The following is a 113420-nucleotide window of genomic DNA, read 5'->3' as shown; positions in this document are numbered from 1 at the left end:
CGCGGGACAGCACGCGGAGCACCGACCCCAGTCCCAGGCGGGCCCCGACGGCCGACAGCGGCCGCCCGGCCCCGCGCCCCAGCCCCCGGAGCAGGTGCAGCGACGCCAGCGGCACGATCACGGACCGCCCCTCCACCGCGACGGCGATCCACTCCGACCCGACGTTCGTGAGGGTGCCGTCGAGCGACCGGCCGCCGCGCGTGGACACCCCCAGCGGCCGACCGACGTGGCCGAGGAGCCGCTGTACCAGGGTCAGCCGCGATTGCTCCGACCGCGTGCGGTCCCTGATCTCGCCCTCCTGGACGGCGGCCGTGGCCGCCTGGAGCTGTGACTCGAGGTCGTTGAAGAGGGCATCCCAGCGCATCCCCACAACCTAGGACTCCTCCCGCAGGGCGTCAATGATGGCCATATCCACTCCACGCAGCTGCCTATGGACAAACGACATCAAACGGCATCAAATTGATGCATCCAACGAGGAGGAATGGCATGCAGTCGTCAGACGCGATCCAGGCCGGGATGGTCCTCGGGTGCGGGATCATCACCGCGGGCGCAGGGGCCGTCCTGCTCGACGGCGGACGGACGACGCCCCGGCCGGCACTGGAGGGCGTCCTCGGCATGGTCCTGTCGGGAATCGGACTCGCCGTCGTCGGGGCATGGGTGCTCCTGTTCCTCGTCGCGGTACTCGCCGAACTGCTCCGGCGACGCGGCCCGTCCACCGTGGCGGCCATCGCCTCGGCATGTACCCCGGCGGTGATGCGACGCCTCGCCGCAGCACTCCTCGGCCTCCACCTCCTCGCCGTCCCCGCGGTCGCGCAGGCCGCATCGCACGGATCCGAGGGCGGGCGCGGGCCGATCCTGACCGCGCCCGCAGCGGAGTGGCCCGCACGCGCTGCGGACCCGCGGTCTCCGGACCCGATCCCGCCCGTGTCCCCGGCATGGAGACCGGCCCCCCTGCAGGCGGAGGGCGGGCCGCTGCTCCGCGGGGAGAGCCGCACCGTCGTCGAGGCGGAGGCGGTCGTCGCACCGGGCGATTCGCTGTGGTCGATCGTCGCCGCCCGCCTCGGACCTCTGGCGAGCGCAGCGGACATCGCCGAGGCGTGGCCCGCCTGGTACCACGCCAACCGTGCCGTCATCGGGGACGACCCGTCCTTCCTGCTCCCCGGCACCGTCCTGCAGCCGCCGTCCGGGGAGCCGTCCGGGTAGCGAACCGGACGGCACCGGCCGACCCCGGTCCTCCAGACGATCCACGAAGGGAACCAGCATGAACGCCGTCACCCAGCTCCGTCCCCCCGCCCAGCTCGCAGAGGCCAGCGGTGCGCCGCGACCGCTGCTCGCGTCGACGCCCCGTCCGTCGGAGGCGCCGGCCGCCGTCATCCCGCTCAGGTCGGCGGAACCGGACCACGGGCCCGCCCCGGCCGCCGGTCCGGTGCAGGACGGATCCGCCACGGGCGGCACCGATCCGGAGGTCGAACGGAGGATCGCGGGGATCGCCCGGTCCGTCTGCCAGGGAGCGCTCGAGGTGCTGGGAGGATCACGGCCCCTGCAGCAGATGTCCCGCTGGCTCGACGCCGAGAGCTACGAACGGCTGCAGCTGCGCACCAATCTGGTGCGCTGCGTCGGTGCGCGTGGTGCCGGGCACGGCGGGAACGATGCTCACGGTGCGGGAAGTGCGCACCGGCACGTCGTCGTCCGGTCCGCGCGGGTCTGCCCGATCAGTCCGGCGGTGTACGAGGCCTCGGTGGTCGCCGTCGACCGGAAACGCGTCCGCGCCGTCGCTCTTCGGATCGAGCAACGGCGCGGAACATGGCGGGTGACCGCCCTCGAGATCGGCTGACTACTTCTTCCTGGACTTCCTGTTGTTCGACGGCGCGGCCTGCGTCTTGTTCCGCTCCACGTGCACCTCGGCCTCGCCCTGGGCGTTGGGGGCGATGAAGTTGAGTGTGGCGGGCTTGGCGGGCGCCTCGAGCCCGGCGGCCTTGATTGTCGGCGCCTGGACCAGTCCGCGGCCGTCCGTCACTCCGGGGAGCCCGGTGCGGGCCTGCGTGGAGACCTCCACCTCCAGGTTGAAGAGGTAGCCGATGCTCTCCTCCCGGATCGACTCCATCATGGCCTGGAAGAGGATGAAGCCCTCACGCTGGTACTCGACCAGCGGATCCCTCTGCGCCATCGCGCGGAGGCCGATGCCCTCCTTGAGGTAGTCCATCTCGTAGAGGTGCTCCTGCCACTTCCGACCGATGACGGAGAGCACCACGCGGCGCTCCAGTTCGCGCATCGTCTGCTCCCCGAGGGCCTCCTCCCGTGCCTGGTAGGCGAGCTTCGCATCGGAGAGGATCTCGGCGTGCAGGAAGTCACGGGTGATCTTCGACGTTCCGCCGGCTTCCTCGATGACCTCGTCGGCCGTCAGGGTGATGGGGTACAGCGTCCTGAGGTTCGTCCACAGCAGCTCGTAGTCCCAGTCGTCGCCGTGGCCCTGCTCCGTCGCCTCGTCGACCATCGCGGTGATGACGTCCTCCAGGAAGAACTGCACCTTCTCGTGGAGGTCGCCACCCTCGAGGATCCTCCGGCGGTCGCCGTAGATCGCCTCGCGCTGGCGGTTCAGCACGTCGTCGTACTTGAGGACGTTCTTGCGCTGCTCCGCGTTGCGGCCCTCGACCTGACCCTGGGCGCTCTCGATGGCCTTCGACACCATCTTCGACTCGAGGGCGACGTCGTCGGGCATGGTCGCGCTGTTCATGATCCGCTCCGCGCCACCCGAGTTGAACAGGCGCATGAGGTCGTCGGTCAGGGACAGGTAGAACCGGGACCGCCCGGGATCACCCTGGCGGCCGGAGCGGCCACGCAGCTGGTTGTCGATGCGGCGCGACTCGTGACGCTCCGTCCCGAGCACGTACAGCCCGCCGATCTCGCGGACCTCCTCCTGCTCGGCCTTGACCGCCTCCTTCGCGGCCTCGAGGGCCTCGGGCCACCGGGCCTCGTACTCCTCCGGGTTGTCCGCGGGATCGAGCCCCATCTTCTCCAGCGCCGCGACGGCGTTGAACTCCGCGTTGCCGCCGAGCATGATGTCCGTGCCACGACCAGCCATGTTGGTGGCGACGGTGACGGCGCCCTTGCGCCCGGCCTGCGCGATGATCGCGGCCTCCCGTGCATGGTTCTTCGCGTTGAGGACCTCGTGGCGGACGCCCGCCCTGGCGAGCTGCTTCGACAGGTACTCGCTCTTCTCGACGCTCGTCGTCCCGACCAGGACGGGCTGTCCGGTCTCGTGGCGCTCCACGATGTCCTTGACCACGGCGTCGAACTTCGCGACCTCGTTCTTGTAGATGAGGTCGGAGAGGTCCTTGCGCGCCATCTCCCTGTTGGTGGGGATGGGGACGACGCCCAGCTTGTAGGTCGACATGAACTCGGCGGCCTCGGTCTCGGCGGTACCGGTCATGCCCGAGAGCTTGTCGTAGAGGCGGAAGTAGTTCTGCAGCGTGACGGTGGCGAGGGTCTGGTTCTCCGCCTTGATCTCCACGCCCTCCTTCGCCTCGATGGCCTGGTGCATGCCCTCGTTGTAGCGCCGGCCGGCGAGGATGCGGCCCGTGTGCTCGTCGACGATCATGACCTCGCCGTTGAGGACCACGTAGTCCTTGTCGCGCTTGAAGAGTTCCTTGGCCTTGATGGCGTTGTTCAGGAAGCCGATGAGCGGCGTGTTCGCCGACTCGTACAGGTTGGAGATGCCGAGGTAGTCCTCGACCTTCTCGATGCCGTCCTCGAGGACCCCCACGGTGCGCTTCTTCTCGTCCACCTCGTAGTCGGCGTCGACGGTGAGCTTCTGCACGACCTTCGCGAATTCGTTGTACCAGCGGTTCACGTCGCCCGAGGCCTGGCCGCTGATGATGAGCGGGGTACGCGCCTCGTCGATGAGGATGGAATCGACCTCGTCCACGATCGCGAAGTTGTGGCCGCGCTGCACGAGCTCCGTGGCGCTCCAGGCCATGTTGTCGCGCAGGTAGTCGAACCCGAACTCGTTGTTCGTACCGTACGTGATGTCCGCGGCGTACTGCTCGCGGCGAGTCGCGGGGTCCTGCTTCGAGAGGATGCAGCCACTGGTCAGTCCGAGGAACCGGTAGACGCGTCCCATCAGGTCCGACTGGTACTCGGCCAGGTAGTCGTTGACCGTGACCACGTGGACGCCCTTGCCGCTCAGGGCATTGAGGTAGGCGGGTGCGGTGGCGACGAGGGTCTTGCCCTCGCCCGTCTTCATCTCGGCGATGTTCCCGAGGTGAAGGGCCGCGCCGCCCATCAGCTGGACGTCGAAGTGGCGCAGGCCCAGCGTGCGGCTCGACGCCTCGCGGACGGCGGCGAAGGCCTCGGGCAGGAGATCGTCCAGGGTGGCGCCGTCGGCGAGGCGTTTCTTCAGCCGCTCGGTCTCCCCGCGCAGTTCCGCGTCGGACATGTCCCGGAATTCGTCCTCCAGGACGTTGATCGCGTCAGCGTAGTTCCGGAGTCGCTTCAGTGTCTTCTTATCGCCGGTGCGTAGAACTCGTTCAAGAAGTGATGGCACTGGTATTTACTCCCAATCTGATGCTGCCCAAAGATGGCGTCTCTAGTGTACGGGAGGGACATTCGGCCCCCGGTTCCAGTTCCCCTGCGGCACGCCGGGGCGATGCGGAACTGCGTATCCGCTCACAGTAGCGTGCCGACCTGCGCGGAGAGCGCGTCTGCCAGGTCGCCGCGGTCCTCGACGACGACGTCGTCGAGCTCCAGCCACCGCGCCAGCAGGCGCAACTCGTCGGCGAGCTCGGCCGCCGTGTCGGCGGGAGCGCCGGGCTGCGCGTGCGCGCTGCGGACCAGCAGCCGTCCCGTCGCGCGGTCCGCCTTGAGGTCGACCCGCGCGGCGAAGGAGTCGCGGAGCAGGAACGGCAGGACGTAGTACCCGTGCGTGCGCCGTTCGGCGGGCGTGTAGATCCCGATGCGGTAGTGGAAGTCGAAGAGCCGGTGGAGGCGGTCCCGCTCGAAGACCAGCGAGTCGAAGGGGCTGAGGAGCGCCCTTCCCCGGGCCTGCCGCGGGCGGGCCGCCGCGGGGTGCAGGTACCACGGCTCCGTCCCGGCGTCGACGGTGACGGTCTCCAGTGCCCCGGCGCCGGCCAGGGCCTCGAGGACGGACCGCGTCTCACGGACCGGGGTGCGGAAGTAGTCGGCGACGGATCGTGCGGACGCGACGCCGAGCGCTCCCGCGGCCCGTTCGGCCAGCACCGAGAGCGACTCCGTGCGGTCCGGGGCGGCGACGGCGAGCGCGGCGTCGGGCAGGACGCGCGCGATGGGAGCGTACAGCCGTTCGAACTGGTCCGTCCGTCCGGTGGAGCCGATCTCGCCGCGGGCGAAGAGGTCCTCGAGGACGCGCTTCGTGGCGGTCCACCTCCATCCCCACCCCTCGGCGGGCCGCACGGCGTCCTCGCCGAGGAGCCGCTGGACGCTCGACGCGCTGAGCGGCGTCCCGGTACCGAGGAGGTCGAGGACCGCGGATTCGAGGGACTCGCGCTGGGCGGCAGGCATGCTGTCCGCGCCCATCCAGGTGCGGCGCTGCCACGCCCGCAGGTGTGGGAACAGTTCGGGCGGCACGAGGCTCGCCTCATGCGCCCAGTAGTCGACGAGGGTGCGCGGGGACCGGGAATGGAGGGCGTCGAACCGCGTGCGGTCGTACGCCCCGAGGCGCGAGAAGAGGGGCAGGTAGTGGGACCGCGTGAGGACGTTCACCGAATCGATCTGGATGACCTGCAGCCGCCGCGCGGCGATGGTGACGGCGCGCGTGGACGGGGGCCCGTCGAGGCGGGGGCGATGCAGCCCCTGGGCGGCGAGGGCGATGCGCCGTGCCTGGGCGAGGGTGAGGTTCGGCATGGGCTCCTGCATGGACCTGCCTCCGCGCGGGGCGCGGAGGCAGGTCGGTGGACGTCGGTGGAGAACACGGCCGGCGGGGCCGGCCGTGCCGGTGGCGGCTAGGCGGAGGCCGCTTCCTGGGCGCGGTAGGCCAGGAGTTCCTCGGTCCCTTCCGCGCCGTTGGAGTCGAGGGTGATGACTCCGTAGGTCCATCCCTGGCGCCGGTAGACCACCGAGGGAGCCCCGGTGGCGGAATCGACGAAGAGGTAGAAGTCGTGCCCGACGAGTTCCATGCTGTCGACGGCGTCGTCCAGGCTCATGGGGACGCCGGAGAAGACCTTGCGGCGGATCAGTACGGGCGAATCGCCCGCGGGAACGTCCTCGGGCAACGCGTAGGCGTCGTCGGTCTGGGGCGCTGGTTCCTGCTCCGCGGCCGTGTTCGCCAGGGCCTCGAGGTACAGGGGCTTCGCCGGATCGGCGGGTTCGAGATCGGCCGTCGCGACGCGGACGGCCACCGGGGTGTGGCGGCCGTGGTGGACCTTGCGACGGTCGCGTGCACGGCGCAGGCGCTCGAGGAGCTTCCCGTAGGCGAGGTCGAAGGCGGCGAACTTGTCGGCCGCCGATGCCTCGGCCCGGACCACCGGCCCCCTGCAGATCACCGTCAGCTCGACCGTGAGGGAGGTCTCCGCCATGCGGGCACTGGGCTCCTTGGTGATCTTCGCGTCGACGCGCTGCACCTTGTCGCCGAGCTGCTCTATCTTGTCGATCTTCTCCGTCGCGTACTCACGGAAACGGTCCGATACCGCAAGGTTCCGACCATTGATCACGAATTCCATGGTGCCCTCCACATCACTAGGTGATACGACGGCGGCCGAGGCGTTGTCCCGGAGCCGCCACCGACGGGTACGTATCGAGACTGGGTTGTACCCGTACTTCACGTTAGATCAGCCCCCTCCGTTATTCATCCATCGCCACTTGCGAACTTTCCGGTACTTCGCCGGACGAAGGCTGTGTAGGGTCTGGTGCACGTGCCCGAGGCCGCCCGTCACCGGCGGGGCGGGGAGGTCGCGGCGACGACGGCGGCGCCCAGCACCCGGGCACCGGCCGCGCACAGGACGCGGTGCACCTCGCCGATCGTCGCCCCGGTGGTGAGGACGTCGTCGACGACGATGCAGTCCCGGCCCGCGAGCAGCGCCCGCGCATCGCTGACACCGCGCATCGAGTGCAGGACGTTCGCGCGGCGCCTGGCCCGGCCCAGGCCCTTCTGCCCGGCGCGCGACCCGCCCCGCGCGGCCAGGGCCTGCCGGAGGGCCGCGCCGGGTCCTCCCCGCGCCAGGGCGTCGGCCAGGCGCGCCGCCGGGGCCATCTGGCGCGCCCCGGCAGCGAGCCGCGCGCCGGCGGGCAGGCCGCCGGTCCGGTCGAGGCGGGACAGCAGCAGCAGGAGCGGGTCGTAGCCGCGCCGCCGTCGGGACGAGGCGCGGCCCGGCACGGGGACGAGCAGGACCGGGCGCGCCGGGTCGGATCCGGCCCTCCCCGGGTCCAGCTGTGCCACGGCCTCGTGCAGGGCACCGGCCAGCGCCGCCTGCACGGGAGCCGCGAGGTCGACGTGCCCGTGGTTCTTGTAGGCGAGCAGGACGGTCGCCACCGTGTGCCGGTACCGTCCGGCGGCGACCACGGGGAGCGGGCCGTAGGACGCGCCGTCGTCGGGTCCGGACCCCTCGCCGGGCCCCGGGAGCCCGGCCGGGCCCAGGGCGACGTCGGGCAGGGATTCCGCTCCCGCTTCAGCGCGGAACGGCCGCGCCGTCGCGCGCCGGAAGGCGGCGCGGCACGCAGGGCAGAGGGACGTGTCCTCCTGCCCGCAGGCCACGCAGGACGACGGCAGGACGAGGGCCGCGAAGGAGGTGACGGCTCGCGCGGCACGGCGGTAGGACCGCCCGAGGACGATCCGGTCCAGGGCGGGCGAGGGATCGGGAGGGTGCATGCCTCCAGACCACCATCCGGCGCGGCGGTCCTGTCGCCCGACCGCCGCTATGTGGACACCCGCCTACCCGGGGAACGACGGGTCCGTCACCTCGACCTGCTCGTCCACCCAGCTGCCGCCGATCCGCCGGTACAGCGTGCTGCCCGCCTCGGCGTACAGGGTGTCCTCCGCGTCGGATCCCGCGCTCAGGCCCCGGACGCCGTCGAGCGCGGCCATCGACTCGCGGTCGCCGTCGAGGTGGAGGATCACCGGGGTCGCTTCGCCGGCTCCGACCGACGAGCCGACGATCACGCTCTGGCCCGCCCACGTGGCCGTGTCGACGGTCCCGTCCGTCGGCAGCGTCAGGGGCGTGGTGAGCGACTGCGGGACGCCCTCCGTCGACCGCGTGATGCCCGCCAGCAGGACCTCGCCCGTCCCGCCGCGCTCGGTGACGATCAGGGCGCGGGACCCGTCGCGGGCGATGAGCAGCTCCCTGACGCTCCTGTCCCCCAGCCATCCGGCCGCGAGGACGGCGGCGTTCGCCTCCGTGCCGCCCGGAGGGATGGCCAGCACCTCGGTCCGGCCCCCGACCGACCGGGTGGTCCACACCCAGTTGTCGGGGTCGAACGAGGGTTTCGTGAGGGCGCTGCCCCGCAGGACGGCGCGCGCCTCGCTGCCCGGCGCCGTGACGTACAGGGCCTCCCGGTCCGCGTCGAGGAAGGCGTAGGCGCTGCCCGAGATGGACGTGGCGGGATCACGCGGGCCGAGCGTCCGCACGGAGTCCAGCCCCTCGATCTCGGTGATCCCGCCGTTGCGGACCCGGACGAGTTCCCCCTGCGCGATCGCCACCTGTTCGCCGCCGACGTCGGGGGTCAGATCGGGGACGATGAGGTCCGGGTCGGGTGACCCCAGCTGGATCGGCTGGTCGCTGGCCATCTCCACCGAGGTGACGTCGTTCAGGCCGAGCAGATTGACCTGGAGCTGCTGGTTCATCTGCTGGAGCCTGAGGTTCGTGGCGTTCTCGAGGACCTCCGGGGAGAGTTCGACGGACGCCTTGCCGGACGTGATCGGGACGGAGTCCCGGGCGAGCGTGACCCCCTCGGGGAAGGCGCTGGTGACCGACCCCTGCAGGTAGGGCGCCGGCCCGGCGAGCATCGCTCCGACGATCCGCGCGGTCACCCCGGTGCGCCGGACGAACCAGCGGGCGTCGGGCACCCAGTACCGGTAGTTGCTGCTGTAGAAGTACAGGCTGTGCGAGATCAGCAGGTCGCGGGCGCTGCTCTGGGCGAGCATGATGCCGTCCGGGATCTCGTCGATCCGCCATTCGCCGTCGATCTGGACCATCCGCACGCCCAGGGTCTCCGTGGCGGGGACGACGGTGTTGGTCCGCACCCCCTGGGCATCCACGGTCCCCGCGGTCTCGAGCTGGATCTGGTAGACGCCCTCGGCCGCGCGCTTCTCGACGCGCGGATTGGACCGGAACAGGACGATCCGCTCCTCGGGCTGCCAGGTGGCGCGCAGGTCCGGGCTGAGGAACTGCCGTGCCACGCTGTAGCCGTCGCTCGCGCCCGTGCCCGCGGTGATGAAGTCGCGGAGGATCTGCTCGGGCGTCGCCCCGGGTGCCGGGCCCTCGGGATCGAACACCGGAGCGACGGCGTCCGGTTCGCCGTCGGACGCCTCGATGACCCCCACCGGGCCCGTCGTCGGGATCGCCGAGCATCCGGTGAGCACGAGGAGACAGGCGACGAGCAGGACGGCGAGCCGGGCGGAGCAGGCCCGCACGCGGGCGCGGCCGCCGACGCGGGCGGGCACGTGATGCGCCGGCCGGACGATCATGGCGTGATGTCCCACTACTCTCCCTCCCTCGGTTCGGGTCCTCGTTCTGCCTGCGGCTCCGGGCCGGACCGCTCGGGCCCCGCCCCGTCGGCCGGCGGCGGAAGGGCCAGGGGCGACGACGTCAGCTCCGTCTCCTGGGTCCGGGGCAGCGTCAGGCGGAAGCACGCCCCCTCACCGGGCAGGCCCCAGGCCTCCAGCCACGCGTTGTGCAGCCTGGCGTCCTCCATGGCGATGGACAGCCCGAGTCCGCTGCCCCCGGTGGTCCGCGCCCGGGCGGGGTCGGCCCGCCAGAAGCGGTCGAACACCCGCGAGGCCTGCAGCGTCGTCATGCCGATCCCGTGGTCCCGGACCGCCACGGCGACCGCCTCGGGACTGCTCGCGATGTGGATCTCGACGGGCTTCGCCTCGCCGTGCTCGAGGGCATTGACGATCAGGTTGCGCAGGATGCGGTCGATCCGGCGCGCGTCGGCATCCACGATGAACCGGGTCTCCGCCGACACGACCGTCAGGTCGGAGCCGAGCGGCTCCGCCAGGGGCCGCGCCCCCTCGATCGCGTGCCGGACCAGCTGCACGAGGTCGACCGATTCGGCCTCGAGGACGGCGGCCCCGGCGTCGAACCGGGAGATCTCGAGCAGGTCCGCGAGCAGCGCCTGGAACCGCTCCACCTGGTCGAACAGGATCTCGGCGGACCGCTTGTTGACGGGGTCGAACTCTTCGCGCGCGTCGTGCAGGACCTCCGCGGCCATCCGGACGGTGGTCAGCGGGGTGCGCAGTTCGTGGGAGACGTCGGAGACGAAGCGCTGCTGCATCTGCGACAGCTGGGCCAGCTGGGTGATCTGGTGCTGCAGGCTCCCGGCCATGTGATTGAAGGAGACCCCGAGCCGGGCCACCTCGTCCTCCCCGCTGACCTCCATGCGTTCCTGCAGCTGCCCCGCGGCGAGCTTCTCGGAGACGGACGCCGCATGGCTCACCGGCCGGACGACGCTCCGCGTCACGTACCAGGCGATCGCACCGATGACGAGCAGCAGGACGACGCCGGCCAGCCACAGCACCCGGTGGATGTCGTTGAGGGTGGCCTGCATCGCGGACAGGTCGTAGTAGACGTACAGCGCGTACGAGGCCTGGTCCGGCGGGAGCTGCACCTGCATCCCGAACGCGATCCCGGGCGCGTCGGTCTCCCCGCTCTCGGTGACCGGGATCTTCATGGGCGCCCAGTGGATGTCCGGGCCCTCGGCGACGGCGTCCTGCAGGTCCTGGGGGAGCATGCTGGCCGTCACGCCCTCCTGGCTCACCGTCGTAGGGATCAGGACGTCCCCCGAGATCGGCACGAGGATGGCGTGCCGCGGTGCGTCGGTATCGAGGCTGACGAGGGCCTCGACGGAGTCGAGGACGAGGCGGCTGGTGGTGTCGCTGTCGGTCGCGGAGGATTCCCTGAAGACCGCCTTCGTCCGGGTCAGCTCCTCGGTGGCCTCCGCGCTGAACTGGTCGAAGCGCTGGTCGTAGAGGGCACCGGCGATCTGGTTGGAGAGGAACCCGCCGACGGCGACGAAGGACACCGACGTCAGCAGCATCGTGGCGACGACGGTCCTGAACTGGAGGGAGCGGCGCCAGCGCTGGGCCACCGACTGCAGCAGCGAGCGGGCGCGGACGGAGACGGCGTGCCGGCGCGAGGCGACGGGGCCGGTCGTCGCGGGCCGCCCGTCCCCCGACGGCGTGTCCGCGACGGCGGGCATCTCGGGGTCCTGCCGGGCCGGCGTGGCGGGGGCCGGACCGGCGTCCACCGCCGGTGCGGGAGATCCGTGGCCGACCATCCCGGCGGAGCTGCCCGGAGCGGGTGCGCGGCGTCCGACGTCGGAGGGAGGGGTGCGGGAGCCGGCGGAGACGCCGTCCGCGCTCCCCCGGTCAGCCCTGTCCGGCCTTGTACCCGACACCACGCACCGTCAGGACGATCTCGGGCGCCTCGGGATCGCGCTCGATCTTCGAGCGGAGCCGTTGCACGTGGACGTTGACGAGACGCGTGTCGGCGGCGTGCCGGTACCCCCACACCTGTTCGAGGAGGAGCTCGCGCGTGAAGACCTGCCACGGCTTGCGCGCGAGGGCCACCAGCAGGTCGAACTCCAGGGGCGTCAGCGAGACCCGCTTCCCCGCCCGCGTCACCTCGTGCCCGGCGACGTCGATCGTCACGTCGCCGATGCGCAGCGTCTCGGGCGCCTTGGACTCGGCCGGCCGCAGGCGCGCTCGGACACGCGCCACCAGTTCGGCCGGCTTGAAGGGCTTCGGGACGTAGTCGTCGGCCCCCGATTCGAGGCCGCGCACGACGTCGGAGGTGTCCGCCTTCGCGGTCAGCATGACGATGGGGAGATCGGACTCCGCCCGGATCTGGCGGCACACCTCGATCCCGTCCATCCCGGGGAGCATGAGGTCGAGCAGCACCAGATCGGGGTTCGCTGAACGGAAGACGCCCAGCGCCGCGGCCCCGTCGGCACAGAACACCGGATCGAAGCCGTCGTTGCGCAGGACGATGCCGATCATTTCGGACAGGGCCTCGTCGTCGTCGATGACCAGTATGCGTGCCTTCATGCTCCAATACTGTCGTATCGACTCCGCAATGTCCCATCCGCCGCGGCCTACGGGATGTCGCGGCGGAAACGACCCGCGCGGCTGCCTCGAACGGGCGTGCGCCTCACTATGATGCAGGAGGGGGCCGATGATGCCATGCCCCGGGGAGCACGGACCGAGGGGACGCGATGAACGATCAGGTGGAGGGCCGGCCGGACGGCCGCGCCGGCGACGGGACACCACCCGACGGCGCACCCGGCCGCGCGCCCGACCAGAGGCAGGACCGGGACCGCGCTCCGCAGCCACCCGCCCCGTGGCAGGCTCCCTCCCCGGCGGACTCCCCCGGGAACTCTCCCTGGCAGTCCCCCGGCCGCCAGCACCCTCCCGTCCCCTCCTGGGGAACGCAGCAGGCCGGCCCTCCGGCATCGGCCGACCCCTGGGGACAACCGGCGCCCACCGGCGGTCCCGGCCACCCCGGCCCGCCCCCGGGCACCCCGGGGTGGGGCGGTGCGTACCCGCCGCGCGGGCCGGGGCCGGGCGGGGCGTCCGGTGCGGGCCCGGGATACCAGGCACCGCCGAAGCCGGGGGTCATCCCGCTGCGACCCCTCGGTCTCGGCGAGATCCTCGACGGCGCGTTCCAGGCGTGCCGCAGGAACCCGCTGGCGACCTTCGGCATCGCCATCCTCCTGCAGGCCGTCGTCGCGCTCGTGACCGTGCTCCTGCTCGGCAACCTCATGTCCTCGCTCGACGTCCTCGAGTCCGCGAACCCCACGCCGGACAGCCTGATCAGCGCCGCCGCCGGCGTCGGGACCTTCGCATCGGTGGCCGGGGTCGTGTCCGCGGTCGCGCTGCTGGTGCTGCAGGGGATCCTCGTGATCCCCATCGCCCGGGCCGTCATCAACCAGAGGACCACCTTCGGCCAGGCGTGGCGGCTCGCGCGCCGGCGCCTCCTCCCGCTGCTCGGCTTCGGACTGCTCGCCTTCGCCGCCGGGCTTGTCGGGCTCGCCCTCGTCGTGGGCATCTCGGCGCTCGCGATCCTCGGGCTGGAGGCGTACTCGGCCCTCGTCATCATCCCCCTCGTGCTCGGTGCGCTGGCCCTCATGACGTGGGTGAGCACCAAGCTCGTCGTCGCCCCCGCGGCACTCATGCTCGAAGGCGTGGGACCCTGGGCCGCCGTCACCCGCTCGTGGCAGCTGACCCGGGGCAACTGGTGGCGCACCTTCGGCATCGTGCTCCTGACCAGCCTCATCGTCTCGATCATCACCTCCGTCATCTCGGCGCCGCTCTCCTTCGCGGTGACGCTCTTCTTCGGTTTCAGCACCAGCGCGTCCGCCGCACCTGATGCGCTGGACTCGCTGCCGGCCCTCGCCGCGTCCCAGGCCATCACGGCCCTGTTCACCGCCGTGGGCTACGCCTTCCAGGCCGGGGTCACCTCCCTGCTCTACGTCGACCTCCGGATCCGCCGGGAAGGCTTCGACGTCGTCCTCATGCGCGAACACGAACAGGCGGGTTCGGGGAGGACGGACGTCCTCCCCGGCGGCACCTCCTCGTTCGGCCACCAGCCGGGCGGACCGGCCTGATGCCGGACGGCGCCGGGCGCCGCGGGGGACGCCCGTGAGCGGTGGGGTCCGCTCCCTCCTCACCCCCGACGCGGACGAGGCGCGGCGACTGCTCGAGGAGGAACTGGCCGGACCGGCGTACGTCGAGGCACAGCCGGGCCTGCTCGAGCGCATCATCACGGAGGTCCTGCGCAGCCTCGGACGGCTCCTCGACGGGGCGAGCGGGCTCGCGCCGGGCCCCGGGACCCTCGTGCTGGCCCTCGGCGCAGCACTCCTCGTCGTCGTGGCCGTCGTGCTCATCAGGCCACGGCTGAACGCGCGCGGCCGCGCGCAGGAATCTGCCGTGTTCGACGACACCGCTCTGCATTCCGCCGACCACCACCGTGGCAGGGCGGCCGCCCTGGCCGCCGACCGGGACTGGAACGGGGCCGTCGCCGACGTGCTGCGGGCCGTCATCCGGTCGGCCGAGGAACGCCTCGTCGTCGCCGACCAGCCCGGACGCACGGCCACCGAGGCCGCCGCCCAGCTCGGTGCCGTGTTCCCGCTGCTCTCCGCGGACGTCGCCTGGCTGGCCGAGGTGTTCAACGAGACGCACTACGGCAGCGGCACCGCCTCCGAGGGCGACTACCGGCGCGCGGCCGGGATCGACGCGCGCCTCGCGGCGGAGCGTCCCGCGGTCCCGGCGGGCACGACGGCGGGTACGACGGCGCCGGTGGCACCCCGGTGAGGCGCGGGCAACGGACCCCGGCACCGGACCAGGGCGACGACGGTCCGCGCGGCGCCGTCGGGACGGATCCCCGCGGACCCGTCCCAACCGGACGGGCGGCGGACGAGGAGGTCATGGGCGACGGCGGGACCGCGCTGACGACCGCCCGGACCGGGCTGCGGCGTACCCGTCCCCTGATCCTCGGGGCGCTCGTCCTGGCCGTGATCCTCCTGATAAACCTCTTCTCCGGGCCGGACGGGGACACTCGTCCACTGTCCCCCGCCAATGCCGCGCCGGCGGGTGCGCGCGCGGTCGCGAAGGTCCTCGCGGCGGAGGGCGTCGACGTCGTGCGGGCCGACTCCTACGACGAGGCGGTCTCCGCACTCGGGGAGGGGCCCGCGACACTGTTCCTCGACGACCCGCAGCAGTACCTCAGCGCCGGCCAGGTGGGAGACCTGGCCGACCTCGCGGACCGCGCCGTCCTCGCCGCGCCGGGAGAGCGCCAGCTGGCCGCCGTCGACGGCGACTTCGCGCAGGTCGGCGCCGCTTCCCAGGGCTTGTCCGGCGACGCGCCGGCCCTCCCCGCCGAGTGCCCCGACGCGGACGCCACCGCGGCCGGCTCGCTCGCCGCGACGGGGACCGCCTACTCCGGCGCCGTCGAATGCTTCCGGGTCGTGGTCGAGGACGCCGCCGGGGACGCCGCGGGCGGCCTGTACACCACGAACGACGACGGGTCGGTCGCCGTCCTGGGCGCCCCGTCGGTCCTGTCCAACGACGCCGTCGCGGACCAGGGCCATGCGGCCCTCGCCCTGCGCGCGCTCGGGTCCTCGCCCACGCTCGTCTGGTACGCACCGACCGGGGCGGACGTGATCTCCACCGGGGAGGGCGTCGATCCCAGGACGCTCCTCCCGCCGTGGGTGGATCCCCTGCTCGTGTGGCTGCTCGCCTGCGCGGTCCTCGCCATGGTGTGGCGGGGACGGCGCGTGGGCCCCCTGGCCACCGAGCCGCTGCCCGTCGTCGTCCGCGCCGCCGAGACGGCGGAGGGCCGGGCCCGCCTGTACCAGGACTCCCGGGCCGTGGCCCACGCGGCGGCCACCCTCCGCGCAGCGACCCTGGCACGCATGGCCCGCCGGCTCCGCGTGGACCGGGCGGCGTCCGCCGCGGACGTCATCGACGCGGCCGCCCGACACAGCGGCCGGCCGCGCACGGAACTCGAGCAGCGCCTGCTGTACGTCCCGACTACCAACCACCAGCTTGTGCTCTGGGCACAGGAAGTCCTCGACCTCGAGAAGGAGATCACGCCGTCATGAACCAGGCACAGCACTGGCAGGATGAGCAGGCCGGACCGGCAGTACCGGACGCAACACCCGGAGGCGCCCACCCGGCGACCCGCGTCGAGGACCGTCTCCCGCCGTCGGACGGGCCGGGCAGCCCCGGCGGCGCCGCGGGGCCCGGCCCGGCAACGACCCCCCGGACCGACCAGGCCGCCGTCGACGGCTCGTCGGCCCGGGCGGCCCTCCTGCGGGTGCGTGCCGAGGTGGGCAAGTCGATCGTGGGCCAGGACGCAGCCGTCACGGGCCTGCTCATCGGGCTGCTCGCCGACGGGCACGTGCTGCTGGAGGGCGTGCCGGGCGTCGCCAAGACCCTGCTCGTCCGGACGCTGGCCACCGCCCTGGACCTCGACACGAAGCGGGTCCAGTTCACCCCGGACCTCATGCCCGGTGACATCACGGGCTCGCTCATCTACGAGTCGAAGACCTCGGAATTCACCTTCCGCGAGGGCCCGGTGTTCACGAACATCCTCCTCGCCGACGAGATCAACCGCACCCCGCCCAAGACCCAGGCGTCGCTGCTCGAGGCGATGGAGGAGCGGCAGGTCTCCGTCGACGGCGTGTCGCGCCGCCTGCCGACGCCGTTCATCGTCGCCGCCACGCAGAACCCCGTGGAGTACGAGGGCACCTACCCCCTCCCCGAGGCCCAGCTCGACCGCTTCCTGCTGAAGCTCACGCTCCCGCTGCCCGGGCGCGAGGACGAGATCGAGGTGATCCGCCGGCACAGCGCCGGGTTCGACCCCCGCAACCTCGGGGCGGCCGGTGTGCGGGCCGTCGCGGGCGCGGCGGACATCGACAGGGCACGCGCCGCGGTGGCGCGGGTCGCGATCGCCCCCGAGGTCCTCGCCTACATCGTCGATCTGGTCCGCGCCACGCGCTCCTCGCCGTCCTTCCAGCTCGGCGTCTCGCCGCGCGGCGCCACCGCGCTGCTCAACACCTCCCGCGCCTGGGCGTGGCTGTCGGGCCGCTCCTTCGTGACACCCGACGACGTCAAGGCCCTGACCCTGCCGGCGCTCCGGCACCGGGTGGCCCTGCGGCCCGAGGCGCAGATGGACGGTGTGGGCGTGGACGACGTGCTCGGCAGCATCCTCGGCTCCGTCCCCGTCCCGCGGTAGGCCCACCACCCCCGCCCGGGCGCGCACCACCGCGCCCGGGGTCCGAGAGGAGCTCTCCCATGGTCATCACCGGCCGCCTGGTCCTGCTGGCGCTGCTCGGCGTCGTGCCCGTCATCGTGTACCCGGGCGCGACGTCGATCCTGCTGTGGGCCCTGCTCCTCGCGGCCGTCGTGGGCCTCGACCTCGCCCTGGCGGCGTCGCCCCGACGCGTCGGGATCCGCCGGACCCTCCCGGACAGCGTCCGGCTCGGCGAGCCGGGCACCAGCGTCGTGGTCCTGCGGAACGACACCCCGCGCACCCTCCGCGCGACGGTGCGCGAGGCGTGGCAGCCCTCCGCGGGGGCCGCGGATCCGGAGCAGTCCGTCGTCGTGCCCTCCGGGGAGGCGCGGCGCCTGGCCGTCCGCCTCCGCCCCACGCGCCGCGGCATCCTCCGCGTGGAGACGGTCACCGTGCGGAGCGCCGGTCCCCTCGGCATGGCGGCGCGGCAGGTGACCGTGCCGGCGCCCGGCGTCCTGCGGGTGCTGCCGCCGTTCAACGCCAAACGGCACCTCCCGTCGAAGCTGCGCCGCCTACGCGAACTCGACGGCCGGGCCGCCGTCCAGATCCGGGGCGCCGGCACCGAGTTCGACTCCCTGCGGGACTACGTCCGGGGCGACGACGTCCGCTCGATCGACTGGCGCGCCACCGCACGCCGTCGCGACACCGTGGTCAGGACGTGGCGCCCGGAACGGGACCGGCGCGTCGTCGTCGTGCTGGACACCTCCCGTGCCTCGGCGGCACGGATCCTCGACGAGCCCCGGCTGGACACCGGCATCGAGGCCGCGCTGCTGCTCTCGGTGCTGGCCGAACGCGGCGGCGACAAGGTGCACTTCCTCGCCTACGACCGCCGGCTCCGCGCGCGGGTCGATTCGACCGCCAAGGGCAACCTGCTGGCCTCGCTCGTGACCGCGATGGCGCCGCTCGAGGCGGAACTGATCGAGGCCGACTGGACCCGCCTCCCCGCCCAGGTGCGCGCCGTGTCCCCCCACCGATCCCTCGTCGTCCTGCTCACCTCCCTCGATGCCGGGGCCGTGGAGGAGGGCCTGCTGCCCGCCCTGCCGGGCCTGACCGAACGCCACGTGGTGGTGGTCGCGTCGGTGCGGGACCCGCGGCTCGAGGAGATGGGCGCGGACCGTTCGACGGCGGCGGCGACGTTCCGGGCGGCCGCCGCGGAGCGCTCCCTCCTGGACCGCGACGCGGTGGCGGAGCAGATCCGGCTGCTCGGGGCGGAGGTCGTGGATGCGGCCCCCGAGGACCTCCCGCCGCTCCTCGCCGACACCTACATCAGGCTCAAGGCCACCGGGCGCCTCTGACGGATGCCATCCCGGTCCGGCGGGCACGCCCGGGGCTTCCGGGCCATGATCGCGTGCGGGGCACGGGCCCCCGCCGTGGTTGACTGGGTGTCCGGACGACGGAAGCGGGCCGCCATGACCTCGATCTACCAGCAGGCGATGGGCCGCGAGTTCGGCCGCCTCCAGCCGGAGCTGCGCGACTACTTCGGCCTGCACGCCGACAGCGGGCTGTCGGGCCACGGCCGCGGGGTGTTCGACGTCGCCGGGTGCCCCGCGTGGTTCGCCCGCCCGGCCTTCCGGCTCACCGCCCTCGAGAACGCGTTCTTCCCCGAGTACAACAGCGACGTCCCCTTCACCATCCGCAACTACCCGCACCTCGACCCGTTCGGGCGGCCGTCCCTCACGGCGCGCCGGGACCTCGACTTCGGGACCGCCCGGCGCGTCTTCGAGGACACGACATCCCTGCGCGACGGCGTCCTCACCGACTACGTGGGTCGGCACCGGCGCATGGCCACCCTCCTCACGTGCACCGCCACCGACGACGGCCGTATCCGCATGGTGTCGTCGCAGACGCGTCTCTTCGCGGGTGTACGGGTGCCGCTCCCCGACGCGCTCGGCGCGCTCGCCTACGTGGAGCAGTGGTGGGACGACGATGCGGGCCGGTTCAGGATCAGCACGCGGGTCGTCCACCGTCAGCTGGGCACCCTGCTCGTCTACGCGGGAAGCTTCGACTACGCCCTCGAGGAGTTCGACGGCGTGCTGCCGCCCGATGTCCGGCCCCGGCGCTGGGAGGAGCGCGTCTGACCCGCGCCCCCGGACCGGTTCACCCCTCGGCGCGGACCTGGTCCAGGGCGTCGGCGGCCTGCGCGAGCCGGGTCAGGGCCTGCGTGGCCCGGGCAGGGGTGAGCGTGTCGAGGCCCGGCAGCGCGGTGACCGTGAGCGAGGTGAGCGCCGTCACGGGGAGCCCGACCCGGCGCCAGGCGGCGAGCACCGGCTCCACGAGGGCGCTGACCTGGGGGATCCCCGACCGGGCGTCGAGGATCGCGAGCCAGAGCTGCCGCCCGGACTCGAGGTCGCCCGCGAGGTCCTCCCATCGGCGGTCGGAGATCCGGCGCAGGTCCAGGGACAGGGCGCGCGCCGCACCGGAGCGTGCGGCGTCGACCGCCACGTCGCCGTGGCCCGGCGCGAGCACGGTGCCTGCGGCGCCGGCGGCGAGGACGGACGCCGTCACGAGGTCCCATGCCTCGGTGGCCTCCCGACGGTCCAGCGCACGGAGGGTCCGGTAGCCGCTCGCGGTGGGGACCCGCCCGGCGAGGACGTCGTCGGCGTCGGGTTCGTCGAACTGCAGCAGCACCTCGGCACCCCGAGCCACCGCCGACACCCGGCGCACGAGGTCCGCGGCGCCCACGGCGAGTGACTCGTAGAGCTCCCGCCGCGCACCGTGGTCGATGAGGACTCGCTCGCCGCCGTGCAGGTGGACGCCGGCGGCCAGCGACAGCGGCCCGGACATGTGCAGCTTCACGCGCGGCGCGGGGCTCTCCTCGGCGCCGGCGATGTCACCCAGGGCGTTGATGTCGGAGGACAGGGCCGCTTCGGCGCGGCGCTGGTCCTTGCCCGGCCGCTGGACGAGGCGCCAGCCGTGCGGCTGCAGGTCGAAGGGCAGTTCGACGAGCACGCCGAGCGTCCGCCCGACGGCGTCGCTCCCGGGTCCCCGCGCGGGCAGCGACGGCAGGAAGGGGAGGTTCGCTCCCCCGAACTCGCCGCGCACGGCGCGGTTCGCCTCGTGCGGATCCGTCCCCGGCCAGGCGCCGGGCGCCGTCGCGCCGACGGCGGGCCCGCGGGTCCCGTCAGGCATGCGGCCCGTGCGACCCGGGCCCCGCGGGTGCGTCCGGCGAGCGCCCGGCCGTGGCCTCCGGCGCCTGAGCGGGGCCGGGCCTGCGGTTCTCGGAGATGGCCTGGTGGTGGCGGATGACCTCCGAGATGATGAAGTTCAGGAATTTCTCGGCGAACGCCGGATCGAGCTGCGCCTCCTCGGCGAGCATGCGCAGGCGGGCGATCTGGGCCGCCTCGCGCTGCGGGTCGCCGGCGGGGAGGTCGTGTTCGGCCTTCAGGTGCCCCACCCGCTGCGTCGCCTTGAAGCGTTCGGCCAGGAGGTAGACGAGGGTCGCGTCGATGTTGTCGATCGAGCTCCTCACCGAGAGCAGCTCCGCCATCACCTCGGGCGCCACGTCTCCTGCCAGGGAACTCGCGGCCGGGTCGAAGCCGCTGCGTGGATGCGTCATGACTCCAGTCAAGCAGACACCGGCGGGGGTCGGTGAACTGCGACTAGCCCTGTGCCGGTTCGGGACGGAGGGCCGAGCGTGCGGAGTCGATGGTCGCCTGACCGAGCACCCGCGTGCCCTGGTACAGCACCACGGTCTGCCCCGGGGCCACGCCGCGCATCGGCTCGACCAGCCGCACCAGGAGCTGCTGGACGCCGCCGTCCTCCTCGACCCGCGCGAGGGCCGCCACGGGATCGCCGTGCGCCCGGACCTGGGCCATGCAGTCGAACTCGGCACCGGTCCGCACGTCGTCGATGGGCACGCCGGCCCAGGACACCTTGATGCCCCGCATCTCGTCGATGGCCAGCAGGTGCTCGGGCCCGACGACGACCTCGTTCTGCTTGGGCCGGATCTCGAGCACGAAGCGGGGCTTGCCGTCGGCCGCCGGGGTTCCGAGCTTGAGGCCGCGCCGCTGGCCGACCGTGAACGCGTTCGCGCCGGGGTGGCTGCCGATCTTCCCGCCGTCGACGTCGAGGATGTCCCCCTCGGTCATGTCGATGCGCTCCTCGAGCCAGCCGCGGGTGTCGCCGTCGGGGATGAAGCAGATGTCGTGGCTGTCGGGCTTGTTCGCGACGGACAGCCCGCGGCGTTCGGCCTCCGCACGCACCTCGGCCTTCGACGGCGTCTCCGCCAGCGGGAACATGGAGTGCCGGAGCTGCTCGTGGGTGAGCACGCCGAGCACGTAGGACTGGTCCTTGGCCCAGTCCGCGGCCCGGTGCAGCTCGGGGTTGCCGTCGGCGTCCTCGACGACCTTCGCGTAGTGGCCGGTGCAGACGGCGTCGAACCCGAGCGCGAGCGCCTTCTCGAGCAGCGCCGCAAACTTGATGCGCTCGTTGCAGCGCATGCAGGGGTTCGGGGTGCGGCCTGCCGCGTACTCCGCGACGAAGTCGTCGACGACGTCCTCCTTGAACCGCTCGGAGAAGTCCCAGACGTAGTACGGGATGCCGAGGATGTCGCACGCACGCCAGGCGTCGCGCGAGTCCTCGATGGTGCAGCAGCCGCGGCTGCCCGTCCTGAGCGTCCCGGGCATGCGGGAGAGTGCGAGATGGACGCCGACGACGTCGTGTCCCGCCTCCACGGCCCGTGCCGCCGCCACCGCGGAGTCGACGCCGCCGCTCATCGCTGCCAGTACCCTCATGAGAACCCTGTTCCTGCCGTCCGGATGGTCGATGCGTGCCCGGCCATGCCGGCCTTGCGGGCGCGTGCGTACGCCTCCCCGATGGCGCCCACCACCGCGTCAACGTCACCGGGGGCGGATGTATGCCCCAGGCTGAAGCGCTGGGCGCCCCGCGCCTCGTCCTCCGTCAGCCCCATCGCGAGCAGCACGTGCGACGGCCTGGGGACACCCGCGGTGCAGGCGGAGCCCGTGGAGGACTCGATGCCCGCGAGGTCGAGGAGGAACAGGAGGGAGTCTCCCTCGCACCCGGGGAAGGTGAAGTGCGCGTTGCCCGGCAGCCGGGCGCCCTCGGGGGCGGGGTGCGGGACACCGCGCAGCACCGCCTCCGGGACCTCGCGGAGGACGCCCTCGATGAGGCGGTCCCGCAGCGCGGCCAGGCGCGGGGCCTCGTCGGCGAGGCGTCCGACGACGTCGTCCGCGGCCGCGGCGAAGGCGGCGATGCCCGCGACGTCGAGCGTGCCCGAGCGGATGTCCCGTTCCTGCCCGCCGCCGTGCTGCACAGGGGTGAGCGTCACCGCGCGCCCCACGAACAGCGCGCCGACCCCCACCGGGCCGCCGATCTTGTGGGCGCTCACCGCCATGGTCGCGAGGCCCGACCCGGCGAAGGACACCGGGAGGGAGCCGAAGGCCTGCACGGCGTCGCTGTGGACGGGGACCCCGTACCGGGCCGCCTCCGCGGTGATCGCCCGGACGGGCTGCACGGTCCCGACCTCGTTGTTGGCCCACATGACGGTCACCAGTGCGGTGCGCTCCGGGGCCTCGGCGAGCGCGGTCCGCAGGGCTGGGAGGGAGACGAGGCCGGTGGCGTCGACGGGGAGCCATACCACCTCGGCCCCCTCGTGCCGCTCGAGCCATTCGACGGTGTCCTGCACGGCGTGGTGTTCCACGGCGCTGCACAGGATGCGGGTGCGGGACGGGTCGCCCGCACGGCGCGCCCAGAAGAGCCCCTTGAGGGCGAGGTTGTCGGCCTCGGTCCCGCCGGAGGTGAAGACGACCTCGGACGCGTGTGCACCGGCGGCCGCGGCGATCCTCTCGCGGGCCTCCTCGACCGATCGCCGGGCACGCCGACCCGAGCCGTGGAGGGAGGACGGGTTCCCGCTCCGGCTGAGTTCACGGGTGAGGGCGGCGAGCGCGGGCGCCGAGATCGGCGTGGTCGCCGCGTGGTCGACATACACGGGCATGCTCCGATTCTACGGGCGCGACGCCGGGGTGCCGATTCCGGAGGACGTCACCCGCCGCCGCACTCACGGCGTCCCCAGCCGCCAGTGGTAGAAAGACAGGGTGGACAGTCAAGCAGCGGCTCCTTCCCCCTCCGATCCCTTCCGTCCCGGCTTCCGGCACGCGGTGCACACCTTCGGCACGCGCACCCTGGACTTCGACCGCCAGGTCGCCCTCATGGCCGTGGTCAACCGGACACCGGACTCGTTCTACGACGACGGGGCCACGTTCGCGCTCCAGGCCGCCGTGGACGCATCCCTGCAGGCGGTCGCCGACGGTGCCGACTGGGTGGACATCGGCGGCGCGCCCTTCTCGCCGGGAGACGCCGTCCCGGCGTCCGAGGAGATCGACCGGATCGTCCCGGTGATCAGCGCCGTGCGCGCGGCGTCGGACGTCATCATCTCCGCGGACACGTTCCTGCCGGAGGTCGCCCACGCGGCGCTCGCCGCCGGGGCCACCGTGGTCAACGACACCACGGGGCTGCGCGACCCGGACATGGCCGCCGTGGTCGCCGACGCCGGCGCACACCTGGTCATCACCCACAGCCTCGCCGCGCCGCGCACCGTGTACCCGCGGCCCACCTACGGCGACGTCGTCGGCGAGGTCGCTGACTTCCTCCTCCGGAAGGTCGACGACGCCGTGCGGCTGGGCATCCCGGAGGACCGCATCCTCCTCGATCCCGGGCACGACCTCAACAAGAACACGCTGCACTCGCTCGAGATCACGCGCCGGTTCCCCGAGATCGCCGGCCTCGGCTTCCCCACCCTCGCCGCGGTGTCCAACAAGGACTTCATCGGCGAGACGCTGGACCGCCCGAAGGGCGAACGCGTGGAGGGATCGCTCGCCGCCGCCGTCATCTGCGTCCTCGGCGGGGCCCGCGTGCTCCGCATGCACAACGTGGCCGCGTCCCGGGCCGCCATCGACCTCACCGAGGCCGTCCTCGGCTGGCGGCGACCCGCCTACCTCAGGCACAACATGGGCGAGTCCAACGCGCCGGTGATCCGGTGATCACCTCCCTCGTCCCGGCCACGGGAGCGGCGGTCGACGACGACGCCCTGCACCGCATCTACGCCTACCCCGCCACGGACCGGCCCTACGTCCGGTTCAACTTCGTGGCGGCCGCGGACGGCGCCGCCACGAGCGGCGGATTCTCCGCGGGCCTGGGGAACGACGGCGACCAGCGGATCTTCGCGGTCCTGCGACGCCTCGCCGACGTGGTGCTCGTGGGAGCAGGCACCATCCGCGCCGAAGGCTACGGCGGAGACCTGGTGGACGGCGACGCCCGCTCGTGGCGCCGCGCCCACGGCCTCGCCGCGCACCCCGCCGTCGCGGTGATCTCCGGCAGTCTCGGCCTCGACCCGGAGAGCGACTTCTTCCGGAAGGCGCCCGTCCGCCCACTCGTCCTCACGAGCGCCGCCGCACCGGCGGACCGGCGGGCAGGCCTCGAGCGCGTCGCGGACGTCGTCGACTGCGGCGCGGACACCGTCGATACGCGAGCCCTGCTCGCCGAGCTCGGTCGGCGCGGACTGCTGCGGGTCCTCTGCGAGGGGGGCCCGGCGGTGCTGGGCGGTTTCACCCGGTTCGGCGCCGTGGACGAGCTGTGCCTGTCGATCAGCCCGCTGCTGGTGGGCGGCGACGGACCGCGCATCGCGGTGGGGACCGGCCCGGAACACCCCGTGGGCCTGGCACTGAGCTCCCTGCTGACGGAGGACTCCGCGCTCTACACGCTGTACCGGCGCGCCGGCTGAGCCGGGACCGCGGGAGCGGCTCGGCGAACTTCTCCGGCCGCCGCGGCGTTGTACCAGGGCATGCACGCGCAGGCGGTCCGGCGTGCCCGCCCGCCGCCCGGACGGGCGACCACCGGGACGACCGCTTTGTCCGGGCCCGTCCGTGCCCCTAGTGTCGGGTGGAAGCGCAGGACGACCGCCCGGGTCGCGGCTCCTGATCCGCCGGGACGCCGGACACCAGAAAGGGCCCATCGATGGCAGAGGCAGCACGGCAGTCGTACTACGACATCCTCGGGGTGTCCCCCGACGCCGACGCCAAGGACATCAAGGACGCCTACCGCCGCGCCGCCCGCAGGGCGCACCCGGACCTCGGCGGCAGCGCGGAGCGGTTCCACGACATCGCCGTCGCCTACGAGACGCTGAGCGACCCCCGGCGCCGCGAGCGCTACGACGCCGGCCGCACCCCGACCCCGGGGGCCACCGGCGGCACCGGCCCCGGCCGCACCCCCGGCGCCGCGACGGCCGCACGGGGTGGGACACCGGCGTCCCGCAGCGCGACGCGCACCAGCGCCGAGGACGAGGAGGCCGCGAGGTCCGCGCCGGACTACCTGCCGCCGTTCTCGCCCTCGTCCCCGCCCGCCGTCCCCCTGATCCTCGCCGGCCGGCAGCTTCACGGGTCCCCGCGGCAGCCGGGCATGTTCGGGCGGCTGTCGCACGGTGTCCGCGCGAGGATCGACGGCGAGCTCCGGACCGCCGCGCTGCTCGAGCGGTCGCTCCTGGCGACCTACCCGGCGGCGCGCCTGGTCAACGGCGTCCGCTTCGACGATCCGGGCAGGACGACGGCGGGCTCCGTGCTGTTGGCCGGCTACCGGATCGCGGTGATCGACTCCTTCACCGCCTCCCCCGGCAACTTCTCCTGGGACGGGCGGTCCCTCCTCCACCAGGGGCGGCCGGTGGAGTTCCAGGTGCCGCGGGCCGTGCGCGCGGTGCAGGACCTCTTCCCGGAGTGCAACGTGGCCGGCTGGGTGGTGATCCACGGGGCGCCGGACAACCCCTTCTCCCCGGTGATCGATGTCCCGCCGGGCTTCGACCGCGCGTCGACCACCCGCGTCCAGGTGGTGAACGCCGGCACGGCCGTCCGCACCCTCCGTTCCTTCCTGTCCTCGGGGCCCACCCCGAACGTCGTGCAGCTGCCCGTGCTCGCGCGCCTGCTGGCCGCGGCCGGAAGCTAGGATGAAGGCGTGTTCCGCATCCTCTTCCACACGCCCGAGATCCCCGGCAACACCGGGGCCGCCATCCGACTCGCGGCCGTCGCCGGCGCGGAACTGCACCTCGTCGAACCGCTGGGCTTCAGCCTGGAGGACTCGAAACTGAGGCGGGCGGGACTGGACTACCACGACCTCACGGTGCTGCACGTGCACGGGAGCCTCGAGGACGCGTGGACCGCCCTGCAGCCGGACCGGGTGTTCGCCTTCACCTCCGAGGGCGACGTCCCCTACACGGACATCGCCTACCGGCCCGGCGACGTGCTGCTGTTCGGACGCGAGTCGGACGGGCTGCCGCCGGCCGTGAAGCAGGACCCCCGCGTCACCTCCCGGGTGCGCGTGCCCATGCTGCCCGCACGCCGATCGCTCAACCTCGCCAACACCGCATCCATCGTCCTCTACGAAGCCTGGCGTCAACAGGGTTTCGCCGGAGCCCAGCGATGACCCACGCCCAGGAGCCCCCCATGTCCGCTCGGCCTGTCTCTCCACTGCCGGACGGCGGGGCCGAGGACTACGACCGCCTCGCTCCTGCCCTCTGGAACCCGGTGGGCAATGCGGTGGTCGCTGCCGCCGACGTCCTCGTCGGTGAGCGGGTGCTCGACGTGTTCGCCGCAACCGGCACGGCGACCGTCCCGGCGGCGCAGCTCACCGGCCCGGACGGCCGCGTCGACGCCGTCGACCGTTCCCCTGCCATGCTGGACCTCGCCGAGGCGAAGGCGGAGGCCCTGGGCCTGGACGGCGTCTCCTTCCAGCGGGTGTACCCCGCCCGGTGGGCGCCCGAGGCCCCCTACGACGCCGTCGTGAGCTGCTACGGCATCCTCCTCCTCGACGACCTCGACGCCGACATGGACCGCATCGTCCGCATGCTGCGGCGCGGAGGCAGGGTGGCCCTGAGCACCTGGGACGACGGCGCGCTGGAACCCATCGGGGACCTGCTCCTCGAGGTCCTGGGCCCGGACGGCGCCGGCCGCTCCGGGACGGCCTTCCTGGAGAACTGCCGGAAACTCGCCTCCGCCGATTGCCTGAGGAACTGGCTGCACGCACGAGGGCTGACGAACGTGCGGGTCGAGCAGTTCGGCCTGGCCGTCCCGCTCGACCCGGACAGCGCCTGGTCACTGGTGCTCGGCACCGGCTACCGGGGGCTTCTGCCGGAGGACCCCGCGGCCCTGGAGAAGGTGCGGGCGGCCTTCCTGGACAGGCTCGGCGACGACGTCGTCCTCACGGCCGACACCCTGATCGCGGTCGGCGACTACCTGCCCGCGCAGTAGGCGCCGCGGCAGGGCCATCCGCCGGTGGACCGGCCCCGAATAGACCCATGACAGCGGAAACAACGATATCGGCGGGGGGCGCGGCATGGTGCTTGGTCTGCAGGGGCGTCCACGGGCCCCGCGCCGCGCCGGGACCGGCAGCGTTCGGCACGGCGTCGGCATCGCTTTATGCTGGAGCCCTATGGAAACGCCACGAGTGAGCCGGGTCAGCCCTGTCCCCGCCGCATCCGACGAATTCGCCGCTGATCCTGGCGCCGGTCCCACCCTGACCGATCTGCTCCTGGGGATCGCCCGGCAGGATCGCACCGCCTTCGCGCTGTTCTACGAACAGACCTCGAAGCGCGTCTACGGGCTGGCCCGGCGCGTGCTCATCGACCCGGATCTCAGCGAGGACGCCACACAGGAGGTCTACCTCCAGGTGTGGAACACCGCGGACCGGTTCGACCCGGCCCTCGGCAGTCCGATGGCCTGGCTCATGACCCTGGCGCACCGGCGCGCCGTGGACAAGGTGCGCTCGGAACAGAGCGCCACCGACCGCGAGGCGCGGTACGGAGCCGCCACCCAGACGGTGGACCACGACGACGTCGTGGACACCGTGACCCAGCGCCTCGAAGCGGAGAGCGTGGTGCGGTGCCTGGACACCCTGACGGCGACGCAGCAGGAATCCGTGAGGCTCGCCTACTACGGCGGACTCACCTACCGCGAGGTGGCCGAGAAACTCGGCGTCGCGGTGCCGACCATCAAATCGAGGATCCGCGACGGATTACTCCGACTGAAGACATGCTTGGGGGTGACCTGAGATGCAGGACAAGGATATGAACCGACAATTCGCCGACGACCTCGGCACGGACCTCGCCCGGGGCCACGTCCTCGAGTGGGCCGAACTCTACGCGCTCGACGCCATCAGCGCGGACGAACGCCGCATCATCGATGCGTTCCTCGCGGACGTAGACCCGGCCGTCCACGCGACGTTCCGAGAGCGCGTCCGGACGTGCCGGGAGACGGTGACGACCACCTATGCCAGCACGCCGATGGATCCCCCGGCCGATCTCTTCGAACGCATCGTCGCCAGGCTCCCCGGGGCCTCCGACGCCGCTGACCCGACGACGGCCGGACCCGGTCCGGCTGCCCCGGCCGGCCGTTCGGTCGCCGGCGGCACCGGGCCGGACGCCGCGGACGAGCTGGCGAGGCGCCGAACGGCCAGGGCCTCGATGTCCTCCCGCGCCGCGCGCTGGGTGGCTGCGGCCGCTGCCGCCGTCGTCCTGGCCGCCGGCGGGGTGACCATCGCCCAGACCCTCCAGCAGACCACCCTGCAGGAGCAGGTCCTCCAGGCCTCGGACGTCCGGACGGCCCGGCTCGCCCTCGCGCCCGGCGGGACGGCGGCACTCGCGGTCTCCGGCGAGGAGAACGCGGCCGTGGTCACGCTCAGCGGGGTCCCGGCGCCGGATCCCGGGTACGTCTACCAGATGTGGCGGATCCCCGAGGACGGGACCGATCCGGTGTCCGTCGGCACGATGACCGGGGAGGACGTCGCCGGGACGAAGGTCACGGAACTCGAGGACATCGGCGGCTTCAGCGCGATCGCGATCACCGTCGAGCCCGACGGCGGGTCCGCGACGCCCACCCTGCCGATCGTCGCCCAGATCCCGCTCGGGGCCTGACCGGCGGGAGCAGGAACGCAGGAGGACCCCGGCGATCGGTTCGCCGGGGTCCTCCTGCGTCCGGGGGCGGCTAGAAGCCCGCGATCGTCTCGTCGGTGTTGATGCCCACCACGTGGAAGGACTCGGCGCTGCTGCCCTCGGGCAGGCCGCCGCGACGCGCGTTGTCCCGGAGGATGTCCCGGACCCTGGACCGCATCCGCTCGACGTCGGGATGCTGGCTCCGATGGGCACCGATCGCGGCGAGCTTGAGGTCCTCGGCCCCCGTGACGTCGACGAACCGGTTCTCGAGATGCGCGGGCCCGCCGTAGAACCACAGCCAGGGGACGCGGAAGCTCCGGAGTCCCGCCGCCTCGAGTTCCGGATAGGCGAAGGGGTTCTCGACGGCCGGATAGACGGCGCGCGTGACGGCCTCCCCGCAGGCGAGGTGGTCCGGATGACTCTTCTGGATCCGGTCCCAGCTGCGCTCGGGGTGCATGGAGAGGACGATGTCCGGGCGGACCTGACGCATGCGCCGCACGATCTCCCGGAGGACGCCGTCGGTCGGCTGGAGATAGCCGTCGGGCTCGCCCAGGAAGGTCACGTCCGTGACGCCCACCAGCGCTGCCGCTGCGACCTGCTCCTCGCGGCGGAGGGCGGCGAGTCCGGGACGGTCCTCGTCCGAGAACCCCCCGGCGTCGCCGTCCGTGAGGATGCAGTAGCTGACCTCCACCCCCGCGACGGTCCACCGCGCGATCGTGGCGGACGCCCCGAAGTCGATGTCGTCCGGGTGGGCGGCGAAGACGAGGACGCGTCCGGGCTGCCCGGACGGGGCTGTGATCGGCACCCGCTACAGCCCGCGCTTCCGGATCTCCTCGGTGGCCTGCGGCAGCACCGTGGTCAGGTCGCCGACGATCCCGAAATCGGCGATCTCGAAGATGGGGGAATCGGCGTCCTTGTTGACGGCGACGATCACCTTCGAGGTCTGCATCCCGGCCTTCTGCTGGATGGCCCCCGAGATGCCCGCGGAGATGTAGAGCTGGGGGGAGACGGTCTTGCCGGTCTGGCCGATCTGCGCGGAATGCTCGATCCACCCGGCGTCGGTGGCGGCACGCGACGCGCCGACCGCCCCGCCGAGCGCGTCCGCGAGGTCCTCCAGCGGGCCGAAGTCGCCGTCCACGCCGCGACCGCCGGCGACGATCACCCGGGCCTCCGTCAGCTCGGGCCGGCCGCTGGCCGGCTTCTCCACCCGACCCGTGATGCGCGCAGCGGCCCGGGGGGGCTCGACGGCCAGGCGGACCTCCTCCGGGGACGACGGGGCGCCGGCCTCCACCGCCTCGAAGCTGTTCGGCTTCACGGTGAGGATGGTGATGCCGGTGGTCACCCGGCAGTGCACGGTGTAGGAGCCGGCGAAATCCGACTTCGTCGCGGTCAGATCCGCGTCCAGCGACACGACGTCCGTGATGACCCCCGAATCGAGCTTGATGCCCAGCCGGGCGGCGATCTCCTTGGACTCGTAGGAGTTGCCGAGCAGCACGATCCCGGCGTCGGAGGCCCGCACGGCCTCGGCGAGGAACGCGGCCTTCCCTGCCACGAGCACCTCCGACACGGCGGTGTCCTCCGGGCGGTAGTACCGCTGCACGCCGTAGGACCCGACGCCGTCGAGGTAGGCCTGGCCCGTCTCGTCCGCGAGGGCGACGGCGACGTCGCCGAGGGAGGCGGCGAGGGAGAGGAGTTCGCGCTCGCTCTTGGCGAGACTCGCTGCGGGGTGGTCGAGGAACACGAGGACCGAGGTCATGAGGGAACCCTCCTGGAAGGAACGGACGAGTGGGCGGGCACCGGTCAGAGGAGCTTCTGGCCGGCGAGGAAGTCGACGAGCCGGATGCCGGCGTCGCCTTCGTCGGTGATCACGACGCCCTGGCTGCGGGGCGGCCTCGGAGCGGCCGCCTCGACCGTCGTCCAGGATCCGGCGAACCCGACCTCGTCCGGTCCCAGGCCGATGTCCGTCAGGGACAGGACCTGGATCTGCTTCTTCTTCGCCGCCATGATGCCCTTGAAGTTCGGGTAGCGGGGATCATTGATCTGGTCGGTCACCGACACCAGGGCCGGCAGCGGGGCCTCGATGGTCTCCGCATAGGTGTCGCTGTCCCGCCGCGCGGCGATCGTCCAGCCGCCGTCGCCGGGCGTCAGGTCGAGCGACGCCGCGAAGGTCACCTGGGGCAGTCCCAGCCGTTCGGCCAGCTGCGCCGGGACGAGGGAGGTCTCGCCGTCCGTGGAGGCCATCCCGGTGAGGACGAGGTCGAAGGGGCCGACGTGCTGCACGAGGGCCGCGAGCGCCCGGGAGGTGGCAGAGGCGTCGGAGCCGGTGAGGGCGTCGTCGGTCAGGTGGACGCCGTCGTCCGCGCCGATCTGGAGGGACTTCTTGACGGCGTTCACCGCGGCCGCGGGGCCCATCGTGACCGCTGTGACGCGGTGCCCGGCCGCCGCGCCCCCGTGGGCCTCGACGAGCTGGAGGGCCGCTTCGAGCGCGTACTCGTCGAGCTCCGAGAGGATGCTCTCCGCACGGACCGTCGTCAGGTCGTCGCCGCTGATGTGGCGATCGAACTGGGCGTCCGGAACATGCTTCACCAGGACCGCGATGCGCAGTCCGCTTGCTGTGGCCTCGTCCATGAATGACCTTCCTCGTCCGGGAATCTTCCCATCGACTAGCTAACCACAGGGGGGCGCCGGTCGCGGGGCGGCGCCGACGGCGATCGCGGACGCTCCCGCTCCTCCAACGAACGGGAGGCGGCCCCTGCTCCGGGACCGCCTCCTGCTGCCGTCGATCTCCTCTTCCGTCGACCCGCTCCGGCGGCGTCAGGGGCGCTACGGCGTCGGGGCCTGGGCCAGCGTCACGTCCACCGTCCGCGACGCGCCGTCGCGCACCACCTCGAGCGGCACCTGCTGCCCGACCGGCTGGATGCGGACGGCCGCGGTGAGGGACTGCGGATCGCTGATGGTGTAGGTGTCCACCTTGGTGATCACGTCGCCGGCCTGCAGTCCGGCGTCCTCCGCCGGCGATCCCGGCTCGACCCGTTCGACGAGCGCTCCGGACGAGAAGGTGGACGCGCTCTGGGACCCGTCGCTCCCCGCCGGGGTGACGCTGACTCCGAGGAAGCCGTGCGTCGCCTCCCCCTCGGCAATGATCTCGCGTGCGATGCGGTCGGCGTAGTTGATCGGGATGGAGAAACCCACGCCGATGTTGCCCGTGGACTCCCCGGAGCCCCCGGACCCACCCGAGGCGATGGCGACGTTCACGCCGATGATCCGGCCGTCCGCGTCCACCAGCGCACCGCCCGAATTGCCCTGGTTGATGGCGGCGTCGGTCTGGATCACGTTGAGGTAGATGGACCCCTGCGACTGCGGCTGCTGCCCGCCGGAGCCGCCCGGGGGAAGGAAGTCGAAGCTCTCACCGTCGTCGGACTGTGCGCTGTCCGGCTGTTCCTCCGGCACGGCGGAGGACGCGACGCTGATGGTCCGGTTCAGGGTCGAGACGATGCCGTCCGTCACCGTGCCGCTGAGGCCGAGCGGCGCACCGATGGCGATCGCCGTGTCTCCGACGTTGAGTTCGTCCGAGTCGCCGAGGGTCGCGGCGGTGAGGTCCGGCGCGTCGATCTTGACGACGGCGAGGTCGCTCAGCGGGTCCGTCCCGACGACGGTCGCGGGGAAGACCCGCCCGTCGTTCAGCTTGACCTCCACGGTGGGGTCCGAGACCTGGCCGCCGAGGGTCACCACGTGCGTGTTCGTGAGGATGTGCCCGTCGGTGTCCAGGATGATGCCGGAGCCGGAGCCGCCGGAACTGCCGCCGCTGACAGCGAGCGTGACCACGCTCGGCGACGCCTTGACGGCCGCCCCGGTGATGGTGTTGACGTCGTCGGTGTTGTTCACCACGATCGACTCGGGCGCCGCCTGGGAGATCCCGGCGGCCGGTCCGTCGTCGAGGGCGTTGAGGCCCGCTGCCGCCACGCCGCCGCCCACCAGTCCTGCAGCGAGCACACCGGCGGCGAAGGTCGCCAGGCCCACCCGCGTACGCGCCCCGGCGCCCCGGCGACCCGCGGGACCCGGCCCAGCGTTCCCGTAGCCCGGGTTCTGCTCGCCGTAGAACGGCTGGTGTCCCGCGTAGGCGGGGTGGGGAGCCTGCTGCGCGGTGGGCGGTCCCGCGATCGGCTGGGTCTCCGTCACGGGGCGGGACACGCCCGGCCCCGAGGACGGCGGGCTCTGCGGCGCGGGCGGCAGGGGACGATCCGGGGTGACCGGCTGCTCGTTCATGGGGGTCCTTTCGTTGCTGTTGACCACATCATGTCGGCTCACGCTGAGCTTTCCGCCTACGTTCGCTGTACGGCGTCTGGGAAGCCGCTGGAGATGTGCGGCCGCGCTGCTCCGCCCGACGGGGCCTACCCCAGTATCCACCGATCCCCCGGCCGGGGCGCGCGCTGTGCCCCGCGGTCGGCCGTTCACGGGCGCACGCCTTTCGCTAGGGGCATAGGTGGCGGTGGTGGACGCTCCCCCACCCCAACCCTAGAATCGGGAAGACAGGGAGCCTCCGGCATCCACCGGCCTCAGTCCTGGGACCGGCAGGTCCGGAGGACGTGCTGAAGGGTCGAAGATGCGAAGAATGAGCAGGCGCAGCCGCGCCTCTGCTGTCCTGGGCGCCGTCGTGGCGATCCCGCTGGTCTCGGGGACGGCGGCCTTCGCCGACGAGCCGGTCACGTTCCCGTCCGGGGACTACGTGATCGACAACGCCGGGGTCCTCAGCGCCGAGGAAGAGGCCGAGCTCGAAGCCGCCATCGCCGACCTGCAGTCCTCGCAGGGCTTCACCTTGCGCGTGGCCTACGTCGACACGTTCGAGAACCCGAGCAACGATGTGCAGTGGGCGGAGGAGGTGGCGGTCGCGAACGCCTCGTCGGCCGACGAGGCCGTCCTCGCCGTCGCGGTGGAGCAGCGCGACGTGGGCCTCGTGGCGGGAGAGCAGTCCGGGGTCTTCTCCTCGGTGCAGGAGATCCGCAACGACTACGTCATCCCGGAACTGGCCGTCGACGACTGGCTGGGCGGCGGCCTCGCGGCGGTGGAGGGGATCGACCAGGCGCTCGCCGGCGGGACCTCGAACGGCGGGACCGCACCGGACGGCGGCGCGTCCGACGGCGGCAGCGGCCTCGGCGGCCTCGTCCTCGTCGGCGGGCTCGTCGCCGTCGCGGGGGCCGGCGGGTACCTGCTGCTCAAGAACCGCGGCGCCGGCAGTGCCCAGCGCAAGCGCGAGGAATACGGCTACGGGCCGGTGCCGTCCGCGGAGGGCGAGATCGTGGACCCGCTCGCGGCATTGAGCGTGGAGGAGCTGCGCAAGCGGGCGGGCTCCCTCCTCATCGCCGCCGACGACGCCATCAAGTCCAGCGAGCAGGAGCTCGGTTTCGCCGAGGCGCAGTACGGGGCCGAGGCCATCGCCACGTTCGCGCAGGACATCGCGGCGGCGAAGCAGCACATGGGTGAGTCCTTCAAGCTCCAGCAGCAGCTCGACGACCACATCCCCGACACGGAGCAGCAGCAGCGCCAGTGGCTCGGGGAGATCATCCGGCGCTGCGAGGACGTGAACGCCTCGCTGCAGGAACACAAGGAGGACTTCGACGCGCTGCGCGAACTCGAGCGGAACGCGCCCGACGCCCTGCTCCGCGCGCAGGCCGCCGCCGACGCCGCCCGAACGCGGTTCTCCGCGGCCGAACAGACCCTGACGACCCTCCAGGGCCGGTACCTCGAGACGGCCACCACCCAGGTCTCCGACAACATCGAGCAGGCCCGTGAACGCCTCGCCTTCGTCGGCAGCGCGGCAACGGAGGCGCAGTCGCGGATGGCCGAGGGAGACACCGGGCGTGCCGTCGTCGCCGTCCGCGCCGCCGAGGAATCCGTCCACCAGAGCACGGTCCTGCTGGACGCCATCGACAAGCGGGCCGAGGAACTCGCCGCGGCCGAGCGCGAGCTCGAGCGCGCGCTCCCCGACAGCGAGCAGGACCTGGCGCAGGCCCAGGCCATGGACCGCACCGGTCAGTACCGGGACCTCGCCGGGCCGATCGCGGCACTGCAGTCTGCTGTGTCGACGGTGCGGCAGGAGCGTCAGAACGGACGCAGCAATCCGCTGGCGCTGCTGCAGCGCCTCGAGGCGGCGCACGCACAGCTCGACGCCGCGCTCGGCGGCGTGCGCGACCAGGCGGAGAACACCCGGCGCGCCCAGGACGCCCTCCAGCACGCGCTGATCACGGCGCAGTCGAGCATCTCGGGGACCGCCGATTACATCCGCGCACGTCGCGGCGGCGTCGGCAGCGAGGCCCGGACGCGCCTGGCCGAGGCCGAGCGCAATCTCGACTATGCCGTCGACCTCCAACGCTCCGACCCGGTGACCGCGCTGTCCCACGCCCAGCAGGCGACGATGCTCGCCGAGCAGGCGGCGCAGCTCGCGGAGCAGGACGTGGACGGTTTCGGCGGCGGGATGGGAATGGGTGGCCGGTACGGAGGCCGCGGCGGCGACGGGATGGGCGGCGCCCTGCTCGGCGGCATCCTGCTCGGCGGCCTGCTCAACGGCGGCGGATTCGGCGGCGGGCACCACGACGGCGGCGGCTTCGGTGGCGGTTTCGGGGGCGACGGCGGTAGCTTCGGCGGGGGCGGCTTCGGCGGCTTCGGCGGAGGTGGCGGTGGCTTCGGCGACTTCGGAGGCGGCGGCGGCGACTTCTAGCCGCTGCGCCCCTGCCCGAGCAGGACACAAGGACCATTCGCAGAATCGAAAGGGAAATCAATGGTAAAGCAGTCGATATTCGGCAGGATCGCCCAGCTCACGCGGGCGAACATCAATGCGTTGCTGGACCAGGCGGAGGATCCGCAGAAGATGCTCGACCAGATGGTCCGCGACTTCACCAACAGCATCGCCGAGGCGGAGAGCGCCATCGCCCAGACGATCGGCAACCTGCGGATGATGCAGGACGACTACAACGAGGACATCGAGAACGCCCGCAGCTGGGGCAACAAGGCGCTCGCGGCGTCGCGCAAGGCCGATGAGTACCGCGCTTCGGGCGACACCGTCGACGCCCAGAAGTTCGACAACCTCGCCAAGGTCGCCATCCAGCGCCAGATGTCCTCGGAGAACGAGGCCAAGGGCGCCGAACCGACGATCGCCTCCCAGACGGAGATCGTCGAGAAGCTCAAGGACGGCCTCAACCAGATGAGGGTCAAGCTCAACGAGCTGACGGTCAAGCGCGACCAGCTGATCGCACGGTCGCGCACCGCGCAGGCCCAGCAGCAGGTGCACGACGCCGTCAAGAGCATCGACTTCATGGACCCGACCAGCGAGGTGGGTCGCTTTGAGGAGAAGATCCGCCGGGAGGAGGCCCGGGTCCGCGGTCAGCAGGAACTCGCGTCGTCGAGCCTGGACGCCCAGTTCGAGAGCCTCGAGGACCTCGGCGAGCAGACCGAGATCGAGGCGCGCCTTGCCGCGCTGAAGTCCGGGTCCGGCACGCGGTCCGCGATCGGCCAGGGCGCGGAGGACGGCACGGACGCCACCGGCACGCCGGCGTCGAGGAGCGAGACCACCTACTGACCGGTGCCCGACCGGTTACCGGTCGTCCGGCCACTGTCCGGCTGGAGCACGAGGGGACCGCAGCCCAGGGGCTGCGGTCCCCTCGTGCGTCCGCAGCCCGGACTGTCGGACCCCGCCGGTAGATTGGGGCGCATGGCTGTGACTCTGGTGTGGTTCCGCGACGACCTCCGGGTCTCCGACAATCCGGCCCTCGCCCGGGCGGCGGAGCAGGGGGACGACGTCGTCGCCTGCTATGTGCTGGACGAGCGCACCGATGGCATCCGCCCACTGGGCGGTGCGTCCCGCTGGTGGCTCCACCACTCGCTCACGGCCCTCGCCGCGTCCCTCGGCGAGCTCGGGATCCCCCTCGTGCTCCGACGGGGTGCGGCGGCGGAGGTCCTCCCGCGACTCGTCGAGGAGTCCTCGGCGGAGACGGTCCTCTGGAACCGGCGCTACGGCCTGGCCGAACGGACCGTCGACGCGGCGCTGAAGGAATCGCTCACGGAACAGGGCGTCGATGCCGCCAGCTTCCAGGCCAACCTCATGTACGAACCGTGGGAGGTGAGGTCCGGCGCCGGCGAGGCCTACAAGGTGTTCACCCCCTTCTGGAGGGCCTGCCTCGCCTTCCGCACCCCCCGTACGCCCCTGCCGGCGCCGGCGTCCCTCCGGGGCCCGCAGCTGGCGTCGGAGGACCTCGACGACTGGGGGCTGCTCCCGACGGCGCCCGACTGGGCCCAGGGCCTGCGGGAGACCTGGACCCCGGGTGAGGCCGGAGCCCACGCCCGCCTCGACGACTTCCTCGACGGGGCCGCCCACGGCTACAAGGACAAGCGCGACTTCCCCGCGGTCCAGGGCACCAGCATGCTCTCCCCCCACCTGCGGTTCGGCGAGATCAGCCCGTTCGAGGTCTGGCACGCCGCACAGGACTCCAGGGACGGTTCGACGGCGGAGGACATCCGCGTCTTCGGGTCCGAACTCGGCTGGCGGGAGTTCAGCTGGCAGCTCCTGTACTTCAACCCCGAACTCGCCACCGTGAACTACCGGCCCGAGTTCAACGCCTTCGCCTGGGAGACGTCCACGCAGGCGGAGCTCGAGGCGTGGCAGCGCGGACGCACGGGCTACCCCCTGATCGACGCCGGTATGCGGCAGATGTGGGAGATCGGATGGATGCACAACCGCGTGCGCATGGCGACGGCCTCCTTCCTGATCAAGAACCTCCTGATCGACTGGCGGGTAGGCGAACAGTGGTTCTGGGACTGCCTCGTCGATGCCGACGCCGCGAGCAACGCGGCGAGCTGGCAGTGGGTGGCCGGGTCGGGGGCGGACGCCAGCCCCTACTTCCGGATCTTCAACCCCGTGCTGCAGGGCAGGAAGTTCGACCGGGAGGGCCGGTACCTCCTGCGCTTCGTCCCCGAACTGGCCGACGCCGAGAACCTGCACGAGCCGTGGAAGGGCGCGGCGCCGGGCTACCCCGGGCCGATCGTCGACCTCAAGGAGAGCCGGGAGCGTGCCCTGAGCGCGTTCAAGGCCCTCTCGCAGGCCTGAACCCTCTCCGCTGCTAGTACGTCCTGTCGGGCGCCGCATCATCAGGAAAGGATGATTGCGACGAAGTGGGCTGTCGTGTATCGGGCATCGTTCCGCCGACAACCGGCACGGTGCTCACCATCCTGGGGTGATGTGGCTGCTCCTGCCATGCGGGACTCTCGATATGTCATACGGTTCGCGCGACCCGGCTCCAGTCAGGTCACGGTGGGTGCCCGCAAGGGCTGGACCGGCAGCCAAGCGTCCGCATGGACGCACGACCAAGGAGTAGTCACCATGGTGCACGACAGCAGGACTTCGACCGCCGACTCCGACCGACCGGTACAGCAGCCCAGCGCGGGGGCTGTCGGCGTGACGGTCGTCGCCGGCATGCTGATGATCATGACCGGCGCCTTCCATGCCTTCCAGGGCATCGTCGCGCTCCTCAACGACACGTTCTACATCGTGTTGCCCGAGTACGTCCTCCAGCTCGACATCACCACGTGGGGCTGGGTCCACCTGATCCTCGGTGTCCTGGTGGTGCTCGCCGGGGCCGCGCTGTTCCAGGGTGCCGTCTGGGCCAGGACAGTCGCCGTCATCATGGCCTGCGTCAGCGTGATCCTGAGCTTCGTGTGGATGCCCTTCTACCCGCTGTGGAGCCTCACCATCATTGCCCTCGACATCTTCATCATCTGGGCCGTCACCCTGCACGGACGCGACATCGTCGCCGACTGACCGACGGGTCTGCTGCGGCCAGGATCGTCGCGGAGCGGTGACGGGACCGTCTCCGCCCCCCGACGATCCTGAGTCGGCGGACTCCTCGCCGCCCCGGTGCCACCGGCGCGCGTCCCCGGCGTGCCTCCACGCCACCGTCCGATCCGAGAGGGTAAGTGCCCATGGATGTCACCGAGACCCGAGACCAGGAAATCGCCCGGCTGACGGCGGAGGTCGACCGCCTGCAGTCGCAGCTGCACGCCGAGCAGGTCGACACGCCGCCGCCTGTGCGTGCGCGTCGGACCGGGCGGGGGCGCGGGTTCCTCGCCGTCCTGCTGATCCTCCTCGGGGCGATCCTCGCGCCGATCGCCGTCGTCGCGGCGTGGACGAAGGCCGAAGTCACCAACACCGACCAGTTCGTGGCGACCGTGTCGCCGCTCATCGACGACCCGGCCTTCCAGGCATACCTGGTGGACGAGATCACCGCGGCGGTGAACGAGAGCGTGGACCTCGAGACGATCACGTCCGACCTGTTCGACGGGATCGCCACCCTCGACCTCCCGCCCCGGGCGGCCGAGGCGCTCCAGCTGCTCGAACAACCCGCGGTGGAGGGCGCCCAATCGCTGATCACGTCCACGACGGAACAGCTCATCGCCTCCGACGGTTTCGAACAGGTCTGGGACCAGGCGCTCCGACGCAGCCACACCGGGCTGAACTCCGCCCTCAGCGGCGACACCTCCGGCGCCGTCGTGATCAGCGACACGGGCGAAGTGGGCATCCAGCTCGGACCCATCATCGCCGCCGTGAAGGACCAGCTCACGGCCCAGGGCTTCGCTTTCGCCGACCGCATCCCGGAGGTCGACCGCACGATCGCCGTCGCCCAGTCCGACGAGCTCGGCCAGGCCCGCACCGCCTACCAGGCGATCGACGTGCTCGGCTTCGTACTCCCGTGGGTGAGTATCGCCCTCCTGGCCGTCGGTGTCCTCGTCGCGAGGAGGAAGGCCCGGGCACTCATCTGGGCCGGTCTCGCCCTGGCGATCGGGATGGTGTTCCTCGCCCTCGGGGTGGCCATCGGACGCATCGCCGTGGTCGACGCCATCTCCCCGCAGTACATGCCGTCGAGCGCGGCCGAGGCGATCTACGACACCCTGGTGCCCCTCCTCTACTCGACGGCCCTCGCGGTCGGGGTGGCCGGCGTGACGGCCGCCGTCGTCGCCTACCTCGCCGGGCCGTTCGAGGGCGCCCGGGCGATCCGCCGCCTCACGGTCGCCACGTCCGGACGCGCACGGGCCGCTGCGGAGAGCAACGGCGTGACCACCGGCCGGTTCGGTGTCTTCCTCTACCGGGCCCGCCGGTACATCCGGATCGGGATCGCCGTGATCGGCGCCGCGATCGTCCTGTTGGTGAGGCCGCTGACACCGGGGGTGACCCTCTGGACCGCGTTCGGCGCGCTGGTCGCCGTCCTCCTGCTCGAGCTGCTGCAACGCCCCCCGGCCGTGGAGGTCGACGTGCGCGTCGACGGTGAGCCCGTTGCCGGAACGGCCACGCCGGCGAGGAACACCGAGCGTGTTTGAGGAGATCGTCTCCGGCTGGGTGATCGTCATCGAGATCGTGGGCGCGCTGATCATGATCGTCGGCGCCGGCTTCGCCCTCGTGGCCACCGTGCCGGCGATGCGCCGACCGGAAGCCCGGGGGAAGGCGTACGAGCGGTTGCGCCGCAATGTGGGCCGCGCGATCCTCCTCGGGTTGGAGGTGCTGATCGTCGCCGACATCATCCGCACCATCCTGGTCGACCAGACCCCGCAGAGCGTCGCGGTGCTCGCCGGGATCGTCGCGATCCGGATAGCCCTCAGCTTCTCGCTGGAGGTGGAGATCGACGGCATGTGGCCCTGGGCGAAGTGGCGCGCCGCGGCCGCACAGTCACCGGATGGGCGCGGAGAATAAGCGGAGAAGAACCGGACTGTCCGGCCTTGGCCTGCTACCCATCACCACCGTCGACGTGGACGGCCCCGATACGTCATCAGGCCGTGCTCAGAGGACGGCCGTTCTCTCGTCGCGCCGCTGGTTCCCGACGGTGACCAAGACGGCGAGGTTAGCCAGAGACGTCTCGAGGGCCGTTTCGAGGTCTCCTGCCACGTCGGTGTGGATGAGGCGCAGCACGTCCTGCACGTCCGCACGGTCCTCGACGCGGACAGTGAGGCTGAGCTCCGGTTCGGTGGCGCTTCCTCTGAGCAGCACATCTGCTCCGGTGACTCCCGGAAGTCGCAGCACGTGGTTCTCGACGGCTTCGGAGAGGACCTTGGGCTCGCACCGGGTGTACCCGGCGGCTCCGTCACCGTCGTGCAGCCGAAAAGTCCGCACGGAGCGGCGGCGGGGGACCTGGGCGAAGAGCCACAGCAGCGCCAGGAATCCGACGAGCACGGCGAGGGCGGTCAGGACAAGGGGCGTCGCTGCGGCAGCGACGACCTCGTCGAGTCCTGCCGGGACGATCGTGTCCGTGGGTCGCGCGGGGGTGAACCCGGCGTTCAGGACCTCGGTGACGGCGGCCGCGGCCCCACTGGCCAACAGGAGCCCGGCCGCGCCGAGGAGCAGGACCAGAAATCCGATGATGGCCAACCACGTTCGATTGAGCCGTCCGGCGGTCTGCCTCATGAGTTCCTTCTTCCCTCGAAGACTCCTGGTGAGCGGTGGGTGGGCCGTCGGTCGGGCAGCGGCCTCAGATGCATCAGTCGTTGGTGGTGCCGACTCGCACCCTGACGACGGGTTTCGGCGTGATCCCCAGGTCATCCAGCTTGGTGGTGAGGGACGCTTCGAGGCGGTTGCCGAGATCGCCTGCGTCATGCAGTGGTGTGCGGACGCTGACCTCCATCCGCCGGGCGGTCGTCGTCACCGAGCTCCTGTCGACTCCGTCGGTGCGATCGATGTGCGCTGCGGCGATCCTGCTGAGCCCGCGGCGCGTAAGGACCGCTTCGGAGTTGCCGGCCCTGCGACCATCGGGCCCGTTCAGCCTGACGGTGCTGTGCGGGCCCGGCAGCAGGGCCGCCAGCAGCAGGATCAGTCCGAGGAGGGTCGCCATGATCGCAGCCGTGACGACGGCCGGGCTGTTCCAGGTCAGGGCAGCAGAGGCTTCGCGCCCCGAATTCAGGACCTCCGGCCAGGTGCCGGTCACGATCCGGGTGATGCCGGCCCATGTCCCGGCCACCGCTGCCGAGAGGAGGACCAGTGCTGTCAGCGTTGCGGGAACTGATCGGCTGGACCGACGGTGCAACGACCGCACTGTGCGGGGTGGGGTGGCGGGGCGGCTCATGCCAACTCCCTTCGGCCCTGGCTCCTCGTGAGGTCGGCGAGGGTGTCGATGTCGATGTCGACCTGCCGGACGTCGAGTCCGCAGATCCGTGCGACCTCCTCGCGGACCCGCTGCCGCAGCAATTCGCTGGTCTGCCTCAGTGGCGCCGGGTAGGTGATGCCGACCTCGAGTCGAAGGGACGCGATGAGCCCGTTGAGCCGCACATCGGCCTTCGGCCGTGCCGTATCGCTGTGGCGGGCGCCGAGGCCGAGGAACCCGCCGGAGGGTCCGGTGACACCCGGAACCTTCGAGGCCGCGTTGCTCGCCACTTTCTCGATCGCCCGCTCCGCGATGACCAGGGTCCCCCGCGTCGACGGATCGGAACGGGCCGGCGTTCCCGCTCCGGAGATGCCGTCCATGTCGCTCACCTGCGCGTGGTGGAGCGTCCGGTCAGTGCTCCGAGGTCGAGCTTGCCGTCGATGACGCGGGCGACGATCAGTCCGACGGCACCGAAGAACGCAACGACGACGAATTCGTAGAAGCCACCGAAGGCAGCAGCCCATCCCAGGACGAGGCCGGCCAGCAGACCCACAGCTGTTGTGCTCATAGCGGATGCCTTTCCATAGTGCACCCTCTGCGGGTGCATTCACGAGTGCTACTGCAGGGCGGTGTGGGCGGGCTCTTCCGTGTCGTGGCGCTCATCGTCGGGGAGGTGCACATCGGTGACGTTGATGTTGACCTCGAGGACCTCCAGTCCGGTCGCTTCCTCGACGGTGGAGATGACGTTGCGGCGGATCATCTGGCTGACTTCGACGATGGACGCGCCGTATTCGACGATGATGCTGAGATCGATCGCTGCCTGCCGCTCACCCTTCTCCACGGTGACCCCGCCACTGACGTTCGTCCGTGACCCGGGGATACGCTCGGAGATGCTACTGAACGCGCGTTGGCTCGCGCTGCCCATGGCGTATACACCTGGGACTTCGCGGGTAGCGATGCCGGCGATCTTCTGCACGACGGTCTCGTTGATGGTGGTGTTGCCCTGACGGGTCTGCAACGGACCCACCGGCTGCGCCAGCTCGGTCTCACGGGACTGCTCTGCCTGACGCTTCTGCTCCTCGCCGGTGTTGGGGACTACTGCTGCCCGTCGTGCCGCGGTGCTCTGATCCTCTGTCATGTGAATCGATCCTCCTGTGAGGTGTTGATGTCCTACACCCTTAAAGACACCGGCAACCCCGAATCGTCACGTCGGCAGCGCACATATTTCGCCGGTTCGGTCCACACTCCCCGGCGGACCTCCCGTCCTCACCCGGAAAGGATGACCCGCCCGACACAGGATGGGCGCGCGCCAGCGCGCGGCGGCAGGTGCGCCGCGGATGACTGTTCGCCGCGGACTGCTCCCCCTATGCTGAGCACCACGCCGGCATGCCAGAGCTGCAGTGGTTGCAGGAACTGCAATGATGCGGGGAAGGGGGCACGTGCCATGGAATCCGACCCGGGACCCGGACCGCGCACCGGGTCCGTGCAGTGCACGTCTCCTGCGGCCGTTGCCACCAAGGCTCCGGGGCAGCCGTCAGTGGCTGGCTCGGCAGGGGTGGCGCTGCGTGATCTCGACGAGCTCACGATCGTTGCTCGAGCGCAGAACGGGGACGTCCACGCCTTCGAATGGCTGGTCTCCACCCATGAGGGCGGCGTGTTCCGGCTGGCCTGCAGGATGCTCGGTGATCATGCGGAAGCCGAGGACATCGTGCAGGAAACGTTCATCGCCGCCCGCCGGAGCCTGCCGGACCTCGCGGCCCCGCAGGCGTTCCTTCCCTGGCTCTACCGTGCGGCCACGAACAAGTGCTTCAATCACCTCCGAGGCCGCAGACGCCACCCGACCGAACCCGACTCCTTCGACGACGAGCCCGTGCCCGGTGGCTCACACGGCGCGTCCGCGTCGGGAGAGGCCGACCCGTGGAACCAGTGGGATGGCCGTGGTGGGCTCTGTCAGGACCCGGCGTTGCGCTACGAGGCGGAAGCGCAGATGCAGGCCCTCTGCGGCCTGCTGCAGGCAGTGCCCGCCGGGCCTCGAGCCTGTTGGCTGCTGCGTGACGTCCACGAGTTCTCCTACACGGAGATCGCAGCGATCGTGCAACTGCCGGAGAGCACGGTGCGAGGGCGCATCGCACGGGCCAGACGGATGCTCGCGGAAGGGATGCAATCATGGCGATGAACGAGGGGAAGCCGCGACTGGGGTGCGGCCGCATCATCGATGACGTCTGGGCATCCATCGACCAGCCGGCCACCATCCACGAACGGACCTGCCGGGATTGTCAGAGCGCGCGTGCCGCGCTCGACCACCTCGAAGCAGTCTCCAGGTCCATGCGCGAGCGTGATCGCAGTGACGCAGCCCTACGACCCGGCAGTCGGGTGCGGGAAGCGATCATGATGGTCGCCCGGGCAGAGATCCGACGCAGTCGCCGGGTCGCCCTTGCCACGACACCTCTGGGAACCATCGACATCAGTGAGCAGGCACTCAACAGCCTGATCCGCTTCGCTGCCTCCACCCTGCCCGGCGTCCGCGCCCGTCGATGCACCGTCGTCAGCATCCCGGAACCACAGCCCTCATCAGCAGGGCCGTCATCGTCGCCAGTCGTCGATGGCAGGAACGTGCGGATCACCCTCACCGTTGCGCTGTCCTCGCGGGTGAGGATACCCGCGACCATGACCCTGTTACGCGAACGGGTCGGCACTGTCGTGAGGGCCCAGACGGCGATCACCATGGAGCAGATCGACATCGGCGTGGAGGATCTCTATGACGTGTGAGCAACCCTTCGACGCGCGGATCGTCGACCTCGACTCCATTGCCGACACCCTCAGCACCGCGCTCCGCAGCCACCCGGGCGTCATCCGCCTGGAACCGACCATGCGCAGCGCCATGACGCACTGGAAGATCGCATCAGGCGACCGACTCCACAGGAACCACCATGCCGGCACCCCGTTCCCGACCGTCGCTGTCCGCGACGGCCTGGTTCTCTCCCTCACCGACAGCGTCCTCACCCTGCACATGGACCTCGCAACGAGCATCTCGAACGCCGCGCTCGTCGTGGCCCGTGAAACGCAGGAAGTCGCTGCCGAGGTCATCCGGGCGAGTGGACTGGCGGTCGGCCATATCGACGTCACCATCCTCGCCGTCGAGGGCGCCCCGATCCCCTGACTCCCCCGACCGGGCGAGCCCGGGCGACCCGACGTCAGGAAAGAACCGCAGTTCCCGGGGAAACAAGAAGTCCGGCCCACCGAATGGTGAACCGGACTTCTTTTCCGTTGCGGGGACAGGATTTGAACCTGTGACCTCTGGGTTATGAGCCCAGCGAGCTACCGAACTGCTCCACCCCGCGGCGTGTAACTAACGTTACCGGCCGCGGGACGGAGAAGCAAATCGGGCGGCTGCCCGGGGGCGGAACAGCCTACTGTCCGCCCCCGGCAGCACGCTCCTCGGCGTCGAGCGCCCGCTGGATGGCCTGCTCCAGGCGGTCCTGCGCCTCACCGTAGGCGGCGAAGTCACCGGCCTCCAGTGCGGCGTTACCCTCCTGGATCGCGTCGTTCGCATCGGCGAGCGCCGCGCGCAGGTCGGCGGCCGGGTCACCGGTCGCTCCCTCCGGAGTGTCGCCCTCGGCGGGCGTCGGGGCCGGCGTCGGCGCCGCTTCCCCGTCCCCCTCGGCCGGAGGGGCCGCCGGGTCCTCCGGCGTCTCGCCGACGTTCTCCTCGTCGCCGGTCGTGGCGCCGGAGTTGCCGCCGAACACCTGGTCCAGGGCCTCGGCGAGGGTCGGCGCGAAGCCGACGGTCTCCCCGAAGCTCACGAGGACCCGCCGGAGGACGGGGAAGGACGAACTGCCCGAGGACTGGACGTAGACCGGCTGCACGTAGGCGATGCCCCCGCCGATCGGCAGGGTCAGCAGGTTGCCGTTGATGACCTCGGAGGCCCCCTGGCGGAGCAGGTTGAGCTCCTGCGACACGGTGGTGTCCGAGTTGAACAGGTTCTGGGCCTGTCCCGGGCCCACCACGGAGTCCTGACCGGAACTGTCGAGCAGGGTCAGCCGGCCGTAGTTCTCGTTCTTGACGCCGTCCTCGCCCGTACCGGCGTCGCCGTTGGCGGCAAGGAAGCCGTACAGCACGTTCCTCGGCGTCTGGCCTGCCGGCACATAGGGGATGAACGGTGTCGTCAGGGAGAACGCCGCCTGTTCCTGGTTTGGCATCTGGAGCGTCAGGTAGAACGGCGGCTGCCGCGGGGTTGATGCCGTCACCGCGTTGTCCGACGCCGCACCCGGGTCCGCGGGCACGCTCCACGCCTCGCTGTTGTTGTAGAAGGCGTCGGTATCGGTCACGTGATAGCGCGCCAGGAGCTCGCGCTGCACCTTGAACAGGTCCTCGGGATAGCGCACGTGGGCCATGAGGTCGGCCGACATCTCGCTGTAGGGCTTGAGCGAGCTGGGGTACACGTTCTGCCACGACCTCAGGACCGGATCCTGGTCGTCCCACGCGTACAGGTCCACGGAGCCGTCGTAGGCATCCACGGTGGCCTTCACGGCGTTGCGGATGTAGTTCACCCGCTCCGCCGGCAGCGCGGTGGCCAGTCCCTCCGCGGTCTGCGAATCCTGCGTCGCCTGCTCGAGCTCCTGCTGCATCGAGTAGGGGAAGCTGTTGCTGGTGGTGTACCCGTCGATGATCCACTTCACGCGGCCGTCGACGATCGCCGGGTAGCTGTTGCCGTCGAGCGTGAGGTAGGGAGCCACCTTGCGGATGCGGTCCACCGGGTCGCGGTCGTAGAGGATCTGCGAGTCGCTGTTCACCTGGTCCGACAGCAGCAGGTCGGTGGACTGGAACTTCAGGGCGTAGACGAGGCGGTTGAAGGCGTTGCCGACATTCGGTCCACCGTCGCCGCTGAAGGTCGTGCGCGACTCGTCGTCGGAGTTCTCGTTCTGCGGCCGGTCGATCTCCGCGGGGGTCTGGCCCTCCGGGGCCCCGACGATCGAGTACTCGGGGGATTCCTCACCGAAGTAGATCCGCGGCTCGTAGGTGGACTCGTCCCCGAGCACGCCGGTCGACGGGATGCCGGACTGCAGGAAGGATGCCCGACCGTCGGGCTCCACGGTCGAACCGGCGGCTGCGACGACTCCGTAGCCGTGCGTGTAGAAGACGTGCTCGTTGACCCAGCCGTCCGGCACGCCATTGACATCCAGCTCGCGCACCGCGATCACGGTGTCCACGACCTCGCCGTCGATCTCGTACCGGTCGACGTTGAGGGTCTCGGGGAACTGGTAGTACTGCCGGAACTGCTGGAGCTGGCTGAAGGCATCGGAGATCAGGTTCGGGTCGAGCAGGCGGATGTTCGCTGTGGTCTCGCCGTCCTCGTTCAGCGCGCCCGCCGTCGGGATCGACTCCGGCGCGTACGCCTCGACCTCCACCTGGTCGAGGCCGTAGGCCTCCCGGGTGAGCTGGATGTTCCGCTCGATGAACGGCTCCTCGAGGCTGAGCTCGGAGGGACGCACCTGGAAGCGCTGGACGACCGACGGGTACACGCCGCCCGCGAGCAGCGCCGTGATGATGAGCATCGCGGTCCCGATCAGCGGCAGGCGCCAGCGGCCGAGGAACGCCGAGGCGACGAACAGGACGGCCACGATGATGGCGGCGACGGCGAGGATGGCCTTGGTCGGGATGACGGCGTTGACGTCCGTGTAGAGCGCGCCGGCCCAGGTGCCCTGGTTCAGCAGGGTGTCGTAGCGGTCGAGCCAGTAGTTGACGCCCTGCAGGATGAGGAAGAGGGCCGCGACGACGGCGATCTGCACGCGGGCCGCCTTGGTGGTAAACAGGCCCTTCTCCTCGAGGCGGATGCCGCCGTAGAGGTAGTGCGTGAGGACCGTCGCGATGGCGCTGATGATGACCACGCTGATCAGGAACCCCGTCACGAAGTTCAGGAACGGGAGCGTGAACATGTAGAAGGCGTAGTCCAGGCCGAACTCCGGGTCCTGCCGGTTGAACGGCTCCTGGTTGATGAAGAGCAGGACCTGCTGCCACTGCGAGGACGCGGCCGTGCCAGCGAAGGCGCCCAGGACCACGGGGATACCGAGCATGAGCAGGCGGCGGATCGGTTCCAGCTGCGCCTGGTACCTGTTCAGGTTGTCCTGGATGGCGCTGTCCGGGGCATAGATCGGCCTGTTGCGGAACGCGATGCGCAGGCTGAAGTACACCGCGGCTGCCATGACGAGGAACGCGACGAGGAACAGGACGATCCGCGTCAGGTTCTCGGTCACGAAGACTTCGAGGAAGCCGAGCTGGTTGTACCAGAGCACGTCCGCGTAGACCTGTGACAGGTAGACGAAGGCGATGACGATCACCGCTACCACGATGAGGGTGGGTATCAGCGGACTGCGGCGCCTGCTGGTCGTTCCTGTTCCACGTGCTGGGCTCGGGCTACTGCCGAACGGACGGTCTGGTCCGGATGTCACATCTACCTCATCGTTAGCTGCTGCGGGTCACGCCGAGCGGTCGTCCACGCCGCTCCCGGCCGAGGGCGCGGGAGAGCGAGCGGTCAGGCCCTTCGTGGTTTCATTCTGCCCTGTCCACGTTCAGCCGGACCAATTAGGTTCCCGCCCCGGGCGGGGGGATCGGCGATCGTCACCGAACCGTGTCTTCCAGGGCGGTCGGGCGGGGCGTGCGTCGCACAGCGGACGGGTCAGCAGGCCGGCACATCGGATGCGTCGCCACCGCCGCCCAGCGTCTCGACGGCGTCCACGGCGTCGTCGAGCGTCTCGACCTTCACGACGGTCAGGCCGTCCGGGATGTTGCCGACGACCTCGTCGCAGTTGTCCGCGGGCGCGAGGAAGAAGTCGGCCCCGTTCGAGCGGGCCCCGATGAGCTTCTGGGCGATGCCGCCGATCGGACCGACGACGCCGGCGGAGTCGATCGTGCCGGTACCGGCGAAGTGCCTGCCGCCCGTGAGGTCCCCCTCGGTCAGGTTGTCGATGATCCCGAGCGCGAACATGGTCCCGGCCGAGGGACCACCCACGTTGTCGAGCTGGATGGACACGTCGAAGGGGAAGTCGAACGAGGAGGCGAGCAGGACGCCGAGCTGGTACGCGCCGTCGGCCGATTCCTTGGGCGTCACCGACACCTCTGTTTCCGCGCCGTCGCGGACGATGCCGAGGGTGGCCGCGGCACCGCCCGCCTCGGCCAGCGTGCTGCGGACGGTCTCGATGTCCTCGATCTCGCGCCCGTCGATGGTGCGCAGGATGTCCCCGACCTCGAGGATGCCCTCGGAGGCCGAGTCCTCCGAGAGCCCCGCGACGGACAGCTCCTCGGTGTAGTCGATCCCCTCGTGGGAGAGCGCGGCGGCGATCGCCGCTTCCTGCGACGACGTCATGGCGACGGCGTTCCGCTCCTGGACGTCGGAGGAGGTCGTGCCCTCCGGGTAGACCAGCTGCTCCGGCAGGACGTTCTCGTCGGGGTTCGCCCACGCGCGGAAGGTGTCGAAGACGTTCACCCGCCCGTTCGGGCCGCCGCTGACGAGGACGGTGGTGAGATCGAGCTCGCCCTCGGGCGGGAAGCTCTCCCTGCCGTCCACCGTGATGAGCGCCTTGCCGTCGATCTCCCCGATGGTGTTGAAGGTGGGGCCGGGGGATTCGATGATGTAGGGCGAGGGCAGCAGCACGGCGGCCGCACACAGGACGACGGCGAGGCTCCCCGAGACGGCCATGGCGCGGAAGCGCGGATCCCTCGGCCGGGCGGGTTCCCCGGGGCTGTACGTCTCGAAGTGGACAGGCTGCGTCACTGTGCTTCTCTCTGTAGGCGCGTGCCGTGCGACGGCGCGGTCAGCGCCTCCGGCTTACCCAGAGTAGACGCTCCCCGCCCCGTCGATCCGGGGAAAGGGCAGGGAATTCGCCGGACGGCCGTTCCCGGTGCCACCGGTCGCGGTCGGCGCCCGGGACGGGCTTTGCCCTCAGCGAACGGCCGACGGGCCGAAGGACACGCGCATCGCGATGCCGGTAGCGTGGTCTCAACAGCCGGCGGGAGCGGACCCCCTCCTGCCCGGACCCCGAGCGACTCCCCAGGACCGGTGGTATCGATGACCAACCCATCCAACCCCTCGAACGACGACGACACACCCCAGGACCCCCTGTCCGAGATGCTGGCGAAGATGTTCGGTGGCGGGGCAGGCGGCTTCGACCCCCAGGAGATCGCCAAGGCGGCAGGGCTGCCCTCCGATCCTGCGGCGATGGCGATGATGATGCAGCAGGTCCAGGCGATGTTCTCCGCACCGAGCGAGGGGCCCGTGAACTGGACGATGGCCCACGAGCAGGCGCGCCGGGTCGCGGCGTCGGACGAGGATCCCTCGGTCACCCCGCTCCAGCGCCGAAGCGTCGACGAGTCACTGAAACTCGCGGAGCTGTGGCTCGACCCCGTGACCGAGTTCCCCAGCACCGGGCAGCTCGGCCGGGCCTGGTCGCGCGCCGAATGGGTCGAGGCCACCATGGCCACCTGGCGGCGGCTCACCGAACCCGTGGCGACGAGCATCGCGAAGGCCCTCTCCGACGCGATCTCCAGCCAGCTGCCGGACGAGATGAAGTCCATGATGGGCATGATGGGCGGCCCCGCGTCGATGCTCCAGAACGTCGGCGGCGCGATGTTCGGGATGCAGCTCGGACAGGCCGTGGGGGCCCTGTCGAAGGACGTCGTCGGATCGACCGACATCGGTCTGCCCCTCGCCGACGGGCGGATGGCCCTCCTGCCGGCGAATGTCGCAGCGTTCGGTGCGGGGCTCGACATCCCGGAGCAGGAGGTCCAGCTGTTCCTCGCCGTGCGCGAGGCCGCCCACGTCCGGCTCTTCACGCACATCCCGTGGCTCACGGGCCACCTCCTCGGCAGCATCGAGCGCTACGCCCGGGGCATCCACATCGACATGGGCAAGATCGAGGAAGCCGCCCGCGACATCGATCCGACCAACCCCGAGAGCCTGCAGGGCGCCCTGTCGCACGGCGTGTTCATGCCCGAGAAGACCCCCGAGCAGGACGCCGCGCTCGTGCGCCTCGAGACCACCCTCGCCCTCGTGGAGGGCTGGGTGGACGAGATGACCGCCGCCGCGGCGGCGAACCTGCCCTCCGCCGGCGCCCTGCGCGAGATGCTCCGGCGCCGCCGGGCCACGGGCGGTCCGGCCGAGCACGCCTTCGCCTCCCTGGTGGGCCTCGAGCTGAGGCCGCGCAGGCTGCGCGACGCCGCGGCCCTGTGGTCCCTCCTCACCGAGGAGCGCGGGATCGAGGGGCGCGACGCCCTGTGGCAGCATCCGGACCTGCTGCCCACCGCCGAGGACCTCGACGACCCCGCCGGGTTCGCCGGGCGCCGTCGGCTGCTCGACTCCTCCGACGCCGACGTGGACGCCGCTCTCCAGCGGCTCCTGTCCGGGGGCTTCGACGAGGACGCCGCGGGCGAGCAGGACGGCGACGCCGCACCCGACGACGCAGCGGGCACCGGCTCCGGCGATGGTTCCGGCAGCGGTTCCGGCGATGGCAACGCCTCCGGCGACGATCCGCAGGACGACCAGCGGCCCTAGATCTCCCCGGGCGCTCCGGCGAGGTTGCGCTGCGCGGCGAAGGCGGCGCCGTCGAGGAAGGCCTTCGCGGTCTCGGTGTGCGGGTACGCGGTGAGCAGGTCCCAGAAGACGGCGTTGTGCGACGGCTCGATCAGGTGGGCCATCTCGTGCAGGATCACGTAGTCGACCACCCACTCCGGCATGCCCTGCAGCCTGTGGGAGAGGCGCACGGAGCGGTGCGCCGGCGTCGCGGAGGCCCATCGTGTGTTCTGGTTCGTCACCCAGCCGATCGTGGAGGGCACTCCCCTGCCGCCGAGGTACTGCCGGGCCAGTGCCCGGGCCCGTCGCTGCAGCGCGGCGACGGCTGCGTCGTCGTCGTGGGCCGGCGGCTCGAGGTACTTCGCGGACATCCGCTCCACCATGCGCTCCACCCACTGCCGCTCCTGGCTGGGCGAGAAATGGCCCGGGATGGAGACGCGCAGCACGCCGTCGCGGATGTCCGCGCTCACCGTGCGCTTCCGCCGGGCCGACCGTCTGACCTCGACCGGGAGCCGGGCGGGGTGCGGCGACCCGCCGGTCTCAGGCGGTGTCACCGATGATCCCCAGGACCGCCTCGCCGTACCGCTCGAGCTTCGAGGATCCGACGCCGGCGAGTTCGCCCAGCTCGTCCAGGGTCTGCGGCCGTGCCTCGGCGATGGCCACGAGCGTCGCATCCGTGAACACCACGAACGCGGGGACGTCCTTCTCCTTCGACTCCGCGAGCCGCCAGGCACGCAGCGCCTCGAACGTCTCCTCCTCGTAGGTTGCCGGGCAGTCGCTGCAGCGACCGATCTTGCGCTCGGCGCCCGAGAGGAGGGGCCGTTTGCACACCCGGCAGACCGCCGGCGCGGACGACTTGCGGCCGGCCTTCGCCCGTGGCTGGCGGAAGGACGCCTGGCCGGCGGTCGCGGGCCGCAGGGCATCGAGGAACCGCGAGGGCTTCCGGGTGGCGCGTCCCCCCGGGGAGCGTGACGTCGACCAGGACATCGACAGATGGATCCGGGCGCGTGTGATGCCCACGTAGAGCAGCCGCCGCTCCTCGTCGACCCCCTCCTGGGTGTCGGCGAACGAGATCGGCATGAGCCCCTCGCTCAGGCCCACGAGGAAGACGGCGTCCCACTCGAGGCCCTTCGCCGAGTGGAGGGACGCGAGGGTGACGCCCTGCACGGTCGGGGCGTGCTGCGCCGCGGCCCGTTCCTCGAGCTCGGCCACGAACGACTGCAGGGTGAACGCCTCGCCGCGGACCCGGCTGAGCTCGTCGGCGAGACCCACGAGGGCGGCCAGTGACTCCCACTTCTCGCGGACGGCGCCGGAGTTCTGGGGCGCGACGGACGTGTAGCCGAGGGACGCGAGGACGTCGCGGACCTGCTGGGGGACGTCGTCGTCGCCCTGGGTGCGCGCCGCGGCCCGGAGTTGCAGCAGCCCGTCGCGGACCTCGCGCCGCTGGAAGAACCGCTCGCCGCCGCGCAGCTGGTATCCGATGCCGGCACTCGCGAGCGCCTGCTCGTAGGCCTCGGACTGCCCGTTGGTGCGGTAGAGGATGGCGATCTCGCTCGCCTTGACGCCCTGGCCCAGCAGGATGCCGATGCGCCGGGCGCACTCGGCCGCCTCGGCGTCGTCGTCGGTGCATTCCGTGTACACCGGTTCGGGGCCGGCGGGGCGCTGCGCCACCAGCTCGAGCGGGGCCGACCAGGTCGTGTCCCCCGCGCGCCGGTCCACGTCGGTGCCCCGCGCGGCGAGCAGCGTGTTGGCGGCACGCACCACCTGGGGCGTGGAGCGGTAGTCCCGCACCAGCCGGACCACCTGCGCCCCCTCGTAGCGCTTGGTGAAGTCGAGGAGGTGGCGTGAGGTGGCCCCGGTGAAGGAGTAGATGGTCTGGCTGGCGTCACCCACGACGCACAGGTCGCGGCGCTCGCCGAGCCACAGGTCGAGCAGGCGCTGCTGGAGCGGGGAGACGTCCTGGTACTCGTCGACCACGAACTGGCGGTACTGCGCCCGCACCGTCGCCGCCACCTTCTCGTCCTCCTCGAGGATGGCGACCGTGGTCAGCAGGACGTCCTCGAAGTCGATGAGGTTGCGGTCGATCTTCAGGTCCTCGTAGGCGGAGAAGATCCGGGACACCGTGATGAGGTCCATGCCTGCCGGCTCGGCCCGGCCCGCGGCGGCCGCCGCGTAGGCGTCGGGGGTGAGCATCGAGACCTTGGCCCACTCGATCTCCGCGGCGACGTCGCGGATCGCGGCGCGGTCGGTCGACAGGCGCAGGCGGCGGGCCGATTCGGCGATCAGCTGGGCCTTGTGGTCCACGAGGGCGGGCAGGGGTCCGCCGACGGCCTGCGGCCAGAAGTACTGCAGCTGCCGGAGCGCTGCCGCGTGGAAGGTCCGCGCCTGGACCCCGCCGGCCCCGAGGTCGCGGAGCCGCGTGCGCATCTCGGCCGCGGCACGCGCCGTGAAGGTCACGGCGAGGACCTGCTGCGGCTTGTAGACGCCGGTGTGCACGCCGTACGCGATGCGGTGGGTGATGGCGCGGGTCTTGCCCGTGCCCGCTCCCGCGAGCACGCACAGCGGGCCGGACAGGGTGCTGGCGACCGTCCGCTGTTCGTCGTCGAGTCCCTCGAGGATGCTGTCCTCGAGCAGTTGTCCGGACACTAGGGACGCGCCTCCGATGGTTCCTCGTCCAGCGGCCCGCCGTACCACCGCTCGATCATGGCCCGCGCGATGGAGACACCGCCCGCCACGACGATCTTCTCGTCGCGCACCTCGGCGAAGAGCTGCTCCCGCGTGAACCATCGCAGCGACCGGATCTCCTCACGGTCGGGGACGGCGTCCGTGGTCGCGGCCCGCGCGGTGAAGCCGAGCATCAGGGACGACGGGAACGGCCAGGGCTGCGAGCCCAGGTATTCCGGGGACTGCACCTCGATCCCCGCCTCCTCCCCGACCTCACGGACGACGGCGGCCTCGAGGGACTCGCCGGGTTCGACGAACCCGGCGAGCGTCGAGTAGCGACCCTCGGGCCAGGCGACGGCGGAGCCGAGCAGGATGCGGTCGTCGTCGTCGATGACGGAGACGATGATGGCCGGGTCCGTGCGCGGGTAGTGCTCGGACCGGTCCCTGGGGCAGCGGCGCACCCATCCGGCGTGGCTCGGGACCGTGCCGGCGCCGCAGCGGGGGCAGTGGGTGTGGCTCGCGTGCCAGTTGGCCACCGCCGCTCCGGCCACGAAGAGGCCGGTATCGCGCGCGTCGAGCGATGCCGCGATGTCGCGGAGGCCGTGCCACTGGCCGTCGGGCGCGACGGCGGGGTCCTCCTCGTCGAGGACGGCCAGGACCACGCGCCGCCCGGCGTCGGCGAACCCCTCGTCGACGCGGCCCAAATACACGGTCAGCTCCGGGCGTTCCACGTCCCCGGCCGGAAGGAGGCGGAGGGCGCCCCCGACGACCGGCGCCTTCCCGTGGGCGAGCGGCAGGACCCGCGTCTCGGCGGACGCCCACAGCTCGTCGAGGAAGTGTTCGTCGGACCGGGCGTCGCCGTCCCGGTCCGCGCCGGCACGCGACAGTGGCAGCGATCCGAGGGGCGGGAGCACGAGGGTCCGGAGTGGATCGGTCATTGTTCCACGGTACGTTCTCGCACTCCCAAAACCCATTCTCGGGACCCCCGGTGCAGGAGTGGTGCGGCCCCCTACACCAGTGGTGCATCCGGCGACTCGCCGCGTTGCTGCAAGCGGGCGGCGCGGGAACGCCCTACGGTTGATCTTGTGAAACGGACACCCATGGAACTTGCAGCCATCGCCAGCGCCGCAGTACCTGGCCTCGCTCCGACCGGCGTCGCCGGCGCCCCCGACGACGCCGCGGACTTCGACTCCGCCCTGCTCGTCGACGATGCGGGGAAGCAGTGGAGGGTCCGCTCGCCCCGGCACGCGGAGGCGAGCATGCGCCTCGAGACCGAACTGCAGGCCCTGCGTGCCTTCACGCCCGCTGTTAAGGCGGAGTTGCCGTTCCTCATCCCGCACATGGCCGGCAGCGTCCGCCAGGGCGAGCTGAGCACGTTCGTGTATTCGCACCTGGCCGGTACCACCCGCCCGCTCGACGCCCTCACCGCCGGCGGACGCACGATGGCGCAGGAGCTCGGCCGCGTGATCGCCGCCATCCACGCGCTGCCCCCGGAGATGGTGCAACGGGCGGACCTGCCCGGCTACGAGGCCGACGAGTATCGCCAGCGCAAGCTGAACGAACTGGACCAGGCTGCGACCACCGGGAAGATCCCGTCCATCCTGCTGCGCCGCTGGGAGCATGCGCTCGAGGACGTCGCCCTCTGGCGGTTCAGCCCGACGGTGGTCCACGGGGACCTCCACGAGGACCACCTCCTCATCGCCGCCGGACGGGTCTCGGCGGTGACCGGCTGGACCGACCTGTGCGTCGGCGATCCCGCCGAGGACTTCGCCTGGCTGGCCGCGGCGGAGGACACCAGCTTCGTCGACGCGGTGTACGAGGCCTACGCGGCCGCCAGGGCCTCCGCCATCGATCCCCATCTGTCCCGACGCGCCGCGCTCGCCGCGGAGTTCGCCCTGGCGCAGTGGCTGGTCCGGGGGGTCGCCCTCGAGGACCCCGTCATGATCGACGAGGCGGAGGACATGCTCGCCACGCTCGAAGCCGACGTCGAGTCGATCGAACGCGAACAGCACGAGGCAGCGGAACGGGCCCGGCACGAGCACGAGCAGCGCCTCGAATGGGGTGACGACCTCGGCACGGACGCGGACGGTCCGTCCGGGTCCTCCGGCGGCGGGGATGCACCTGCCGACGGGTCCAGCCCCGGAGATGCAGCGCACAGCCCGGCCGGTGACACCCCCGGCCCCGCGAGCAGCGAGATCGGGCACACCGAGGCCGGCCGTTCCGGGACGGACCGGTCCGCGGCCGGGGAGAGCGCGGCGCACGAGCGCGCCGCCGACGACCAGGCCACCGACGGCCGGGACCCCTCCCGTCCGGAGGCCTCCCGTCACGACGGTCCGTCGGAGCATGCCGCGGACGGCGCCCAGGCGCCGGAGCGGACCGGCAGCCATGTCTTCGACCCGAAGGCCCCGGCGAACCGGGCGCACCGCCGCCCGACGCAGTCCGACGACGACCGGCACCAGGACCACGACACCCCCTCGGGGTCCTCGTTGGCGCATGCGCGCCTCGTGGCGGCGCGTCAGCGGCCTGCGACGACCTCGTCGAAGGTCACGGTGCTGAACGACTCGGAACCCGCTGCAGGGTCGCCTGACGACGTCGCCACGACCGCCCTGCCGATCGTGCAGCTGCGCCGCTGAACCTTCCGGACTGCCCGGCCGTCGCCCCCGAGGACCGCACGCGAGCACGCGCGCGAGCACCGGTCCGACGGACGCGGTCGACGGTCCGCCCGCAGGTGCCCGGTCCGGCGCTCACAGGCGTGAGGTGTCGGCCGCCCGGATGATTCTCTCGAGGTCGGCGGCGTCGGCGAGATCGTGGGGCCGGACCACCAGATTGTCGGCGACGTAGAAGAACGCGGCGCGCACCGTCTCGAGGGGCACCTCCTTCAGCCGTGACCACGCGAGCCGGTAGACCGCGAGCTGCACCGCCTTGGCGGCGCGCCGGTCAGGCGCCGGGGGCCGCCCCGTCTTCCAGTCGATCAGGTCCCAGCCGCCGTCGGCGTCACGGAACACGGCGTCGACCCGGCCCCGCACCACGATGCCGCCGATCTTCGTCTCGATGGGCGCCTCGATCGCCGCGGGCTCCCGGAGGGCCCACTCGGACCGCTCGAAGATCGCGGCCATGTCCGTCAGTCCCAGGGTCTCGTCGACGTGCGCGTCCGCGCCGCCGGGGTACTCGCCGAGATCGAGCATCCCGCCGGCCCCGTAGAACTCCTCGATCCAGGCATGGAACGCGGTACCCTTGCGGGCGGCCGACCCCGGCCGCCGTGGAAGCGGCCGCCGCAGTTGCTGCATGACCGCGGCGGGGTCCTCGCGCAGTTCGACCAGGGTCGACGCGGAGATGTGCGACGGCAGGGCCAGGGGCAGGCGTTCGCGCTCCCGGGCCTGCCGCGCGAGGGCGAGCCGGACCTCCCTGCTCCAGCGGCCCTCCGGCCCGGTCTCGGGGGTCGGGTCGGCGGCCTGCTCGAGGACCGCCTGCGCCGCGCGCTCCATGGACGGCCGCCGCACGCCGAGCGGGTCGAACGGCCACCGCGCCCGTTCCGGGCTCGCGTTCGCGGGATTCGCATCACCCTCCTCCCCCACGGGGAGCCAGTGCGGCAGGACGACGCCGGCCGCCCCGGCTTCGGCCAGCGCCACGAGGTCCGTCAGGTAGGACGACGGCGCCGAGGGTTTGGACCGCCCGCCACCCCACGCCGAGGACGTGCACACGAGGGCGTGCTTCGCGCGGGTGAAGGCCACGTAGGCGAGCCGCCGTTCCTCGCGTTCCGCGTGGGCGCGCGCCTCGTCGGTGAACTCCTTCTCGCTGGCCAGCCACTCCTTCTGGTCCTGCTGCTCCCAGTCCCACTGCGGCAGTTCGGGCGCGTCGCCGCGCAGCGGCCAGGGGATGGCGGAGTCGCCGCTGCTCCAGCGCGAGTCCTTGCCGCTCGGGAACGAGCCGTCGTTGAGGCCCGGCACGAAGACGACGTCCCATTCCAGGCCCTTCGACGCGTGCACGGTCAGGAGCTGGACCGCGTCACGACTGGCTTCGAGCTGTGTCACCGGCAGCCCGTCCTCCTCCTGGTCCGCGGCCTCGAGCCAGGCGAGGAACGCCGGGAGGTCGACGCGCTCCGCGGTGGACACGAAGCCGGCGACGGCCTCGGTGAAGGCGTCGAGGTTGCGGCGCGCCTCATGGATGCTCACACCCGGCTTCGCGGCCACCTCGATGTCCAGCAGGATGGTGCGCTCGACCTCGCCGATCATGCTGCCCAGGTCGTCGCCCACGAAGCTCCGGAGTCCGCGCAGTTCATGACGCAGCAGATCGAGCCGCTGCCGGGCAGCACCGCTCAGGGTCCTCCCGGCCGACGACACCCAGTCCGGTGGCGGGAGGTAGTCGACGGCCTCGACCAGGCTCCCCGCCTCGGCCAGGTCGGGGGCCACGACGGCGTCCCGGGCCTGCTCGCGATCGAGCCCACCGTCGGGATCGCCGTCCGGGCCACCATCGGGACCACCGGGACCAGCGGAGGACCGGCTGCCGCGGCGGAACATGGCCTCGCGCGTCCGGGCGAGCTGCCGGGACCAGTCCCCGAGTGCCATCAGGTCCGCAGGGCCGAGCCGCCACCGCGCGCCGGACAGCAGCCGCAGCATCGAGTCCGAGCGGTCCGGGTCGCCGAGGACCCTCAGGGTGGCGAGCAGGTCGACGATCTCGGGGGTGCGCAGCAGTCCGCCGAGACCGACGACCTGCACGGGGATGCCGGCGCGCTCCAGCTCGCGCCGGATCGGCTCGAATTGTTTGCGGCCGCGGCACAGCACCGCCATCGTGGGGCGGAGCGGCGACCCGTCGTCGTCGACCTCGAAGCTGCGCCGGCGCTGCCTCAGGACCTCACGGGCCACGGCCTCGGCCTCGCTGGGTGCCGGGGCGGACGGCGCAGGCCGGCCGGATGCCCCGGAGACGTCCGGGACCTCACCGGCGGGCCCACCGGGGCCATCGACGGCCCTGGGGCCGACGTCGGAGCCGGCCGCGGGCGCATCCGTGAGGAACCGACCGAGCAGGACCTCCCCGAGCGGCGCTCCCGGCCGTGCCACGAGGCCGGGGACCTGCTGGACCACGGTGTTCCGGAGCCAGGGTGCGGGCACGTTGAGCGGAGCCGAGACGGTGTTCGCGGCCTCGAGGATGGACGTCGAGTTGCGCCAGGCCACTGACAGGTGTGCCACCTCCGACGGCGCCCGGCCCTCGGGGGTCACCCTCGGGAACGCGGTCCGGAAGGTGCCGAGCTGTCCTGCAGAGGCTCCCCGGAATCCGTAGATGGACTGGTGGGGGTCGCCGACGGCCGTCACGGAGCGCCCGTCGGCGAACAACCGCGAGAACAGGACCATCTGGGCATGCGAGGTGTCCTGGAACTCGTCGAGCAGCACCACCCGGTACTTCTCGCGCTCCATCGCGCCGGCCTCCGGGATGTCACGGGCGATCCGCGCCGCGAGGGAGACGAGGTCGCCGAAGTCGAGCTGCCGGCGCGCGAGCTTCGCGGCGGCGTAGTCCTCGGCGAGCTCGGTGACGGTGACGCGGGTGCGCAGCTTGTCCAGCAGGTCCTGGACCTTCTGCGTCGCGGCCCTGCTCGATCCCGCGACGTAGGACCGGGCTGCCACGTGCTCGATGTGGCGGCGGAGCTCGTTCCGGACCGTCGCCGGGCTGACCAGGTGTTCGGCGCACTCCCCCGCCATGTCGAGCACCGCCTTCACGAGCGTGCTCTTGGCGGCCGTGAAGTGTTCCCAGTCGCCGTCGTAGGCCTCGACGACGGCGTGCGCGAGCTGCCACGACTGCGCGGTACCGAGCATCACCGAGTCACGCTCCACACCGATCCGCAGCCCGTAGTCCTGGACGATCCCGTTCGCGAAGGAGTGGTAGGTCGAGATGGCCGGATCGAGCCGGTCGAGTGCGTCCCCGCCGGAGGACGCGGGGGCGTCCTGCGCGAGCGCGGCATAGAGCTGGACCAGCCGCTGCCGGACCCTCGACGCGAGTTCCCCGGCGGCCTTGCGGGTGAAGGTGACGCCGAGGACCTGCTCGGGGCGCACGAGGTCGTTGGCCACGAGCCAGACGACGCGGTCCGCCATGGTCTTGGTCTTCCCGGAGCCCGCGCCGGCGATGACGAGCAGCGGCTCGAGGGGGGCCTCGATGACGCGTGCCTGGTCGTCGGTCGGGTACTGGACGGGGGCGTCCGGGTCCGTGTGCAGCAGCTCGGCCAGCCGCCGGGCCGAGTACCGTGCTGCCGGCTGTGCAGGGGCCACTACTGCGTCACCTGCTTTCCTTCTTCGCACAGGGGGCACACCTCGGGCAGGCGGCACCCGCTGCCGCCGAAACCCGACCGGCGGGGGTCGTGGATGGTGTCGAACGTGGCCGCGGACATCAGCGCGGCGGCGTCCTCGATCATCGTCCTCGCCCAGGTGTCCTCCGGACCCACCGGCGGCTGCACCTGCACCGCGACCCCCTTGGCCTTCGTACCGAGCTGGACCAGCGCCGCTCCCCCGGGCGCGGTGAGGCCGGCCTCCACGGTGCCTTCCTCCTGGCCGCCGAGCTGCGCGCCCGCGGCGAGGGCCGTCTGGTAGGCGGCGAGTTGGGGGTGACGCGGGATGTCCGCTCCCGCCGGCGTGCTCTTGCCCGTCTTCAGGTCCACGACGACGAAGCGGCCCTCGGCATCGAGCTCCAGGCGGTCGATCTGCCCGCGGAGCCGCACGAGCCGCTCGGCGTCCGCGAGGTGGACCTCGAGGTCCACCGCGAAGTCCACCTCCGTGGCCAGCAGGCTCCGTCCGTCCTTCCGCATGGAAAGCACGTAGGCGGCGAGCTTCCGCACCATGGTCTCGGCGCGCCGGAAGTCGGACCGCCCTTCCCAGGTGTCCTTGATCCCGAGCTGCGGCCAGCGCCGTTCGAGCTCCCGCACGTACTCGTTGCCCGTGGCTTCCGGCAGGTCCTGGGCGATCTGGTGGACGAGTGTGCCGAGGGACCGGGCGAAATCGGTGGTCCGCTCCCCGCCGGCCGCGGAGACGAACCAGCTCAGCGGTGAGGAGAGCACCGACTCGACCTTGGAGGGCGAGACGGGGATCGGCTGTTCCGCGGGTACCACCGGGTCCTCGCTGGTCATGCCGAGCACACCCCACCACTGGGCGGGATGGGCGCCCGGTACGGGCGGCTCCAGCACCGCCATCCGTCCGAGGTGCTGCGCCGCCTCCCGGGACAGGGCAGGGCCGGCCTGCGGGTCCTGCGCGAACTTCCGCAGCTCGGCGACGAGCGCGCGGAGGGTGACGGGGCGCAGGACCTCGGTCCGCGGCCGCACCGGGGTCCCGGGCGGCAGGGGGTCGAGCACGTCGAGGAACGGGGAGGGCTGCTCGTCCTGGGAGGCGACGGCGCAGACCACCAGCTCATGGGTCGCCCGGGAAACGGCGAGCGAGAATGTCCGCAGCTCGTCGAAGCGGATGTCCTGCAGCAGGGACACCGGGTCGCGGTTGCTGCGGAACGATTCCCCGTAGTCGAGCAGGGCCCGCAGCTCGCCGGAGCCGAGCAGTTCACCGCGCAGCCGGAGGTTCGGCCACACGCCGTCCTGCACGCCCGCCACGATCACGAAGGGCCAGTGCCGGCCGGCGGCGCTCGCGGGCGTGAGCACCGACACGGACGCCTGGCGTGCGGTGCGCGTCGTCAGCGTGTCCATGGGGATGTCCTGGCTGAGGACGTAGTCCAGGAACAGTTCCGGGTCCGCACCGGGCATCTGCTCCACGAAGCGCTCCGCGGTGTGGAACAGGGCCATCATGGCGTCCAGGTCGCGATCGGCGCGGCTCGAGGACGGCCCTTCGGACAGGGCGGCGGCCGACCACTGCTGCGCGAGCCCGGATGCGGACCAGAGCGCCCACAGGACGGTCTCGGGATCGCGTGCCGGGTCGGCGGCGGCTGACCGTCCCGCCTCCAGCATGCGGGCCAGACGCCGGACCGGCGCGCCCTCGGACGGTAGGGCGGCGATCTGCTCGGGGGCGGAGAACAGGGCGGCGATGAGCTCGTCGCTCGTGCGCCCCCCGCCCTCCTGCAGCTCGGTCCGGCGCAGGATCTGGCGCAGGCGCCGCAGGTCCAGGCTCCCGGCGCCGCCGATCCGCGACGTGAGCAGGGAGATGCACAACTCCGTGTCGAGCTCGGCGCGGCCCACGACGACGGCGAAGAGGTCGAGCAGGGGCCGCACGGCCGGTTCCTCCCGGATGGCGGTCTCCGCGGCCGGGACATTCACCGCGATGCCCTGCGCCGTGAGGAACCGCTGCACCGCGGACACCTGCGCCCCGTTGCGGACGATCACGGCGATGTCGTCGAGGCTGCGCTCCCCGAACAGGTGCGCCTCGAGCACGCGCTGGGTGATGAACCGCTGTTCGTGGAACGCGCTGTCGAGGACGTGGGCGGACAGGGCCGGCCCGTCCGCCGGCGCGCCGTCCTCCGAGCCGTCCTCCGGGGAGCCTGTCGGCCGGGCGTCCCGCGCACCGGAGGCGGGAGGACCCTCCACCTGCCGGTAGGCGGTGCTGATGCCGGGGGTCGCGATGCGGGCGGCGACGTTGCCCCAGGCCCCGGCGAGCGGGCCCCGCAGGGTCAGCGATCCGGGCAGGGTCACCGTGGTCAGGCCGCCGCGGCGGAAGAGGGTGGACAGGCGTCCGGTGAGCTCGGGGCGCGCGCCGCGGAACCCCTGCGCCACCGTGTCGGGGCAGGAGGTGATCACGACGTCGTTGCCTGCCGCGATGAGCCCCAGCAGGGCGTGCACCGCGGGGTTCGCCTCCTGGTAGTCGTCGACGAGGATCAGCTGCAGGCGCGCCCGCTCCCGGTCGAGGAAGTCCCGGTCCGTCTCGAGGATCTCGCGGGCGGCGGTGAGGATCCCGGCCGGGTCGAAGGCCTCGGGCATGCGGAGGTCCAGGACGTCGCGGTACTCGCGGTAGAGCGCGGCCGCCGCGACCCAGTCCGGGCGGTCGAACCGCTCACCCCAGGCCGAGAGCTCCTCCGCGGACACCCCGTACTCGCTCACGCGGTCGAAGAGGTCACGGATCTCCTGCCGGAACCCGCGCGTCGGCAGGGCGAGGGCGAGGCCGGCCGGCCAGTCCAGCGCCGGCGCGCCGTCGCGCCCGTGTCCGGAGAGGAGCTCCTTGATGATGAGGTCCTGCTCGGCGCCGGAGAGCAGCCTCGGCGCACGGGTGATGGCGGGGGTGCGCCCCTCGGACCGGGCCCGCCGGATGAGGTCGAAGGCGTAGGACGCCCACGTGCGCGCGGGAGCCGTGCTGATGCTGCGGTCCAGCTTGGCGGTCAGCTCGTCCCGGAGGCGCGTCGAGGCCGCCCGGGTGGGTCCGAGGAGGAGCAGTCCCTCCGGCGCCACGGCACCCGCACCGATCCGCGCGACGGCGAGGTCGGTGAGCAGGGAGGACTTGCCGCTGCCCGGGGCTCCGAGGACCAGCACCTGGCCGGTGACGTCCGCGAGCGACCGCAGCACGGCGTCGTAGCCCTCCGCGGGAGTCGTGGCGACCGTCCCGTCGCCGGGGGCTGCCGGTGGGGCGTCAGGGAGGGTACTGGTCATGCATCAAGACCATCACACGCCACGGACAAACAGCGGTATCGCAACGGGCCTCCCACGTCACAGCCCGGCGCGTCGCAGGGGCGCGCCGGCGTCGTCGAGGAGGGCCTGTTCCTCCGCCGTCGGCCACCAGCGGGCGGAGCGCAGGTCCACGCGGTACTCGCCGGGCCGGGTGCTCCCCGGCGGCACGGAGAGCGGGGTGCCCTCGGCGTCGTAGTGTGCGCGGGCCCGCAGGGCCAAGCCGCGCGGCGGGTGGCCGCCGGCGCGCAGGACGCGCCACCAGGGGACGCCCGGGAGGCTGCGGGAGAGCGCCCTGCCGACCTGGCGGGGCCCGCCGCGGTCGAGGAGTTCGGCGATGTCCCCGTAGGTCAGCACCTTGCCGGCGGGGATGAGCGCGGCCACGGTGAGGACGGCGTCGCAGTAGTCGTCGGGATCGGCGCCGGGTACGACGGCGGGGCCCGGGCCGGGCTGATCCGCACCGAGGCCCTCGCCGGCGGCTCGTCGCTCCATGCGCTCCACCCTAGCCCGGCCGGCCCGGGCGGAGGAGCCGGGCCGGCCGGCGGCGTCCGTGGGACGACTGACCCATTTGGTCGGAGCCCGCCCGTACGGTGGTGCCATGACGAGCTGGCATGAGGGTCCGCGGGCCGGGTTCGACCTCGAGACGACGGGGCGGGATCCGCTGACCGCGCGTGTCGTCACCGCGACGATCGTCGTCGTCGACGGGGACGGCGAGGTGCTCGAGCACCATGAGTGGCTGGCCGATCCGGGCGTCGACATCCCGGAGGGCGCCGCGGCGATCCACGGCGTCACGACGGCGCACGCGCAGGCGCACGGCCTGCCCGCCGCGGAGGTCGTCCATGGGATCTCCGCCGTCCTGACGCGCCTGTTCGGGGACGGTGTCCCGGTGCTGGCCTTCAACGCCCGCTACGACTTCACGGTGCTGGCGCAGGAGGGGCGCCGCCACGCGGTCCCGGTCCCGCTGCCCTCGCCCGTGATCGATCCGTACCTCATGGACAAGCAGGCGGACCGGTACCGTCGCGGCAAGCGGACCCTGACGGCCGTGTGCGAGCACTACGCGATCCCGTTCGAGAACGCGCACACCTCTGCGGCGGACGTCCTCGCGACGCTGCGGGTCGGCACGGTGCTCGCCGAGCGCTTCGCGTTCCTCCGCCGTCCCGCCCCGGACCTGCATGCCTCGCTCGTCGTGTGGGCCGACCGGCAGGCGGCGAACTTCGAGGAGTACCTGCGCCGGACCGAGCCCGACGCCGTCATCGAGCGGGCCTGGCCCGTCGTCGGCTGCCCGCCCGAGCGGCAGGACGAGCGGCAGGACGACGCCCGGCTGCGGCCGGTCGCCTCCGCGCCCTGAGGTGGACGGGACGCGCTAGTCGACCGGCACGGCCGCCGCTGCCGCCCGGGCCGCCGCCGGGAGGGCTGCGTGGATGCGCTCCATCGCGGCGTCGTCGTGCGCCGAGGAGAGGAACCACGCCTCGTACACGGACGGCGGGAGGTACACGCCAGAGTCGAGCATGGAGTGGAAGAAGGGCCCGTAGCGGAACGCGTCCTGGCCCGTCGCGTCGGCATAGTTCCGGACACCGTGCTCGGCGGTGCCGAAGGCGACGCTGAAGAGGTTCCCCGCCCGCTGGATGGAGTGGTCCACACCGGCCTTCGTGAGCTCCGCCGTGAGGGCCTCACTGACCTCGAGCGAGCGCGCGTCGACGTGCCGGTAGACATCGTCCGTCGCCGCCGTGAGGGTCGCGACGCCCGCCGCCATGGCGATGGGGTTCCCCGACAGCGTGCCCGCCTGGTAGACCGGACCGATCGGCGCGAGATAGTTCATCACCTCGGCGCGACCCCCGAGCGCCGCGGCCGGGATGCCGCCGCCGATGACCTTCCCGAAGGTCAGCAGGTCCGGCGTCCACGGGTGCTCGGCGTCGTCGGCACCGCCCGTGAGCTTCCAGTAGCCGCCCGGGTGGGTGCGGAACCCGGTCATGACCTCGTCGACGATGAACAGCGCGCCGTGCTCGGACGTGATGCGGCTGAGGAAGGCGTTGAAGCCCGGTGCCGGGGCCACGACGCCCATGTTCGCGGGAGCGGCTTCCGTGATGACGGCGGCGATGTGTTCGCCGTGCGTGCGGAAGGCCTCCTCGACGGCCTCGACGTCGTTGTACGGCAGCACGAGCGTCTCCGCCGTCGTCGCCTCCGTGACGCCGGCCGAGCCCGGCAGCGCCAGGGTGGCGACACCGGATCCGGCGGCCGCGAGGAGGCTGTCCACGTGCCCGTGGTAGCAGCCTGCGAACTTGACGATCAGGTTCCGCGAGGTGAAGCCGCGGGCGAGCCGGACGGCGGTCATGGTCGCCTCGGTCCCGGTGGACACCATGCGCAGCAGTTCCACGGCGGGCACGCGCTCCCGGACGAGCTGCGCGAGGTCGGCCTCGGCGGGCGTCGAGGCGCCGAAGGTGAGGCCGTGGTCGACGGCGCGGTGCACGGCCGCGATGACGTCGGGATGCGAGTGGCCGAGCAGGGCCGGGCCCCAGGAGCAGACGAGGTCCACGTACTGCTTGCCGTCGGCGTCGGTGACGTAGGCGCCGTGCGCGTCCACGAGGAAGCGCGGGGTCCCGCCGACCGAGCCGAAGGCACGGACGGGTGAGTTCACCCCTCCGGGCATGAGCGCGCGGGCGCGCTCGTAGAGGTCGTCGGATGTGCTCGCTGGTGTCGCTGCGGTGGTCATCGGTGCGGTTCCTTCGCTGTGGGAGTTCAGTGGGCGGGCTCGTCGAGCCAGAGCGCGAGCTCCGAGGCCCAGTAGGTCAGGATCATCTGCGCCCCGGCGCGCTTGATCCCGAGGACGGATTCCTCGATGGCGCGGCGGCGGTCGATCCAGCCGTTGGCGGCCGCCGCCTCGATCATCGCGTACTCCCCCGAGATCTGGTACGCCGCGACGGGGACCGGCGACATGGCGGCGACGTCGGCGAGGACGTCCAGGTAGCTCATGGCCGGCTTGACCATCACCATGTCGGCGCCCTCCTCGATGTCGAGCTCGACCTCGAGGATCGCTTCGCGGCGGTTCGACGCATCCATCTGGTAGGTCCTGCGGTCGCCGACGAGCTGGGAGTCGACCGCCTCGCGGAAGGGCCCGTAGAACGCGGAGGCGTACTTGGCGGCGTAGGCGAGCACCACGGTGTCCTGGTGCCCGGCCTCGTCCAGCGCCTGGCGGATGACGGCGACCTGGCCGTCCATCATGCCGGAGGGTCCGAGCACGTGCGCGCCGGCCCGGGCCTGCTCCACGGCCATCTGGGCGTACAGCGCGAGCGTCGCGTCGTTGTCCACTGTGCCGTCGCCGGCGAGGACGCCGCAGTGCCCGTGGTCGGTGAACTCGTCCAGGCAGACGTCGCTCATGACGACCAGGGAGTCGCCCACCTCGGAGCGGACGTCCGCGATCGCGCGGTTGAGGACGCCGTCCGGATCGAGACCCGCGCTGCCCGTCGCGTCGCGGTGCTCGGGAATGCCGAACAGCATGATGCCGCCCACGCCGCGCTCGACGGCCTCGGCGGCCGCCCGCTTCAGGGACTCCGTGGTGTGCTGCACGACGCCGGGCATGGAGAGGATGGGCGAGGGCTCGCGCAGACCCTCCCGGATGAACGCCGGCAGGATCAGCTCGGAGGGATGGACGCGGTACTCGGCCACCATGCGCCGCAGGGCGGGGGTCGAGCGCAGCCTCCGGGGCCGGTGCTGGGGGAAACTCATGGCTGATCTCCGTTCGATGGTGCGACGTGCAGGAGGGAGGCGTCGTCCTGGGCGAGGGCATCCGCTGCCGCCCGGGCGATCCCCTGCGGGGTGGGTTCGGCGGCCGTGGCTGCCGGCGCCCAGCCTTCGGACCGGAGCGCGCCGGCCGTGGTACGGCCGATGGCGACGGACCGGAAGGACAACGGACCGGCGTCCAGCCTGTCACGGAACTGGCGGACGGTGCTCGGGGCGGTGAAGACGACGGCGGGCCGGACACCGCCGGAGGCGAGATCCAGGAGGTCGTCGAGGGACAGCACGGGCGGCCTCGGACCGTCCTCCTCGATCCCGGGGACGCGCCGCGTCGGGGACGCCGGGTAGGCCACCGTGCGGTAGGCCTCGACGCGGTGGACGGTCCGGCCCGCCGCCGCGAGCCCGGCCCGGAGGTCGTCCGGCGCGAGGTCCGCCTGGGGCAGGAGCACCGCGCCGGCGCCGGACGGGAACGCCGTCAGGAGGCCGGCCGAGGACGCCTCCCCGGGCATGAGGTCGACGGCGACGCCGGCCTCGGCGAGCGCCCGCGCGGTCGCGGTGCCCACCGCGGCCACGCGCGCTCCCCCGCGCCGCACGAGGGCGGCGAGCGGTGCACCGTCCGCGCCCGGGAGCAGGGCGAGGGCCTGGACGGCGTTGGCACTGGTGACGACCAGCCACCCGTACGCGCCCTGCCCGAGGGCCGCCAGCGCGCGGGCGACGGCGTCGGTGTCGGTCGGCAGCTCCGTGTCCGTGAGCGGCAGCGCGTAGGGTGTCATGCCGCCGGCACGGAGGGCGTCGGCGATCCGGACCGTCCGGGCCGGGTGCCGGAGCACGACCACGGGCCGGCCCCCCGCACGGCTTCCCACGCGTGCCTAGCCGTTCAGGGGCGCGACGTCGGCCGCGCCCGCCGCGAGCAGCTCCTCGGCGAGTTCGAGACCGAGCTGCGCGGCGGCGACCGCGTCGGTGGCGGGCGCCGCCCGGGTCAGGCGGATCATCGACCGGCCGTCCGTGCTGCACACCACGGCTTCGAGGGCGAGGGTGTCCCCCTGCAGCCGGGCCAGCGCGCCGATGGGCGCCGCGCAGCCCGCTTCGAGCTGCAGGAGGACGGCACGCTCGGCCGTCACCGCGAGCCGTGTGGGCAGATGGTCGTAGGCGGCCAGCGCGTCCCGCACCCCGGGGGTCGCCTCGCTCTCACGGCACTCGATCGCGAGGGCGCCCTGGCCCGCGGCGGGCAGCATGACGTCGGGGTCGATCAGCTCGGTGATCGCGGCCTCGCGCCCGAGCCGCCGCAGTCCCGCCGCGGCGAGGACGACGGCGTCGAGGTCGCCGGGCGCTCCGGGGACGAGCCCGGCGACGCGGCCGAGCCGGGTGTCCACGTTGCCGCGGATGTCCACGACCTCGATCCCGGGGCGCGCGGAGCGAAGCTGGGCAGCACGCCGCGGGGACCCCGTCCCCACGCGTGCGCCGTCAGGCAGTGTCGCCAGGGTGAGGCCGTCCCGGGCACAGAGGGCGTCGCGGACGTCCTCCCGCTCCGGCACGGACGCCACGACCAGCCCGGGGGCGGGCAGGGTGGGGAGGTCCTTGAGCGAATGCACCGCCACGTCGCACCGCTCCTCGAGGAGGGCGTCGCGGAGGGCGGCGACGAACACGCCGGTGCCGCCGATCTGCGAGAGCGAGCCCTTGAGGACGTCCCCCTCGGTGCGGACCCGCACGAGCTCGTACGGCAGGCGGGCGAGTTCGGAGACGCGCTCCGCCACCGTCGTCGTCTGCGTCATCGCCAGGGCGCTGCCCCGCGTACCGACCCTGATGCCTGCGCTCATTCCGTACCGGGGTTGGGCAGCGGAGTGCCCACGGTCGAGTCGACCGCGGCGACGGTCGGCTTCTCCCCGCGGCGGTTCGCGCAGCAGTTCGGGCGGCACACGTCGAACCAGGGGCCGAGCGCCGTCGTGGACGGCCGGTCGGCGATGTTGTGGTCGACGGTGCGCTCGAGGATGAGGTCCACGAGCCCCTCGACGAACTTCCGGTGGGTGCCCGGCGTGGGCACGCGGTCGGCGACGATCCCCAGCTCGCCGCAGGTCTCCAGCGCCTCGGTGTCGAGGTCCCAGGCGACCTCCATGTGGTCGGAGACGAAGCCGAGGGGCACGATCACGACGCCGCGCGTGCCGGCCTCGTGGCGGTCACGGAGGGCGTCGCTGATGTCCGGCTCGAGCCACGGGATGTGCGGGGCTCCCGACCGGGACTGGTAGACGAGGGACCACTCGACGCCGGCGGCCTCGGAGATGCGGTCCAGGACGGCCTGCGCGGTCGCGAGGTGCTGCGCCACGTAGGCCCCCTCCTCGTAGGCCGGCCCGCCGTCGCCGCGGCGGGGTCCGGCGGCCTCGGCATCACCCATGGGGATGGAGTGGGTGGAGAACATGATGTGGACGGGCGCGTCCGGAGTGCCCTGCCCGGCCAGCCCGGCGCGGACCTTGGCCAGGCCCTCGGTCACACCCTCCACGAACGGCTCCACGAAGCCCGGATGGTCGAAGTACTGGCGGACCTTGTCCACTTCGAGCCGGCCCTCCAGCCCGGTCTTCACGAGCGCCATGCCGAGGTCCTCGCGGTACTGGCGGCAGCTCGAGTAGCAGGAGTAGGCGCTCGTGGTCACGGCGAGCACCCTGCGGTGCCCGGCGTCGTAGGCCTCCTGCAGGGTGTCGGCGATGAAGGGCTCCCAGTTGCGGTTGCCCCAGAAGACCGGCAGGTCGATACCGCGACGGCGGAGCTCGGCCTCCATGGCGGCCCGGAGGGCACGGTTCTGGCTGTTGATGGGGCTCACGCCGCCGAACGCGCGGTAGTGGTGCGAGACCTCCTCGAGACGCTCGTCGGGGATGCCGCGGCCGCGGGTCACGTTCCGCAGGAAGGGGATGACGTCGTCCTGGCCCTCCGGTCCGCCGAAGGAGGCGAGCACGACGGCGTCGTAGGCCTTCGGGGCCATCCGCCCGTTCCCGTCGACCCCGTCGAGGGGGTTGAATGCCTGTGTCGTCACTGGAGCACCTCTGCAATCTCGTCGTGGCTGATCCGCCGGCCGGTGTAGAACGGCACTTCTTCGCGGACGTGGCGCCGCGCTTCGGTCTCCCGGAGGTACCGCATGAGGTCCACGAGGTCCACGAGCTCGGGAGCTTCGAGTGCCAGGATCCATTCGTAGTCGTTGAGTGCGAAGGATGACACCGTGTTGGAGATCACCTGCGGGTACTTCCGCCCCTTCAGTCCGTGGTCCATGAGCATCTGCCGGCGCTCGTCCGTCGGCAGGATGTACCACTCGTAGGAACGCACGAACGGGTACACGCAGACCCATTCGGCCGGTGCGACCCCGCGGGAGAACGCCGGGCTGTGGGACTTGGAGAACTCGGCGTCGCGGTGGACGCCCATCGCCGACCACGCGACGGTGGTCGCGGCCAGGGCGTCGGTGCGGCGCAGCGTGCGGACGGCGGCCTGGAGGTCCTCCGGGCGGGGTCCGTGCAGCCAGACCATCACGTCCGCGTCCGCGCGCATGCCCGAGACGTCGTAGAACCCGCGGAGCACGACGCCGTCCCGCTCGAGGGCGGAGAGGGCCTCCGCCAGGGGCTGCGCGCCCGGGGCCGTGGCCGCGGTTCCGCGCTTGAAGACGGTCCAGAGGGTGTAGAACAGCTCCTCCGGGGCGTCGGCGCCCTCGGTGGTCGGCTGGGGAGCGTGGGCGGGAGTGCTACCGGAGGGCTCAGTCATGGTACTAGTCTGCCCCTGCCCGCAGGTGAACCGAAATCAGTTTCTTCTACGGGAAGTAGAAGAGATGAAGCTCACATCGGGTGTGTCCGGTCGCTCCCCGCGAGGGCGTCCGCGAGCGCGTCGGCACGGGCGCGGGCGTCGTCGATCACGGCGACGAGCCCCGTCCCGGCGAGCCAGCCGCCGGTCACGGCGAGGGACGCGGACTGCTCCGCGACGAGGGCCCGGATGCGCGCGACGCGATCCCGGTGCCCCACGGAGGCGTGGGGCAGGGCGCCGGCCCAGCGCACCACGTCCCAGTCGAGCACGTCGGCCTCCCCGATGGGCACGCCGAGCAGCGTCGAGGCGTCGGCGAGGGCGTGGCGGAAGAGGTCGTCGTCGGGAGTCGCGAGCCCGACGGCGGTGGGCTCGTCCCCGGCGCGGCCGAAGGACAGCCGGATGACGTGGGAGCCGGGCCCGGCCTCGTCCCGGAGCCACGCCCACTTGGCCGTGGCATGGGTGAGCGCCTTCGCCGTGACGCCGGCGACCCCGCGCGCGACGAGCACCCCGGTGCCCCGGGGCCGGGCGTCGAGTTCCGGCACGTCGACGATCAGGGTGACGAGGGCGACGCCGGGCACGGGGTCGGGCCGCTCCTCCGCGAGGGCGGGCAGCGCCGGGGCGAGGAGATCGACCGCTCCCCTGCCTTCGGTGGCCACGAGTACGGCGTCGGCGGGCAGTCGGCGCGTGAGGCCCGAGTGTTCCGTCGTCACCGTCCACCCGTCACCCGAGCGGGCGAGACCCCCGACGTGCTCGTTGGTCCGCAGGTCCGCGCCGTCCTCCCGGAGCCGGCGGACGAGGGCGTCGCGGAGCTGGGCGATGCCGCCGACGAGGCCGCCCACGGCGGCACCCGCGGGAGCGGCCTGGCGCAGGGCGCCGGCCGCGGCACCGAGGGAACCCAGGCGGCCCATGGTCGAACGCAGCCCCGGCGCCACGGAGTCGACGTCGAGGTCGTCGGGGTCGGCGGAGAACACCCCACCCGCGACGGGCGCCACCAGGCGGGTGAGGACGTCCTCCCCCATCCTGCTCCGGACGAGTTCGCCGAGGCTGACCCGAGGGCGTGTCGCGAGGGGACCGACCGGCAGCACCCTGTCCAGGGCCGCGCGGAGGGAACCCGCACGGCCGAGGATCGCGCTGATCGCGGGATCGGAGGGGTCCGCGGGGATACCGAGGATGCCGGAGTTCGGCAGCGGCTGCGCGGCCGCACGCAGGTCCGCTCCGGGCAGTTGCACCCAGGCTCCCGTGGCATCGGGGGCGACGATCCGGTCACCCAGCCCGAGCTCGCCGGCGAGCGCGGGCACCGTGGCGGACCGGGTGGAGAACGATTCGGCGCCGCTGTCGAGCCGGAACCCGCCGAGGGTACGGCTGTCCACCGTGCCGCCGAACCGGTCCGACCGCTCGAGGACCACCACGCGCAGCCCCCGCTGCAGGAGCGTCCGCGCCGCGACGAGGCCGGCCATGCCGCCGCCGACCACGACGACCGTCCGCGGGCGGGTGCGCCCGGACGGGGCGGGCGTCTCCTCCGCGGCGACCCCGCCCTGTCCCGCCGCCCTCGCCACCGCTATGGCTCCACGGAATGGATCAGGTCCACCACGCGTGTCAGGACGTCGGGGTCCGTCTCCGGCGGGACGCCGTGCCCGAGGTTCACCACGTGCCCGGGCGCCGACGCGCCGGCCGCGAGGACGTCGCGGACGTGCTGCTCGAGGACGGGCCAGGGGGCGGGCAGGAGGGCCGGATCGATGTTGCCCTGGAGGGGCACGGTCCCGCCGAGGCGGCGGTTCGCCTCGTCGAGGGGCAGCCGGTAGTCGACGCCGATGACGTCGACCCCGACCTCGTGCATCGCCACGAGCAGCTCGGAGGTGCCGGTGCCGAAGTGGATCAGCGGCGCGCCGAGGCCCCGCACGTGGTCCAGGGCCCGGCGGGAGGCCGGCGCCACATGCCGGCGGTAGTCCGCAAGGCCGAGGGACCCGGCCCACGAGTCGAACAGCTGGGCGGCACTGGCGCCTGCGTCCAGCTGGGCGCGCAGGAACATCCCCGAGGCGTCCGCCGCCCACTCGGTCAGGGCCCGCCAGGTGTCCGGATCGGCGTGCATCACGGTGCGCGGACCGAGGTGGTCCCGGGACGGCCGGCCCTCGACCATGTAGGCCGCCAGCGTGAACGGGGCGCCGGCGAAGCCGATCAGCGGCGTGGACCCCAGCTGGGCGACCGTGAGGGCCACCGCATGCCGGATCGGCTCCAGTGCCTCGTCCGTCAGCGTGGGAAGCGCCGCGACGTCGGCGGCGGAACGGATGGGCTTGCCGAGGACCGGCCCCACCCCGGGCACGATGTCGACGTCGACCCCTGCCAGCTTGAGCGGGATGACGATGTCGGAGAAGAAGATCCCGGCATCCACGTCGTGCCGTCGCACGGGCTGGAGCGTGATCTCCGACGCCATCTCGGGGTCGAGGCAGGACTCGAGCATGTTGGTGCCCTCCCGCAGGGAACGGTACTCCGGCAACGACCGTCCGGCCTGGCGCATGAACCAGACGGGGCGCCGATGCGGAGCCCCGCCCCGGTAGGCGGAGATGAGGGCCGATCCGGACGTGCGTCCGTCGACCAGCGGGTGCGATGCTCCAAGGTCCATACCGCCGATTCTGCCGAAGATCCCGCGGGATGGATAACCGGACGTGCCCGGTCGGGGCTGCCGTGGCCAACATCACCCTGCCGGCGGAGGGCACTCTCCCGCGGGAATCCGCGGAAAGCAATCCGCGGGTAAGCCTTGCCTATTCCGTAGATGGGCCCTGTCCTCGATATGATCGGAGCGCTGTGGTACTTCTTTCACTTGTCGCGACACATTCGAATGTGGACCTGGAAACCGTTGCCCGACTGAGCGTCGGGGCGCCCCAGGTCCCTTCCGCCGCGCTCGCTGCGGACCGCTCCGTCGCAGGCGCCGTGGTCCTCGCGACCTGCAACCGCTTCGAGATCTACGCCGAGGCCCCGTCCGAGGAGGACGTCGAAGCCGCCCGCTCCGCCATCGTCGCGACCATCAGCGAGTACTCGGGCATCCCCGAGCAGTCCGTGTCCTCGTCCTTCGAGACCCACACCGGCCAGGACGTGGCCGAACACCTCTTCGCCGTCGGCGCCGGCCTCGACTCCGCCGTCATCGGCGAACGGGAGATCGCCGGCCAGGTCCGGCGGGCACTCATCGAGGCCCAGGGCTCGGGTGCCGCCAGCGGCGGTCTCGTCCGCCTCTTCCAGGCCGCCTCCCGCACCGCGAAGGACGTCGGAGCGCAGACGGCACTGGGGAGCCGGGGCCGGTCCATCGTCTCCGTGGCCATCGAACTGGCCGGCGACATCTCCGAGGATCCCGACTGGTCCACCAAGAGCGTGGTGCTGTTCGGGACGGGCGCCTACGCAGGGGCCACGATGGCGGCTCTCAAGGACAAGGGATGCACCGACATCTCCGTCTTCTCCTCCTCCGGACGGGCCGAGGCGTTCGTCGCCAGCCGCGGGGGAACCGCCCTGACCGCAGCACGCCTGCCGGAGGCGATGCGGCAGGCGGACGTCGTCATCGGCTGCAGCGGCAGCGACGCCCGCATCGACGCCGCCGACATCGAACGCGTCCGCGAGGCCTGCGACCGCCCGCTCGTCATCATCGACCTCGCCCTGAGCCACGACTTCGACCCCGCCGTCGCGAACCTCGACGCCGTCGAGCTCATCACCCTCGAGTCCGTCCGCGCGGCGGCCCCCGAGGAACAGGCCGACGCGCTGTCGCGGGCCGGCGATCTCGTGCGCGAGGCCGCACGCTCCTTCGAGGAGCAGCAGGCGACACGGGCCATGAACGCGGCCATCGTCGCCCTCCGCCAGCACACCCAGACCGTCCTCGACGCGGAGATGGAGCGCGTCCGCGCCCAGCACGGGTGCACCGCCGCCGCGGAGGAGGTCGAGTTCGCCCTCCGTCGCATGGTCCGTCAGCTCCTGCACGTCCCCACGGTGCGGGCACGCGAACTCGCCGCCGAGGGCCGCCAGGACGACTACACCGCGGCGCTCGAGGCCCTGTATGGCATCGACGTGCTGCCTGCGCCGTCGGCCGCTCCCGCCGCCCCGGCCACCGGGACGCCCGCCGCTGCCCCCCACGCGGGCCATGGGCACCCCGACGGTGCCGCGTGCCCCGTGAACCACGAGCGGCCCGCCCAGAGCGCCTGACCCCCGGCCGGGCGTCGGAGCACCGCCCGGGCCTCGGTCCCGGCGGATCCTAGTAGGTCATCTTCTGCGGTTCTACGGTCCGCACCCATTCGACGATGCCGCCGTCCACCGACCAGACGTCCCGATGGCCCCGGCCGCGGAGGTGGCGCACGACGTCGGCGGAGCGGACCCCGGACTTGCAGTGCACATAGACCGTCCTCGTCGCGTCCACGGCGGCGGTACCGTCGAGGATCAGGGGCGTCGGGACCAGCACCGCGCCGTCGATACTCACGATCGCGTACTCCTCCGGGTTCCGGACGTCCAGCAGGTCGAAATCGGCCGAGCCCGCCGATCGCGCGGCGAGGAGCTCGGCGAGTTCCCCGACGGAGACGGTGGGCACCTCGGCTTCACCGTCCGCGGCGATGGACGGCAGTCCGCAGAACTGCTCGTAGTCGATCAGCTCGGTGACGCGCGGGGCCGTGGGATCCGGCCGCACGCGCACTTCCCGCCAGCTCATGTCCAGGGCGTCGAACACCAGCACCCGCCCCAGGAGGGGCCTGCCGATGCCGGTGATGAGCTTGATGGCCTCGTTCACCATCACGGACCCGATCTGCGCGCACAGGACGCCGAGCACGCCGCCCTCCGCGCACGAGGGCACGGAGCCGGGCGGCGGGGCGTCGGGGTACAGGTCGCGGTAGGTGGGGCCGCGGTCCTGCCAGAAGACGCTGACCTGACCGTCGAACCGCAGGATGGACCCCCAGACGTAGGGCTTGCCGAGGATGGCGGCGGCATCGTTGACGAGGTAGCGCGTGGCGAAGTTGTCGGTGCCGTCGACGATCAGGTCGTACCCGGAGAAGAGGTCGAGGGCGTTGGAGCGGTCGAGCCTCTCCTCGTGCAGCACCACGTCGACCAGCGGGTTCAGGGCCAGGATGCTGTCGCGCGCCGATTCGGCCTTCGGGCGGCCTAGGTCCGGGACGCCGTGAATGACCTGGCGCTGCAGGTTGGAGAGGTCGACGACGTCGTCGTCCACGATGCCCAGCGTTCCGACGCCCGCGGCCGCCAGGTACAGGAGGGCGGGCGAGCCCAGTCCGCCGGCCCCGATCACGAGGACGCGGGCGTTCTTCAACCGCAACTGCGCGTCGGTGCCGAAGCCGGGGATGATCAGGTGCCGCGAGTAGCGCAGCGTCTCCTCCCGGGTCAGGCTCCCGACGGCCTCGACCAGCGGCGGCAGGTCCTCCGGCAGGTTCCAGGAAGCATGCGCGGACGGAGGGGAAACGGTCATGCCCAAGGGTATTCCGCGCCCGCACGGCCGGGCCAGTCGCCGTGGGTAAACTGGACCGACCCCCTCCCCCGACCGTCGAACCAAGGACCGCCCCCGTGAGTGTTGAACCGACCGCCGCAGGAAAGGCCGTCCGGCTGCCGCGGGACGAGCGCCGCCGCCAGCTCCTGGCGGCCGCCCAGGAGGTCTTCGTCGGCAACGGGTACCACGGGGCCGCCATGGACGACATCGCCGTGGCCGCCAGGGTGAGCAAGCCGGTCCTGTACCAGCACTTCCCCGGCAAGCGTGACCTTTACCTCGCGCTGCTGGACAGCCACCTCGCCGAACTGACGCAGCTGCTCGTCGACGCCCTGCGCTCCACCGACGACAACAAGTTGCGCGTGCGCGCGACCATGCGCGCCTACTTCCAGTTCATCGCCCAGGACAGCAAGGCCCACCGGCTGGTCTTCGAGTCCGACATCAGCAACGAGCCCGATGTCAGCAGCCGCCTGGAGGCCTTCAACGCCCACTTCGCGGGCGCGATCGCCGGGGTCATCGCCGGTGACACCCAGTTGTCGATGGTGGAGGCGACCCTCCTGGGCCGGGGCCTGGCCGGCATGGCCCAGATCAGCGCGCGCTACTGGCTGGAGACCGACGGCAGCCTCGATATCGATGCCGCAGCGGAGCTGATCTACCGTTTAGCTTGGCGCGGAATCAGCCGTTTCCCCAAGGAGATCTAGAGTAGGTTTCGAAGCAGCAACAGGCTCACACAACAGGAGGCACGCGCCGTGGAAGTCAAGATCGGTATCCAGAACGTCAACCGGGAGATCATCCTCGAATCCTCCGAGAGTGCGGACGCCATCGCCGAGCTCGTCGGGCAGGCAATGTCCGGGACGGAGCTGCGGCTCAAGGATTCCAAGGGCCGCCTCGTGATCGTCCCGACGGGTGTCCTCGGCTACGTCGAGATCGGCGCCGAGGAGACCCGCCGCGTCGGGTTCGGTGCGCTCTGACGCAGGCCCGCTGATGGACGACGGCCGGCGAGCAGCGGGACCGGTCACCGGAAGACCCGCAGCCTCGGCTGCGGGTCTTCCGGCGTTCCGGGACGTCCGCGCGGCGGTCGGGGACTAAGCGGTGAGGCCGAGTGCGCTCATGCGCCGCGAATGGTTCCGGGTGAGCTGGGAGAAGAGCGCCGTCGCGTGCTGCGTGTGATCCGCCTCGTCGGCGAACAGGAGCCCTGCCAGGTACTCGCGTTCGATCCCCACGCGCTGCGCCTGGGTCAGTGCCTCGCCCACGAGCCGGCGTCCCCACAGGGCGAGACGCGAGGCCAGGCGGGGGTCGTCGGCGAGCGCCTCCCTGAGGCGGCGCTGCAGGTGGGTGGCCCCGTCGCCGGAGTCGATGGTGCTGATGAGCTCACGCGTCCGCGGATCGAGGGTGTCGGCCAGTGAACGGTAGAAGTCTCCGGAGAAGGCGTCGATGACGTACGCCTTCATGAGCGACTCGTACCAGTCGCCCGGGCGGGTGCGTTCGTGGAAGGCGTCGATCGACGCCTGGAAGGGTGCCATCGCCTCCTCGATGGTCACGCCGAGCTCGCCGACGAACCGGCCCACCAGTTCGAAGTGTTCGAACTCCTGGACGGCGAGGCGCCCCAGGCTCGCGCGGTCGGCGAGGCTCGGCGAGAACCGTGCGTCCGAGGACAACCGCTCGAAGCCGGACAGCTCGCCGTACGCGATGACGCCGAGCAGGTCGGTGACGAACCGCGCGTAACGGGGGTTCGTGAGGGCGTCGTCGGCCGCACTGGCCGGCGTGACGGACGGGCCGCCGGTGGCCGGATCCGCCCCGGCAGCCGTCGTCGGCGGGGCCGCGGTTCCCGTCGCCGGGGCGGGGTGCTTCCGCCCGGTGGCGGGGACGGCCGTGCGGTGGGGGTAGCCGTTAGTCATTCTGCTAAGAGTACGCACTTCCCGATCCCGGGCAACCCGTGCCGTTGCGCGCGAGGGTCCCGACGGCGCGCACATCCGTGGCACACCCCTGCCCGAAGTCGGTGGCGTGCATTACCGTATTGCCTGTGCCCGCACAGCATATGGACCTCAGGGACCGGGAGTCCCATCAGCGCCTCACGGAGTCGCTGCGGTCCCTCCGCGAGGAGCTCGGCATCCGCGAGCAGTTCCCCGAGGACGTCCTGCGGGAGGCCGACGCCTCGGTCGCCGCGCACGCCCTGCCGGCCGCCGACCTCCGGGCACTGCCCTTCCTGACCATCGACCCGCCCGGCTCCACCGACCTCGACCAGGCCGTGCACTTCGCGCGCCGTGGTCGGGGGGACGCGGGGTACGAGGTCTGGTACGCCATCGCGGACGTCCCGCTCTTCGTGGGAGCGGGCGGGGCCGTCGACGCCGAGGCCCGGCTCCGGGGGCAGACCCTGTACGCACCGGACGGCCGGATCTCGCTCCACCCCGAGGTCATCTCGGAGGACGCGGCGAGCCTGCTGCCCGACCGCGACCGCCCGGCCTACGTCTGGCACTTCCTGCTGGACGCCGCCGCAGAGGTGGAGAACGCCACTGTCCGCAGGGCCACAGTCCGCAGCCGCCGCCAGCTCACCTACGCGCAGGTGCAGGCGGAGATCGACGCCGGTACCGCCGACGAGCAGCTCACGCTGCTGCGGGACATCGGGCTGCTCCGGATCCGGCAGGAACTCGATCGTGGAGGGGCGAGCCTCAACCTGCCCCGCCAGGAGATCATCTACGCGGGCGGGAGCTACGGCATCATCACGGAACCGGCCCTGCCGTGCGAGGACTGGAACGCGCAGATCTCCCTCATGACGGGCATGGCCGCGGCGCGCATGATGATCGACGGCGGCATCGGCATCCTGCGGACCATGCCGGAGCCCGACGAGGGCGCCCTCGGCAAGTTCCGGCGCCAGTCCGAGGCGCTCGAGCATCCCTGGCCCGCGGACATGCCCTACGGAGCCTTCCTCCGCACGCTCGACGTCGCCGTCCCCCGGCAGCTCGCCCTCATGCACGCCGCCGCGTCGCTCTTCCGCGGCGCAGGGTACACGGCGTTCGACGGCGAGGTACCGGACGCCGTCGTGCAGTCGGCCATCGCCGCGCCGTATGCGCATGCCACCGCTCCCCTGCGGCGGCTCGTGGACCGCTTCGTGCTCGTGACCTGCGAGTCGCTGTGCACCGGCAGTCCGGTGCCCGCCTGGGTGCGGACCGCGCTGCCGGAGCTCAATGCACTCATGGCCTCCTCCAACCAGACGGCGTCCCGCCTGGACGCGGGAGCCATGGACGCGGTGCAGGCCGCCCTGCTGAGCAACCGCATCGGCGAGGCGTTCTCCGCCGTCGTCCTGCAGGGCTCACCGCCGGCGATCGAGGACGCCCCCGGCAAGCAGGCGCCCCGCCTGTCCGGGACCGTGCAGGTCACCGAGCCCGCACTCGAGGCGACGTGCTACGGCGAACTGGTGGCCGGGGAACGCGTCACGGTGGTCCTGCTGGAGGCCGACATCGCGCGCCGCCGCCTCCGCTTCGAGGTGAAGCCGACGGACGCGCCCGCGCGCAGCGCGCGGTGACGCCGCGCACGGGGCGGGCAGGGTAGTCTTGCTGTGTAGTAATGGATGCCCGGTCGTTATCCCTCGATAACCCGCAATACCTACTCGATCCCGAGTTACCCCGCAGGCGCAGGTCCACTCCCCGCCCGCACGCAGTCGCAAGCCCGCGATCGGCTTCCACTGGACGCCCTGCGCCCGCCGATACGCTCCGCCCCGGATGAATCCCGTTCAAGGCGTCGAGCCTCAGCGGCCGCACGGCCTGAATGAACGGTAGAACGTGCAGAACACAGACCACGATACGAACACCGGCGCCGGCACCACAGCGACGGACAGCCACCACCTCGTCGCGGACAACTCCCCGGACGCCATCGACGTCGAGGAGACGCTCGTCACCACGGCTGAGCCGCATGCGCCCGTGGCGGAGACCTTCGCGGACTTCAACGTCCGTCCCGACATCGTCGAGTCCCTCGCCGACGCCGGCATCACCCATCCCTTCCCCATCCAGGCGATGACCCTTTCGATCGCCCTCGGCGGCCACGACATCATCGGCCAGGCGAAGACCGGCACGGGCAAGACCCTCGGATTCGGCATCCCCGCCATCCAGCGGGTCGTCGGCCCGGAGGACGAGGGTTACGACCGGCTCCCCGTGCCCGGCGCTCCGCAGGCGCTCGTCGTCGTGCCGACCCGCGAGCTCGCGGTCCAGGTGGCGAGCGACCTGACGACGGCGGCGAAGAAGCGCAACGCGCGCATCGTCACCATCTACGGCGGACGCGCGTACGAGCCCCAGATCGAGGCCATCAAGAAGGGCGTCGAGATCGTCGTCGGCACGCCCGGCCGCCTGATCGACCTGTACAAGCAGAAGCTGCTCGTCCTCAAGAACGTGAAGATCGTGGTGCTGGACGAGGCCGACGAGATGCTGGACCTCGGCTTCCTCCCCGACGTCGAGACGCTCATCGCCGCCACTCCCGCGGTGCGCCAGACGCTCCTGTTCTCCGCGACCATGCCCGGCCCCGTCATCGCGATGGCCCGCCGCTACATGACGCAGCCCACGCACATCCGGGCCGCGGATCCCGAGGACGAGGGCATCACCAAGAAGGACATCCGGCAGGTCATCTACCGCGCCCACAACCTGGACAAGGCCGAGGTCGTCGCCCGGATCCTGCAGTCCCGCCAGCGCGGACGCACGATCATCTTCTGCAAGACCAAGCGCACCGCCGCGAAACTCTCCGAGGAACTCATCGACCGCGGCTTCGCGGCCGGCGCCATCCACGGGGACCTCGGCCAGGGTGCCCGCGAGCAGGCGCTGCGTGCCTTCCGCGGCGACAAGATCGACGTCCTGGTCGCCACCGAGGTCGCCGCACGCGGCATCGACGTCGAGGACATCACCCACGTCATCAACTACCAGTGCCCCGAGGACGAGAAGGCCTACCTGCACCGCGTCGGCCGCACGGGCCGCGCCGGGAAGAAGGGAACCGCGGTCACGTTCGTGGACTGGGACGACGTCCCGCGCTGGGGGCTCATCAACAAGGCCCTCGGCCTGAACGCCCCCGAGCCCGTGGAGACCTACTCCTCGTCGCCGCACCTGTACACGGAGCTCGACATCCCCGAGGGCACCAAGGGACGGTTGCCCCGCAAGGACCGCAAGCTCGCCGGTATCAACGCGGAGGTCCTCGAGGACCTCGGTGAAACCGGCAAGCGCGGCGGAGGGCGTCCGGACGCACGGTCCGACGGCGGACGCGACGGAGGACGCGGCCGGTCGCAGTCCGGCGGACGCGGCGGGCAGCGCCGCGACGGCGATGCGGGCCAAGGATCAGGCGAGGGCTCACGCAGCACGCGCGGCCGCGGACGCGGCGGCAGCAGGAACCGGGACGCGGACGTACCGGCGGCCCAGGGCGCTCCGGCCGGCACGGAATCGGCCGGCGGCACCACAGAGGGCCGCCGTCGTCGGGCAGGCGAGGGCGAGGCACCGTCCGGTGACCGCCCGCGTCGGAGCCGGACCCGGCGCCGCAACGGCGAGGTCGTCGCCAATCCTGCCGGCGGCACAGAGGACTAGCGCTCGGTGACCGAGCTCCCTGCGCCGTCCGAGGCTCCCGTCTGGAGCCCGGACGGCGCCAATCTGGTGGTGCACGCGGACAACGCGGAGTACCTCGCCGTCCTTCCGGACGCCGCCTTCGCGATGATCTACGTGGACCCCCCGTTCAACACCGGCCGGGCGCAGCGCCGTCAGCAGACCACCATGGTGCGCGCGGTGGAAGGGTCCGGAGACCGCGTGGGGTTCAAGGGCATGTCCTACTCGACGGTCAAGGGCGTGCTCTCGAGCTACGACGACGCGTTCGAGGACTACTGGGACTTCCTGGCGCCGCGCCTCGCCGAGGCCTGGCGGCTCCTCGCCGACGACGGCACCCTCTACGTGCACCTCGACTACCGCGAGGTGCACTACGCGAAGGTCATGCTGGATGCCCTGTTCGGGCGGGAGTGCTTCCTGAACGAGATCATCTGGGCCTACGATTACGGCGCCCGGGCGAAGCGCCGGTGGCCCGCGAAACACGACAACATCCTCGTGTACGTGAAGAATCCGTCCGGCTACCACTTCGACAGTGCCGAGGTGGACCGTGAACCGTACATGGCGCCGGGGCTCGTCACGGCCGAGAAGGCTGCCCTCGGCAAGCTGCCGACGGATGTCTGGTGGCACACCATCGTGTCTCCCACGGGCCGCGAGAAGACGGGCTATCCCACCCAGAAGCCGGAGGGCCTGTTGCGCCGTGCAGTGGCGGCGAGCAGCCGCGAGGGCGACTGGGTGTTGGACTTCTTCGCGGGGTCCGGAACGCTCGGTGCCGTCGCCGGGAAGCTCGGCCGTCGCTTCGTGTGCGTGGACAGCAACCCGCAGGCCGTCGACGTCATGCGTGCGCGCCTCGCACCCTGGACCTGACGCCTCTGGTCCAGAGGCGTCGGGGCCACCGCGCCGCCCCATGCCGCCCCTCATGGAGGGCTGCGTCAGCAGAGGAGCGGTTCCGTCCGTCTATCCTGCCGCGCGCGGCGTAGCGCTTTCATCCTGCGGCGATCGGTTGCGCGGTGTCGGCGGACACTCGGGTCGTCGGTGCCGTGGTGCGTCCTGCTGGGGAGGGGTGGTGCGGTGGAGGAGTAGGTGTGGCCGGTGGGCGTGCTGATGGTGAGGGTGTGCCGTTCCCCGACCTTCGCGTATGTTCGTGCGGTCCAGTCTTCGAGTTCTTTGGTGTGGTTGCAGGCTTCGCAGAGTCCTGCACCGTTGGCGAGGCTCGTGGGTCCGTTGGTGCGCCAGGGGATGATGTGGTCGTAGTGCCGGATCGGGGCGTCGCAGTACGGGGTCCGGCACAGGTCATCGCGGGCCTGGAGGAAGCGGCGCTGCCCGGGCGTGAACAGCCGGGCCCGGGAGTCGGCGGCGATCAGGTCCCCGGTACCGGGTGCGGTGTACAGGCGCCGGAGCCAGACCTGGAACGCGTGGGTGGCCGCCGGATCTGCTGATGACCCGGACGCCTGCCCGCGCTGATCCGCGGCGTTCGTCGAAGGCTTCTCGCCGGTGAGGAGGTCGCGGGCCCAGCCGGCGGGAACGATCCCGTACCCGGGCAGCCGTGCCGGTTCGCTGTCGCCCTGGAACAGGGTGCGGTCGGTCATGATCAGTTGCACCTCGACCCGGGAGAACCCACCCGGTGTGCCCGTGGTCCGCTCGACGAGGGCGTCGGCCATCAGCTGGCCGCGGCTCCGCGGGTCCCCTGCCGCCCGTTGGGTGTCGGCGTGGCGGGTCAGCTCCGCGTGGACGGCGACGCCCTGGGCGACCGGGAGGAGGGCTGTCAGGTACGTCATGGTGTCCGGGGCCGGGCGCAGACTCACATGCCGGTCCTTCGCAGCGTGGCTCGCCCGCTGGGTCACTGAGCGGGGGTCACGCCGGTACGCCGCCGCTCGCGCCGCAGCCACCAGATGCCGGTCCCCGGCGCCCTCGAACGCGCCCGTATCGGCTGCCAGGTCCTCGTCGACCGCGCACCGATCCGCCGCCGACAGGCAGGCGGTCTCGCGCACCAGCAGCGTCGCCCGCCACTCATTCAACCGTCCCGTGTCCAGGGCGGCGAGGGTGTGGGGCATCTCCGCGACCAGCGCCCGCGCCAGCCCCAGGAGCCGGCTCCCGCGGGCCGGGGACTCCCGCCGGGCCAGGGCGAGCTGCGCACCCACCCCCTGACCCTGCTCCCCGGCAGGGACACCGGCGGCGGCCTGGGATTGGCGCTGGGCGAGGTCGAACGCGACCGCGGCCCTCGCCTGCCGGCCCGCGATCGCCGACTTCAACTCCTCTAGGACCCGCACCTCATCGATCAGCTCGGCGCCGTCCGCACTCAGCGGGAGGGAGGCCAGGGCGTCGACCAACTCCCGCACCCCGGCAACCCCCGAAGCACCACCGATACCGGCGGTGACGGGAGGAGCATTCCGGCTGCTGTCCATACCGAATTCTCCCAACCACCACCGACATTATGAGGTGGCTTGAGGCCGACACCGGGCTAGGAACCGTCGATGATCCGGGTGGTTCAGGGTCTGCACGCGTGGATCGGACGACGGCGTCTCAGGGATCGGGGACGGGCCACCGACCCCGGCGCTCAGCCGACGCGGGTGCCCGTGGCGAGGGCCTGGATGGCGTCGAACGTCTCTGCCGTCGTGGTGTTCTCGCCGAGCAGGTTCGGCTTCCCGAGGCCGTGATAGTCGCTCGAGCCCGTCATGAGGAGCCCGCGATCCCGCGCGATCTGCCGCAGCTTCACGCGCGCGCTCTCCGGGTTGTCCCGGTGCTCCACCTCGAGGCCCAGCAGGCCGGCGTCGATCATCTCGTCGAGGACCGCTCCCCCCGCTACGGCTCCACGGGTGAACGCCGAGGGATGGGCGAAGACGGGGACACCGCCGGCCTCGCGGATGAGCGCGACGGCGTGGGCGGGATGCGGTGCGTAATGGCTGACCCAGTAGGGCGAGCGCGCGGTCAGGATGCGGTCGAAGGCCTCGGATCGCGTGGTGACGATGCCCAGCGCGATCAGCGCATCCGCGATGTGCGGGCGCCCCACGGTGGCACCCTCCGTCAGATGCTCCTCCACCAGCTCCCAGGTGATCGGGAAGTCCTGCGCCATCAGGTCGACCATGCGGTGCGCCCGCGTCAGGCGCGCCGTCCGCGACTTCTCGATCTCGGCGAGCAGCCCGGGGTGCAGCGGGTCGTGCAGGTAGGAGAGCACGTGCACGCTGATGCCGGTGTCGGTCTGGCAGGACACCTCCATGCCGGGGACGAAGGTGATGCCGAGGGCGACGGCGGCGGCCAGCGCGCGGTCCCAGCCGGCCGTCGAGTCGTGGTCGGTCAGCGCGACGGCGTCGAGGCCAGCCGCGGCAGCCGACGCGATGAGGACCTCGGGGTCCTCGGTGCCGTCCGAGACGTTGGAGTGCGTGTGCAGATCGATTCTCACCGCACCAATCTACGCGCCGGAGCCGGTGGTCCTCACCGGCGGGACCGGTCGGCGGGCAGGGCGGGGGACGGCAGCCGCCGCGATGTGCGCGTCGTCGATCCCCGGGGTGCCGAGGCACGGCGCCCGGGCGAGGATCCCGGGCGCGGGGCGCCGGACTTTCCTGCGGCGCGGCCACGGTGGGAGGATGACGGAGTGAGCTCTGACGACACCGCATCCCCAGCCCTGAATCCCACCGACTCCCCCGAGGGCCAGCCGCTCTCGGACCGGAACGACAACCGGTCCCAGCGACCCGACTCGGAGGCGTTCAAGGCCTTCATGGCGAGCAGTTGGGCACCTGCCTCCGAGGATCTCCCCGCCGCATCGCCCGTCGCCGCGCACGCGGCGCGCCGCCGCCACGCCGTCTCCGACCGCTTCCCCGGCGAGCGCATCGTCGTCCCCGCAGGCCCCTTCAAGGTGCGTTCGAACGACACGGACTACCGCTACCGCCCGCACTCCGGGTTCGCCCACCTGACCGGCCTCGGTCTCGACCACGAGCCCGACGCCGTGCTCGTCCTCGAGCCGGTGGAGCAGGGCACCGGCGACGACGGCGGCAACCACGTCGCCACGCTGTACTTCCGCGAGCTCGCCGGACGCGACAGCGACGAGTTCTACGCCAACGCCCGCTATGGCGAGTTCTGGATCGGCCAGCGCCTCTCCATGGCGCAGATCGAGGCCCAGCTCGCGCTCAGGACCGCCGACCTGGCCGGGCTCGAGGTCGCCATCACGAAGGACGCCGGCGTGGTCGAGATCGGCGGCGTCGGCATCCGCCTGCTCCGCGAGGTGGACCTCAACGCCGATGCACTCGTGGACACCTCGCGGATCAACACGGGGGTGGACCTCGAGAAGGCCGACGCCCTCGACGCCGTCCTCGCCGAGGTGCTCTCCGAACTGCGGCTCGTGAAGGACACCTGGGAGATCGAGCAGATGGAGGCGGCGGTGGCCGCGACCGTCGAGGGGTTCCACGAGGTGGTCCGGACGCTCCCCCGCGCCATGACGCATCCGCGGGGGGAGCGCGTCGTTGAAGGCGCGTTCTTCACGCGCGCCCGTGAGGAGGGCAACGACCTCGGGTACGACACCATCGCCGCCTCCGGCAACAACGCCACCACACTGCACTGGATCCGCAACACGGGCCACGTCAGGGCCGGCGATCTGCTCCTGCTGGACGCCGGGGTCGAGGCCGAGAGCCTCTACACCGCCGACATCACCCGCACCCTGCCGGTGAACGGGCGGTACACGGACGTGCAGCGCCGGATCTACCAGGCGGTGCTCGACGCCGCCGACGCCGGTTTCGCGGCCGCCCAGCCGGGCCGGAAGTTCCGGGAGATCCACCTCGCCGCGATCACGGTCCTCGCCGAGAACCTCGACGCGTGGGGACTCCTGCCCGTTCCGCTCGAGGAGGCCCTGGCACCGGAGGGACAGCACCACCGGCGGTGGATGCCGCACGGCACCAGCCACCACCTCGGCATGGACGTCCACGACTGCGCGCAGGCCAAGCGCGATCTCTACCTGGACGGGGTGCTCACCGAGGGCATGGTGTTCACCATCGAACCGGGCCTCTACTTCAAGGCCGAGGACCTCGCGGTCCCCGAGGAGTACCGCGGGATCGGCGTGCGTATCGAGGACGACATCCTGATGACGGCCGACGGGCCGGTCAACCTCAGTGCGGCCCTGCCGCGTACACCCGAGGACGTCGAGGACTGGATGAGCGGCATCTGGGGCAGCACGGGCGAGTAGCCCGGAGGCCGGCCGGAAGGAGAAGGCAGGGACCCGGTCGGGTCCCTGCCTTCTCCTTCCTCGCGCGCCGCAGGTGCGGCCGGTCGGGCCGCCAGTCCCCTGGGGCTACGAGCGCTGCCCGCCGGCTGCGCTCGAGCCGTACCCGCCGTCGTCGCCCGGCCGGCGCTCACCGGTGGGCGTGCTGTCGCCCTGCCCCGTCGGCGGGGCTTCGCCGGTGCCCTGGCCCTCCACGCGGACGCCGTACTGCGGGCGTCCGTCCGGGAGGTCGGGGAACTGTCCCCGCCGGGGACCGGTGGTGCCGAGGCCCGCGGTCTGGTCCTCCTCCGTCCCGGGCTGCTGCGCCTGCTGCTGGTCCGCGTAGGGGTCGTTCCACGAGGCGGGGCGCTGCGGCGGCTGCTGGCCCGGCGCCTGCCCCCAGGCGGATGGGTTGGCCCCGGGGTGCTGCGCCTGACCGTTCATGGGCAGCTGCTGGAGGAGCCTGCGGGCCTCCCCCGCCAGTTCCGGTTCCACGATCACGTCGTAGCTCGCCGCGATGACCTGGCTCGTGGAGGTGAAGTCGCGCTTGCCCCGCTGGAACGCGTAGGTGATGACACCGAAGAGCAGCCAGAAGATGGCGCCGAGGATGATCGACGAGGTGATCGTGACCCCGGACTCGCTCCCCGCGAACAGGCTGAGGATCAGTCCCACGAACAGGCCGAACCAGGCGCCGGTCGCCGCACTGCCGAGCGCGACGCGGGGATAGCTGAGGCGTCCCGTGACCCGCTCCACGGTCTTCAGGTCGTTGCCGAGGATCGCCACCCGCTGGACGGCGAACTTGTGGTCCGCGAGGTAGTCGACGGCCTTCTGGGCGTCGAGGTAACTGGTGTACCGGCCGATCGTCTCCCCGGTGGGCAGGACGCGGCCGAGGTCGCGGGAGGCGGTGGATCCAAGAGGTGGTGTCGACATGCTCCCCATTCTGGCCCACCGTCCCCGCTGATGGGAGGCATATCGCCGAAAGAGAACTGCCGATCCGCTGAGCGGTCGCTGGACGCTCGTCGCTCCGGGCGTCTCCGATGCCGTCCTGCCATGCCGTGCCCGATAGCCTAGAGAGGTGACTACCAACTCGACCCGCGTCTTCGTCGCCCGCCTCCTGGGCCTCGATGTCTTCGACCCGCTCGGGGACCGCCTCGGTCGCCTGCGGGACGCCGTCGTGCTGGACCGCGGCCCCACCAAACCGCCGCAGGTCATCGGCCTCGTCGTGGAGGTCCCGGGCAAGAAGCGCGTCTTCGTGCCCATGACGCGCATCACCTCCATGGATCCGTCGCAGATCATCTGCACGGGCCTCGTCAACCTGCGCCGCTTCGAGCAGCGCGGCGCGGAGATGCTCATGGTCGCCGAGCTCTTCGACCGCCGCCTGACCCTGCGCGACGGCAGCGGGAACGCCGTCGTCGAGGACGTCGCGATGGAACGCAACCGGGCGGGCGACTGGCACGTGTCGCAACTGTTCGTGCGCCGCGACGTCGCCTCGCCCCTGCGCGGCCTGCGCCGCGGCGGGGAACGCCTCATCATCGACTGGCTCGACGCCTTCCACGGCACCACGGACGAACCGCAGGGTGCCACCCAGTTCGTCGCGCAGCACGAGGACCTCAAGGCCGCCGACTTCGCGGATGCCCTGCACGAGATGAACGACAAGCGGCGCATCGAGGTGGCCGGCGAGCTGCAGGACGACCGCCTCGCCGACGTGCTGCAGGAACTGCCCGACGACGACCAGGTCCAGATCCTGACGTCCCTGACGCGCGAGCGGGCCGCGGACGTCCTGGAGGAGATGGACCCCGACGACGCCGCGGACCTCCTCAACGAGCTCCCCGAGGCGCAGAAGGAGGAGCTGCTCCAGCTCATGGAGCCCGACGACGCCGAGGACGTGCGCCGCCTGCTCGAGTACGAGGAGGACACCGCGGGGTCCCTCATGACCACCGTGCCCGTGATCCTCCCGCCGGAGGCGACCGTCGCGGAGGCACTCGCCCATGTGCGGCGCGAGGAACTCACCCCCGCGCTGGCGTCCTCGATCTTCGTCTGCCGTCCGCCGCTCGAGACACCTACCGGCCGCTACCTGGGAGTCGTGCACATCCAGCAGCTGCTGCGCTACGCGCCGCCGGAACCGCTCGGCAACATCATCGACACCGACCTCGAGGCGATCGGCGACCAGTCGAACGTCAGCGAGGTGTCGCGTATCCTCGCGACCTACAACCTGAACTCGTTGCCCGTCGTCAACACGGAGGGCCGCCTCGTCGGCGCCGTCACGGTGGACGACGTGCTGGACCACCTGCTGCCCGACGACTGGCGGGCGCAGGACGACGCGCCCGGACGAAATGGAGGCGATCGCCGTGGCTGAGAGGATCAGGTCGACGTCGCAGGGACTGGACACGCCCCGGGTGGTCCGGAAGCGCTTCCTGCTGAGGCCACGGCCCAACCCGGACCGCTTCGGGAGTGCGACCGAGAGCTTCGCCCGCTTCATGGGCACCCCCCAGTTCCTGCTGTACATGACGGTGTTCTGCATCATCTGGCTCGTCTGGAACAGCTTCGCGCCGGAGAACGTCCGCTTCGACAGTGCGGCGCTCGGGTTCACCGCGCTCACGCTGATGCTGTCCCTGCAGGCCTCCTACGCAGCGCCCCTGCTGCTGCTCGCGCAGAACCGGCAGGACGACCGCGACCGGGTCTCCCTGCGACAGGACCGCCAGCGGGCCGAACGGAACCTCTCGGACACCGAGTACCTGACGCGGGAGATCGCCGAACTGCGGATCGCGCTGCGCGAGGTCGCCACCCGCGACTACGTGCGCTCCGAGCTCCGCTCGGTCCTCGAGGAACTGCTGGAGACGACGGACGGGCAGGAACTCACGCTGCAGAAGCGGAAGCCGCGGAAGCCGTCCGAGAACACCGTCGCGCTGCCGAAGGTCCAGGCCGCCGGGAGGAAGCAGTCCCGGTGACGCGCGACCTGCCCTCCGAGGAGTCCGTGCGTGCGGCCCTGGCCACGGTTCTCGATCCCGAACTGCGCCGCCCGATCACGGAGCTCGGCATGCTCGAGTCCGTGGAGATCGTGGAACGGACCGTGCGGATCCGTGTCCTGCTGACCATCGCCGGATGCCCGCTGCGCGAGACCATCACGCACGACGCCGAGGCGGCGCTCTCCGCCGTCGACGGCGTGGACGGCGTCTCGGTGGACCTCGGGGTCATGAACCAGGAGCAGCGCGACGCGCTGAAGGAGCAGTTGAAGGGCGCCGGCGGCCGACGCGGCATCCCCTTCAACGCGCCGGACTCGCTGACGCGGGTCTACGCCGTGGCGAGCGGCAAGGGCGGCGTGGGCAAGTCGAGCGTCACGGTGAACCTCGCCGTCGCCATGGCCGCACAGGGGCTCCGCGTGGGCATCGTGGATGCCGACGTCTACGGCTTCTCCGTCCCCGCCCTCATGGGCATCACGCAGCAGCCCACGCGGGTCGACGAACTCATCCTGCCGCCGGTCGCCCACGGCGTGAGGGTGATCTCGATCGGCATGTTCGTGGAGGGCAACCAGCCCATCTCCTGGCGCGGCCCCATGCTGCACCGCGCCCTCGAGCAGTTCCTCACGGACGTCTACTTCGGCGACCTCGACGCCCTGTTCCTCGATCTGCCCCCGGGTACCGGCGATATCGCGATCTCCGTCGCCCAGCTGCTCCCCGCCTCCGAACTGCTGGTCGTCACCACGCCGCAGAGCGCTGCCGCGGACGTCGCCGAGCGCGCGGGCGCCATGGCCGCCCAGACCGGGCAGGGCGTCGCGGGCGTCATCGAGAACATGTCCTGGCTCGAGCTCCCCGACGGCACCCGCCTCGAACTGTTCGGTGCCGGTGGTGGCAGCGCCGTCGCAGCCCGGCTGTCGACGACGCTCGGGGCCGAGGTCCCGCTGCTCGGCAGCATCCCGCTCGACGTGGCCCTCCGCGAGGGCGGCGACGCCGGCAACCCGCTCGTGCTGCAGGGCGGCGCGTCGGCGGCCGCCGCGGAACTCGAGTCCATCGCCACCGCCCTCGCCCGGCGGCCCCGCGGCCTGGCCGGCCTGAAACTTCCGGTCAGCGTCCACTGACGCCCGACGACGGCGGGGGTGGAGCGTCCTAGGTCGCCTCGCGGTCGAAGGGTGCCGGCTGCCCCGTCGGGAGCCGGGGGCCCACCGGCACGGAGAGGGCGGGTCGGGCCACGCCGGGCGGAGCGGGCGTGGGCGCGCCCCCGCTGACGGGCTTGAAGACGTCCTCGACGTCGTCGAGCAGCGCTTCCTTGATGATGCGGCGGGGGTCGTACTGGCGTGGGTCGAGCTTCCGCCAGTCCATCTCGTCGAGCTCCGGGCCCACCTCCTCGCGGAGCTGCTCTCGGGCGCCCGTCGCCATGCGGCGCAGCCCCTTCACGAGCCGGGCGAGCTGGGCGGCGTACTCCGGCAGCCGCTCCGGGCCGAGCACCATCACGGCGATCAGCGCCAGGACCACGAGCTCGAGACCGTTGATTCCCAACACGTGAAAAGACTACCTTCCCGTCCGGGACCGGACCTATCCGGCGTCGTCCTGCGGGTGGGTGATCATCGACAGGCCCCGGACGATGCGCTCCACCATCGAGTCCTCCTGCCCCCGCGGGGCGAGCGAGAGCTGGGCGTGCTCGGTGGTCACGAGCTGGCTGAGGGTCTGCGGCATGGCGGCCGGAGGGAGGTCGGAGACCACGGTGTATGTGACCGACGGCGAATCGAGCACCGCCTGCCACGGTGCTCCGGCACGGACCCAGACGTCCCGGGCCGCACCGCCGATGTGCTCGAAACCGTCCGACGTCACGGTGTTGCCGGTCGCGGCATTGAGCGGAGGCTGAACGGTCCCCGGGCCGGCGCCGCCGACCTTGCGCTGCTCGTAGACGGTCACCGTGTCGCCGTCGTTCTCGAGGACGAGTTCGAGGGTGGGCCTGCCGCCCACGGTGATGCCCTCCGCGCTCCGCAACGTGAAGCCGAGCGCCTCGAGTTCGGGGCAGAACCAGCCGCCCGCCCGCAGCGTCTCGAGCTGGTCCGCGTCGAGGTGGGTGGGCGTCCGGGGTGCGACGGAGTCCCACCCCGACCGCAGTGCTGCCGTCCCGTTCATCGCCTCCGCCGCCGAACCTGCCGCCACCGGGCGGGCCTCCGAGCCCACCACGTAGGCGGAGGCGAGGATGGCGGCGGCCACGACGGCGGAGCCGCCGGCGGCGACGACCACCGTGTGTCGTCGTCGAAGGGCCCCGTGGCGGTGGTCGTCGGGTACCGGCGCCGCGCTGGAGCCGGAAGGGAAGCCGCGTGGCGCGGGCGGGCTGTCGCGTCCGGGTGAGAGCAGCCTGCGCTGGAAGTCGGGATGCGGCTGCGGACGGCTGAGCCCCAGCAGCGCGCTCTTGAGGCTGCGGAGCCGCTCCAGGGCGACGGCGCAGGACGGGCAGCGCGCGACGTGCCGCTCCACGGCGATGCGCCGTCGATCCGACAACTCACCGTCCACGAGATCCTGGAGGAAGCGCTGGCGATGGAGCACGGCCCTCAGCCCAGGCCGGCGATCCGCGGGACACCGATCGCGGCGCCGCTCCTGCCGGCCGTGCGGGGGTCCCGGTGCGCGAGCTTCTCCCGCAGCATCGTCCGGCCCCGGTGGATGCGCGAGCGTACGGTACCGAGCTTGACGCCGAGCACCCGTGACACCTCGTCGTACGCGAGGCCCTCGAGGTCGCAGAGCACCACGGCCGCGCGGAAGTCCGGCGGCAGCTCCTCCAGGGCGGCCTGCACGTCGATGTCGAGGTTGTTGAACTCGAAGCTGCGCTCGGGGCCGGGGTGCTTGCTGGGCAGGCGGCTCTCCGCCTCCTCCGTCAGCCCGTCGAAGCGGATGCGGGTCTTGCGGCGCGCCTGGTCGAGGAAGAGGTTCGTGGTGATGCGGTGCAGCCAGCCGTCGAGGGTGCCCGGCTTGAAGTTCGCGAGCGACCGGAAGACCCTGACGAAGACCTCCTGGGTGAGGTCCTCGGCGTCGAACCTGTTCCCCGTGAGCCGGTAGGCCAGCCGGTAGACCTTGGGCGAGTAGGTCGTGACGACCTCCTCCCACGACGGCGCCACCCAGGGGTTGCCGTGCTCGTCGAGGACCGGCCCGTCCGCTGCCGGGACTGCCTCCCCGGCTGCCCGGGCCGCCTTCACACTGGACATCATGTTCCCCTCTTCGCCTCGATTTCCGACCTGATCCGCCGGTCGCCGCGAGGCTCGGACGGTGGTGTCAGGGATTCGAGACTGTGCTCGCGCCGGATGCCCCGAGAGAAAAGTCTTTCCCACGAAGCTGGGAAACGGCTGGCAGGGAGCGGTGCACGGGCCCGCCCGCACCCGCATGGAAGAGCGCCCACGCCGCACAGTAGTGTTGGGGCGGGGCCCCTGCATGCCGACGCCCTCTCCCCCGCATCTCCCGCGCTCACAGAATGGATGTCCATGGCCGCCGACAAACACAGCAGCTGGTCCTACACCGAAGGGCTCCCCGAGGAGGACGACACCCTGCTCCGGGCGCGCGACCGGTCCCACGAACTCGGGGTGAGCCCGGTGACGCCGGCCGTCGGGGCGGCACTGACCGTGCTCGCGGCCGCCTCCAAGGCGACGACGGCGGTCGAGGTCGGCGCCGGCGCGGGCGTCTCCGGCGTCTGCCTGCTGCGTGGACTGGGCCGGAACGCGGTCCTGACGACCATCGACTCCGACGTGGACCACCTCCGCGCCGCACGCGAGGCCTACGCGGAAGCAGGCATCCCCTCGAACCGCACCCGGACCATCTCCGGCCGCGCCGCGGACGTACTCCCGCGCCTCACCGACGCGGCCTACGACCTCGTCTTCATCGACGCCGACAAGCCGGGACTCCCCACCTACGTGGAGCAGGCCACGCGCCTCCTGAAGGACGGCGGCATCATGATCGTCAACGACGCGCTGGACCAGGACCGGGTAGCGGAGCCGGCCGTCCGCGAGCAGTCCACCAACACCCTGCGCCAGGTGGGCCGGATGGTCCGCGAGAACGACGCCCTCGTCTCGGCGCTCCTGCCCACCGGTAGCGGACTCCTTCTGGCGGTCAAGCAGCGCGCCTGACGGCCCTGGACCTAGCGGGCGAGCTGGTTCGTGATGTCGAGCAGGCAATCCTTCAGACGGCTGGCCTCGTCGGCGTTGAGTTCGACGACGAGGCGACCGCCGCCGTCGATGGGCACCCGCATGATGAGGCTGCGCCCCTCCTTGGTGACTTCCATCGGTCCATCGCCGGTACGCGGTTTCATGGCAGCCATGGGGGTGTCCCTTTCAACAGGGCGCGACCGCGATCAGCGGCAGCGCAACAGTAAACGGTGCTCCACCGTGGCGACCTGTACAGGGCCCCGATGTGCACGTCATCACTTTTATTATTCAGCACAAGTCCTGCACCTGCTAATTAAGGTGCGGCGTGGATCACAGTCATGGTGGATAATCCCCGTCCGGTCCGGTCGGGGTCCAGGCCCACAGCCAGTCCACCCATAGGAACTGCAGCACCACGCTCACCGGCAGGAGCACCCAGAGGAGCCGTCCCCCGCGCGGGATCGCCAGGGCGAGCGCGAGGGGGAACAGCGGCAGCAGGATGCGCCACGTGCTCGACTGCGGGTCCCAGAAGGCCGCGAGGTAGAGCAGGTACGCCGCGCACCAGGCGCCCGGAACGAGGCCGACCGCCCGGACGGACGGCGCGAGGAACACCGCGAGCGCACCGACCACGAGGCCCACGACCACCAGCGCCCCCGCCGCGGGGCCGACGACGGCGGCCGGAGCCTCGAACCAGGGCAGGAACGGAACGAGGGGCTCCCCCCGCCACGCCGTCTCCGTCTCCACGTAGGCCGTGGGCAGACCCGTCGCGGCCCAGGCGATGATCGGCCAGGCGACCGCCGCGGCGGAGGACACCACGCCGAGCAGGAACAGCGGCAGGACCGTGCTCCCCGCCTCGCGGCGGTCGCGCGGATCGCGTCCGCGGCGCGCCGTCCACAGCGCGTGGAGGAACAGGATCCCGACCGCGATCGCGAACGGCACCCCGGCCGGCCGCGCCAGGGCCATGAGCACGACGACGGGCATCGCCGCGCCGTACCGGCGGACCGAGACGAGGTACAGCGCCGAGGCCAGCAGCAGCAGGTGCAGCGACTCCGCGTACGGCACCTGCAGGACCGCCGCGACGGGCGCGAAGGACACGACGGCGACCCCCGCGAGCGCCGTCCGGTGCTCCGTGCGCAGCATGAACAGACGGTAGATGACGAGCGACGCGGCGGCGGCCGCCGCCACCGCCACCACGGGGGCGAGCACCCCCCAGCCGAGGCCGGTCGCCGCGGCCAGGGCGCGCACGAGCCCCGGATACAGGGGGTAGAACGCCCACTGGTTGTGGCCGACCGCCCCGAGTCCGTCCCGCGGCAGCTCGGACGGATAGCCCTCCGTGAAGATGCGCTCGTACCAGCCGCTGTCCCAGAAGTTGATGAACGTCCCGTACCCGGGGGCGGCGCCCGACCATGGGCTGGGGCCCTGGCGCGCCGCAGCGAGCAGGAGGATCGCGGTGGACACGAGGCGACCCGCGACGAAGACCGCCAGGACCTGCGCGACCCAGTGGACCCGCAGCCCGGGACCCGGCACTGCCCCGCCGGGTGCGGCGGTCCCCGTCCGGCTCACCTGGTGCCGTCGTCGGACGGGGCCCTCACGGTGCCGCCCGCGGTCGGCTCCGCATTCCCGGTGCCGCCCGCGGCGCCGCGCACCCAGCAGTCGCGGAGGTGGTCGTCGACGTATCCCGTGGCCTGCAGCATGGCGTACGCCGTCGTCGGGCCCACGAAGCGGAAGCCGAGACGGCGCAGGTCCCGGGCCAGCGCCGTGCTGCCGTCCGTGATCGCGGGGACGTCGGCGAGGGTGGCGGGGGCAGGGCCGGCCTCGGGACGGTGGCGGCCGAGGACCGAGCCGAGGGTGACACCCGCCGGGAGTGCGAGGAGGGCCCGGGCGTTGGCGATCGTGGCCTCGATCTTCTGCCGGTTCCGGACGATGCCGGCGTCGGCCAGAAGCCGTTCGACGTCGGCAGCGTCGAAGGCCGCCACCGCCTCCGGGACGAATCCGGCGAAGGCACGGCGGAACGCGTCCCGTTTCCGCAGGATGGTGATCCAGCTCAGGCCGGACTGGAAGGCCTCCAGACTCAGCCGTTCGAAGAGTCCGGTCTCGTCCCGAACGGGGCGGCCCCACTCGAGATCGTGGTACCGCTCGTACTCGGCACTGGAGACCGCCCAGCCGCACCGCGGGCGGCCGTCGGAACCGGGGACGGCACCGCTCACCGGGCGTCCTGCGCGGCGAGCTGCGAGCGCAGTTCACCGATGACGGCGTCCCGCTCCGCGAGGGCGGCGGCGAGCCGGTCGAGGACCTCGTCCACCTGATCCATCCGGTAGCCTCGGAGGCCGAGGCCGAACCGCACGGCGTCGACGTCCGGGGCGGAGGGGCGCTCGGGGAGGAGGACCGGGGGAAGGCTCGCCACCGGTTCGACGAGGCCCGGGCCGTCCGGCCGGGACGGGTCCGTGCCCCTGCGTCGGATCGGCGCCGGGAGCGGGCGCCCCGAGGCGAGGACGGCGGTCCCTCCCACGAGCAGGACGGCGAGGATCACCAGGAAGATAGTCACACCGCAATGGTGCCAGAATCGCCTCTCAGCGGTGTCCGGTCGAGGCGCTCGGGGCGTGCGGGTGCCCCGAGGAGGCCGCGACGATCCGCACGGCCTCCTCCGCCGTGTCGACGAGCTGCACCAGCGAGAGGTCCTTCTCCGAGATGGTGCCCTCGGCGATCAGCGTGCCCTCGATCCAGTCGAGGAGCGGGCGCCAGTAGTCGACGCCGATGAGCACGATCGGGAACGAGGTGACCTTGCGGGTCTGGACGAGAGTCATCGCCTCGAACAGTTCGTCGAGGGTGCCGAAGCCTCCCGGCAGCACGATGAACCCGTTGGCGTACTTGACGAACATGGTCTTCCGCGCGAAGAAGTACCGGAAGTTGATGCCGAGGTCCACCCATTCGTTCATGCCCTGCTCGAAGGGCAGCTCGATGCCGAGGCCCACGGAGACGCCGCCCGCCTGGGAAGCTCCCTTGTTCGCAGCCTCCATGGCGCCCGGGCCTCCCCCGGTGATGACGGCGTACCCGGCCGCCACGAGGCGCCGGCCCACCTCCTCGCCGATCGCGTAGAAGGACGAATCCTGCGGTGTGCGAGCCGATCCGAAGACGCTGATGGCCGGGCCCAGGTCGGCCAGCGTGCCGAACCCCTCGACGAATTCGCTCTGGATGCGCAGCACGCGCCACGGGTCGGTGCGGGTGAAACCCCCGCCCGGGCCGGAGTCCAGCAGCATGCTGTCGGACTGCGGGGCCCCCGCCTGGCCGCGCCGCAGCTCCACCGGGCCCTTGTGCCGCGCCGCCCTGACCGCCGGCGCCCCGTTCGCGCGGGCTGTGCCGTTCGTGGCCCGTCCCCCTGCGCCGTCGGGCGATGCCTGCGCGGCGGCGGCCGCGGGGGAAGGTTCGGTGTGGTCACCGGCCGGGGACTGCTGGGAGGAGGACATTGTCCTAGGCTAACCACAACACGGGTCATCGGTACCGGTCGCAGCACACCAGCGGCCTCCGGTTGCACTTAAATCACAATTGACTGCATTCCCTCCCCCTGTATGGCTGGGGAGGAATAGTTCGCTACATTTCTCCCATGACAAGTGAACAGCAACCGACTACGCCCGCGTCCTCGGGAAGCCCCCTCGTCTCGCTCAGGAACGTGAACAAGCACTTCGGGGACCTCCACGTCCTGCGCGACATCAACCTCGAGGTCGGACGCGGCGAGGTCGTGGTGGTCATCGGTCCGTCCGGCTCCGGGAAGTCGACGCTGTGCCGCGCCATCAACCGGCTGGAGACGATCGACGACGGCGAGATCGCCATCGACGGCAAGGTCCTCCCCGCGGAGGGCAAGGCCCTCGCGAAGCTGCGCGCCGACGTCGGCATGGTGTTCCAGTCCTTCAACCTCTTCGCCCACAAGTCGATCCTCCAGAACGTGACCCTCGGCCCGATGAAGGTCCGGGGCATGAAGGGCGGCGAGGCCAAGGAACTCGCGATGTCCCTGCTGACGCGCGTCGGCGTCGACAACCAGGCGCAGAAGCTGCCCGCCCAGCTGTCCGGCGGACAGCAGCAGCGCGTCGCGATCGCCCGAGCCCTCGCCATGAAGCCCAAGGTGATGCTGTTCGACGAACCCACCTCGGCGCTCGACCCGGAGATGATCAACGAGGTCCTCGACGCGATGGTCGCGCTCGCCCGGGAGGGGATGACCATGATCGTCGTGACGCACGAGATGGGCTTCGCCCGCCGTGCGGCCGACCGCGTGATCTTCATGGCCGACGGCCAGATCATGGAGGAGGCCACACCCGAGGAGTTCTTCACGAATCCCCAGAGCGATCGCGCCAAGGAGTTCCTCGGCAAGATCCTCTCGCACTGACCCCCGCATCAGCAGAACCCACGAGGCCGTCCAGGCCGCGACGCAAGGAGAACCAATGCGAAAGACCCGATATGCAGCAGCCGCGGTGGCTGCCGTGGCAGCACTCACCCTGTCCGCCTGTGGCGGCGGCGACAGCGCCGAGAGCGAGGGCGGCGGCGAGACCGGCGGCGCCGAGAGCCTCCGGATCGGCATCAAGTTCGACCAGCCCGGCCTCGGCTACGACGAGGGTGGCTCCTACTCCGGCTTCGACGTCGACGTCGCGAAGTACGTGGCGGGCGAGCTCGGGGTGTCCGAGGAGAACATCGAGTTCGTCGAGGCGCCGTCCGCGAACCGCGAGAACCTGCTGTCCAACAACCAGGTGGACATGATCTTCGCGACCTACTCGATCACCGACACCCGCAAGGAGACCGTGGACTTCGCGGGACCCTACTTCATCGCCGGCCAGGACCTCCTCGTCCCGACGGACAGCGACATCACGGGCCCCGAGGACCTCGAGGGCAAGAACCTCTGCTCGGTCACGGGCTCGACGTCCGCCGAGAAGATCAAGGAGCAGTACCCCGGCGTGCAGCTCGTCGAGCAGCCCGGCTACGCCGAGTGCGTCACGGCGATGGGCGGCGGCCAGATCGATGCCGTCACCACCGACGACATCATCCTCGCGGGCCTCGCCGCGCAGGAATCCAACGCCGGCAAGTTCAAGGTCGTCGGCAACACCTTCTCCGAGGAGAAGTACGGGGTCGGCCTGCCCAAGGGCAGCGACCGGTGCGAGGACATCAACGCGGCCATCACCAAGATGATCGAGGACGGTGCCTGGGAAGAGGCGATCACCAGCAACACGGAGGGTGCCGACTACACCTTCAACGCGGAGCTGAACCCGCCCACGCCGGAGCCCTGCGCCTAGCATTGCTCCCCCTCGGCGGGGTGGTCCCCCGGACCGCCCCGCCGATGCCATGTCCCCACCAGGAAAGAGGTGAACCGTGGAGGACTACCTGTCGCTGTTCGAGACCTATGACGTGCTCGCCGCGTTCTGGGTCAACATCCAACTGTCGTTCTGGGCCGCCATCTGGGCGCTCGGCATCGGCACGGTGCTGGCCCTGTTCCGCATCTCCCCCATCCCGAGCCTGCAGTGGTTCGGTGCGGCGTACGTGAACATCTTCCGCAACACGCCGCTGACCATCATCCTGGCCTTCGGCTTCCTCGGGTTGTTCTCCGTCCTCCAGGTCAGCCTCGCGGCCGACCTGAACACCAGCCTGTTCAGGATCGCCATCGTGGGCCTGGCCGTCTACCACGCGGCCTTCGTGTGCGAGGCCATCCGCAGCGGCGTCAACACCGTTCCGCTCGGACAGGCGGAGGCGGCACGCGCGATCGGCCTGAGCTTCCTGCCGGCGGCGCGCCTCATCATCCTCCCCCAGGCCTTCCGCGGCGCCATCGCCCCCCTCGGGAATGTGCTGATCGCGCTGATCAAGAACTCCACGGTCGCCGCAGCGGGCTCGGTGGCCGCCGAGGCCTCGGGCCTCATGAAGACCATGATCGAGTTCCGCTCGGACCTCGTGATCCCGATCTTCTTCACCTTCGCCCTCGGGTTCGTGGTCCTGGTCATCCCGATCGGGCTGCTGACCACCTGGGCCTCACGGAAACTGGCGGTGGCACGATGAGCGCCCAGCAGGTCCTCTTCGACGCGCCGGGCCCCCGTGCCCGCCGGAACATCATGATCGGCAACATCATCGGTGTGCTGATCGCCCTCGGCATCATCGCCTGGATCGTCATGGCGCTGGCCGAGAAGGGACAGCTCGAGGCGAGCAAGTGGACGCCCTTCCTCGAGGCGCGGACCTGGGAGTTCTTCATCCTCCCCGGGCTCGCCAACACGCTGAAGGCGGCGGCGATCGCCATCGTCACCTCGGTGCTCTTCGGCCTGATCTTCGGCATCGGCCGGCTCTCGCACCTGACGCCGGTCCGATGGATCGCCGGCGTCGTCGTCGAGTTCTTCCGCGCCGTGCCCGTGCTGCTCATGATGATCTTCTTCTGGCTGGCCCTCGGCAGCTCGGGCGCCGTGCAGCCCCAGGACGCCCCGCTCATCGCGGTGGTCACCGCCCTGACGCTCTACAACGGCTCCGTGATCGCCGAGCTGGTCCGGTCCGGCGTCCAGGGACTGCCCAAGGGCCAGCGCGAGGCGGGCATGGCGATCGGCCTGACCGCCGGCCAGTCGCTGCGCAGCGTCGAGGTCCCGCAGGCCCTCATCGCCATGCTGCCGGCCCTGATCAGCCAGTTCGTGGTGATCCTCAAGGACTCGGCGCTGGGCTTCATCATCACCTATCCCGAGCTGCTGCAGTACATGCGCCGGCTCGGTGTCGGCGAGGGCAACGTCATCCCGTCGCTGATGGTCGCAGCCGCGATCTTCATCGTCATCAACTTCGCGCTGTCCTCCCTCGCGACACGGCTCTCCGTCCTGCTGAGCTTCAGGACCAAGGGACGCCGGCCCGCCGTGGTCGGCGCGGTCGCGATGGACCCGGCCTCCACCTGACCGGGGACCCCGCAGGACGACGAAGGACCCGGCGCAGTCCACACGCGCCGGGTCCTTCGTCGTCCGGGAACACACGATCCGCCGCGGCTGCCCCGGGGTGGCCGGCCGGGCGAGGCGGGGCAAGGCCGGGCAATGCCGGGCAATGCCGATCGGGTCAGGACAGCCAGGTCGTCAGCGCGCCGAGACACGCACGGATGGCCTCCGCGTGCACGTGCTCGTCGTCGGTGTGTGCGAGGAGCGCGTCCCCGGGACCGAAGTTGACGGCCGGCACTCCGAGGGCACTGAACCGTGCGACGTCGGTCCAGCCGTACTTCGGTTTCGGCTCCGCGCCGACGGCCGCGACGAAGGCGGCCGCCGCCGGGTGCTGCAGGCCCGGTCGCGCCCCGGCGGCCACATCCGTCCGCTCGACCTCGAATCCCTCGAGCAGCGCCCGGACGTACGCCTCGGCCTCCGCCGGCGTCTTGTCGGGGGCGAAGCGGTAGTTCACCTCAATCACCGCGCTGTCCGGGATGACGTTGCCCGCGGTGCCCCCGCTGATCATGACCGCGTTGAGGCTCTCCCGGTAGTCGAGACCGTCCACGTGGACCGTGGCCGGGATGTGGTCCCGGAGCCGGACGAGGATCTCGGCGGCGCCGTGGATCGCGTTGACGCCCCGCCAGGCACGCGCCGAGTGCGCGGCCTTCCCCGCGACCCGGACCTCGAAGCGCGCGGTGCCGTTGCAGCCGCCCTCCACGGTGCCGTCCGTCGGTTCCAGGAGCACCGCGAAGTCCGCCGCCAGCCAGTCCGGGTGCGACGCCGCCACCCGGCCGAGTCCGCTGAGGGAGGCCTCGACCTCCTCGTGGTCGTAGAAGATGAACGTGATGTCGCGCGTGGGCTCGGTGAGGGCCGCCGCGAGCGCGAGCTGGACGGCGACACCGCCCTTCATGTCGGTGGCACCCCGCCCGTACAGGACGTCGCCGTCCCACACGGACGGCACGGTCCCGCGCGAACCGGGGACCGTCGGGAGGGGCACGGTGTCGAGGTGGCCGGCGAGGATCACCCGCTCCGACCGCCCGAGTCCGGTCCGCGCCATGACGCAGTCGCCGTCCCGCACCACCTCCAGGTGGTCCAGGCGCCGCAGGGCCTGCTCGACGGCGTCCGCGATGCCCGCCTCGTTGCCGGAGACGCTCTCGAGGTCGAGGAGTCGCGCTGTCAGCTGGGCCACGTCGGAGTGCAGGTCGAGCACCGTGGAGGGGGTGGGAATCATGCTGCAACACTATCGCTCGGTAGACTTGCGACCATGACTCCTCCTGCGCCCAGCTCATCCATGTCCGCTCCCGGGCGTCCGGCCGGCGGCCTCGGCCTCGCCACCGTCGCCTCCGACGGGACCGTCCTGGACACCTGGTACCCCGCCCCCTGGGTCGGTGAGCCGGCCGACGGCGGTGCCGCGACGGCCGGGCTGCGGGACACGCTGGAGGCCCTCGCGGAGTCGGGCGTGGACAACGCCCGGCACGTGACCCAGCGGGTCGTGGACCTCGTCGTGGACCTCGACGCCGCCCCGACCGGGACCGAGGACGCCTACCTGAGGCTCCACCTCCTGTCCCACCGCCTCGTCCAGCCGAACACCATCTCCCTCGACGGCATCTTCGGCCTGCTGGCGACCGTGGTGTGGACCAACTACGGGCCGGCCCCCGTGGACGGTTTCGAGACGGTCCGCGCCGCGCTGCGCGCCCGCGGACCCGTGGCCGTCCACGGTGTCGACAAGTTCCCGCGCATGGTCGACTACGTGGTCCCGTCCGGCGTCCGGATCGCCGATGCCGACCGCGTCCGGCTCGGCGCCCACCTGGCCGACGGCACCACCGTGATGCACGAGGGCTTCGTGAACTTCAACGCCGGCACGCTCGGCCAGTCCATGGTGGAGGGGCGCATCTCGGCGGGCGTCGTCGTCGGGAACGGCTCCGACATCGGCGGCGGGGCCTCGATCATGGGCACGCTCTCCGGCGGCGGGAAGGAACGCATCACCATCGGCGAGCGGTGCCTGCTGGGTGCCGAGTCCGGCGTCGGGATCTCCCTCGGCGACGACTGCGTCGTCGAGGCCGGGCTCTACCTCACCGCGGGCACCAAGGTGACGCTGCAGGACGGGTCGCTGGTCAAGGCCACGACGCTCTCCGGGGAGGCCGGCATCCTCTTCCTCCGCAACTCCGCCACGGGAGCCGTCGAGGCCCGCCCCCGGACCGGCGAGGGCATCGCCCTCAATCCGGCCCTGCACGCGAACTAGCGCATGTCACCGCGGCCCCCGTCGGCCGCCGTCCGGCGTCGACGGCGGCAGCTTCGCACCGGCGCCATGCTCGCCGCGCTCGCCGTCGTCGTCGTCGGCGGCACCGCAGCCGCCGTCCGCCAGCTCGGTGAGAGCGAGGTGCTGATCCGGGAGCGGTGCAGCGCGACGGTCGGCCCGGACACGTTCGAGCTCACCCCGGAGCAGGCGGGCAACGCGGCCCTCATCGCGGGCGTCGCGGTGAACCGTGGGCTGCCTGCCCGGGCCGCATCCATCGCCATCGCGACGGCGATCCAGGAGTCCCGCCTGGAGAACATCGACTACGGGGACGACGCCGGGCCGGACTCCCGTGGCCTGTTCCAGCAGCGCCCCTCGCAGGGCTGGGGAACCCAGGAGCAGGTCATGACGCCCCTCTACGCCGCAGGGGCGTTCTACGACGCCCTGGTGAAGATCCCGGGCTACGAGACGCTGCCGATCACCGAGGCCGCCCAGACGGTCCAGCGCTCCGCCTACCCCACGGCCTACGCGGACCACGAGCCGGAGGGCCGGGCGTTCGCCTCCGCGCTGACCGGCTACTCCCCCGCAGCCCTGGACTGCACCCTCCGCGACCCGTCCGCGGCCGGCGACCCACTCGCCGTCTCGACCGCGGCCGAGGAGGTCTTCGGTCCGCTGGGCGGCACGGTGGACGGAACCCGCCTCACGGTCGACGCAGCGGACACCAGGGGCTGGGCCGTCGCGCAGTGGGCTGTCGCGAACGCGTCCGCCCTGCAGATCACCTCGGTGGCGTTCTCCGGCCTCGCATGGGACCGGGCGGACGGCGGCTGGTCGTCGACGACGACGGAGCCCGGAACGGTCACCATCACCGTCGCCGGGGCGACACCCTGAATCCCTGCGCGCGGCGCCCCCTGCTCAGGCGAGCACCCGGATGATCGGCTCGACGTAGCTGCGGACGGAGCCCTCGTCGTCGAACAGGTCCTGGCAGATCAGGAGCGTGTCGGGTTCCACCCACCAGGCGCGCCGTCCGGCGAGGGGCAGCTCGATGACCTCGAGCGTGAAGGGGCGGGCCGGGCGGCCCAGCTCGAGTTCTCGTTCCTGGAGGATCCGACCGAGCAAGCGATCCATGCTGTCCGCACCCCGGGCTCCCACGCGGAGGGCGTACTCGGCGCACCGCTCCTCCGCCCACGCCATCGCGGTGCCGAAGTGCGCCCGCAGGAGGGCTTTCATCGCCGCCATGCCGTCGAGTGCCTCGAAGTGCGGCGGCAGCGGGAGGACCGCGTCCCCGACGCGGTGCGCCAGCAGGGTGTGCCACCACGCCTCCCACTCGACGCGCAGCGTCGCCCGTCCCCCCACCGCGCGGGTCAACTGCCGTGTCGCGACCCTGCGCACCGCAGGAAAGAGGGGCGGGAGCGCCGGCAGACCCGTGCCCTGCAGCCCCGCGCAGTCCCTGAGGTACAGGGCCACGAGCAGCACCTCCGAGGTGTCCACCGTGAAGTGCGCGCTGTGGCCGGATGCGGCGTGCGACATGGGCCTCCTTCGGAGCCGGTCGGGTTCAGTCCTACAATAATCCCCGGATCCCGACGGCTCCAGAGGCACCGGAGCAAGTGACTGCGCCGAAAGAATGCGTAGTCCCCCGTGGTCCGGCCGAGGCGAAACCGTCATAGAGTGGCCGTCTCACGCCCCGCAGCTCCGCTCGCGCCGATGGGCGGGTTACCCCGATTGCTCTCCCCCGGTGGGGCGTGAGACCTGGAGCCCCCAGTCCGGAAAGAGCACGATGTCATGACGCCATCCAGCGAATCCAGCGCACCTCTCCGCAGCCGCGCACCCCGAAGGTCCTGGGCCGGCCGGGCCGCCGCTGCCCTGCTGGCGCTCGGCCTGGCGGTCACAGGCGTAGGGATCGTATCGGCCCCGGTGGCGCAGGCGGCCAGCCCCACCGTCGTCAGTCTGACCTTCGACGACGGCACGGCGGATCAACTCGCGGCGGCGCAGATCATGAAGAACCACGGTTTGAAGGGAACGTTCTACGTGAACTCGGGGACCATCGACACGGCGGGCTTCCTGTCGCAATCCGATCTGCGGGCACTGGCCGCCGCCGGCCATGAGATCGGTGGCCACACCGTGACCCATCCCGATCTGGTGGCCCTGCCGTCCGACGAGGCGACCCGCCAGATCTGCAACGACCGCGTCAACCTCACCGCCTGGGGGTTCCGCGTCACGAGCTTCGCGTACCCGTTCGCGTCCAGCACCCCCTCGGTCGAGACGATCGCGAGGAACTGCGGGTACAACAGCGCGCGCGGTCTCGGGGACATCCAGACCCGGTTCAGCTGCGCCGGATGCCCCCTGGCCGAGCGGATTCCCCCAAGGAACCCGTGGAACACCGCCGCCCCGGATCAGGTCGAGAACACGTGGACGCTCGCGGACCTGCAGAACACCGTCACCCGGGCCGAATCCGTGGGCGGATGGGTCCAACTCACCTTCCACCGCTTCGCGAACCCCGCAACCGATCCGCTGGCCGTCACACCGGCGCTGTTCGACCAGTTCGCCGCATGGCTGAGGACCAGGCCCGCCACCACGACCGTCAAGACCGTCGGTCAGGTGATCGGCGGAACGGTCAAGCCCGCCGTCGCCGGACCAGCCGTCCCTCCTCCGCCCGCCGGAGGGAATCTCGTGAAGAACCCGGGTCTCGAGACCCTCGCCAACGGAGTCCCACAGTGCTGGAACCAGGCGGGTTACGGGACCAACACTCCCGCCTTCTCGCTCGTCGCCGGCCGCACGGGCGCCCGGGCTCAACAGTTGGTGGTGAGCGGCTACGTCGACGGCGATGCGAAGCTGCTTCCCGCCCTGGACCTCGGCGGCTGTTCGCCGTCGGCCACGGCTGGACGCACCTACAACCTCGGTGCCTGGTACAAGTCCACTGCGCCGACCCAGTTCTCGCTCTACTACCGCACCGGTATCGGATCATGGAAGTACTGGACCTCCAGCCCCTGGTTTGCGGCGTCCGGCACGTTCCAGAAAGCCACCTGGACGACGCCGCCCCTGCCTGAAGGTGCCACTGGGATCAGCTTCGGCCTCAACCTGTTCAGCAACGGCACCCTGACCACGGACGATTACGAGATGTTCGACGTCGCCGGCGTGCCCACCACACCGCCTCCTGCGGCCGGGACGAACCTCGTCCAGAACCCCAGCCTGGAGACGGCAGGTTCGGGAGCGTTCCCCCAGTGCTGGCAGGCCGCCGGCTTCGGTACCAACACCCCGGCGTTCAGTATCGTCACCGCCGCGCGCACGGGTACCAGGGCCGAGAAGCTCACGATCACGAACCATGTCAGCGGGGACGCGAAGTTGCTGCCCCTGCTGGATACCGGGGTCTGCGCCCCGAAGGCCATCCCCGGCCGCACCTATTCGGTACGCGCCTGGTACACCTCCACCGCGGTCACCCAGCTTGCCCTGTACTACCGCAACTCCGCGGGCAGCTGGGTGTACTGGACCTCCGGTCCCTGGCTCACCCCGTCCGGCACCTACACCCAGGCGAGTCTCACCACACCGCCCCTGCCCGCCGGCGCCACCGCGATCAGCTTCGGGATGAGCCTCTTCAGCAACGGGACCGTCACCACGGACGACTACGCGATGTACGAAACCGTCGGGGCACCACCGCTCTAGGTGAACCGAGCCGCCACCGTCCAGCCGCGGGGATGCACCTAGGATGGGAGCGTGAAAATTCTCGTTACCGGTGGCAGCGGCTACATCGGCTCGCACACCGTCCTGACCCTGCTCGATCACGGCCACGACGTCGTCGTCGTCGACAACCTGCTGAACTCCACGGAGACCTCGCTCGAACGTGTCGCGGCCCTCGCGGGCCGGACGCCGACCTTCCACCGGGCCGACCTCCTCGACGAGCCCCGGCTGCGCGCCATCTTCGCCGAGGAGAAGGTCGACGCCGTCATCCACTTCGCGGGACTGAAGGCCGTCGGCGAGTCCGTGGAGAAGCCGCTCTACTACTACTCCAACAACGTCGGCGGCACCCTGAACCTGCTGCGCGTCATGGACGACGCCGACGTGCGCACCCTCGTCTTCAGTTCGTCCGCGACCGTCTACGGCGCCTCCGAGGAGGTGCCGCTGACCGAGAAGCTCCCACTGGACGCCGTGAACCCCTACGGGCGCACGAAGGAGCAGATCGAGGACATCCTGATGGATCTCGGCGCCTCGGATCCCCGCTGGAGCATCGCGCTGCTGCGCTACTTCAACCCCGTGGGCGCGCACTCCTCGGGCACCATCGGGGAGGACCCCACGGGCGTCCCGAACAACCTCCTGCCGTTCGTCGCGCAGGTGGCCGTGGGACGCCGGGAGAAGGTCCGTGTGTTCGGCAACGACTACCCCACGCCCGACGGCACCGGGGTGCGTGACTACATCCACGTGGTGGATCTGGCCGAGGGTCACCTCGCCGCCCTGGACTACCTCGTCACCCACGGCGGCGTCCACACCTGGAACCTCGGGACGGGCAACGGATCCTCCGTGCTCGAGGTCCTCGGGGCGTTCTCGGCGGCGGTCGGACGGGAGATCCCCTACGAGTTCGCCCCCCGTCGGCCGGGCGACGCCGCGGTCAGCTACGCCGACCCGTCGTCGGCCCTCGCCGACCTCGGCTGGTCCGCGACCCGCACCCTGGCCGAGATGTGCGAGGACCACTGGCGCTGGCAGAAGAACAACCCGCAGGGCTACGCGAGCACCGGCGCCTGATCGGCGGACCGGGCAGGGCCCCCGGTTCCCGGGGCGCGCACCCGGCTCCCCGGGGCGTACACCCGGCGCGGCGGCCCAGACCCGTGGGGGCGTTCCCCCGGGTCTGGGCGCCCGCCGCGGCGGTCCGCCCCGGGGGACGACGACGGCCCCGCACGACGACGGCGGCCGCCCACCTCCTGGAGGTGGACGGCCGCCGTCGTGGTGCGGACGATCAGTTCGCGGGGTAGTGGCGCTCGCCCTCGCCCGTGTACAGCTGGCGCGGACGGCCGATCTTCGTCTGCGGATCCTGCATCATCTCGCGCCACTGGGCGATCCAGCCCGGGAGACGGCCGATCGCGAAGAGGACGGTGAACATCTTCTCCGGGAAGCCCATGGCCTTGTAGATGAGGCCCGTGTAGAAGTCCACGTTCGGGTACAGCTTCCGCTCGATGAAGTAGTCGTCGGCGAGGGCCTTCTCCTCGAGCCGCATCGCGATGTCGAGGAGTTCGTCGTTGCCGCCGAGCTTGTTGAGGATGTCGTGGGCCGTGGCCTTGACGATCTTCGCGCGGGGGTCGTAGTTCTTGTAGACGCGGTGCCCGAAGCCCATGAGCTTCACGCCGTCTTCCTTGCGCTTGACCTTCTCCATGAAGTCCTCGGGCTGCATGCCCTGGGCCTTGATGTCGCGCAACATGTTCAGCACCGCCTCGTTGGCCCCGCCGTGCAGCGGGCCGAAGAGCGCGTTGATCCCGGCGGAGACGGAGGCGAACATGTTCGCGTTGGAGCTGCCCACGAGGCGGACGGTCGACGTCGAGCAGTTCTGCTCGTGATCGGCGTGCAGGATGAGCAGGAGGTCCAGCGCCTTGACCATCATGGGGTCGAGGTCGTACGGCTCGGCGGGCAGGCCGAAGGAGAGCCGCAGGAAGTTCTCCACCAGGTTCATGGAGTTGTCCGGGTACAGCATGGGCTGGCCGATGGACTTCTTGTGGGCGTAGGCCGCGATGACGGGCAGCTTCGCCATGAGGCGGAACGTCGACAGTTCCACCTGCTCGTCGTCGAAGGGATCGAGCGAGTCCTGGTAGAACGTGGACAGCGCCGAGACGGCCGAGGACAGCACGGGCATCGGGTGGGCGTCCCGCGGGAAGCCGCCGAAGAACCCCTTCAGCTCCTCGTGCAGGAGCGTGTGCCGGCGGATGCGGCCGTCGAAGGCGGTCAGTTCCTCGGGCGTCGGCAGGTTCCCGTAGATGAGGAGGTAGGAGACCTCCAGGAAGCTGGAGTGCTTCGCGAGTTCCTCGATCGGGTACCCGCGGTATCGCAGGATGCCCGCGTCGCCGTCGATGTAGGTGATCGCCGAGGTGGTGGCGGCGGTGTTCATGAAGCCGGGGTCGAAGGTGACCTGGCCCGTCTGCTTCAGCAGCTTCGACACGTCGTAGCCGTGGTTGCCCTCGGCTGCGCGTACCAGCGGCAGGCTGAGTTCTCCGCCACCGTACTGCAGGGAGGCATTCTGCTCGGTCATTGATTCTCCTTCAGGAGCGAAAGCGCGGTCATCGCCACATTCCATCGCCTCGCACGAGGGCGTAGTCACCCCGGGCTCAGCACATTCACGCCAAACGCTACCGTCAGCGAGGCCCCGATCACTAATCCTGCTGCCGTACGGCACCCGACGGAAGGACCGGCGCGGCGGTCAGCGCGAGGCGTCCGCGAGTCGCGCCACCGCCGCCCGGATCCGCTCGTCGCCCGCTGTGAGCGCCACCCTGATGAAGCCCTCCCCGGCGTCGCCGTAGAACGTGCCCGGGCCGGCGAGGATCCCCAGCCCGGCGAGGCGATCGATGGTGTCCCAGGTCGGCCGGCCGTTCGAGGCCCACAGGTACAGGCCGGCCGCCGAGCCGCTGATCGTGAAGCCCGCCGCCTCGAGGGCCGGCACGAGCAGGGCACGACGTCGACGGTACAGGTCCTTCTGCGCGGCCACGTGGGCGTCGTCCCCCAGGGCCACCCGCATGGCCTCCTGCACCGGATACGGCACGATCATGCCGGCGTGCTTCCGGGAATTGACGAGGTTCGCGACGATCGCCGGATCGCCGGCCGTGAAGGCCGCCCGGTAGCCGGCGAGGTTGGACTGCTTGCTCAGCGAGTAGACGGCCAGCAGGTTCTCGTGGGAGCCACCGCACACGCGCGGGTCGAGCACGCTGGGCACGGGCTCCCCGCCCTCCGCCGGATCCCAACGGCCCCAGCCCAGCTCGCCGTAGCATTCGTCCGACGCCACCACCGCGCCGAGCGACCGCGCGTCGTCGACGACGGACTTCAGCGCCCCGACGTCGAGCACCTCGCCCGTCGGATTGCCGGGAGAGTTGATCCAGACCAGGCGGACCCGGGCCCGTACGTCCTCGGGAAGCTCCGCGAGGGAGTCCGCGGCGACGGGCGTCGCTCCCGCCAGCCGCGCGCCGACGTCGTACGTGGGGTAGGCGACGGAGGGCCGGACGACGACGTCGCCCTCGCCCAGTCCCAGCAACAGGGGGAGCCACGCGACGAGCTCCTTGGAGCCGATGGTCGGCAGGATGTCCGCGGCATCGAGCCCTGCCACTCCCCTGCGCCGCGCGAACCAGTCGCTGATCGCTTCCCGCAGCGCGGCGGTGCCGTGGGTTGTCGGGTAGCCGTGCGCGTCGGCCGCCGCGGCGAGGGCCGTCCGGATGAGCTCCGGCGTCGGATCCACGGGAGTACCGATCGACAGGTCCACCAGGCCCCCGGGATGGCGGGAGGCGGTCTTCCGGTAGGGCACCAGCGCGTCCCACGGGTAGTCGGGCAGGTGCAGGCCGAACGGCTTCGGCTCGCCGGCCGCCACCTACGCGGGCTGGTTCTGGGGCGGCAGGGCCGCGATGATGGGGTGGTCGAAGCCCGTGTTGCCGACCTTCGCCGCGCCGCCGGGCGAGCCGAGGTCGTCGAAGAACTCGACGTTGGCCTTGTAGTACTCGGCCCACTGCTCCGGGGTGTCGTCCTCGTAGTAGATGGCCTCGACCGGGCACACGGGTTCGCAGGCACCGCAGTCCACGCACTCATCGGGGTGGATGTAGAGCGACCGCTCGCCCTCATAGATGCAGTCGACAGGGCACTCCTCGATACAGGCCTTGTCCTTGACATCCACGCATGGCTGCGCGATTACGTAGGTCACTTCCCACGCCTTTCCTGGTGACTGGTGTCGGGCTGACGTACCCGTGGTGCGGACTCCAGCTTAACGCAACGGCCCGCCTGGCAGGACCAGGGCCCCGCCGGCCGTGCGGGCGCCGCAGCGCCCGCCCGGGGCCTACCCTTGAGGCGTGCAGACACCCGCGGACCTCCTCGCCTCGCTCCCCCTCGCCACGAGGGTCGTCGTCCGACGACGGCTGGACACGGGGTTCACGGATTCCCTCGGTGAACTCGTCGCCGTCGACGCGACCACCTGCACGGTGCGCACCCGCAGGGGCGACGACGTCGTGCTCCTCGCCGATGTCACCGCCGCCCGGCCCGTGCCGCCGCCTCCCCCACGCCGCGCGCCCCGCCGCACGGTGCCGTGAGGAAAGCCTGTGTCCCGGTGGTCGCGTCAGTCCGCGTGGTCGCGGGCGGCCGGGCGGGGCGCCGCCGAGGCGAGGGCTTCGGCGTGGCGCATCACCAGCGCCGCCCCCACGAGGGCGGCCGAGAACGGGAGGAGCACCGAGGGGACGATCGACACCAGCACCGTCACGAGCGTCGATCCCGCCGACTCACCCTCGACGGTCATCGTGCCGACGTTGGCGATGATCAGCGGACTCAGCAGCAGGATCGCCACCGCGGCCGCCCCGAGGACGATCCCCCATCGCAGTGCGACCTCCCACGTCCTGACCCCGGCCACGCTGTCCCCCGCCATACCGTCCCCCTCGGTGTTGTGATGATCACTCCGACCACCTAAGCACCGATCGGCGGCGATGACAATGACCGGCGGCGCGGGACGCCCCGGGCCTGCCCGCCCCAGTGATTGGGACCTGCCAACCCGACCGCCGGTCTCCCGTACAATCGGCGCATGGACTCAGACGAGGATCTCCAGGCCCGGGGCCGCGCGCTCAGCTCTCCCGTCCGGCTCCGCATCCTGAGGCTGTGCCTGCACAAGCCCCGGACCAACAAGGAGATCGCGGAGGCCCTGGGCCTCAACCCGGCCACGACGCTGCACCACGTCCGGACCCTGCTCACCACCGGATTCCTCGCCGCCGAGGAGGCCCGCACCGGGAACCGCGGCGCGAAGGAGATCCCGTACCGTGCGACCGGGCTGTCGTGGAACACACGTGTCCCGAACGCGGCGCCCGTCCTCGTCGAGACGTTCCTGCAGGAGATCGAGGGCCTGGAGCCCTCCGAGATCGACGTCTGGCGCGTCGGGGTCCGGCTCAACGACGAACACCGTGCCGAGATGATGGGGCGCATCCGGTCGGTCATCGAGGACTACGCGCACCGCGCACCCGACGGGGACGGCACGGCGACGTCCATCATGCTGGCGCATCACCTCGACCGCACCGCCGACTGACACCGGCGCGGGGTCCTACGGGCTGCGCCGCAGCACCACGGCGCACTGCACCACCGCGGCGAGGGTCACGCCGAGCACGCCGAAGAGCCAGAGGTTCCCGGCGAGGGCCGTCCCGGGCGCAGCCGTCGACGATCCGGTGAGGATGAGCGTCTTCTCCGACCTCGAGAGCATCGCCACGACCCCGTAGGCGATCGCGCCCGCCACCGCGGTCATCATCACGTTCCGCGCCCAGAGACCGCACAGCAGGAACAGGCTGCCCGCGAGGAGCAGCGCGGCCAGCGCACCGGCGGGCAGGGCCACCCCGCCCAGGAAGAGCAGGTGCCCGTGCAGCGCCGTTCCCACGAGCCCCGCGACGATCCCGGCCGCGACCGCTCCCACGACCGCGGCGGGGCGGCCGGGGCCGGGGCGGCCG

105 protein-coding genes and 1 tRNA gene (1 of these 106 running past the window's edge) are annotated in these 113420 nt (G+C 71.7%); 48 read left to right on the top strand and 58 right to left on the bottom strand.

Annotated elements, in window-relative coordinates; genetic code table 11:
* Nucleotides 1-364, bottom strand: the 5' portion of a protein-coding gene (locus tag ACSGDB_RS06550) for a hypothetical protein (RefSeq protein ID WP_434993693.1). It extends 191 nt beyond the left edge of the window; 364 of the gene's 555 nt are visible here — the first part of the coding sequence; its start codon is at nucleotides 362-364; the stop codon falls past the left edge of the window.
* 122 nt (nucleotides 365-486) lie between these two features.
* On the opposite strand from ACSGDB_RS06550, the gene ACSGDB_RS06545 reads away from it, so the two are divergent.
* Both ACSGDB_RS06545 and ACSGDB_RS06540 read left to right on the top strand, forming a co-directional pair.
* Entirely contained in the window at nucleotides 487-1203 is a 717-nt protein-coding gene (locus ACSGDB_RS06545) for a LysM peptidoglycan-binding domain-containing protein (protein ID WP_434993692.1), read from the top strand.
* 58 nt (nucleotides 1204-1261) lie between these two features.
* Nucleotides 1262-1834 (top strand): Rv3235 family protein, encoded by a 573-nt coding sequence (locus tag ACSGDB_RS06540; RefSeq protein ID WP_434993691.1) that lies wholly within the window; start codon nucleotides 1262-1264, stop codon nucleotides 1832-1834.
* On the opposite strand, the gene secA is transcribed toward ACSGDB_RS06540, so the two are convergent.
* The 7 genes from secA to mtrA all read right to left on the bottom strand — a co-directional run bounded on the left by secA (nucleotide 1835) and on the right by mtrA (nucleotide 12232).
* Complete coding sequence (secA, locus tag ACSGDB_RS06535) at nucleotides 1835-4543, bottom strand: preprotein translocase subunit SecA (RefSeq protein ID WP_434993690.1); 2709 nt, start codon at nucleotides 4541-4543, stop codon at nucleotides 1835-1837.
* A gap of 122 nt (nucleotides 4544-4665) precedes the next feature.
* Nucleotides 4666-5877: a winged helix-turn-helix domain-containing protein gene (locus tag ACSGDB_RS06530; RefSeq protein WP_434993689.1), complete on the bottom strand. Its 1212-nt coding sequence runs from the start codon at nucleotides 5875-5877 to the stop codon at nucleotides 4666-4668.
* A 98-nt stretch (nucleotides 5878-5975) separates the two neighbouring features.
* Entirely contained in the window at nucleotides 5976-6692 is a 717-nt protein-coding gene (gene hpf / locus ACSGDB_RS06525; RefSeq protein ID WP_434993687.1) for a ribosome hibernation-promoting factor, HPF/YfiA family, read from the bottom strand.
* A gap of 209 nt (nucleotides 6693-6901) precedes the next feature.
* Nucleotides 6902-7837, bottom strand: a complete 936-nt coding sequence (locus tag ACSGDB_RS06520; RefSeq protein ID WP_434993685.1) for a ComF family protein — start codon at nucleotides 7835-7837, stop codon at nucleotides 6902-6904.
* Between the two features lie 63 nt (nucleotides 7838-7900).
* Nucleotides 7901-9667 carry an LpqB family beta-propeller domain-containing protein gene (locus tag ACSGDB_RS06515; RefSeq protein ID WP_434993683.1) on the bottom strand — a complete coding sequence of 589 codons (1767 nt, stop codon included), beginning with the start codon at nucleotides 9665-9667 and terminating at the stop codon, nucleotides 7901-7903.
* Nucleotides 9667-11583, bottom strand: coding sequence for an MtrAB system histidine kinase MtrB (gene mtrB / locus ACSGDB_RS06510; RefSeq protein WP_434993681.1), 1917 nt, complete (start codon nucleotides 11581-11583; stop codon nucleotides 9667-9669). Before mtrB ends, ACSGDB_RS06515 begins: the two co-directional genes overlap by 1 nt.
* A complete protein-coding gene (mtrA, locus tag ACSGDB_RS06505) occupies nucleotides 11555-12232 on the bottom strand; it encodes an MtrAB system response regulator MtrA (RefSeq protein WP_434993679.1) in 678 nt (225 codons plus the stop codon). The genes mtrB and mtrA overlap by 29 nt, the downstream gene beginning before the upstream one ends.
* A 167-nt stretch (nucleotides 12233-12399) precedes the next feature.
* Here mtrA and ACSGDB_RS06500 point away from each other — a divergent pair, with 167 nt between their 5' ends.
* From ACSGDB_RS06500 to ACSGDB_RS06475, 6 genes are all read left to right on the top strand, one after another.
* Complete coding sequence (locus tag ACSGDB_RS06500; protein ID WP_434993677.1) at nucleotides 12400-13791, top strand: hypothetical protein; 1392 nt, start codon at nucleotides 12400-12402, stop codon at nucleotides 13789-13791.
* Nucleotides 13792-13825: 34 nt separating this feature from the next.
* The gene (locus ACSGDB_RS06495) at nucleotides 13826-14497 is read left to right on the top strand and encodes a DUF4129 domain-containing protein (RefSeq protein WP_434993676.1); all 672 of its coding nucleotides are present in this window, start codon (nucleotides 13826-13828) and stop codon (nucleotides 14495-14497) included.
* A complete protein-coding gene (locus tag ACSGDB_RS06490) occupies nucleotides 14494-15786 on the top strand; it encodes a DUF4350 domain-containing protein (protein WP_434993675.1) in 1293 nt (430 codons plus the stop codon). Before ACSGDB_RS06495 ends, ACSGDB_RS06490 begins: the two co-directional genes overlap by 4 nt.
* Nucleotides 15783-16922 (top strand): AAA family ATPase, encoded by a 1140-nt coding sequence (locus ACSGDB_RS06485; RefSeq protein ID WP_434993674.1) that lies wholly within the window; start codon nucleotides 15783-15785, stop codon nucleotides 16920-16922. The genes ACSGDB_RS06490 and ACSGDB_RS06485 overlap by 4 nt, the downstream gene beginning before the upstream one ends.
* 59 nt (nucleotides 16923-16981) lie before the next feature.
* Nucleotides 16982-18274: a DUF58 domain-containing protein gene (locus tag ACSGDB_RS06480; RefSeq protein ID WP_434993673.1), complete on the top strand. Its 1293-nt coding sequence runs from the start codon at nucleotides 16982-16984 to the stop codon at nucleotides 18272-18274.
* 114 nt (nucleotides 18275-18388) lie between these two features.
* A complete protein-coding gene (locus ACSGDB_RS06475) occupies nucleotides 18389-19057 on the top strand; it encodes a DUF4166 domain-containing protein (protein WP_434993672.1) in 669 nt (222 codons plus the stop codon).
* Nucleotides 19058-19076: 19 nt separating this feature from the next.
* Here ACSGDB_RS06475 and ACSGDB_RS06470 read toward each other — a convergent pair whose 3' ends face one another.
* Genes ACSGDB_RS06470 through ACSGDB_RS06455 form a run of 4 tightly spaced genes read right to left on the bottom strand, consistent with a single transcriptional unit; the run spans nucleotide 19077 to nucleotide 22932 of the window.
* Nucleotides 19077-20108 (bottom strand): hypothetical protein, encoded by a 1032-nt coding sequence (locus tag ACSGDB_RS06470; protein ID WP_434993670.1) that lies wholly within the window; start codon nucleotides 20106-20108, stop codon nucleotides 19077-19079.
* A complete protein-coding gene (locus ACSGDB_RS06465) occupies nucleotides 20101-20535 on the bottom strand; it encodes a chorismate mutase (protein WP_434993669.1) in 435 nt (144 codons plus the stop codon). The genes ACSGDB_RS06470 and ACSGDB_RS06465 overlap by 8 nt, the downstream gene beginning before the upstream one ends.
* Nucleotides 20536-20578: 43 nt before the next feature.
* The gene (gene mnmA, locus ACSGDB_RS06460) at nucleotides 20579-21712 is read right to left on the bottom strand and encodes a tRNA 2-thiouridine(34) synthase MnmA (RefSeq protein ID WP_434993667.1); all 1134 of its coding nucleotides are present in this window, start codon (nucleotides 21710-21712) and stop codon (nucleotides 20579-20581) included.
* Nucleotides 21709-22932: a cysteine desulfurase family protein gene (locus ACSGDB_RS06455; RefSeq protein ID WP_434993666.1), complete on the bottom strand. Its 1224-nt coding sequence runs from the start codon at nucleotides 22930-22932 to the stop codon at nucleotides 21709-21711. The genes mnmA and ACSGDB_RS06455 overlap by 4 nt, the downstream gene beginning before the upstream one ends.
* Before the next feature lie 100 nt (nucleotides 22933-23032).
* On the opposite strand from ACSGDB_RS06455, the gene folP reads away from it, so the two are divergent.
* From folP to ACSGDB_RS06420, 7 genes are all read left to right on the top strand, one after another.
* Nucleotides 23033-23977: a dihydropteroate synthase gene (gene folP / locus ACSGDB_RS06450; protein ID WP_434993665.1), complete on the top strand. Its 945-nt coding sequence runs from the start codon at nucleotides 23033-23035 to the stop codon at nucleotides 23975-23977.
* Nucleotides 23974-24717 carry a pyrimidine reductase family protein gene (locus tag ACSGDB_RS06445; protein WP_434993664.1) on the top strand — a complete coding sequence of 248 codons (744 nt, stop codon included), beginning with the start codon at nucleotides 23974-23976 and terminating at the stop codon, nucleotides 24715-24717. The genes folP and ACSGDB_RS06445 overlap by 4 nt, the downstream gene beginning before the upstream one ends.
* A 233-nt stretch (nucleotides 24718-24950) precedes the next feature.
* Complete coding sequence (locus tag ACSGDB_RS06440) at nucleotides 24951-25928, top strand: J domain-containing protein (RefSeq protein ID WP_434993663.1); 978 nt, start codon at nucleotides 24951-24953, stop codon at nucleotides 25926-25928.
* Nucleotides 25929-25937: 9 nt separating this feature from the next.
* Nucleotides 25938-26405, top strand: a complete 468-nt coding sequence (locus ACSGDB_RS06435; protein ID WP_434993661.1) for a tRNA (cytidine(34)-2'-O)-methyltransferase — start codon at nucleotides 25938-25940, stop codon at nucleotides 26403-26405.
* Nucleotides 26406-26425: 20 nt separating this feature from the next.
* Nucleotides 26426-27229 carry a class I SAM-dependent methyltransferase gene (locus ACSGDB_RS06430; RefSeq protein ID WP_434993660.1) on the top strand — a complete coding sequence of 268 codons (804 nt, stop codon included), beginning with the start codon at nucleotides 26426-26428 and terminating at the stop codon, nucleotides 27227-27229.
* A 181-nt stretch (nucleotides 27230-27410) separates the two neighbouring features.
* On the top strand, nucleotides 27411-28028 hold the full coding sequence (gene sigK / locus ACSGDB_RS06425) for an ECF RNA polymerase sigma factor SigK (RefSeq protein WP_434993659.1): 618 nt from the start codon (nucleotides 27411-27413) through the stop codon (nucleotides 28026-28028).
* 16 nt (nucleotides 28029-28044) lie between these two features.
* Complete coding sequence (locus ACSGDB_RS06420; RefSeq protein WP_434993658.1) at nucleotides 28045-28890, top strand: anti-sigma factor; 846 nt, start codon at nucleotides 28045-28047, stop codon at nucleotides 28888-28890.
* Between the two features lie 70 nt (nucleotides 28891-28960).
* On the opposite strand, the gene ACSGDB_RS06415 is transcribed toward ACSGDB_RS06420, so the two are convergent.
* From ACSGDB_RS06415 to ACSGDB_RS06400, 4 genes are all read right to left on the bottom strand, one after another.
* Nucleotides 28961-29713 (bottom strand): PIG-L deacetylase family protein, encoded by a 753-nt coding sequence (locus ACSGDB_RS06415; protein WP_434993657.1) that lies wholly within the window; start codon nucleotides 29711-29713, stop codon nucleotides 28961-28963.
* Between the two features lie 3 nt (nucleotides 29714-29716).
* Nucleotides 29717-30664, bottom strand: a complete 948-nt coding sequence (locus ACSGDB_RS06410) for an electron transfer flavoprotein subunit alpha/FixB family protein (RefSeq protein WP_434993656.1) — start codon at nucleotides 30662-30664, stop codon at nucleotides 29717-29719.
* 44 nt (nucleotides 30665-30708) lie between these two features.
* On the bottom strand, nucleotides 30709-31536 hold the full coding sequence (locus ACSGDB_RS06405) for an electron transfer flavoprotein subunit beta/FixA family protein (RefSeq protein WP_434993655.1): 828 nt from the start codon (nucleotides 31534-31536) through the stop codon (nucleotides 30709-30711).
* Nucleotides 31537-31731: 195 nt separating this feature from the next.
* Nucleotides 31732-33174 (bottom strand): S1C family serine protease, encoded by a 1443-nt coding sequence (locus tag ACSGDB_RS06400; RefSeq protein WP_434993653.1) that lies wholly within the window; start codon nucleotides 33172-33174, stop codon nucleotides 31732-31734.
* Nucleotides 33175-33520: 346 nt separating this feature from the next.
* Here ACSGDB_RS06400 and ACSGDB_RS06395 point away from each other — a divergent pair, with 346 nt between their 5' ends.
* The 6 genes from ACSGDB_RS06395 (at nucleotide 33521) to ACSGDB_RS06370 (ending at nucleotide 40639) form a co-directional block, all read left to right on the top strand.
* Complete coding sequence (locus ACSGDB_RS06395; protein ID WP_434993652.1) at nucleotides 33521-35623, top strand: TPM domain-containing protein; 2103 nt, start codon at nucleotides 33521-33523, stop codon at nucleotides 35621-35623.
* Nucleotides 35624-35683: 60 nt separating this feature from the next.
* Nucleotides 35684-36481 carry a PspA/IM30 family protein gene (locus tag ACSGDB_RS06390; RefSeq protein WP_434993651.1) on the top strand — a complete coding sequence of 266 codons (798 nt, stop codon included), beginning with the start codon at nucleotides 35684-35686 and terminating at the stop codon, nucleotides 36479-36481.
* A gap of 132 nt (nucleotides 36482-36613) precedes the next feature.
* Nucleotides 36614-38005: a cryptochrome/photolyase family protein gene (locus tag ACSGDB_RS06385; RefSeq protein WP_434993650.1), complete on the top strand. Its 1392-nt coding sequence runs from the start codon at nucleotides 36614-36616 to the stop codon at nucleotides 38003-38005.
* 273 nt (nucleotides 38006-38278) lie between these two features.
* Complete coding sequence (locus ACSGDB_RS06380) at nucleotides 38279-38716, top strand: DUF7144 family membrane protein (RefSeq protein ID WP_434993649.1); 438 nt, start codon at nucleotides 38279-38281, stop codon at nucleotides 38714-38716.
* A 161-nt stretch (nucleotides 38717-38877) separates the two neighbouring features.
* A complete protein-coding gene (locus tag ACSGDB_RS06375) occupies nucleotides 38878-40269 on the top strand; it encodes a hypothetical protein (RefSeq protein ID WP_434993648.1) in 1392 nt (463 codons plus the stop codon).
* A complete protein-coding gene (locus ACSGDB_RS06370) occupies nucleotides 40262-40639 on the top strand; it encodes a DUF1622 domain-containing protein (protein ID WP_434993647.1) in 378 nt (125 codons plus the stop codon). The genes ACSGDB_RS06375 and ACSGDB_RS06370 overlap by 8 nt, the downstream gene beginning before the upstream one ends.
* An 87-nt stretch (nucleotides 40640-40726) precedes the next feature.
* On the opposite strand, the gene ACSGDB_RS06365 is transcribed toward ACSGDB_RS06370, so the two are convergent.
* The 5 genes from ACSGDB_RS06365 to ACSGDB_RS06345 form a co-directional block, all read right to left on the bottom strand.
* Nucleotides 40727-41347 carry a hypothetical protein gene (locus ACSGDB_RS06365; protein WP_434993646.1) on the bottom strand — a complete coding sequence of 207 codons (621 nt, stop codon included), beginning with the start codon at nucleotides 41345-41347 and terminating at the stop codon, nucleotides 40727-40729.
* Nucleotides 41348-41420: 73 nt separating this feature from the next.
* The gene (locus ACSGDB_RS06360) at nucleotides 41421-41897 is read right to left on the bottom strand and encodes a DUF6286 domain-containing protein (RefSeq protein ID WP_434993645.1); all 477 of its coding nucleotides are present in this window, start codon (nucleotides 41895-41897) and stop codon (nucleotides 41421-41423) included.
* 101 nt (nucleotides 41898-41998) lie between these two features.
* The gene (locus tag ACSGDB_RS06355; protein ID WP_434993644.1) at nucleotides 41999-42400 is read right to left on the bottom strand and encodes an Asp23/Gls24 family envelope stress response protein; all 402 of its coding nucleotides are present in this window, start codon (nucleotides 42398-42400) and stop codon (nucleotides 41999-42001) included.
* A gap of 5 nt (nucleotides 42401-42405) precedes the next feature.
* Nucleotides 42406-42588 (bottom strand): hypothetical protein, encoded by a 183-nt coding sequence (locus ACSGDB_RS06350; protein WP_434993642.1) that lies wholly within the window; start codon nucleotides 42586-42588, stop codon nucleotides 42406-42408.
* A 48-nt stretch (nucleotides 42589-42636) separates the two neighbouring features.
* Entirely contained in the window at nucleotides 42637-43158 is a 522-nt protein-coding gene (locus tag ACSGDB_RS06345) for an Asp23/Gls24 family envelope stress response protein (protein ID WP_434993640.1), read from the bottom strand.
* Between the two features lie 399 nt (nucleotides 43159-43557).
* Between ACSGDB_RS06345 and ACSGDB_RS06340 the strand changes: the two genes are divergently transcribed.
* From ACSGDB_RS06340 to ACSGDB_RS06330, 3 genes are read left to right on the top strand one after another with little or no spacing between them, the layout of a single operon-like run.
* On the top strand, nucleotides 43558-44196 hold the full coding sequence (locus ACSGDB_RS06340; RefSeq protein ID WP_434993639.1) for an RNA polymerase sigma factor: 639 nt from the start codon (nucleotides 43558-43560) through the stop codon (nucleotides 44194-44196).
* On the top strand, nucleotides 44187-44789 hold the full coding sequence (locus ACSGDB_RS06335) for a hypothetical protein (RefSeq protein WP_434993638.1): 603 nt from the start codon (nucleotides 44187-44189) through the stop codon (nucleotides 44787-44789). The genes ACSGDB_RS06340 and ACSGDB_RS06335 overlap by 10 nt, the downstream gene beginning before the upstream one ends.
* Nucleotides 44779-45180: a hypothetical protein gene (locus ACSGDB_RS06330; protein ID WP_434993637.1), complete on the top strand. Its 402-nt coding sequence runs from the start codon at nucleotides 44779-44781 to the stop codon at nucleotides 45178-45180. Before ACSGDB_RS06335 ends, ACSGDB_RS06330 begins: the two co-directional genes overlap by 11 nt.
* A 107-nt stretch (nucleotides 45181-45287) precedes the next feature.
* Here ACSGDB_RS06330 and ACSGDB_RS06325 read toward each other — a convergent pair.
* From ACSGDB_RS06325 to ACSGDB_RS06315, 3 genes are all read right to left on the bottom strand, one after another.
* Nucleotides 45288-45361, bottom strand: a tRNA-Met gene (locus tag ACSGDB_RS06325).
* A 69-nt stretch (nucleotides 45362-45430) separates the two neighbouring features.
* Complete coding sequence (locus ACSGDB_RS06320) at nucleotides 45431-48385, bottom strand: UPF0182 family membrane protein (protein WP_434993732.1); 2955 nt, start codon at nucleotides 48383-48385, stop codon at nucleotides 45431-45433.
* 311 nt (nucleotides 48386-48696) lie between these two features.
* Nucleotides 48697-49791, bottom strand: coding sequence for a YlbL family protein (locus ACSGDB_RS06315; protein WP_434993636.1), 1095 nt, complete (start codon nucleotides 49789-49791; stop codon nucleotides 48697-48699).
* Between the two features lie 294 nt (nucleotides 49792-50085).
* On the opposite strand from ACSGDB_RS06315, the gene ACSGDB_RS06310 reads away from it, so the two are divergent.
* Complete coding sequence (locus ACSGDB_RS06310; protein WP_434993635.1) at nucleotides 50086-51567, top strand: zinc-dependent metalloprotease; 1482 nt, start codon at nucleotides 50086-50088, stop codon at nucleotides 51565-51567.
* On the opposite strand, the gene ACSGDB_RS06305 is transcribed toward ACSGDB_RS06310, so the two are convergent.
* The 3 genes from ACSGDB_RS06305 to nudC are packed head-to-tail and all read right to left on the bottom strand — an operon-like array spanning nucleotide 51564 to nucleotide 55187.
* Nucleotides 51564-52139 carry a M48 metallopeptidase family protein gene (locus ACSGDB_RS06305; RefSeq protein WP_434993634.1) on the bottom strand — a complete coding sequence of 192 codons (576 nt, stop codon included), beginning with the start codon at nucleotides 52137-52139 and terminating at the stop codon, nucleotides 51564-51566. The two genes, ACSGDB_RS06310 and ACSGDB_RS06305, sit on opposite strands and share 4 nt — an antisense overlap.
* Nucleotides 52126-54231, bottom strand: coding sequence for an ATP-dependent DNA helicase UvrD2 (locus tag ACSGDB_RS06300; RefSeq protein WP_434993633.1), 2106 nt, complete (start codon nucleotides 54229-54231; stop codon nucleotides 52126-52128). Before ACSGDB_RS06300 ends, ACSGDB_RS06305 begins: the two co-directional genes overlap by 14 nt.
* The gene (gene nudC / locus ACSGDB_RS06295; RefSeq protein ID WP_434993632.1) at nucleotides 54231-55187 is read right to left on the bottom strand and encodes an NAD(+) diphosphatase; all 957 of its coding nucleotides are present in this window, start codon (nucleotides 55185-55187) and stop codon (nucleotides 54231-54233) included. Before nudC ends, ACSGDB_RS06300 begins: the two co-directional genes overlap by 1 nt.
* 162 nt (nucleotides 55188-55349) lie before the next feature.
* Here nudC and ACSGDB_RS06290 point away from each other — a divergent pair, with 162 nt between their 5' ends.
* Nucleotides 55350-56882 (top strand): phosphotransferase, encoded by a 1533-nt coding sequence (locus tag ACSGDB_RS06290; RefSeq protein WP_434993631.1) that lies wholly within the window; start codon nucleotides 55350-55352, stop codon nucleotides 56880-56882.
* Between the two features lie 111 nt (nucleotides 56883-56993).
* Here the strand turns inward: ACSGDB_RS06290 and ACSGDB_RS06285 are convergent, their stop codons facing one another.
* Genes ACSGDB_RS06285 through ACSGDB_RS06275 form a run of 3 tightly spaced genes read right to left on the bottom strand, consistent with a single transcriptional unit; the run spans nucleotide 56994 to nucleotide 64309 of the window.
* Entirely contained in the window at nucleotides 56994-60503 is a 3510-nt protein-coding gene (locus ACSGDB_RS06285; RefSeq protein ID WP_434993629.1) for an ATP-dependent helicase, read from the bottom strand.
* The gene (locus ACSGDB_RS06280; RefSeq protein ID WP_434993628.1) at nucleotides 60503-63802 is read right to left on the bottom strand and encodes an ATP-dependent helicase; all 3300 of its coding nucleotides are present in this window, start codon (nucleotides 63800-63802) and stop codon (nucleotides 60503-60505) included. Before ACSGDB_RS06280 ends, ACSGDB_RS06285 begins: the two co-directional genes overlap by 1 nt.
* Nucleotides 63803-63859: 57 nt before the next feature.
* Nucleotides 63860-64309 (bottom strand): MGMT family protein, encoded by a 450-nt coding sequence (locus ACSGDB_RS06275; protein WP_434993627.1) that lies wholly within the window; start codon nucleotides 64307-64309, stop codon nucleotides 63860-63862.
* Between the two features lie 106 nt (nucleotides 64310-64415).
* On the opposite strand from ACSGDB_RS06275, the gene ACSGDB_RS06270 reads away from it, so the two are divergent.
* Nucleotides 64416-65165, top strand: a complete 750-nt coding sequence (locus tag ACSGDB_RS06270; RefSeq protein ID WP_434993626.1) for a 3'-5' exonuclease — start codon at nucleotides 64416-64418, stop codon at nucleotides 65163-65165.
* 15 nt (nucleotides 65166-65180) lie between these two features.
* Here ACSGDB_RS06270 and hemL read toward each other — a convergent pair whose 3' ends face one another.
* The 8 genes from hemL to hemE all read right to left on the bottom strand — a co-directional run bounded on the left by hemL (nucleotide 65181) and on the right by hemE (nucleotide 73943).
* Nucleotides 65181-66527, bottom strand: a complete 1347-nt coding sequence (gene hemL / locus ACSGDB_RS06265; protein ID WP_434993625.1) for a glutamate-1-semialdehyde 2,1-aminomutase — start codon at nucleotides 66525-66527, stop codon at nucleotides 65181-65183.
* 26 nt (nucleotides 66528-66553) lie between these two features.
* Nucleotides 66554-67540 (bottom strand): porphobilinogen synthase, encoded by a 987-nt coding sequence (gene hemB, locus ACSGDB_RS06260; RefSeq protein WP_434993624.1) that lies wholly within the window; start codon nucleotides 67538-67540, stop codon nucleotides 66554-66556.
* Complete coding sequence (locus tag ACSGDB_RS06255) at nucleotides 67537-68385, bottom strand: uroporphyrinogen-III synthase (RefSeq protein WP_434993622.1); 849 nt, start codon at nucleotides 68383-68385, stop codon at nucleotides 67537-67539. The genes hemB and ACSGDB_RS06255 overlap by 4 nt, the downstream gene beginning before the upstream one ends.
* 33 nt (nucleotides 68386-68418) lie before the next feature.
* Nucleotides 68419-69366 (bottom strand): hydroxymethylbilane synthase, encoded by a 948-nt coding sequence (hemC, locus tag ACSGDB_RS06250; protein ID WP_434993621.1) that lies wholly within the window; start codon nucleotides 69364-69366, stop codon nucleotides 68419-68421.
* Nucleotides 69363-70520 carry a ferrochelatase gene (locus ACSGDB_RS06245; RefSeq protein ID WP_434993731.1) on the bottom strand — a complete coding sequence of 386 codons (1158 nt, stop codon included), beginning with the start codon at nucleotides 70518-70520 and terminating at the stop codon, nucleotides 69363-69365. The genes hemC and ACSGDB_RS06245 overlap by 4 nt, the downstream gene beginning before the upstream one ends.
* A 47-nt stretch (nucleotides 70521-70567) precedes the next feature.
* Nucleotides 70568-71287, bottom strand: coding sequence for a hydrogen peroxide-dependent heme synthase (gene hemQ, locus ACSGDB_RS06240; protein ID WP_434993619.1), 720 nt, complete (start codon nucleotides 71285-71287; stop codon nucleotides 70568-70570).
* Nucleotides 71288-71358: 71 nt separating this feature from the next.
* Nucleotides 71359-72879, bottom strand: coding sequence for a protoporphyrinogen oxidase (gene hemG / locus ACSGDB_RS06235; protein WP_434993618.1), 1521 nt, complete (start codon nucleotides 72877-72879; stop codon nucleotides 71359-71361).
* Between the two features lie 2 nt (nucleotides 72880-72881).
* Nucleotides 72882-73943 carry a uroporphyrinogen decarboxylase gene (hemE, locus tag ACSGDB_RS06230; protein WP_434993616.1) on the bottom strand — a complete coding sequence of 354 codons (1062 nt, stop codon included), beginning with the start codon at nucleotides 73941-73943 and terminating at the stop codon, nucleotides 72882-72884.
* 182 nt (nucleotides 73944-74125) lie between these two features.
* Here hemE and ACSGDB_RS06225 point away from each other — a divergent pair, with 182 nt between their 5' ends.
* Nucleotides 74126-75505 carry a glutamyl-tRNA reductase gene (locus tag ACSGDB_RS06225; protein ID WP_434993615.1) on the top strand — a complete coding sequence of 460 codons (1380 nt, stop codon included), beginning with the start codon at nucleotides 74126-74128 and terminating at the stop codon, nucleotides 75503-75505.
* A gap of 49 nt (nucleotides 75506-75554) precedes the next feature.
* Here ACSGDB_RS06225 and moeB read toward each other — a convergent pair whose 3' ends face one another.
* Complete coding sequence (gene moeB, locus ACSGDB_RS06220; RefSeq protein ID WP_434993614.1) at nucleotides 75555-76766, bottom strand: molybdopterin-synthase adenylyltransferase MoeB; 1212 nt, start codon at nucleotides 76764-76766, stop codon at nucleotides 75555-75557.
* 95 nt (nucleotides 76767-76861) lie between these two features.
* Here moeB and ACSGDB_RS06215 point away from each other — a divergent pair, with 95 nt between their 5' ends.
* A complete protein-coding gene (locus ACSGDB_RS06215; RefSeq protein WP_434993613.1) occupies nucleotides 76862-77482 on the top strand; it encodes a TetR/AcrR family transcriptional regulator in 621 nt (206 codons plus the stop codon).
* Nucleotides 77483-77530: 48 nt separating this feature from the next.
* Entirely contained in the window at nucleotides 77531-77752 is a 222-nt protein-coding gene (locus tag ACSGDB_RS06210) for a DUF3107 domain-containing protein (RefSeq protein ID WP_434993612.1), read from the top strand.
* A gap of 114 nt (nucleotides 77753-77866) precedes the next feature.
* Here the strand turns inward: ACSGDB_RS06210 and ACSGDB_RS06205 are convergent, their stop codons facing one another.
* Nucleotides 77867-78679, bottom strand: a complete 813-nt coding sequence (locus ACSGDB_RS06205; protein ID WP_434993610.1) for a ferritin-like fold-containing protein — start codon at nucleotides 78677-78679, stop codon at nucleotides 77867-77869.
* Nucleotides 78680-78804: 125 nt separating this feature from the next.
* Here ACSGDB_RS06205 and ACSGDB_RS06200 point away from each other — a divergent pair, with 125 nt between their 5' ends.
* The 3 genes from ACSGDB_RS06200 to ACSGDB_RS06190 all read left to right on the top strand — a co-directional run bounded on the left by ACSGDB_RS06200 (nucleotide 78805) and on the right by ACSGDB_RS06190 (nucleotide 83212).
* Nucleotides 78805-80304, top strand: coding sequence for an RNB domain-containing ribonuclease (locus ACSGDB_RS06200; protein ID WP_434993609.1), 1500 nt, complete (start codon nucleotides 78805-78807; stop codon nucleotides 80302-80304).
* Between the two features lie 346 nt (nucleotides 80305-80650).
* On the top strand, nucleotides 80651-82336 hold the full coding sequence (locus tag ACSGDB_RS06195) for a DEAD/DEAH box helicase (RefSeq protein ID WP_434993730.1): 1686 nt from the start codon (nucleotides 80651-80653) through the stop codon (nucleotides 82334-82336).
* A gap of 6 nt (nucleotides 82337-82342) precedes the next feature.
* The gene (locus ACSGDB_RS06190) at nucleotides 82343-83212 is read left to right on the top strand and encodes a DNA-methyltransferase (RefSeq protein ID WP_434993608.1); all 870 of its coding nucleotides are present in this window, start codon (nucleotides 82343-82345) and stop codon (nucleotides 83210-83212) included.
* A 65-nt stretch (nucleotides 83213-83277) separates the two neighbouring features.
* Here the strand turns inward: ACSGDB_RS06190 and ACSGDB_RS06185 are convergent, their stop codons facing one another.
* Nucleotides 83278-84750, bottom strand: coding sequence for an HNH endonuclease (locus ACSGDB_RS06185; RefSeq protein WP_434993606.1), 1473 nt, complete (start codon nucleotides 84748-84750; stop codon nucleotides 83278-83280).
* A gap of 152 nt (nucleotides 84751-84902) precedes the next feature.
* On the bottom strand, nucleotides 84903-85745 hold the full coding sequence (locus tag ACSGDB_RS06180) for a PHP domain-containing protein (RefSeq protein WP_434993605.1): 843 nt from the start codon (nucleotides 85743-85745) through the stop codon (nucleotides 84903-84905).
* A gap of 192 nt (nucleotides 85746-85937) precedes the next feature.
* On the opposite strand from ACSGDB_RS06180, the gene ACSGDB_RS06175 reads away from it, so the two are divergent.
* Entirely contained in the window at nucleotides 85938-87518 is a 1581-nt protein-coding gene (locus ACSGDB_RS06175; protein ID WP_434993603.1) for an aminopeptidase P family protein, read from the top strand.
* Nucleotides 87519-87623: 105 nt separating this feature from the next.
* Here the strand turns inward: ACSGDB_RS06175 and ACSGDB_RS06170 are convergent, their stop codons facing one another.
* The gene (locus ACSGDB_RS06170) at nucleotides 87624-88463 is read right to left on the bottom strand and encodes a general stress protein (protein WP_434993602.1); all 840 of its coding nucleotides are present in this window, start codon (nucleotides 88461-88463) and stop codon (nucleotides 87624-87626) included.
* Between the two features lie 145 nt (nucleotides 88464-88608).
* Between ACSGDB_RS06170 and ACSGDB_RS06165 the strand changes: the two genes are divergently transcribed.
* From ACSGDB_RS06165 to ACSGDB_RS06155, 3 genes are read left to right on the top strand one after another with little or no spacing between them, the layout of a single operon-like run.
* Nucleotides 88609-89889, top strand: a complete 1281-nt coding sequence (locus ACSGDB_RS06165) for a magnesium transporter MgtE N-terminal domain-containing protein (protein WP_434993601.1) — start codon at nucleotides 88609-88611, stop codon at nucleotides 89887-89889.
* Nucleotides 89882-90481: a DUF1003 domain-containing protein gene (locus ACSGDB_RS06160; protein ID WP_434993600.1), complete on the top strand. Its 600-nt coding sequence runs from the start codon at nucleotides 89882-89884 to the stop codon at nucleotides 90479-90481. The genes ACSGDB_RS06165 and ACSGDB_RS06160 overlap by 8 nt, the downstream gene beginning before the upstream one ends.
* Nucleotides 90478-91608 (top strand): Mrp/NBP35 family ATP-binding protein, encoded by a 1131-nt coding sequence (locus ACSGDB_RS06155; protein ID WP_434993599.1) that lies wholly within the window; start codon nucleotides 90478-90480, stop codon nucleotides 91606-91608. The genes ACSGDB_RS06160 and ACSGDB_RS06155 overlap by 4 nt, the downstream gene beginning before the upstream one ends.
* Nucleotides 91609-91636: 28 nt before the next feature.
* Here the strand turns inward: ACSGDB_RS06155 and ACSGDB_RS06150 are convergent, their stop codons facing one another.
* The 3 genes from ACSGDB_RS06150 to sigE are packed head-to-tail and all read right to left on the bottom strand — an operon-like array spanning nucleotide 91637 to nucleotide 93705.
* A complete protein-coding gene (locus tag ACSGDB_RS06150; RefSeq protein ID WP_434993597.1) occupies nucleotides 91637-92029 on the bottom strand; it encodes a Sec-independent protein translocase TatB in 393 nt (130 codons plus the stop codon).
* Nucleotides 92030-92062: 33 nt separating this feature from the next.
* On the bottom strand, nucleotides 92063-93049 hold the full coding sequence (locus tag ACSGDB_RS06145) for an anti-sigma factor family protein (RefSeq protein ID WP_434993596.1): 987 nt from the start codon (nucleotides 93047-93049) through the stop codon (nucleotides 92063-92065).
* Between the two features lie 5 nt (nucleotides 93050-93054).
* Entirely contained in the window at nucleotides 93055-93705 is a 651-nt protein-coding gene (sigE, locus tag ACSGDB_RS06140) for an RNA polymerase sigma factor SigE (RefSeq protein WP_434993595.1), read from the bottom strand.
* Nucleotides 93706-93975: 270 nt separating this feature from the next.
* Here sigE and ACSGDB_RS06135 point away from each other — a divergent pair, with 270 nt between their 5' ends.
* On the top strand, nucleotides 93976-94614 hold the full coding sequence (locus ACSGDB_RS06135; RefSeq protein WP_434993594.1) for an O-methyltransferase: 639 nt from the start codon (nucleotides 93976-93978) through the stop codon (nucleotides 94612-94614).
* Nucleotides 94615-94625: 11 nt separating this feature from the next.
* Here ACSGDB_RS06135 and ACSGDB_RS06130 read toward each other — a convergent pair whose 3' ends face one another.
* From ACSGDB_RS06130 to ACSGDB_RS06110, 5 genes are all read right to left on the bottom strand, one after another.
* Nucleotides 94626-94805: a DUF3117 domain-containing protein gene (locus tag ACSGDB_RS06130; protein WP_434993592.1), complete on the bottom strand. Its 180-nt coding sequence runs from the start codon at nucleotides 94803-94805 to the stop codon at nucleotides 94626-94628.
* A 163-nt stretch (nucleotides 94806-94968) separates the two neighbouring features.
* The gene (locus ACSGDB_RS06125) at nucleotides 94969-96192 is read right to left on the bottom strand and encodes a hypothetical protein (protein WP_434993591.1); all 1224 of its coding nucleotides are present in this window, start codon (nucleotides 96190-96192) and stop codon (nucleotides 94969-94971) included.
* Nucleotides 96189-96836: a DNA-3-methyladenine glycosylase I gene (locus ACSGDB_RS06120; protein WP_434993590.1), complete on the bottom strand. Its 648-nt coding sequence runs from the start codon at nucleotides 96834-96836 to the stop codon at nucleotides 96189-96191. Before ACSGDB_RS06120 ends, ACSGDB_RS06125 begins: the two co-directional genes overlap by 4 nt.
* Nucleotides 96833-97174: a DivIVA domain-containing protein gene (locus ACSGDB_RS06115; RefSeq protein ID WP_434993589.1), complete on the bottom strand. Its 342-nt coding sequence runs from the start codon at nucleotides 97172-97174 to the stop codon at nucleotides 96833-96835. Before ACSGDB_RS06115 ends, ACSGDB_RS06120 begins: the two co-directional genes overlap by 4 nt.
* Nucleotides 97175-97199: 25 nt before the next feature.
* The gene (locus ACSGDB_RS06110) at nucleotides 97200-98093 is read right to left on the bottom strand and encodes a TIGR00730 family Rossman fold protein (RefSeq protein ID WP_434993588.1); all 894 of its coding nucleotides are present in this window, start codon (nucleotides 98091-98093) and stop codon (nucleotides 97200-97202) included.
* A 137-nt stretch (nucleotides 98094-98230) separates the two neighbouring features.
* On the opposite strand from ACSGDB_RS06110, the gene ACSGDB_RS06105 reads away from it, so the two are divergent.
* From ACSGDB_RS06105 to ACSGDB_RS06090, 4 genes are all read left to right on the top strand, one after another.
* A complete protein-coding gene (locus ACSGDB_RS06105) occupies nucleotides 98231-99007 on the top strand; it encodes an amino acid ABC transporter ATP-binding protein (protein ID WP_434993587.1) in 777 nt (258 codons plus the stop codon).
* Between the two features lie 55 nt (nucleotides 99008-99062).
* On the top strand, nucleotides 99063-99905 hold the full coding sequence (locus ACSGDB_RS06100) for a glutamate ABC transporter substrate-binding protein (protein ID WP_434993586.1): 843 nt from the start codon (nucleotides 99063-99065) through the stop codon (nucleotides 99903-99905).
* A gap of 76 nt (nucleotides 99906-99981) precedes the next feature.
* Entirely contained in the window at nucleotides 99982-100659 is a 678-nt protein-coding gene (locus tag ACSGDB_RS06095) for an amino acid ABC transporter permease (RefSeq protein WP_434993584.1), read from the top strand.
* Entirely contained in the window at nucleotides 100656-101525 is an 870-nt protein-coding gene (locus tag ACSGDB_RS06090; RefSeq protein WP_434993583.1) for an amino acid ABC transporter permease, read from the top strand. The genes ACSGDB_RS06095 and ACSGDB_RS06090 overlap by 4 nt, the downstream gene beginning before the upstream one ends.
* A 154-nt stretch (nucleotides 101526-101679) precedes the next feature.
* On the opposite strand, the gene dapE is transcribed toward ACSGDB_RS06090, so the two are convergent.
* Entirely contained in the window at nucleotides 101680-102771 is a 1092-nt protein-coding gene (gene dapE / locus ACSGDB_RS06085) for a succinyl-diaminopimelate desuccinylase (protein ID WP_434993582.1), read from the bottom strand.
* Between the two features lie 33 nt (nucleotides 102772-102804).
* Here dapE and dapD point away from each other — a divergent pair, with 33 nt between their 5' ends.
* On the top strand, nucleotides 102805-103782 hold the full coding sequence (dapD, locus tag ACSGDB_RS06080; protein ID WP_434993581.1) for a 2,3,4,5-tetrahydropyridine-2,6-dicarboxylate N-succinyltransferase: 978 nt from the start codon (nucleotides 102805-102807) through the stop codon (nucleotides 103780-103782).
* A 3-nt stretch (nucleotides 103783-103785) separates the two neighbouring features.
* Nucleotides 103786-104664, top strand: coding sequence for a hypothetical protein (locus ACSGDB_RS06075; RefSeq protein ID WP_434993580.1), 879 nt, complete (start codon nucleotides 103786-103788; stop codon nucleotides 104662-104664).
* Nucleotides 104665-104688: 24 nt separating this feature from the next.
* On the opposite strand, the gene ACSGDB_RS06070 is transcribed toward ACSGDB_RS06075, so the two are convergent.
* Nucleotides 104689-105303 carry a hypothetical protein gene (locus tag ACSGDB_RS06070; protein WP_434993579.1) on the bottom strand — a complete coding sequence of 205 codons (615 nt, stop codon included), beginning with the start codon at nucleotides 105301-105303 and terminating at the stop codon, nucleotides 104689-104691.
* A 252-nt stretch (nucleotides 105304-105555) separates the two neighbouring features.
* Here ACSGDB_RS06070 and ACSGDB_RS06065 point away from each other — a divergent pair, with 252 nt between their 5' ends.
* Nucleotides 105556-107433, top strand: coding sequence for a polysaccharide deacetylase family protein (locus tag ACSGDB_RS06065; RefSeq protein ID WP_434993578.1), 1878 nt, complete (start codon nucleotides 105556-105558; stop codon nucleotides 107431-107433).
* A gap of 51 nt (nucleotides 107434-107484) precedes the next feature.
* Complete coding sequence (gene galE / locus ACSGDB_RS06060; RefSeq protein WP_434993577.1) at nucleotides 107485-108507, top strand: UDP-glucose 4-epimerase GalE; 1023 nt, start codon at nucleotides 107485-107487, stop codon at nucleotides 108505-108507.
* Nucleotides 108508-108718: 211 nt separating this feature from the next.
* Here the strand turns inward: galE and ACSGDB_RS06055 are convergent, their stop codons facing one another.
* The 3 genes from ACSGDB_RS06055 to fdxA all read right to left on the bottom strand — a co-directional run bounded on the left by ACSGDB_RS06055 (nucleotide 108719) and on the right by fdxA (nucleotide 111649).
* On the bottom strand, nucleotides 108719-109999 hold the full coding sequence (locus ACSGDB_RS06055) for a citrate synthase (protein ID WP_434993576.1): 1281 nt from the start codon (nucleotides 109997-109999) through the stop codon (nucleotides 108719-108721).
* A 168-nt stretch (nucleotides 110000-110167) separates the two neighbouring features.
* Entirely contained in the window at nucleotides 110168-111322 is a 1155-nt protein-coding gene (gene dapC / locus ACSGDB_RS06050) for a succinyldiaminopimelate transaminase (RefSeq protein WP_434993575.1), read from the bottom strand.
* On the bottom strand, nucleotides 111323-111649 hold the full coding sequence (fdxA, locus tag ACSGDB_RS06045) for a ferredoxin (protein WP_049829022.1): 327 nt from the start codon (nucleotides 111647-111649) through the stop codon (nucleotides 111323-111325). It lies immediately after the preceding gene.
* Nucleotides 111650-111794: 145 nt separating this feature from the next.
* Here fdxA and ACSGDB_RS06040 point away from each other — a divergent pair, with 145 nt between their 5' ends.
* The gene (locus tag ACSGDB_RS06040) at nucleotides 111795-112031 is read left to right on the top strand and encodes a putative acetyltransferase (RefSeq protein ID WP_434993574.1); all 237 of its coding nucleotides are present in this window, start codon (nucleotides 111795-111797) and stop codon (nucleotides 112029-112031) included.
* Nucleotides 112032-112057: 26 nt separating this feature from the next.
* Here the strand turns inward: ACSGDB_RS06040 and ACSGDB_RS06035 are convergent, their stop codons facing one another.
* Nucleotides 112058-112360, bottom strand: coding sequence for a hypothetical protein (locus ACSGDB_RS06035; protein ID WP_434993573.1), 303 nt, complete (start codon nucleotides 112358-112360; stop codon nucleotides 112058-112060).
* Nucleotides 112361-112513: 153 nt separating this feature from the next.
* On the opposite strand from ACSGDB_RS06035, the gene ACSGDB_RS06030 reads away from it, so the two are divergent.
* Entirely contained in the window at nucleotides 112514-113008 is a 495-nt protein-coding gene (locus ACSGDB_RS06030; RefSeq protein WP_434993572.1) for an ArsR/SmtB family transcription factor, read from the top strand.
* Nucleotides 113009-113023: 15 nt separating this feature from the next.
* Here the strand turns inward: ACSGDB_RS06030 and ACSGDB_RS06025 are convergent.
* Nucleotides 113024-113420 (bottom strand): hypothetical protein (locus ACSGDB_RS06025; protein ID WP_434993571.1); only part of this gene is annotated, 397 nt, incomplete at its 5' end.

This window comes from Arthrobacter sp. Ld5 (assembly GCF_051172775.1).
Taxonomy (GTDB): Bacteria; Actinomycetota; Actinomycetes; order Actinomycetales; family Micrococcaceae; genus Arthrobacter_D.
Note: the sequence above shows the minus strand (reverse complement) of the source record. Positions and strands in the feature narration are given on the sequence as shown.

Bases quoted from the DNA above. Each gene is read 5' to 3' on its own strand.
- ACSGDB_RS06545 (WP_434993692.1), top strand. From the start codon at position 487: ATGCAGTCGTCAGACGCGATCCAGGCCGGGATGGTCCTCGGGTGCGGG.
- ACSGDB_RS06540 (WP_434993691.1), top strand. From the start codon at position 1,262: ATGAACGCCGTCACCCAGCTCCGTCCCCCCGCCCAGCTCGCAGAGGCC.
- ACSGDB_RS06530 (WP_434993689.1), bottom strand. From the start codon at position 5,877: ATGCCGAACCTCACCCTCGCCCAGGCACGGCGCATCGCCCTCGCCGCC.
- hpf (WP_434993687.1), bottom strand. From the start codon at position 6,692: ATGGAATTCGTGATCAATGGTCGGAACCTTGCGGTATCGGACCGTTTC.
- ACSGDB_RS06520 (WP_434993685.1), bottom strand. From the start codon at position 7,837: ATGCACCCTCCCGATCCCTCGCCCGCCCTGGACCGGATCGTCCTCGGG.
- mtrA (WP_434993679.1), bottom strand. From the start codon at position 12,232: ATGAAGGCACGCATACTGGTCATCGACGACGACGAGGCCCTGTCCGAA.
- ACSGDB_RS06500 (WP_434993677.1), top strand. From the start codon at position 12,400: ATGAACGATCAGGTGGAGGGCCGGCCGGACGGCCGCGCCGGCGACGGG.
- ACSGDB_RS06485 (WP_434993674.1), top strand. From the start codon at position 15,783: ATGAACCAGGCACAGCACTGGCAGGATGAGCAGGCCGGACCGGCAGTA.
- ACSGDB_RS06480 (WP_434993673.1), top strand. From the start codon at position 16,982: ATGGTCATCACCGGCCGCCTGGTCCTGCTGGCGCTGCTCGGCGTCGTG.
- ACSGDB_RS06475 (WP_434993672.1), top strand. From the start codon at position 18,389: ATGACCTCGATCTACCAGCAGGCGATGGGCCGCGAGTTCGGCCGCCTC.
- ACSGDB_RS06470 (WP_434993670.1), bottom strand. From the start codon at position 20,108: ATGCCTGACGGGACCCGCGGGCCCGCCGTCGGCGCGACGGCGCCCGGC.
- ACSGDB_RS06465 (WP_434993669.1), bottom strand. From the start codon at position 20,535: ATGACGCATCCACGCAGCGGCTTCGACCCGGCCGCGAGTTCCCTGGCA.
- mnmA (WP_434993667.1), bottom strand. From the start codon at position 21,712: ATGAGGGTACTGGCAGCGATGAGCGGCGGCGTCGACTCCGCGGTGGCG.
- ACSGDB_RS06455 (WP_434993666.1), bottom strand. From the start codon at position 22,932: ATGCCCGTGTATGTCGACCACGCGGCGACCACGCCGATCTCGGCGCCC.
- ACSGDB_RS06440 (WP_434993663.1), top strand. From the start codon at position 24,951: ATGGCAGAGGCAGCACGGCAGTCGTACTACGACATCCTCGGGGTGTCC.
- ACSGDB_RS06430 (WP_434993660.1), top strand. From the start codon at position 26,426: ATGTCCGCTCGGCCTGTCTCTCCACTGCCGGACGGCGGGGCCGAGGAC.
- sigK (WP_434993659.1), top strand. From the start codon at position 27,411: ATGGAAACGCCACGAGTGAGCCGGGTCAGCCCTGTCCCCGCCGCATCC.
- ACSGDB_RS06420 (WP_434993658.1), top strand. From the start codon at position 28,045: ATGAACCGACAATTCGCCGACGACCTCGGCACGGACCTCGCCCGGGGC.
- ACSGDB_RS06410 (WP_434993656.1), bottom strand. From the start codon at position 30,664: ATGACCTCGGTCCTCGTGTTCCTCGACCACCCCGCAGCGAGTCTCGCC.
- ACSGDB_RS06405 (WP_434993655.1), bottom strand. From the start codon at position 31,536: ATGGACGAGGCCACAGCAAGCGGACTGCGCATCGCGGTCCTGGTGAAG.
- ACSGDB_RS06400 (WP_434993653.1), bottom strand. From the start codon at position 33,174: ATGAACGAGCAGCCGGTCACCCCGGATCGTCCCCTGCCGCCCGCGCCG.
- ACSGDB_RS06395 (WP_434993652.1), top strand. From the start codon at position 33,521: ATGAGCAGGCGCAGCCGCGCCTCTGCTGTCCTGGGCGCCGTCGTGGCG.
- ACSGDB_RS06390 (WP_434993651.1), top strand. From the start codon at position 35,684: ATGGTAAAGCAGTCGATATTCGGCAGGATCGCCCAGCTCACGCGGGCG.
- ACSGDB_RS06385 (WP_434993650.1), top strand. From the start codon at position 36,614: ATGGCTGTGACTCTGGTGTGGTTCCGCGACGACCTCCGGGTCTCCGAC.
- ACSGDB_RS06380 (WP_434993649.1), top strand. From the start codon at position 38,279: ATGGTGCACGACAGCAGGACTTCGACCGCCGACTCCGACCGACCGGTA.
- ACSGDB_RS06375 (WP_434993648.1), top strand. From the start codon at position 38,878: ATGGATGTCACCGAGACCCGAGACCAGGAAATCGCCCGGCTGACGGCG.
- ACSGDB_RS06365 (WP_434993646.1), bottom strand. From the start codon at position 41,347: ATGAGGCAGACCGCCGGACGGCTCAATCGAACGTGGTTGGCCATCATC.
- ACSGDB_RS06355 (WP_434993644.1), bottom strand. From the start codon at position 42,400: ATGGACGGCATCTCCGGAGCGGGAACGCCGGCCCGTTCCGATCCGTCG.
- ACSGDB_RS06350 (WP_434993642.1), bottom strand. From the start codon at position 42,588: ATGAGCACAACAGCTGTGGGTCTGCTGGCCGGCCTCGTCCTGGGATGG.
- ACSGDB_RS06345 (WP_434993640.1), bottom strand. From the start codon at position 43,158: ATGACAGAGGATCAGAGCACCGCGGCACGACGGGCAGCAGTAGTCCCC.
- ACSGDB_RS06335 (WP_434993638.1), top strand. From the start codon at position 44,187: ATGGCGATGAACGAGGGGAAGCCGCGACTGGGGTGCGGCCGCATCATC.
- ACSGDB_RS06330 (WP_434993637.1), top strand. From the start codon at position 44,779: ATGACGTGTGAGCAACCCTTCGACGCGCGGATCGTCGACCTCGACTCC.
- ACSGDB_RS06310 (WP_434993635.1), top strand. From the start codon at position 50,086: ATGACCAACCCATCCAACCCCTCGAACGACGACGACACACCCCAGGAC.
- nudC (WP_434993632.1), bottom strand. From the start codon at position 55,187: ATGACCGATCCACTCCGGACCCTCGTGCTCCCGCCCCTCGGATCGCTG.
- ACSGDB_RS06290 (WP_434993631.1), top strand. From the start codon at position 55,350: ATGGAACTTGCAGCCATCGCCAGCGCCGCAGTACCTGGCCTCGCTCCG.
- ACSGDB_RS06280 (WP_434993628.1), bottom strand. From the start codon at position 63,802: ATGACCAGTACCCTCCCTGACGCCCCACCGGCAGCCCCCGGCGACGGG.
- ACSGDB_RS06275 (WP_434993627.1), bottom strand. From the start codon at position 64,309: ATGGAGCGACGAGCCGCCGGCGAGGGCCTCGGTGCGGATCAGCCCGGC.
- ACSGDB_RS06270 (WP_434993626.1), top strand. From the start codon at position 64,416: ATGACGAGCTGGCATGAGGGTCCGCGGGCCGGGTTCGACCTCGAGACG.
- hemL (WP_434993625.1), bottom strand. From the start codon at position 66,527: ATGACCACCGCAGCGACACCAGCGAGCACATCCGACGACCTCTACGAG.
- hemB (WP_434993624.1), bottom strand. From the start codon at position 67,540: ATGAGTTTCCCCCAGCACCGGCCCCGGAGGCTGCGCTCGACCCCCGCC.
- hemC (WP_434993621.1), bottom strand. From the start codon at position 69,366: ATGAGCGCAGGCATCAGGGTCGGTACGCGGGGCAGCGCCCTGGCGATG.
- ACSGDB_RS06245 (WP_434993731.1), bottom strand. From the start codon at position 70,520: ATGGCCCCGAAGGCCTACGACGCCGTCGTGCTCGCCTCCTTCGGCGGA.
- hemQ (WP_434993619.1), bottom strand. From the start codon at position 71,287: ATGACTGAGCCCTCCGGTAGCACTCCCGCCCACGCTCCCCAGCCGACC.
- hemE (WP_434993616.1), bottom strand. From the start codon at position 73,943: ATGGACCTTGGAGCATCGCACCCGCTGGTCGACGGACGCACGTCCGGA.
- moeB (WP_434993614.1), bottom strand. From the start codon at position 76,766: ATGACCGTTTCCCCTCCGTCCGCGCATGCTTCCTGGAACCTGCCGGAG.
- ACSGDB_RS06205 (WP_434993610.1), bottom strand. From the start codon at position 78,679: ATGACTAACGGCTACCCCCACCGCACGGCCGTCCCCGCCACCGGGCGG.
- ACSGDB_RS06185 (WP_434993606.1), bottom strand. From the start codon at position 84,750: ATGGACAGCAGCCGGAATGCTCCTCCCGTCACCGCCGGTATCGGTGGT.
- ACSGDB_RS06170 (WP_434993602.1), bottom strand. From the start codon at position 88,463: ATGTCGACACCACCTCTTGGATCCACCGCCTCCCGCGACCTCGGCCGC.
- sigE (WP_434993595.1), bottom strand. From the start codon at position 93,705: ATGATGTCCAGTGTGAAGGCGGCCCGGGCAGCCGGGGAGGCAGTCCCG.
- ACSGDB_RS06135 (WP_434993594.1), top strand. From the start codon at position 93,976: ATGGCCGCCGACAAACACAGCAGCTGGTCCTACACCGAAGGGCTCCCC.
- ACSGDB_RS06130 (WP_434993592.1), bottom strand. From the start codon at position 94,805: ATGGCTGCCATGAAACCGCGTACCGGCGATGGACCGATGGAAGTCACC.
- ACSGDB_RS06110 (WP_434993588.1), bottom strand. From the start codon at position 98,093: ATGTCCTCCTCCCAGCAGTCCCCGGCCGGTGACCACACCGAACCTTCC.
- ACSGDB_RS06105 (WP_434993587.1), top strand. From the start codon at position 98,231: ATGACAAGTGAACAGCAACCGACTACGCCCGCGTCCTCGGGAAGCCCC.
- ACSGDB_RS06100 (WP_434993586.1), top strand. From the start codon at position 99,063: ATGCGAAAGACCCGATATGCAGCAGCCGCGGTGGCTGCCGTGGCAGCA.
- ACSGDB_RS06090 (WP_434993583.1), top strand. From the start codon at position 100,656: ATGAGCGCCCAGCAGGTCCTCTTCGACGCGCCGGGCCCCCGTGCCCGC.
- dapE (WP_434993582.1), bottom strand. From the start codon at position 102,771: ATGATTCCCACCCCCTCCACGGTGCTCGACCTGCACTCCGACGTGGCC.
- dapD (WP_434993581.1), top strand. From the start codon at position 102,805: ATGACTCCTCCTGCGCCCAGCTCATCCATGTCCGCTCCCGGGCGTCCG.
- ACSGDB_RS06075 (WP_434993580.1), top strand. From the start codon at position 103,786: ATGTCACCGCGGCCCCCGTCGGCCGCCGTCCGGCGTCGACGGCGGCAG.
- ACSGDB_RS06070 (WP_434993579.1), bottom strand. From the start codon at position 105,303: ATGTCGCACGCCGCATCCGGCCACAGCGCGCACTTCACGGTGGACACC.
- ACSGDB_RS06065 (WP_434993578.1), top strand. From the start codon at position 105,556: ATGACGCCATCCAGCGAATCCAGCGCACCTCTCCGCAGCCGCGCACCC.
- ACSGDB_RS06055 (WP_434993576.1), bottom strand. From the start codon at position 109,999: ATGACCGAGCAGAATGCCTCCCTGCAGTACGGTGGCGGAGAACTCAGC.
- ACSGDB_RS06035 (WP_434993573.1), bottom strand. From the start codon at position 112,360: ATGGCGGGGGACAGCGTGGCCGGGGTCAGGACGTGGGAGGTCGCACTG.
- ACSGDB_RS06030 (WP_434993572.1), top strand. From the start codon at position 112,514: ATGGACTCAGACGAGGATCTCCAGGCCCGGGGCCGCGCGCTCAGCTCT.